At 70.9% G+C, this 104,592-nt stretch carries 98 protein-coding genes and 2 pseudogenes; 72 read left to right on the forward strand and 28 right to left on the reverse strand.

Translation table 11 applies throughout. The features are described 5' to 3' along the window. Window positions 1-235 precede the first annotated feature (235 nt). Window positions 236-1,084, forward strand: coding sequence for a biotin--[acetyl-CoA-carboxylase] ligase (locus ABD951_RS03095; protein WP_345342028.1), 849 nt, complete (start codon window positions 236-238; stop codon window positions 1,082-1,084). A 66-nt stretch (window positions 1,085-1,150) separates the two neighbouring features. Here the strand turns inward: ABD951_RS03095 and ABD951_RS03100 are convergent, their stop codons facing one another. Next, a complete protein-coding gene (locus ABD951_RS03100; RefSeq protein ID WP_345342030.1) occupies window positions 1,151-1,570 on the reverse strand; it encodes a DUF7144 family membrane protein in 420 nt (139 codons plus the stop codon). Between the two features lie 180 nt (window positions 1,571-1,750). Between ABD951_RS03100 and ABD951_RS03105 the strand changes: the two genes are divergently transcribed. Genes ABD951_RS03105 through ABD951_RS03125 form a run of 5 tightly spaced genes read left to right on the forward strand, consistent with a single transcriptional unit; the run spans window position 1,751 to window position 6,173 of the window. Then, the gene (locus ABD951_RS03105; RefSeq protein WP_345342032.1) at window positions 1,751-2,230 is read left to right on the forward strand and encodes a DUF6069 family protein; all 480 of its coding nucleotides are present in this window, start codon (window positions 1,751-1,753) and stop codon (window positions 2,228-2,230) included. Beyond that, a complete protein-coding gene (locus tag ABD951_RS03110; RefSeq protein WP_345342034.1) occupies window positions 2,227-3,525 on the forward strand; it encodes an AI-2E family transporter in 1,299 nt (432 codons plus the stop codon). Before ABD951_RS03105 ends, ABD951_RS03110 begins: the two co-directional genes overlap by 4 nt. A 17-nt stretch (window positions 3,526-3,542) precedes the next feature. Beyond that, window positions 3,543-4,130 (forward strand): PH domain-containing protein, encoded by a 588-nt coding sequence (locus tag ABD951_RS03115; RefSeq protein ID WP_345342036.1) that lies wholly within the window; start codon window positions 3,543-3,545, stop codon window positions 4,128-4,130. A 48-nt stretch (window positions 4,131-4,178) separates the two neighbouring features. Continuing rightward, window positions 4,179-4,859, forward strand: coding sequence for a response regulator transcription factor (locus tag ABD951_RS03120; protein WP_345342038.1), 681 nt, complete (start codon window positions 4,179-4,181; stop codon window positions 4,857-4,859). A gap of 9 nt (window positions 4,860-4,868) precedes the next feature. After that, window positions 4,869-6,173, forward strand: coding sequence for a sensor histidine kinase (locus tag ABD951_RS03125; RefSeq protein ID WP_345342040.1), 1,305 nt, complete (start codon window positions 4,869-4,871; stop codon window positions 6,171-6,173). A 25-nt stretch (window positions 6,174-6,198) separates the two neighbouring features. Here ABD951_RS03125 and ABD951_RS03130 read toward each other — a convergent pair whose 3' ends face one another. Then, a complete protein-coding gene (locus ABD951_RS03130; RefSeq protein WP_345342042.1) occupies window positions 6,199-6,753 on the reverse strand; it encodes a GtrA family protein in 555 nt (184 codons plus the stop codon). A 164-nt stretch (window positions 6,754-6,917) separates the two neighbouring features. Between ABD951_RS03130 and ABD951_RS03135 the strand changes: the two genes are divergently transcribed. The 10 genes from ABD951_RS03135 to ABD951_RS03180 all read left to right on the forward strand — a co-directional run bounded on the left by ABD951_RS03135 (window position 6,918) and on the right by ABD951_RS03180 (window position 17,597). Further along, a complete protein-coding gene (locus tag ABD951_RS03135) occupies window positions 6,918-8,183 on the forward strand; it encodes a 5-(carboxyamino)imidazole ribonucleotide synthase (protein ID WP_345342044.1) in 1,266 nt (421 codons plus the stop codon). A 43-nt stretch (window positions 8,184-8,226) separates the two neighbouring features. Then, window positions 8,227-8,736, forward strand: a complete 510-nt coding sequence (purE, locus tag ABD951_RS03140) for a 5-(carboxyamino)imidazole ribonucleotide mutase (protein ID WP_345342046.1) — start codon at window positions 8,227-8,229, stop codon at window positions 8,734-8,736. 105 nt (window positions 8,737-8,841) lie between these two features. Further along, the gene (locus ABD951_RS03145) at window positions 8,842-9,948 is read left to right on the forward strand and encodes an Rv3169 family protein (protein WP_345342048.1); all 1,107 of its coding nucleotides are present in this window, start codon (window positions 8,842-8,844) and stop codon (window positions 9,946-9,948) included. A gap of 73 nt (window positions 9,949-10,021) precedes the next feature. Then, the gene (locus ABD951_RS03150; RefSeq protein ID WP_345342050.1) at window positions 10,022-10,696 is read left to right on the forward strand and encodes a TetR family transcriptional regulator; all 675 of its coding nucleotides are present in this window, start codon (window positions 10,022-10,024) and stop codon (window positions 10,694-10,696) included. A gap of 125 nt (window positions 10,697-10,821) precedes the next feature. Then, entirely contained in the window at window positions 10,822-11,979 is a 1,158-nt protein-coding gene (locus ABD951_RS03155) for an acyl-CoA dehydrogenase (RefSeq protein WP_345342051.1), read from the forward strand. A 124-nt stretch (window positions 11,980-12,103) separates the two neighbouring features. Further along, on the forward strand, window positions 12,104-13,294 hold the full coding sequence (locus ABD951_RS03160) for a sensor histidine kinase (RefSeq protein WP_345342054.1): 1,191 nt from the start codon (window positions 12,104-12,106) through the stop codon (window positions 13,292-13,294). Between the two features lie 4 nt (window positions 13,295-13,298). Then, complete coding sequence (locus ABD951_RS03165; RefSeq protein WP_345342056.1) at window positions 13,299-13,979, forward strand: response regulator transcription factor; 681 nt, start codon at window positions 13,299-13,301, stop codon at window positions 13,977-13,979. Window positions 13,980-14,091: 112 nt separating this feature from the next. Continuing rightward, complete coding sequence (locus ABD951_RS03170) at window positions 14,092-14,838, forward strand: ABC transporter ATP-binding protein (protein ID WP_345342058.1); 747 nt, start codon at window positions 14,092-14,094, stop codon at window positions 14,836-14,838. Continuing rightward, window positions 14,832-17,294, forward strand: a complete 2,463-nt coding sequence (locus ABD951_RS03175; RefSeq protein ID WP_345342060.1) for an FtsX-like permease family protein — start codon at window positions 14,832-14,834, stop codon at window positions 17,292-17,294. Before ABD951_RS03170 ends, ABD951_RS03175 begins: the two co-directional genes overlap by 7 nt. A 126-nt stretch (window positions 17,295-17,420) precedes the next feature. Continuing rightward, window positions 17,421-17,597: a hypothetical protein gene (locus ABD951_RS03180; protein ID WP_345342063.1), complete on the forward strand. Its 177-nt coding sequence runs from the start codon at window positions 17,421-17,423 to the stop codon at window positions 17,595-17,597. Window positions 17,598-17,606: 9 nt separating this feature from the next. Here ABD951_RS03180 and ABD951_RS03185 read toward each other — a convergent pair whose 3' ends face one another. Beyond that, entirely contained in the window at window positions 17,607-18,329 is a 723-nt protein-coding gene (locus tag ABD951_RS03185) for a TIGR03089 family protein (RefSeq protein WP_345342065.1), read from the reverse strand. Between the two features lie 25 nt (window positions 18,330-18,354). Beyond that, window positions 18,355-19,800 (reverse strand): LCP family protein, encoded by a 1,446-nt coding sequence (locus tag ABD951_RS03190; RefSeq protein WP_345342225.1) that lies wholly within the window; start codon window positions 19,798-19,800, stop codon window positions 18,355-18,357. Window positions 19,801-20,068: 268 nt separating this feature from the next. Here ABD951_RS03190 and rfbD point away from each other — a divergent pair, with 268 nt between their 5' ends. The 4 genes from rfbD (at window position 20,069) to ABD951_RS03210 (ending at window position 23,788) form a co-directional block, all read left to right on the forward strand. Continuing rightward, the gene (rfbD, locus tag ABD951_RS03195; RefSeq protein WP_345342067.1) at window positions 20,069-20,926 is read left to right on the forward strand and encodes a dTDP-4-dehydrorhamnose reductase; all 858 of its coding nucleotides are present in this window, start codon (window positions 20,069-20,071) and stop codon (window positions 20,924-20,926) included. 10 nt (window positions 20,927-20,936) lie between these two features. After that, entirely contained in the window at window positions 20,937-21,815 is an 879-nt protein-coding gene (locus ABD951_RS03200; RefSeq protein WP_345342069.1) for a glycosyltransferase family 2 protein, read from the forward strand. A gap of 1 nt (window position 21,816) precedes the next feature. Further along, entirely contained in the window at window positions 21,817-22,932 is a 1,116-nt protein-coding gene (gene manB, locus ABD951_RS03205; RefSeq protein ID WP_345342071.1) for a mannose-1-phosphate guanylyltransferase, read from the forward strand. A gap of 79 nt (window positions 22,933-23,011) precedes the next feature. Continuing rightward, window positions 23,012-23,788, forward strand: a complete 777-nt coding sequence (locus ABD951_RS03210) for an SGNH/GDSL hydrolase family protein (RefSeq protein ID WP_345342073.1) — start codon at window positions 23,012-23,014, stop codon at window positions 23,786-23,788. A 55-nt stretch (window positions 23,789-23,843) separates the two neighbouring features. Here the strand turns inward: ABD951_RS03210 and ABD951_RS03215 are convergent. Then, window positions 23,844-24,656, reverse strand: a pseudogene (locus tag ABD951_RS03215) (MFS transporter); the annotation flags it as partial. Between the two features lie 183 nt (window positions 24,657-24,839). Between ABD951_RS03215 and ABD951_RS03220 the strand changes: the two are divergent. Continuing rightward, window positions 24,840-25,556, forward strand: a complete 717-nt coding sequence (locus ABD951_RS03220; protein WP_345342227.1) for an IclR family transcriptional regulator — start codon at window positions 24,840-24,842, stop codon at window positions 25,554-25,556. A gap of 169 nt (window positions 25,557-25,725) precedes the next feature. Next, on the forward strand, window positions 25,726-26,913 hold the full coding sequence (locus ABD951_RS03225; protein ID WP_345342075.1) for a 4-hydroxybenzoate 3-monooxygenase: 1,188 nt from the start codon (window positions 25,726-25,728) through the stop codon (window positions 26,911-26,913). Between the two features lie 673 nt (window positions 26,914-27,586). Here the strand turns inward: ABD951_RS03225 and ABD951_RS03230 are convergent. After that, on the reverse strand, window positions 27,587-28,078 hold the full coding sequence (locus tag ABD951_RS03230) for a MarR family winged helix-turn-helix transcriptional regulator (protein WP_345342077.1): 492 nt from the start codon (window positions 28,076-28,078) through the stop codon (window positions 27,587-27,589). 93 nt (window positions 28,079-28,171) lie between these two features. Here ABD951_RS03230 and ABD951_RS03235 point away from each other — a divergent pair, with 93 nt between their 5' ends. Beyond that, window positions 28,172-29,047, forward strand: a complete 876-nt coding sequence (locus ABD951_RS03235; protein WP_345342079.1) for an alpha/beta fold hydrolase — start codon at window positions 28,172-28,174, stop codon at window positions 29,045-29,047. Between the two features lie 72 nt (window positions 29,048-29,119). Here ABD951_RS03235 and ABD951_RS03240 read toward each other — a convergent pair whose 3' ends face one another. The 3 genes from ABD951_RS03240 to cofD are packed head-to-tail and all read right to left on the reverse strand — an operon-like array spanning window position 29,120 to window position 32,014. Then, complete coding sequence (locus tag ABD951_RS03240) at window positions 29,120-29,671, reverse strand: NUDIX hydrolase (RefSeq protein ID WP_345342081.1); 552 nt, start codon at window positions 29,669-29,671, stop codon at window positions 29,120-29,122. 13 nt (window positions 29,672-29,684) lie between these two features. Further along, complete coding sequence (locus ABD951_RS03245) at window positions 29,685-31,058, reverse strand: coenzyme F420-0:L-glutamate ligase (protein WP_345342083.1); 1,374 nt, start codon at window positions 31,056-31,058, stop codon at window positions 29,685-29,687. Further along, window positions 31,055-32,014 (reverse strand): 2-phospho-L-lactate transferase, encoded by a 960-nt coding sequence (cofD, locus tag ABD951_RS03250; protein ID WP_345342085.1) that lies wholly within the window; start codon window positions 32,012-32,014, stop codon window positions 31,055-31,057. Before cofD ends, ABD951_RS03245 begins: the two co-directional genes overlap by 4 nt. A gap of 517 nt (window positions 32,015-32,531) precedes the next feature. Here cofD and ABD951_RS03255 point away from each other — a divergent pair. Further along, window positions 32,532-32,765: a WhiB family transcriptional regulator gene (locus ABD951_RS03255; protein ID WP_345342229.1), complete on the forward strand. Its 234-nt coding sequence runs from the start codon at window positions 32,532-32,534 to the stop codon at window positions 32,763-32,765. Window positions 32,766-32,882: 117 nt separating this feature from the next. Here ABD951_RS03255 and ABD951_RS03260 read toward each other — a convergent pair whose 3' ends face one another. After that, window positions 32,883-33,368: a metallopeptidase family protein gene (locus ABD951_RS03260; RefSeq protein WP_345342087.1), complete on the reverse strand. Its 486-nt coding sequence runs from the start codon at window positions 33,366-33,368 to the stop codon at window positions 32,883-32,885. Between the two features lie 81 nt (window positions 33,369-33,449). Here ABD951_RS03260 and ABD951_RS03265 point away from each other — a divergent pair, with 81 nt between their 5' ends. From ABD951_RS03265 to ABD951_RS03285, 5 genes are all read left to right on the forward strand, one after another. Further along, entirely contained in the window at window positions 33,450-33,827 is a 378-nt protein-coding gene (locus ABD951_RS03265; RefSeq protein ID WP_345342089.1) for a DUF3499 domain-containing protein, read from the forward strand. 147 nt (window positions 33,828-33,974) lie between these two features. Continuing rightward, window positions 33,975-35,351: a phosphomannomutase/phosphoglucomutase gene (locus tag ABD951_RS03270; RefSeq protein ID WP_345342090.1), complete on the forward strand. Its 1,377-nt coding sequence runs from the start codon at window positions 33,975-33,977 to the stop codon at window positions 35,349-35,351. Window positions 35,352-35,481: 130 nt separating this feature from the next. After that, the gene (locus tag ABD951_RS03275; protein ID WP_345342092.1) at window positions 35,482-36,618 is read left to right on the forward strand and encodes a tobH protein; all 1,137 of its coding nucleotides are present in this window, start codon (window positions 35,482-35,484) and stop codon (window positions 36,616-36,618) included. Beyond that, window positions 36,619-37,842 (forward strand): mannose-6-phosphate isomerase, class I, encoded by a 1,224-nt coding sequence (manA, locus tag ABD951_RS03280; protein WP_345342095.1) that lies wholly within the window; start codon window positions 36,619-36,621, stop codon window positions 37,840-37,842. Between the two features lie 127 nt (window positions 37,843-37,969). Next, a complete protein-coding gene (locus ABD951_RS03285) occupies window positions 37,970-39,526 on the forward strand; it encodes an amino acid permease (RefSeq protein WP_345342097.1) in 1,557 nt (518 codons plus the stop codon). Between the two features lie 178 nt (window positions 39,527-39,704). Here ABD951_RS03285 and ABD951_RS03290 read toward each other — a convergent pair whose 3' ends face one another. Beyond that, entirely contained in the window at window positions 39,705-39,998 is a 294-nt protein-coding gene (locus tag ABD951_RS03290) for a hypothetical protein (protein ID WP_345342099.1), read from the reverse strand. Window positions 39,999-40,186: 188 nt separating this feature from the next. Here ABD951_RS03290 and ABD951_RS03295 point away from each other — a divergent pair, with 188 nt between their 5' ends. The 13 genes from ABD951_RS03295 (at window position 40,187) to secA (ending at window position 54,831) form a co-directional block, all read left to right on the forward strand. Beyond that, window positions 40,187-41,404, forward strand: a complete 1,218-nt coding sequence (locus tag ABD951_RS03295) for an alkane 1-monooxygenase (protein ID WP_345342101.1) — start codon at window positions 40,187-40,189, stop codon at window positions 41,402-41,404. Beyond that, window positions 41,404-41,568, forward strand: a complete 165-nt coding sequence (locus ABD951_RS03300; RefSeq protein ID WP_345342103.1) for a rubredoxin — start codon at window positions 41,404-41,406, stop codon at window positions 41,566-41,568. The genes ABD951_RS03295 and ABD951_RS03300 overlap by 1 nt, the downstream gene beginning before the upstream one ends. Continuing rightward, entirely contained in the window at window positions 41,568-41,741 is a 174-nt protein-coding gene (locus tag ABD951_RS03305) for a rubredoxin (RefSeq protein WP_345342105.1), read from the forward strand. The genes ABD951_RS03300 and ABD951_RS03305 overlap by 1 nt, the downstream gene beginning before the upstream one ends. Further along, a complete protein-coding gene (locus tag ABD951_RS03310; RefSeq protein WP_345342107.1) occupies window positions 41,738-42,982 on the forward strand; it encodes an NAD(P)/FAD-dependent oxidoreductase in 1,245 nt (414 codons plus the stop codon). Before ABD951_RS03305 ends, ABD951_RS03310 begins: the two co-directional genes overlap by 4 nt. Window positions 42,983-43,024: 42 nt before the next feature. Next, a complete protein-coding gene (locus ABD951_RS03315) occupies window positions 43,025-43,636 on the forward strand; it encodes a TetR/AcrR family transcriptional regulator (protein ID WP_345342109.1) in 612 nt (203 codons plus the stop codon). 207 nt (window positions 43,637-43,843) lie between these two features. Then, window positions 43,844-45,325, forward strand: coding sequence for an adenosylhomocysteinase (gene ahcY, locus ABD951_RS03320; protein ID WP_345342111.1), 1,482 nt, complete (start codon window positions 43,844-43,846; stop codon window positions 45,323-45,325). A gap of 82 nt (window positions 45,326-45,407) precedes the next feature. Then, the gene (locus ABD951_RS03325; protein ID WP_345342113.1) at window positions 45,408-46,073 is read left to right on the forward strand and encodes a dTMP kinase; all 666 of its coding nucleotides are present in this window, start codon (window positions 45,408-45,410) and stop codon (window positions 46,071-46,073) included. A gap of 4 nt (window positions 46,074-46,077) precedes the next feature. Further along, window positions 46,078-46,752 (forward strand): MtrAB system response regulator MtrA, encoded by a 675-nt coding sequence (mtrA, locus tag ABD951_RS03330; protein ID WP_345342115.1) that lies wholly within the window; start codon window positions 46,078-46,080, stop codon window positions 46,750-46,752. A gap of 14 nt (window positions 46,753-46,766) precedes the next feature. Next, entirely contained in the window at window positions 46,767-48,482 is a 1,716-nt protein-coding gene (gene mtrB / locus ABD951_RS03335) for an MtrAB system histidine kinase MtrB (protein WP_425569763.1), read from the forward strand. Then, window positions 48,482-50,242, forward strand: coding sequence for an MtrAB system accessory lipoprotein LpqB (gene lpqB, locus ABD951_RS03340; RefSeq protein ID WP_345342231.1), 1,761 nt, complete (start codon window positions 48,482-48,484; stop codon window positions 50,240-50,242). The genes mtrB and lpqB overlap by 1 nt, the downstream gene beginning before the upstream one ends. A gap of 40 nt (window positions 50,243-50,282) precedes the next feature. Next, window positions 50,283-50,942: a ComF family protein gene (locus tag ABD951_RS03345; protein ID WP_345342119.1), complete on the forward strand. Its 660-nt coding sequence runs from the start codon at window positions 50,283-50,285 to the stop codon at window positions 50,940-50,942. 176 nt (window positions 50,943-51,118) lie between these two features. Continuing rightward, window positions 51,119-51,787 (forward strand): ribosome hibernation-promoting factor, HPF/YfiA family, encoded by a 669-nt coding sequence (gene hpf, locus ABD951_RS03350; protein WP_345342121.1) that lies wholly within the window; start codon window positions 51,119-51,121, stop codon window positions 51,785-51,787. 173 nt (window positions 51,788-51,960) lie between these two features. Then, complete coding sequence (gene secA, locus ABD951_RS03355) at window positions 51,961-54,831, forward strand: preprotein translocase subunit SecA (protein WP_345342123.1); 2,871 nt, start codon at window positions 51,961-51,963, stop codon at window positions 54,829-54,831. A gap of 18 nt (window positions 54,832-54,849) precedes the next feature. Here secA and ABD951_RS03360 read toward each other — a convergent pair whose 3' ends face one another. Beyond that, window positions 54,850-55,374, reverse strand: a complete 525-nt coding sequence (locus ABD951_RS03360) for an Rv3235 family protein (RefSeq protein ID WP_345342125.1) — start codon at window positions 55,372-55,374, stop codon at window positions 54,850-54,852. 184 nt (window positions 55,375-55,558) lie between these two features. On the opposite strand from ABD951_RS03360, the gene ABD951_RS03365 reads away from it, so the two are divergent. The 6 genes from ABD951_RS03365 (at window position 55,559) to ABD951_RS03390 (ending at window position 61,739) form a co-directional block, all read left to right on the forward strand. Next, entirely contained in the window at window positions 55,559-56,023 is a 465-nt protein-coding gene (locus ABD951_RS03365) for an HAD-IA family hydrolase (protein WP_345342127.1), read from the forward strand. Continuing rightward, window positions 56,020-57,450, forward strand: coding sequence for a WS/DGAT/MGAT family O-acyltransferase (locus ABD951_RS03370; RefSeq protein ID WP_345342129.1), 1,431 nt, complete (start codon window positions 56,020-56,022; stop codon window positions 57,448-57,450). The genes ABD951_RS03365 and ABD951_RS03370 overlap by 4 nt, the downstream gene beginning before the upstream one ends. A 9-nt stretch (window positions 57,451-57,459) precedes the next feature. After that, window positions 57,460-57,969, forward strand: a complete 510-nt coding sequence (locus ABD951_RS03375; protein WP_345342131.1) for a DUF6912 family protein — start codon at window positions 57,460-57,462, stop codon at window positions 57,967-57,969. An 83-nt stretch (window positions 57,970-58,052) separates the two neighbouring features. Further along, a complete protein-coding gene (locus tag ABD951_RS03380; RefSeq protein WP_345342133.1) occupies window positions 58,053-59,168 on the forward strand; it encodes a ferredoxin reductase in 1,116 nt (371 codons plus the stop codon). Window positions 59,169-59,174: 6 nt separating this feature from the next. Next, entirely contained in the window at window positions 59,175-60,392 is a 1,218-nt protein-coding gene (locus ABD951_RS03385) for a fatty acid desaturase family protein (protein ID WP_345342135.1), read from the forward strand. A gap of 90 nt (window positions 60,393-60,482) precedes the next feature. Continuing rightward, the gene (locus tag ABD951_RS03390) at window positions 60,483-61,739 is read left to right on the forward strand and encodes a fatty acid desaturase family protein (RefSeq protein ID WP_345342137.1); all 1,257 of its coding nucleotides are present in this window, start codon (window positions 60,483-60,485) and stop codon (window positions 61,737-61,739) included. 360 nt (window positions 61,740-62,099) lie between these two features. Here the strand turns inward: ABD951_RS03390 and rsgA are convergent, their stop codons facing one another. Then, entirely contained in the window at window positions 62,100-63,116 is a 1,017-nt protein-coding gene (rsgA, locus tag ABD951_RS03395; RefSeq protein ID WP_345342233.1) for a ribosome small subunit-dependent GTPase A, read from the reverse strand. Beyond that, complete coding sequence (gene aroA / locus ABD951_RS03400) at window positions 63,113-64,426, reverse strand: 3-phosphoshikimate 1-carboxyvinyltransferase (protein ID WP_345342139.1); 1,314 nt, start codon at window positions 64,424-64,426, stop codon at window positions 63,113-63,115. Before aroA ends, rsgA begins: the two co-directional genes overlap by 4 nt. 68 nt (window positions 64,427-64,494) lie before the next feature. On the opposite strand from aroA, the gene ABD951_RS03405 reads away from it, so the two are divergent. Further along, window positions 64,495-65,283 (forward strand): SOS response-associated peptidase, encoded by a 789-nt coding sequence (locus ABD951_RS03405; protein WP_345342141.1) that lies wholly within the window; start codon window positions 64,495-64,497, stop codon window positions 65,281-65,283. 59 nt (window positions 65,284-65,342) lie between these two features. Here the strand turns inward: ABD951_RS03405 and ABD951_RS03410 are convergent, their stop codons facing one another. After that, window positions 65,343-66,338: an LLM class flavin-dependent oxidoreductase gene (locus ABD951_RS03410; protein WP_345342143.1), complete on the reverse strand. Its 996-nt coding sequence runs from the start codon at window positions 66,336-66,338 to the stop codon at window positions 65,343-65,345. Between the two features lie 78 nt (window positions 66,339-66,416). Further along, a complete protein-coding gene (gene ybaK / locus ABD951_RS03415; protein WP_345342145.1) occupies window positions 66,417-66,911 on the reverse strand; it encodes a Cys-tRNA(Pro) deacylase in 495 nt (164 codons plus the stop codon). Between the two features lie 229 nt (window positions 66,912-67,140). Between ybaK and ABD951_RS03420 the strand changes: the two genes are divergently transcribed. Further along, complete coding sequence (locus ABD951_RS03420; protein ID WP_345342235.1) at window positions 67,141-67,806, forward strand: sigma-70 family RNA polymerase sigma factor; 666 nt, start codon at window positions 67,141-67,143, stop codon at window positions 67,804-67,806. Next, window positions 67,803-68,084, forward strand: a complete 282-nt coding sequence (gene rsrA / locus ABD951_RS03425; RefSeq protein WP_345342147.1) for a mycothiol system anti-sigma-R factor — start codon at window positions 67,803-67,805, stop codon at window positions 68,082-68,084. The genes ABD951_RS03420 and rsrA overlap by 4 nt, the downstream gene beginning before the upstream one ends. 288 nt (window positions 68,085-68,372) lie before the next feature. Here rsrA and ABD951_RS28615 read toward each other — a convergent pair whose 3' ends face one another. Continuing rightward, a complete protein-coding gene (locus ABD951_RS28615) occupies window positions 68,373-68,447 on the reverse strand; it encodes a 50S ribosomal protein bL37 (protein WP_022597109.1) in 75 nt (24 codons plus the stop codon). A gap of 95 nt (window positions 68,448-68,542) precedes the next feature. On the opposite strand from ABD951_RS28615, the gene ABD951_RS03430 reads away from it, so the two are divergent. Both ABD951_RS03430 and ABD951_RS03435 read left to right on the forward strand, forming a co-directional pair. Then, the gene (locus ABD951_RS03430) at window positions 68,543-68,758 is read left to right on the forward strand and encodes a biotin/lipoyl-binding carrier protein (protein WP_345342149.1); all 216 of its coding nucleotides are present in this window, start codon (window positions 68,543-68,545) and stop codon (window positions 68,756-68,758) included. A gap of 12 nt (window positions 68,759-68,770) precedes the next feature. Further along, on the forward strand, window positions 68,771-70,285 hold the full coding sequence (locus ABD951_RS03435) for a sensor histidine kinase (RefSeq protein ID WP_345342151.1): 1,515 nt from the start codon (window positions 68,771-68,773) through the stop codon (window positions 70,283-70,285). Between the two features lie 91 nt (window positions 70,286-70,376). Here ABD951_RS03435 and ABD951_RS03440 read toward each other — a convergent pair whose 3' ends face one another. Together ABD951_RS03440 and ABD951_RS03445 are read right to left on the reverse strand one after the other, a co-directional pair. Beyond that, a complete protein-coding gene (locus ABD951_RS03440; RefSeq protein WP_007537924.1) occupies window positions 70,377-70,631 on the reverse strand; it encodes a WhiB family transcriptional regulator in 255 nt (84 codons plus the stop codon). A gap of 329 nt (window positions 70,632-70,960) precedes the next feature. Then, window positions 70,961-71,917: a diacylglycerol/lipid kinase family protein gene (locus ABD951_RS03445; protein ID WP_345342176.1), complete on the reverse strand. Its 957-nt coding sequence runs from the start codon at window positions 71,915-71,917 to the stop codon at window positions 70,961-70,963. A 77-nt stretch (window positions 71,918-71,994) separates the two neighbouring features. Between ABD951_RS03445 and ABD951_RS03450 the strand changes: the two genes are divergently transcribed. Then, window positions 71,995-72,420, forward strand: a complete 426-nt coding sequence (locus ABD951_RS03450) for a hypothetical protein (RefSeq protein ID WP_345342179.1) — start codon at window positions 71,995-71,997, stop codon at window positions 72,418-72,420. Between the two features lie 10 nt (window positions 72,421-72,430). On the opposite strand, the gene ABD951_RS03455 is transcribed toward ABD951_RS03450, so the two are convergent. Further along, a complete protein-coding gene (locus tag ABD951_RS03455) occupies window positions 72,431-72,904 on the reverse strand; it encodes a GNAT family N-acetyltransferase (protein WP_345342181.1) in 474 nt (157 codons plus the stop codon). 30 nt (window positions 72,905-72,934) lie between these two features. Further along, entirely contained in the window at window positions 72,935-73,534 is a 600-nt protein-coding gene (locus tag ABD951_RS03460; RefSeq protein ID WP_345342183.1) for an acid phosphatase, read from the reverse strand. A gap of 61 nt (window positions 73,535-73,595) precedes the next feature. Between ABD951_RS03460 and ABD951_RS03465 the strand changes: the two genes are divergently transcribed. Further along, on the forward strand, window positions 73,596-74,390 hold the full coding sequence (locus ABD951_RS03465) for a ParA family protein (protein WP_345342185.1): 795 nt from the start codon (window positions 73,596-73,598) through the stop codon (window positions 74,388-74,390). 38 nt (window positions 74,391-74,428) lie between these two features. Here ABD951_RS03465 and ABD951_RS03470 read toward each other — a convergent pair whose 3' ends face one another. Both ABD951_RS03470 and ABD951_RS03475 read right to left on the reverse strand, forming a co-directional pair. Further along, window positions 74,429-75,661 carry an Rv3212 family protein gene (locus tag ABD951_RS03470; protein ID WP_345342187.1) on the reverse strand — a complete coding sequence of 411 codons (1,233 nt, stop codon included), beginning with the start codon at window positions 75,659-75,661 and terminating at the stop codon, window positions 74,429-74,431. A gap of 10 nt (window positions 75,662-75,671) precedes the next feature. Then, window positions 75,672-77,264 (reverse strand): DEAD/DEAH box helicase, encoded by a 1,593-nt coding sequence (locus ABD951_RS03475; protein ID WP_345342189.1) that lies wholly within the window; start codon window positions 77,262-77,264, stop codon window positions 75,672-75,674. 356 nt (window positions 77,265-77,620) lie between these two features. Between ABD951_RS03475 and ABD951_RS03480 the strand changes: the two genes are divergently transcribed. Both ABD951_RS03480 and ABD951_RS03485 read left to right on the forward strand, forming a co-directional pair. Further along, entirely contained in the window at window positions 77,621-78,301 is a 681-nt protein-coding gene (locus tag ABD951_RS03480) for a ferritin-like fold-containing protein (protein WP_345342191.1), read from the forward strand. A gap of 135 nt (window positions 78,302-78,436) precedes the next feature. Beyond that, entirely contained in the window at window positions 78,437-78,664 is a 228-nt protein-coding gene (locus tag ABD951_RS03485; RefSeq protein ID WP_345342193.1) for a DUF3107 domain-containing protein, read from the forward strand. A gap of 122 nt (window positions 78,665-78,786) precedes the next feature. On the opposite strand, the gene fasR is transcribed toward ABD951_RS03485, so the two are convergent. Further along, on the reverse strand, window positions 78,787-79,434 hold the full coding sequence (gene fasR, locus ABD951_RS03490; protein ID WP_345342195.1) for an HTH-type transcriptional activator FasR: 648 nt from the start codon (window positions 79,432-79,434) through the stop codon (window positions 78,787-78,789). A 417-nt stretch (window positions 79,435-79,851) separates the two neighbouring features. Between fasR and ABD951_RS03495 the strand changes: the two genes are divergently transcribed. The 3 genes from ABD951_RS03495 to ABD951_RS03505 are packed head-to-tail and all read left to right on the forward strand — an operon-like array spanning window position 79,852 to window position 82,967. Further along, the gene (locus ABD951_RS03495; protein WP_345342237.1) at window positions 79,852-80,793 is read left to right on the forward strand and encodes a DUF3152 domain-containing protein; all 942 of its coding nucleotides are present in this window, start codon (window positions 79,852-79,854) and stop codon (window positions 80,791-80,793) included. 59 nt (window positions 80,794-80,852) lie between these two features. Beyond that, complete coding sequence (moeZ, locus tag ABD951_RS03500; protein ID WP_345342196.1) at window positions 80,853-82,058, forward strand: adenylyltransferase/sulfurtransferase MoeZ; 1,206 nt, start codon at window positions 80,853-80,855, stop codon at window positions 82,056-82,058. A 60-nt stretch (window positions 82,059-82,118) separates the two neighbouring features. Next, a complete protein-coding gene (locus ABD951_RS03505) occupies window positions 82,119-82,967 on the forward strand; it encodes a TIGR02569 family protein (RefSeq protein WP_345342197.1) in 849 nt (282 codons plus the stop codon). Between the two features lie 84 nt (window positions 82,968-83,051). Here the strand turns inward: ABD951_RS03505 and ABD951_RS03510 are convergent. Further along, window positions 83,052-83,144 (reverse strand): annotated as a pseudogene (locus ABD951_RS03510) (pyridoxal 5'-phosphate synthase lyase subunit PdxS); the annotation flags it as partial. A gap of 356 nt (window positions 83,145-83,500) precedes the next feature. Between ABD951_RS03510 and ABD951_RS03515 the strand changes: the two are divergent. The 7 genes from ABD951_RS03515 (at window position 83,501) to casG (ending at window position 92,690) form a co-directional block, all read left to right on the forward strand. After that, on the forward strand, window positions 83,501-84,736 hold the full coding sequence (locus tag ABD951_RS03515) for an amidohydrolase family protein (RefSeq protein ID WP_345342199.1): 1,236 nt from the start codon (window positions 83,501-83,503) through the stop codon (window positions 84,734-84,736). Then, window positions 84,733-85,593, forward strand: a complete 861-nt coding sequence (locus tag ABD951_RS03520) for an SDR family NAD(P)-dependent oxidoreductase (protein WP_345342201.1) — start codon at window positions 84,733-84,735, stop codon at window positions 85,591-85,593. The genes ABD951_RS03515 and ABD951_RS03520 overlap by 4 nt, the downstream gene beginning before the upstream one ends. Further along, the gene (locus ABD951_RS03525) at window positions 85,590-86,453 is read left to right on the forward strand and encodes an amidohydrolase family protein (RefSeq protein WP_345342203.1); all 864 of its coding nucleotides are present in this window, start codon (window positions 85,590-85,592) and stop codon (window positions 86,451-86,453) included. Before ABD951_RS03520 ends, ABD951_RS03525 begins: the two co-directional genes overlap by 4 nt. A 7-nt stretch (window positions 86,454-86,460) precedes the next feature. After that, entirely contained in the window at window positions 86,461-88,701 is a 2,241-nt protein-coding gene (locus tag ABD951_RS03530; RefSeq protein WP_345342205.1) for an acyl-CoA dehydrogenase family protein, read from the forward strand. A 159-nt stretch (window positions 88,702-88,860) separates the two neighbouring features. Beyond that, window positions 88,861-89,439: a TetR family transcriptional regulator gene (locus tag ABD951_RS03535; RefSeq protein WP_425569764.1), complete on the forward strand. Its 579-nt coding sequence runs from the start codon at window positions 88,861-88,863 to the stop codon at window positions 89,437-89,439. A 424-nt stretch (window positions 89,440-89,863) separates the two neighbouring features. Beyond that, a complete protein-coding gene (locus ABD951_RS03540; protein WP_345342209.1) occupies window positions 89,864-91,012 on the forward strand; it encodes a steroid 3-ketoacyl-CoA thiolase in 1,149 nt (382 codons plus the stop codon). 31 nt (window positions 91,013-91,043) lie between these two features. Further along, window positions 91,044-92,690, forward strand: a complete 1,647-nt coding sequence (casG, locus tag ABD951_RS03545; protein ID WP_345342211.1) for a steroid-24-oyl-CoA synthetase — start codon at window positions 91,044-91,046, stop codon at window positions 92,688-92,690. A gap of 391 nt (window positions 92,691-93,081) precedes the next feature. Here the strand turns inward: casG and ABD951_RS03550 are convergent, their stop codons facing one another. The 3 genes from ABD951_RS03550 to ABD951_RS03560 are packed head-to-tail and all read right to left on the reverse strand — an operon-like array spanning window position 93,082 to window position 95,300. Continuing rightward, window positions 93,082-94,104: a pirin family protein gene (locus ABD951_RS03550; RefSeq protein ID WP_345342213.1), complete on the reverse strand. Its 1,023-nt coding sequence runs from the start codon at window positions 94,102-94,104 to the stop codon at window positions 93,082-93,084. Between the two features lie 11 nt (window positions 94,105-94,115). Further along, complete coding sequence (locus tag ABD951_RS03555) at window positions 94,116-94,583, reverse strand: GNAT family N-acetyltransferase (RefSeq protein WP_345342215.1); 468 nt, start codon at window positions 94,581-94,583, stop codon at window positions 94,116-94,118. Between the two features lie 18 nt (window positions 94,584-94,601). Then, a complete protein-coding gene (locus ABD951_RS03560) occupies window positions 94,602-95,300 on the reverse strand; it encodes a FadR/GntR family transcriptional regulator (RefSeq protein WP_345342217.1) in 699 nt (232 codons plus the stop codon). Between the two features lie 141 nt (window positions 95,301-95,441). On the opposite strand from ABD951_RS03560, the gene ABD951_RS03565 reads away from it, so the two are divergent. The 5 genes from ABD951_RS03565 to nirB all read left to right on the forward strand — a co-directional run bounded on the left by ABD951_RS03565 (window position 95,442) and on the right by nirB (window position 104,503). Next, window positions 95,442-96,695 carry an MFS transporter gene (locus ABD951_RS03565; protein ID WP_345342239.1) on the forward strand — a complete coding sequence of 418 codons (1,254 nt, stop codon included), beginning with the start codon at window positions 95,442-95,444 and terminating at the stop codon, window positions 96,693-96,695. Between the two features lie 241 nt (window positions 96,696-96,936). Continuing rightward, window positions 96,937-98,319: an MFS transporter gene (locus ABD951_RS03570; protein WP_345342241.1), complete on the forward strand. Its 1,383-nt coding sequence runs from the start codon at window positions 96,937-96,939 to the stop codon at window positions 98,317-98,319. 12 nt (window positions 98,320-98,331) lie between these two features. Further along, window positions 98,332-100,503: a molybdopterin oxidoreductase family protein gene (locus ABD951_RS03575; protein WP_345342219.1), complete on the forward strand. Its 2,172-nt coding sequence runs from the start codon at window positions 98,332-98,334 to the stop codon at window positions 100,501-100,503. Next, window positions 100,500-102,008 carry an FAD-dependent oxidoreductase gene (locus ABD951_RS03580; protein WP_345342221.1) on the forward strand — a complete coding sequence of 503 codons (1,509 nt, stop codon included), beginning with the start codon at window positions 100,500-100,502 and terminating at the stop codon, window positions 102,006-102,008. Before ABD951_RS03575 ends, ABD951_RS03580 begins: the two co-directional genes overlap by 4 nt. After that, on the forward strand, window positions 102,005-104,503 hold the full coding sequence (gene nirB, locus ABD951_RS03585) for a nitrite reductase large subunit NirB (protein WP_345342223.1): 2,499 nt from the start codon (window positions 102,005-102,007) through the stop codon (window positions 104,501-104,503). Before ABD951_RS03580 ends, nirB begins: the two co-directional genes overlap by 4 nt. The last annotated feature ends 89 nt before the right edge of the window (window positions 104,504-104,592 follow it).

Consider the following 104,592-nt stretch of genomic DNA (forward strand, 5'->3'; position numbering starts at 1 on the left):
GCGAGCTTGCCCGCGGTGGTGTGGATATCAGGGACATTCGACGCCGCGGTCGCGGCGGGCTCCTGGACGCTGGTCATGGGGACACAGCCTATCGGCCGCTCCGCGGGGCCTGATGCGCGAGGTCCGCTTGCGTTGAATCATTAAACCTAAGCTACTGACGGGTATCGAATCGGGCCGGGCCGTCGGTTGCCTGCGGCGCGACGCCGCGGCGTTCCCGAGGCCATACGCTCGACCCATGTACAGCGATCTGAACCGGCCCCCGCTCAACGCCGACGCGCTGCGGGCGGCGCTGGTGACCCGCGACGCCGGCGATCCCCGCGCCTTCTACGCCAGCCTCGACGTGGTCGAGGAGACCGGCTCGACCAACGCCGATCTGCTGGCCCGCTCGGTGGACAGCGCACTCGACCGGGCGGTGCTGATCGCCGAGTACCAGGACCACGGGCGCGGACGGCACTCCCGCAGCTTCGTGGCGCCGCCGCGATCGTCGATCTCGGTGTCGGTGCTGCTGCGCATGCCCGGACTGCCCCTGCGGTCGATGGGCTGGTTCCCGCTGATGACCGGCATCGCGGTCGTCGACGCGCTCCGGTCGGTGGCCGAGGTCGACGCCGAGCTGAAATGGCCGAACGACGTGCTGATCGGTGGCAAGAAGGTCGCAGGCATCCTCGCGGAGGTGGCCGCCACGGCGCCCGCCCCGGCGGTGGTGATCGGTGTCGGTCTCAACGTCACGATCACCGAAGCGGAACTGCCGGTGCCCACCGCCACCTCGCTGCAGATCGCCGGGGCCGCCACCACCGACCGCGACACCCTCGCCCGCGCGCTCCTGCGCTCCCTCGCCACCCAGTTCGCCGCCTGGCAGGAGGACGGCTGGCAGGTCGACGGCCTCGCGGCGGCCTACCGCGCCCGGTGCGGCACCCTCGGCCAGCGGGTCCGGGTGGAGCTGCCGGGCGACGAGGAACTCGTCGGGATCGCCGCCGACGTCGACCTGCAGGGCCGCATCGTCGTCAAGCCCGACGGCGGGGCCCCGGCCGTCGCGGTCTCCGCCGGGGACGTCACGCACCTGCGTGCGCACGCCGGTCCCGCCTGACCGCTCCCGTGACAGAGCGAAGGGGTGCGGGCGAATTCGCCCGCACCCCTTCGATTTTCCGCCGTGTCAGGCGCGCTCGGTGTCCCAGGTCGTGACCGCCCAGATCACGACGATGTCCAGCGCGATGATCAGAATCGACCACAGCGGGTAGTAGGGCAGCCACAGGAAGTTCGCGATGATCGACAGTGCGGCCAGGAAGATCGCGGTGATCCGGGCCCAGGTCGCGCCGGTGAGCAGGAAGAAGCCGGTCAACGCGATCAGGATGCCGATCACGAGGTGGATCCAGCCCCACGACGTGACGTCGAACTTGTAGGTGTACTCGGGGCCGAACACCAGGACCTCGTCCTTGGCGAGTGCGGAGATCCCCTGGAGGATCTGCAGGATGCCGACGGTCAGCAGCAGGATCGCCGCCGCGATGGAGGTGCCTGCCGCGAATCCCTGCTTGACGCTGCCGTCGCTGCGGGGTGCAGCCGAGTGGTCCGTCATGGCCGTTCCTCTCCGATACGTGTGACGTGAACAGATCGAGCGAGTGTCGATAGCAGTATTCGGGCGCGGCGGACGTTTCACCTCACCCGTCTCGGGTGAGGTCCGCACCCGGGTCGGCTGGACACAATGGCGCTCGCCCGGGCTTGGAGGCGCGGTGCGGTCGAGGTGGAAGGAACGTCGATGGCGAACTATCCGGATGGTCCGGGATACCCGAACGGCCCGGTCGGCGGGGCCGTGCCCGGCACGCCGGAGCAGCGGATCGACGCGGGCAAGTTCTGGGCCGGCGCGGCCGCGGCCGCACTCGTGGCGGCACTGACCGGTCTCGTGGTCACCCTGCTCGTGCGGGCATTCGACCTGGTGCCGCTGGCCCCGAACTGGACCGGCGAGGTCGGTCTGCCGGTGCGGTTCGCGATCGTCGGGTTCGGTGCCGCCCTGGTCGCCGCGCTCCTGCTCTACCTGCTGCTGGTCACGACGCCCGGCGGCGACTCGTTCTTCGGATGGATCGTCGGCCTGCTGATCCTGGCCGGCGCGATCCTGCCGTTCGTCTACGACGCGTCCACCGGAGACCGGATCGCGACCTCGCTCGTTCACCTGGCGATCGGGTTGCCGATCCTGGGCCTGCTGCCCGGCGTCGGCGACCGGGCGAAGGTCTGGAAATGAGCGCCGCGACGGCCGGGGCGCCGTCCGAACCCGTGCTGCCCGCAGGTATGCCACGCGGACTGGTGGTCCTGCTGACCCTGACCGGCGGCGTCGTCGTGATCGGCGGGATCAAGGCGTTCTCCGGGATCGTCGGGCCGGTGTTCCTGGCCCTGATGCTCACGGTCGCGGTGCAGCCTCTGGGCAACTGGCTCCAGCGCAAGGGGGCGCCGAAGTGGCTCGCCGTCGTCGGCACGCTCGCGACGGTGAACCTGGTGCTGTTCGGACTGGTCGGCGCGCTGGCCGTCTCGGCCGGTCAGCTGGCCACGCTGCTGCCGACGTACGCCGACAAGGCGAACGAGCTGCTCGCCGACCTGCACAGTTGGCTCGCGAGCCTGAACATCGGCTCCGACCAGGTGGACAAGGCCCTGTCCGGCATCGACTACAGCAAGCTGATCGGGTTCTTCGACGACCTGCTCGGCATGCTGGTGGGGGTGTTCTCGAACGTCTTCTTCATCCTCGCGTTGCTGCTGTTCATGGCAGTGGATGCGAGCTCGTTCACGGACCGGATGCGGGCGGTGGCCTACTCCCGGCCCGACATCGCGTACGCGTTCTCCCGCTTCGCCGGTGGCACCCGGAGCTACCTGGTCGTCTCGACGATCTTCGGTCTGATCGTCGCGGTGATCGACTCGGCCGCACTGTGGGCGCTGGGGATCCCGCTGCCGATCCTGTGGGGTCTGCTGTCGTTCATCACCAACTACATCCCGAACATCGGGTTCGTGATCGGAGTGATCCCGCCCGCGCTGATCGCGCTGCTGCAGGGCGGGCCGATTTTGATGATCTGGGTGATCGTGGTCTACAGCGTCATCAACGTGATCATCCAGTCGGTGATCCAGCCGAAGTTCGTCGGCGATGCGGTCGGACTGTCGGTGACCCTGACGTTCCTCGCGCTGGTGTTCTGGGGCTGGGTCCTCGGGCCGCTCGGCGCACTCCTCGCGATCCCCGCGACGCTGCTGGTCAAGGCGCTGCTGCTGGACATCGACCCGGCGACGCGGTGGGCGAACGCGCTGATCTCCGGCCAGCCCCCGAGCGCGGTGGAGCTGGCCACCGCGGAGCAGCAGGCGGCGCTGGAGACCAAGGAACTGCAGGAGGCCGCCGAGGAGTCCGTCGCCGAGTCGATCGACGAGGCGATCGAGGACACCGCGAACGAGCGCCGGGACCGCGGTGCCGTCGAGCCGCCGGAGGGCGCGGCGGTCGCGCCACCGGACCGCGGTGCGGCGGAGCCGCCGGACCGCGGGGCGGTCGACCCCGCGCACTAGCTGGCACACTCTGACGAATGGGCTACCCGGACGACGCGCTCGCCGCCGACGAGGAACTGTTGCTGCACCGGCATCCGCACTGGAAGATGCTGGTGCTGCCCGCGATCACGTTCGTCCTCGCGACGGCCGTCGCGGGCTTCGCCGCTGGCCTGGCCGACGACCGGCTCGCCGGCACCGCCCGAACCGTGACCCTGCTCGTGGTGCTCGTGGCCTGGCTGGCGATCGTGGGGTGGCGGTGCATCGGGCCGCTGGTCACCTGGAAGTCCACGCACTTCATCGTCACCGACCGGCGGGTCCTCGTCCGGCAGGGCGTGCTGACCCACAGCGGAATCGACATCCCGATGGGCCGGATCAGCAACGTGCAGTTCCGGCACGGTCTCGTCGACCGCATGATGGGCACCGGCACGCTGGTGATCGCGTCGGCGGCGGACGATCCGCTCGAGTTCGACGACATCCCGGACGTGCAGCGGGTCCACTCCCTGCTCTACCACCAGGTGTTCGACGCGATGCAGCTGCACCACGAGGACACCGGCGGAGCGATGGACTTCGGTGCCGACCCCGGCGACCGGGAACAGCGCTCGCACCGCAGGGGTTGGCGCGGCTGACTCGCGTGGCACACCACCGTCCGGTCCGCGGCTCCGTACTGTGGTGTCGTGACAGCCGTACTTCTCGCCGAGGACGACGAGGCAATCGCCGCGCCGCTCTCCCGCGCACTTGGCCGTGAGGGCTACGACGTGACCGTCGAACAGTCCGGACCGGCGACCCTCGACCTCGCCCGGAGCGGTGCGTTCGACCTGCTGATCCTCGACCTCGGTCTGCCCGGCATGGACGGGCTCGAGGTCTGCAGGCAGCTGCGGGTCGGAGGCTCCGAACTCGCGGTGCTGATGCTCACCGCCCGCACCGACGAGGTCGACTTCGTCGTCGGGCTCGACGCCGGCGCCGACGACTACGTCGGCAAACCGTTCCGGCTCGCCGAGCTGATGGCCCGGGTGCGGGCCCTGCTGCGGCGACGCGGCGGCTCGGAGGACGCGGTGATCGAGGTCGGCGACCTCCGGCTCGAGCCGGCCGCCCGTCGCGTGCTCGTCGGCGGCAGCGAGATCTCGCTCGCCAACAAGGAATACGAACTGCTCAAGGTGCTGATGGACCGGGCAGGCGAGGTGGTCTCGCGGGACGTCATCCTGCAGGAGGTGTGGGGCGACGCGGATCTGCGGGGGTCGAAGACCCTCGACATGCACATGTCGTGGCTGCGCCGCAAGATCGGCGACGAGGGCCCGATCCCGGAGCGTCGGATCGCGACCGTGCGCGGCGTCGGATTCCGCCTCAACAACCGCTGAGCCCGGGGCATGCGCCGCCGCATCCTGCTGTCCATCGTCGCCGTCGTCCTGGTGACCGGGCTGCTGCTCGGCCTGCCGCTGATGTACACGGCGTGGGTGTGGATCGAGGACTTCACCCGCAGCGACCTGCAGGCCCGGCTGGATCGGATGGCCTCGGAGATCATCGCCCAGGAGGGTCAGAGCGGTCTGATCCTGGACGACCTCGACGTCGGCTCGCTGCGGCTCGCGGTGCCCGAGGGTGGGCGGTTGTCGGTGATCTATCCGACCCCGTACGACCCGAAGATGCACATCGACATCGGCGAGACGACGGTCGACGCCCCGCTGGTCGAGTCGATCTCGATGGGCCGGTCGGGTTCCCTGCGACTCGAGACGCCGTCGGAGGCGATGCGCACCCTGCAGCAGCAGGCGGTGATGGGGGTCGCGCTGGTGGTGCTCGCGTCGCTGGCGGCCGGGACGGCGGTCGCGACCGTCACCGCCCGCCGGCTGGCCGATCCGATGCAGGACGTCGCCGACCGGGCGGCCCGGCTGGCGAAGGGCGATTTCCGGCCGGACCCACGCCGGTACGGCATCGCGGAACTCGACCGGGTCTCCGACGTCCTCGACCAGGTCACCGTCGAGATCGCCGGCCGGTTGCAGCGGGAACGGGCGTTGGTCGGTGACGTCTCGCACCAGCTGCGGAGCCGGTTGACCGCGGTGCGGCTGCGGCTCGACGAACTGGCGGTGCACCCCGACCCGGACGTGGTCGACGAGGCGAACGCGGCGATGGCGCAGGTGGACCGGCTGACGCTCGCGATCGACGAGCTCGTCCGTTCGGCGCGCAGCGACGGCGGCGACCGCCGGTCGGTGTCGGTGGTGGGGGAGCTCGCCACGGTCGTCAGCGAGTGGCAGCCGCAGTACGAGCAGGTGGGGCGGTCGCTGGTGCTGCGGGGGGAGGGTGCGGTCCGTGCGTCGGCGACTCCGTCGCGGTTGCGGGAAGCGGTCGCCGTGCTCGTCGACAACGCACTGATCCACGGCGCGGGCACGTGCACGGTCGTGGTGCGGTTGGTGCCGGGTGTCGACCGGGGCCGGGAGGCGATGGTCTGCGTCGAGGTCGGCGACGAGGGGGGCGGCGTCAGCGACCAGCTGGCCCCGCACATCTTCGATCGTGGCTTCTCGGCCGGCGGATCCACCGGTGTCGGACTGGCACTGGCGCGGGCGCTGGTCGAGGCCGACGGCGGGCGACTGGACCTGCAGCGGCGCCGGCCCGCGCTGTTCGCGTTGTTCCTGCCGATCGAGCTCCGGTCGGACCCGGAGGCGCCGTCGGAGCCGCGCTGAGGCGGCCTGGATGCCGCCGGGGTTGCTACGAGGCGGCGCGGCCCTGCTGCGCCAGCTCGTCCGGGGTGGGGTCGAATCCGGAGTCCTCTCCGGGCGTGGTCTCCTCGGGGAACGCGAACCGGCGCAGCGCCCAGAACCGGAACGCCATCTGCAGCAGGTTGCCGATGATGTAGTTCAGGACGAAGTCGATGATCACGACGGTCGTCACGCTCGCCTGATCGGCCCGGATCGCGAAGACGTTGTTCGCGATCCACAGCGGTGCCGCCGCGATCCCGACGCCGATCAGGCTGATCACGAAGAAGAGGATCGCCTCGTGATGGCGTTCGCGTCCGCCGCGGTTCTTGAACGACCACTCCCGGTTGAGGACGTAGCTGAGGATCGTCGCCATGACGCCGGAGATGATCTTGGCGATCACCGGCTTCTGTTCGAGGACCGTCAGGCTCAGCGCGTAGAAGATCGCGAGGTCGAAGACCATCGTGGTGCCACCGACGATCGCGAACTTGACCAGCTCGTGATGACGCAGCACGACGTCCCGTAACGGTGTGGGCACGTGGTTGAGCGCCTGATCGACAAAAGACACAGCAGGTCATTCTACGAACCCGTCCAGGCGGTCTCGCCCGGACACTCCGATCACAGGCTGCTCTCAGGTTCGCCGTGACGGTGCTCACCGAGGTTCGGCACCCACCCGCGCGGCGCCGGACCTGCGCAGTCGTCCCGGGCCCGGGCGTGACACCATGAACCCCCGTGAGCGTCGATTCCGGATCCCAGCCCCGTCCCACGAGTCCCCGCGCCGCGGGCCCCGCGATGCCGGTGGTCGCGATGATCGGCGGCGGCCAGCTGGCGCGGATGACGCATCAGGCCGCGATCGAACTGGGACAGTGCCTGCGGGTGCTCTCCGGTGGCCCGGACGAACCGGCCGCGCAGGTCAGTGCCGATGTGGTGCTCGGCAGCCACACCGACCTCGACGCGCTGCGGAAGGTCGCGGCCGGGGCCTCGGCACTGACCTTCGACCACGAGCACGTCCCGACCGAACACCTCGACGTGCTGGTCTCCGAGGGTGTCGACGTGCAGCCGCCGCCGCAGGCGCTGATCTACGCGCAGGACAAACTCGCGATGCGTCGCAAGCTGTCCGAGCTGGGTGTGCCGGTGCCTGCGTTCGCCGAGGTCACGTGGATCGGCGACGTGGGGAAGTTCGCCGGCGAGCACGGCTGGGGCATCGTGCTCAAGTCGGTCCGCGGCGGCTACGACGGGCGCGGGGTGTGGATGCCTGCCGACGCCGAGGAAGCCGAGGAGATCGTCACCGAGCAGCTGGACATGGGCGTTCACCTGATGGTGGAGCAGAAGGTGCCGATGCGACGCGAGCTGTCGGCGATGGTGGCCCGGTCGCCGTTCGGTCAGGGCGCGACCTGGCCGGTCGTGGAGACGGTCCAGCGCGACGGCCAGTGCGCGGTCGTGATCGCCCCGGCACCGGACCTGCCGGCCGAGGTGGCCGCGCAGGCCGAGCAGCTGGCGCTGACGGTGTCGTCGGCGCTCGGCGCCACCGGCGCGATGGCCGTCGAGTTGTTCGAGACGGTCGACGGTGCCCTCGTCGTCAACGAGCTGGCGATGCGCCCGCACAACTCGGGGCACTGGACGCAGGACGGCTCCCGCACCTCCCAGTTCGAGCAGCACCTGCGCGCGGTGCTGGACTACCCGCTCGGCGACACCGCGCCGATCGCCCCGGTGACCGTGATGGCGAACGTGCTCGGCGCCCCGGAGGCGCCCGCGATGAGCATGGACGAGCGGCTGCACCACCTGTTCGCGCGGATGCCCGACGCGAAGGTGCACCTGTACGGCAAGGGCGAACGCAAGGACCGCAAGATCGGGCACGTGAACGTCGTCGGCGGCGCGTCCGGCTCGATCGACGACCCGGAGTACGTGGCCGCGGTGCGCGAACGCGCCGAGCGGGCGGCGCATTGGCTCTCGCATGCGGTGTGGACCGATGGATGGGATCCCCACGCCGGGCACTGACCCGGGTGGCGGGCAGAGACCTCACGACACGACAGGAGACGCGATGACGGAGCAGCAGGGACCGCTGGTCGGCCTGATCATGGGCAGCGATTCGGACTGGCCCACGATGGAGGCCGCCGCGGAGGCGTTGGCGGAGTTCGGCATTCGCTTCGAGGTCGGTGTCGTCTCCGCGCACCGCACCCCGCAGCGGATGCTCGACTACGCGAAGGACGCGGCCGGGCGCGGTGTCAAGGTGATCATCGCCGGCGCCGGCGGCGCGGCCCACCTGCCCGGCATGGTGGCCTCGGCGACACCCCTTCCGGTGATCGGGGTTCCGGTGCCGTTGAAGTACCTCGACGGGATGGACTCGCTGCTGTCGATCGTGCAGATGCCGGCCGGGGTGCCGGTCGCGACCGTGTCGATCGGCGGCGCCCGCAATGCCGGTCTGCTGGCGGCCCGGATCATCGGGGCGTCGGACCCGGCGGTCCGGGACGCGATGGAACGGTTCCAGGCCGGCCTCGAGTCGATGGTCCTGGAGAAGGACGCGGCGCTGCGCGCGAAGCTGCTCGGCTGACACCGGATTTCCCGAAAACCCCCGGCGCGCTGTGCGCCGGGGGTTTAATTGTGATGTACATAATACGTTTCAGCCTGTAACGCATTGATCCGAGGGAGAGTCAGCATGCCTGCGCCGCTCGACGAGTACCCGATCCACCAGACGTCGCTGTCGATGTCGCGAGTCGGGACCAGCGACAAGAACTTCTACGACCGCTCCTACTTCAACGCGATCGACACCGAGGGGGAGTTGTTCCTGGTCAGCGGGTTCGGCGTGTATCCGAACCTGGGCGTCGTGGACGCGTTCGCCACGATCCGCAAGGGCGACCGGCAGTGGGCGGTCAAGTTCTCCGACGCCCTCGAGCACCGGTCGCTGGACCTCGCGGTCGGCGGATACCGGATCGAGGTCGTCGAGCCGCTGCAGAAGCTGCGCGTGGTGTGCGAGGGCGACGACTCCGGTGGCCTCGGCTTCGACCTGACCTGGGAGGGCACCTGCCCCGCGGTCCAGGAGCAGCCGCACCTGCTGATGACCAGCCTGCGGCCGCAGCTCGACACCAGCCGTTTCGCGCAGACCGGCGCCTGGACCGGGGTGATCTCGGTCGACGGTGAGGACGTCACGGTCACCCCCGATCGCTGGATGGGCACGCGGGACCGGTCTTGGGGGATCCGGCCGGTCGGCGACAACGACCCCGCGGGACGGCTCGTCGACCAGCCGTCCGAGGGCTTCTGGTGGATGTACGTGCCGTTGCGCTTCGAGGGCTTCTCGATCATCGTGATCGTCCAGGAGAGCCCGGACGGCTTCCGCACCCTCAACGACGCGACCCGGATCTGGGACGACGGCCGCATCGAGCAGCTGGGCTGGCCGCGGCTCGACATCAAGTACCAATCGGGCACCCGACGTCCGTTCGCGGCCACCCTGCACATGACGGCGGCCGACGGCAGCCCGGTCACGGTGGAGGTCACCCCGCGGGACGGGGTGGCGCTGCACGTGGGCGCCGGCTACGGCGGCGACCCCGAGTGGTCCCACGGCCAGTGGCGCGGCCGGAACTGGAGCTCGCGCGACGTCTACGACCTCACCGACCCGGCGATCCAGGGCCGCATCCCGTTCGGCGTCTGCGAGTACCCGGCCGGCGCCACCTGCAACGGCATCCCCGGCGCGGGCATGTTCGAGCACGGCAGCCTCGGCCGGCACGATCCGACCGGATTCGCCGACTGGGGTTCCGTCGCCCCCTAGCTCCACACACCGCCCGTCCCTGCGCCGGCCCTCCTCGGACCGGCGTCGCGGACGGGCGGCCTACGCTGTGGTCATGCCCGACGACTCAGACAGCTTCCGGCTCCGCGTGGTGTCGGAGGCGCTGCGTCTGTTCGCCGAGAAGGGCTACGAGGCGACCACCGTCGACGAGATCGCCGAGGCGGCCGGGATCTCGCGGCGCACCTTCTTCCGGCAGTTCCGTGCCAAGGAGGACGTGGTCTTCGCCGACCACGAGATCCTGCTGGCGCAGGCCGCCGAGTTCCTGTCCGCCGAGCACGACGATCCCTGGGACGCGGTGTGCGATGCCGCGATGCTCGTGTTCGAGCGCTTCTCCCACTGGCGTGACGTCGCCCGCCGTCGCTACGCGGTGGTGCACGCGGTGCCCGCGCTGCGCGACCGCGAGATCGTCACCGTCTTCCGCTACGAGCGGCTGTTCGTCGAGTACCTGCGCGACCGGCTGCCCGGCGTGTCGGACCTCGCCCTCGTCCAGTTCGCCGCGCTGGTGACCGCGACCCACAACTACGTGCTGCGCCGGATGGTCCGTGACGAGTCCGCGCCCACCTCGCAGGACCTGCGCGAGGTGCTTTCCGAGGTCCGGGCCACCTTCCGTGACGGTGTCCCGGCCCGCCCCCGGACCGAGGACGACGTCGTGGTGGCGGTGTTCGCCCGCGGGACCGCGCCGCGCCGGGTGGCGGAACTGATCGAGCGCCGGCTGAACGGCGACCACTGACCAGATGGCACTCAGTGCCGATGTTTGGCACGAGGTGCATCGACCTCTACTGGGGGTTTCGGGTATAGTGAGGAAAACCTGGCACTGAGTGCCGCCTCTCACCACTGCCTCCCGAGGAGCTCTTGATGGCTGGAAACCCGGACTTCGACCTGTTCAAGCTCAACGACGAGCACGACGAGCTGCGGGCCGCGATCCGCGCACTGGCCGAGAAGGAGATCGCCCCGCACGCGAAGGACGTCGACGAGAAGGCGCGCTTCCCCCAGGAGGCCCTCGACGCCCTCGTCGCGTCGGGCTTCAACGCGATCCACGTTCCCGACGCCTACGACGGCCAGGGCGCCGACTCCGTCGCCACGTGCATCGTGATCGAGGAGGTCGCGCGGGTGTGCGGCTCGTCGTCGCTGATCCCGGCCGTCAACAAGCTCGGCACGATGGGGCTGATCCTCAAGGGCTCCGAGGACCTGAAGAAGAAGGTGCTGCCGGAGATCGCGGCCGGCAAGATGGCGTCCTACGCGCTCTCCGAGCGTGAGGCGGGCTCCGACGCCGCCGCGATGCGCACCCGCGCCAAGCAGGACGGCGACGACTGGATCCTCAACGGCTCCAAGTGCTGGATCACCAACGGCGGCCAGTCCACCTGGTACACCGTGATGGCGGTCACCGACGCCGACAAGGGCGCCAACGGCATCTCCGCGTTCATGGTCCACAAGGACGACGAGGGCTTCGTCGTCGGCCCGCTCGAGCACAAGCTCGGCATCAAGGGCTCGCCGACCGCCGAGCTCTACTTCGAGAACTGCCGCATCCCCGGCGACCGGATCATCGGCGAGCCCGGCACCGGCTTCAAGACCGCGCTCGAGACCCTCGACCACACCCGACCGACGATCGGTGCGCAGGCGATCGGCCTGGCGCAGGGCGCATTCGACGCGGCGCTGGCCTACACCAAGGACCGCAAGCAGTTCGGCACCTCGATCGCGTCGTTCCAGAACACCCAGTTCATGCTCGCCGACATGGCGATGAAGATCGAGTCGGCGCGGCTGATGGTCTACACCGCCGCCGCCCGCGCCGAGCGTGGCGAGAAGAACCTCGGCTTCATCTCCGCGGCCGCGAAGTGCCTGGCCTCCGACGTCGCGATGGAGGTCACCACCAACGCGGTGCAGCTGTTCGGCGGGGCCGGTTACACCACCGACTTCCCGGTCGAGCGGATGATGCGCGACGCCAAGATCACCCAGATCTACGAGGGCACCAACCAGATTCAGCGCGTTGTGATGTCGCGCGCCCTGCTCAAGTGAGCTGACGGACCGCGCTCCCCGGTTCCCCAATGTCACATCGGTCACGTCGAGTGAGTCGATGTGACATTGGGGAACAGTCGTTTTCGGGGGCGGGCGTTTCGGGGGCGGTCGTTAGGCTGGAGGTATGCCCCGATTCCCGCTGAGCGAGCGCTGGTACCGATGGAGCGCCGCGCACGTCGCCGGGATCGACCGCACCCTCGCCGGGGTGCTCGCGGTGATGTGCGGCGTGCTCGCCGTCACCTCGGGGGAGGGCTGGGTCGGACTGATCGTCTCGCTCGGCATGACCGTGCCGCTGGCCTGGCGCCGCACCCGGGTCGCGGCCGCCGGATTCACCGTCGCCGGCTTCTCGGTGCTGCACCTGATCGTCGTTCCGCACACGATGCTGCCCTCGGTGATCGCGGTGCCGATCGCGGTGTACGCCCTCGCCGCCTACGGCCCGCGCTGGGCCAGCGGCTGGGGGCTCGCACTCGCCCTGCTCGGTGCGATCGGCGCCGGGGTGCAGTACCTCGGCGGCGAGTCCGCTACCTGGCAGGCCATGGCGTTCCTGATGGCTTTCCTCATCGTGTTCGTGATCGCAGTGTGGGCGTTCGGCGACCTGCGGCGGGTGCGGAACCAGGAACTCGAGGGGCTCACGGAACGGGCTCGGCTGCTCGAGCTCGAACGGGCGCAGGAGGCCGAGATCGCGGCCATCAACGAGCGAACCCGGATCGCCCGGGAGATGCACGACATCGTCGCGCACTCGCTGACCGTGGTGATCGCGCAGGCGGACGGCGGGCGCTACGGTGCCAAGGCCGACCCCGATGCCGCGATCGCGGCGCTCGAGACGATCGCGGAGACCGGGCGGCAGGCGCTGACCGACATGCGTGCACTGCTGTCGGTGCTGCGGGAGGACCGGCCCCGGGAGACGCGCGCGACCCCGCAGGTGGCCGACATCGCGGATCTGGTCGCCGACCTGCGCGGCGGTGGACTCGAGGTGAACCTGCGGATCGAGGGCGAGCCCCGGGAACTGTCGACCGGCGCCGGGCTGACGGCCTACCGGATCGTGCAGGAGTCGCTGACCAACGTGCTCAAGCACGCCGGTCCGGCGGCGCGGGTGGTGGTCACCGAGCGGTGGACCGACACGGGGCTCGAACTGGGTGTCGTCGACGACGGTCGCGGCGCCGCCGGCGCGCTGGTGCCCTCGACCGGCGGCGGGCAGGGCGTGCTCGGCATGCGGGAGCGGGCGGAGTTGTACGGGGGACGGTTCGAGGCAGGCCCGGTGGTGGGCGGCGGATATCAGGTGCGGGCCGGGCTCCCGTACGCGAGAGAGGTGTGAGCGGATGTCGGACAGCGTGATCCGGGTGGCCCTGGTCGACGATCAGCAACTGGTGCGGGCCGGGTTCCGGATGGTGATCGACTCCCAGCCCGACATGACGGTGGCCGTCGAGGCGTCCGACGGTGCGCAGGCACTGCGCGAACTGGCCCGCGTTCCCGTCGACGTCGTGCTGATGGACGTGCAGATGCCGAATCTCGACGGCATCGAAGCCACCCGCCGTCTGACCGACCTCGATTCGCCGCCGAAAGTGGTGGTGCTGACCACTTTCGACAACGACGAGTACGTGATCGGAGCCATCTCGGCCGGCGCCAGCGGCTTTCTCCTCAAGGACGCGCCGCCGGAGGAGCTGCTCACCGCGGTCCGGACCGTGCATCGTGGCGACGCGGTGATCACCGCGCGCTCGACCCGGCGGCTGCTCCGGCACGTCGGACCGATGCTGTCGGGACCGGCGGCGGGGCAGGAGATTCCGGAGGACCTGACCCCGCGAGAGGTCGAGGTCCTCGAGGCGATGGCACACGGCCTGTCGAATTCCGAGATCGCCGACCGGTTCACGGTCTCCGAAGCGACAGTGAAAACCCATGTCGGACGGGTGCTCTCCAAGACCGGGTCGAGGGACCGGGTGCAGGCGGTCGTGTTCGCGTACCGCTGTGGCCTGGTCCGGCCGGAGGACCTGCTCGGCGGGTAGCCCTCCCCGCCCGGGATGACGCACGTGTCCACCCCGGGTATGACGCGGCGTCGCCGAAGATGGGCCACCGCGCCGACGCGGCGTGGGCGGATTCGCCCCTACCGTCGAAAGCATGACGAGAGTGGACATTCCGGCGGCCCGCGCGGTCGCGCTGACGAAGCTGTACGGGGACGGGGAGGCGGCGGTGCGCGCGCTCGATTCGGTGGACGTGGGCTTTCGTCGCGGTGCGTTCACCGCGATCATGGGCCCGTCCGGGTCCGGCAAGTCGACGCTGATGCACTGCCTGGCCGGGCTCGACGACGCGACCACCGGGCGCGTGTACCTCGGCGAGACCGAGTTGACCGGTCTCGACGACCGGGCCCTGACCGAACTGCGCCGCGACCGGATCGGGTTCGTGTTCCAGGCGTTCAATCTGCTGCCGGTCATCACGGCCGAGGAGAACATGCTGCTGCCGATGCGACTGGCGGGCATCCTCCCGGACCCGCAGTGGAAGCACGAAGTGGTCACCCGGCTGGGTCTGAGTGACCGGCTCGCGCACCGGCCGCACGAGCTGTCCGGTGGACAGCAGCAGCGGGTCGCGGTCGCGCGGGCACTGCTGCCCCGACCCGATGTGATCTTCGCCGACGAGCCGACCGGAAACCTCGACTCGCACGCCGGTGCCGAGGTGCTGGCGCTGCTGCGCGCGAGCGTGCGGGAGATCGGGCAGACCGTCGTGATGGTGACCCACGACCCCGCCGCAGCGTCCTACGCGGATCGGGTGGTGCTGCTCGCGGACGGTCGGGTCGCCGGTGAGATCGACAGCCCGACACCGGATTCGGTCATCGAGACGATGCGCGGACTCGGAGCGCGCACATGCTGAGTCTGACGCTCGCCCAGGCGCGTGCCCACGCGGGCCGCTACCTGGCCTCGGTCACCGCGGTCCTGATCGCGGTCGCGTTCGTCGTCGCCACCATGGTGCTGTCCGCCACCACCTCGGCGAGCGTGACGAATTCGCTTGCCGGGCAGTATCGGACATCGGCCGTCGTGGTGCCCGATGCCGGTGACGCGGCCCACGCGCACGCCGCGGCCGAGCGGGTGTCCGGGCTGCCCGGTGTCGTGGCCGTCGCCGCCGACGCGAGCGCGCCGGTCAAGGTGTCCGCGGCCGGCCACGGCACCAAGTACGGCACCGTCACGTCGCTGGCGTCCGCCGAGGCGTTGCGCTGGCAGCGCCTGGCGCAGGGGCGTTTCCCGGCGGGCCCGGGCGAGGTCGCGCTCGGATCCGGATCCGGGGTGCCGATCGGCACCCGCGTCGCGGTCGGTGTGTCCGGCCCGGGCGGCGGGCACCCCGCGGCGGAGGCGACGGTCGTCGGTGAGGTCGACCTGTCCGGCGGCCCGCAGGCGCTGTCGGGTGTGACGGCGTTCGCCACCGCGGAGCAGGTCGGTGCCTGGACCGGCGGCGCCGCGAGTCACGAGATCCGGATCGCCGGCACCGGCGACCAGCAGCGGCTGGCGTCGGAGGTGTCGGCGGTTCTGGGTCCGGACGCCCTCGTGCGGACCGGTGCCGACCAGGCCGAGCAGGCGGCCCGCGCGTACCTCGGCGACACCGACACGCTGCGGAACGTGCTGCTGGCCTTCGCCGCCGTCGCGGTGGTCGTGGCGGGCCTGGTCATCGCCAACACGTTCGCGGTCCTGCTCGCCGCCCGGACGCGGGAGCTGGCCCTGCTGCGATGCGTCGGGGCGACCGCCCGTCAGGTGCGGCGGGGAGTGCGGATCGAGGCGCTGGTCGTCGGCGCGGTGGCGTCGGCCGCCGGGGTCGGGGTGGGAATCGGCTTGGCGTGGGCCGTCACCCGGGTCGTCACGGCGCTCGATGCACCGGTCCCGCTCGGCACGCTCGACGTCACCCCCACGGCGATCGGGGCCGGGCTGCTGGTCGGGATCGTCGTCACCTACCTCGCCGCGGTGGCGCCGGCGCGGGCGGCCACCCGGGTGTCCCCGCTGGCGGCTCTCGCCCCGGCCGAGGCGACACCGGAGTCGGTGGGGTCCTCGCGCGCCCGGCTGGTGGCCGGCACGACGGCCGTCGCGCTGGGCGCGGTGCTGCTGGCCGCCGGCGTGCGGACCGAGCAGGTGACGATCGCGTGCGCCGGGGGCATCGCGGCCGCCCTCGGCGTGGTCGTGCTCGGGCGCAGCGTCGTACCGCGGGCGGTGGCGGCGGTCGGCCGGCTGCCGGGTCGTCTCGTGGGACCGCTCGGCGAGCTGGCCGTCGGCAACGCGCTGCGCAACCCGCGCCGGACCACAGCCACCGCGACCGCGCTGCTCGTCGGTGTCACCGTGACCGCGACGATGGTCGTCGGCATCGCGACGGTGCGGGCGGCCGCGCCGCGCGCACTGGACGAGCAGTTTCCGGTCGACGTCACGATCGACGCCGCGGCGGCGGGACTGCCACCCGACCTGGGCCCGCGCATCGCGGGTCTCGACGGGGTGACGGCGGTGTCCGCGCTGCTGGGCACCGAGGTGACCGCCGGCGACGGCGACCGGCTCGCGCTCGTGGGTACGGACCCCGACACCACGCGGGCGACGCTGCGGATTCCGTTGACCTTGCCGGCGGCCGGTGAGGTGTCGCTGTCCCCGCAGCGGATCGACGAGCTCGGCACCGCCCCCGGCCGTCGTCTGGAACTCGTGGGTGGCGGCGTCACCCGGTCGCTGACCGTCGTCGCCGGCCGGGAGGGGCAACCGGCCCTGGTCGGCCGCGCCGACGCGCTGTCGCTCGGCGCCTCACCGGCGGCGCGATCGCTGTGGGTCCGGCTGGCGGACGGGTCCGCGGACGATGCGCTGGTGACCGTCCGGAACGAGATCACCGATGTCACCGGCCGGCTCGCTCCGACGGCGGAGGTCGGGGGTGCGGCGGCGATGCGCGCCACGATGGAGTCGGTGTTCGACGTGCTGCTGCTCGTCGTCGTCGGACTGCTGTCGGTGGCGGTGCTGATCGCGCTGATCGGGGTCGGCAACACGATGGCGCTGTCGGTGATCGAGCGGCGACGCGAGTCCGGCCTGCTCCGGGCACTCGGCGTCACCCGCACCGGACTGCGGTCGCTGCTGATCTCGGAGGCGGTGCTGGTGGCGGTGGTCGCCTCGGCGATGGGGGTGGTGCTCGGGTCGGTGCTCGGCGTGGCCGGGACCGCGTCGCTGTTCGGGCTCGACGACCTGGTGCCCGGCTCGATGCCGTGGCTGCAGCTGGCATCGATCGTGCTGGTCGGCGGGGTGGCCGGGGTGATAGCCGCGCTGGTGCCCGCCCGCACCGCGGCCCGGGCGACCCCGGTGCGGGCGCTGGCCGGATGACGTCCGCGGCAGGCGGCGCCAATCTGCACCGGGTGCCGCCTGCCGCCGAATCGGTCACGCCGCGGCGGCGGCGGGCGTTCAATGGGGAGTTGGTCCGGTTCGGCGACGACGGAGGGCTCGAAAATCATGGGATCGGTCACGATGGACGTCCTCCAGGACGTGATCAAGCTGATGAGCGACCTGATGGCCGCGATGGACAACGGCAACGGCAACGGCGGCGGCGGCGGCCTGTTCGGTGGCGGCGGCGGGGGCGGCGGTGGCGGCCTCGGTGGTCTGCTCGGCCTGATGGGCGGGTCCAGCTGACCCGCCGGGTCAGTCGCGCCGCGCGGTGACCTTCTCGGACTCGACGCGGCGCGCGGTGCGGTCGGCGTCCGGGTTCGTCACCTGGACGAGCGAGGCGCCGACGGCCAGGACCGCGAGAAGTCCGTCGACCAGCTGGTCCGCCGTCGACCAGTCGGTGCTCGACAGCACCCGGTCGTCGGGCGAGAATTCCTGCGCCGAAGCGGATTCGGCGGCGGCGGCGAGCACCTCGGTCACGGTGCGGCCGTCCAAGGCGGGGGAGTCGGCGGGTGCCGAATCGGGACGGAACTGGTCGCCGTGCACCCGCACCGACGTCGCGTAGTCGGTGACCCCGACCGGCAGGTTCTCGGCGGGCCGGCCGAACGCGTCCAGCGACAGCACCGCCACCTCGGCGGCGTCGGCGGCCTCGTCGAGTCGGTCGGCGGTGACCAGCGCGAGATCCGCGTCCGGGTCCGGTTCGAGCACCACCTCGGTGCCCGCCCACCAGCAGCCCAGCAGCACCGCGGCGGTCTGCCAGTGCGCGGGCAGCAGCACGCACACCCGCGACCCCGGCATCAGCCCGAACTCGTCGCGAATCAGGTTGGCGGTCTTGGCGGCCCAGTTCGCCAGCGTCAGCGCCGATAGTTCGATCCGCGCACCGGACGCGTCGTCGTACCAGGTGACGCGGGGGCCGGCCGGATCGCTCGCGAGGATCGGGTCGAGCAGCGCGACGGTGAGATTGGTCGGGTTTGCCATGTCGTCGCCTGCTCCTGTTCGCCGGTCAGTTCACGCACTGCGGTCCCTTGCGGCCCGCGTCGATCGGTGGGCCGGGTGGAACCGGGGTCGGGCTGGTGCCCGCGTCGACGATGTCCGATGTCGAGTCGGTCGACGCCCTGGCCGACCCGGAACCGGGACCGTCGTAGTCCGCGGCGAGCACGACCCGTACGGTGCCGCCCGCCAGGGATGCATCCTGCACCACGGGCAGGCCGCCGAGGGAGGCGGCCACCGACTTCGCGGCATCCGAGTCCGGGTCGGCGGCACGGACCTGGCTCTCGGACACCGGGGTTCCGGTGTTGTTGCCGACGACCCCGTGGCGATAGCCGTCGGCGGACAGCGCCTCCGACACCCGGCTCGCGAGCCCGCCGACGCCGCTGTCGTTGGCCACGTCGACGGTCACGGTCGACGGGTTCACGGTCGGCGCGACGGTGGCCGGGGTCTCGGTGTCGTCGCCCCCTCCGGCCAGTTCGGCGACGTACTTGCGGACGGCCTTCGGGTCGACCTGGACGATGGATTCGCCGTAGTCGGTCATCGCGTTGATGTCGACCACCGGGATCGTCTCGAACCGCACCTGGCCACCGGCGAGGTTCTGCAGTTCGCGGGCGAAACCGATGACGTCCCAGTCCTCGTCGAGCACGACCGACCGCTGCACCGCGGACGTCAGCTGGCCGAGCTTGCCGGGGTTGCTCAACGTCTTGGCGCTGAGCACCTCGTGGACGAGGGACGCCATGAACACCTGTTGCCGCACGATGCGGTCGAGGTCGCCGCGGGGCAGGCCGTGCCGCTGCCGCACGAACGACAGTGCGCTCGCGCCGCCGAGCGTCTGCTCGCCTGCGGGGAAGTTCGCCCCCGACAGGGGCTCGTCGACGGCCTGGTTCAGGCACACGTCGACGCCGCCGACGGCGTCGGTGAGCAGCACGAATCCGAGCAGACCGATCTCGGCGTAGTGGTCGACGGTGACCCCGGTCAGGTCGGCGACCGACTTGATCAACGCCTCCCGGCCGGCCTGGGTGGCGTCCTTGTCCGCGGTGTCGGGGTTGGTGCCCTCGTCGATCAGCTTCTGCTTCTCGGTCGCCTTGGTGGCCCCGAAGGCGGCGTTGATCTTCGACATCCCGATGCCCGGGACCTTGACATAGGAGTCGCGGGGGATGGAGATCGCGGTCGCGGACTCGCCGTTGTTCGGGATCCGGATCAGCACGATCGTGTCGGTGTTGTCGGCCTCCGCGTCACCGGCCCGCAGCGCCGCCAGTTCGTGCTGACTGAGCGGGTTGCCGTGTGCGTCGGTCCGGCTGTCGGTGCCGACGAGCAGCAGGTCGAGAGCGCCGTCCTTCGCTCCGCCGAGCCCGAGCCGGGCGGTCGCGAGGTTGGATTCGAGCGCACCGACGCTGCGCCACGCGAGGCCGGTCACGAGCAGGACGACGACCGAGACGACCGCGAGGGCGATGTGCAGCGGCCGCGTCCGGGAGGCCGGGGCCTCGTCGCGCCGATCGCGCTCCGGCCGCGCGCGGCCGGAGCCCCGAGGCCGGGACCGCTCCCCGTCCCGGGGCCGCGAACGGTCACCGCTCGTCGCCGACCGGTCGGGTCGCCGATCACCCCGCGCCCTGTTGTCCGGCAAACGCTGCCCCTTCACCTCTCCCGCATTTCGTACTCGGGGACCAGGCTACTGGCGAACCTCCGGCATCAGGGTGACCCGGAACCGGCGTGCCAGACTTTCAGGTGTGACGAACATCCTCGTGACCGGCGCCGGTGGGCAGCTCGGGACGCAGCTGACCCGCCGCGCGGCGGACGGACTGCCCGTTCGCGGTCTCACCTCGGCCGACCTGGACATCACCGACCCGGACGCGGTGCGGGACGCGGTCGAGCCGGGCGCGGTGGTGCTCAACTGCGCCGCCTACACCGCCGTCGACGCCGCCGAGACCGACGAGGCCGCCGCGACGGCCGGGAACGTGACCGGGCCGCGAATCCTGGCGGAGGCCACGGCCCGCGCCGGTGCGCGGCTGGTGCACGTGTCCACCGACTACGTCTTCGCCGGCGACGCGTCCGCGCCCTACGACGTCGACGCCCCGACCGGTCCGCGCACCGTCTACGGCCGGACCAAGCTGGCCGGGGAGCGGGCCGTGCTGGCGGCGGACCCGTCCGCCGTCGTGGTGCGTACCGCCTGGGTGTACACCGGAACCGGGTCCGACTTCGTCGCCACGATGCTGCGGCTGGAACGGGACCGGGACACCGTCGACGTCGTCGACGACCAGGTCGGCTCGCCGACGTACGCCGGGGATCTGGCCGACGCGCTGCTCGAACTCGCGACCCGGCCGCGGGTGCGCGGGCGGGTGCTGCACGCCACCAACGCGGGCCGGGCCAGCTGGTTCGACCTCGCGCGGGCCGTGTTCGCCGGGGTCGGGGCCGACCCGGACCGGGTGCGGCCCTGCACCACCGACCGGTTCCCGCGTCCGGCCCCCCGGCCTGCGTATTCGGTGCTGTCGCCGGCGTCGTGGGCGGCCGCGGGCCTGACCCCGCTGCGGCCGTGGACGGCCGCGCTCGACGTGGCCTTGGCGGAGCTGCCGCCCGCGTACGGCTAGGGTGACTCGCGTGAGTTCGCAGCTGGCCGTGGTGACGGTGACCTTCTCACCCGGCGACCATCTCCGGGGATTCCTGGACACCCTCGAGGACGCGACCGAGCTGTCGACGCAGGTCATCCTCGCCGACAACGGGTCCACCGACGGTGCGCCCGAGGCCGCCGAACAGGAGTACGCCAACGTCCGGCTGCTGCGGACCGGAGGCAACATCGGCTACGGCGGCGCGATCAACCGGGCGGTCGCCGAGATCGACCCGTCGGCGGAGTTCGTCGTCGTCGCCAACCCCGACATTCGCTGGGGTGCCGGGTCGATCGACGAGCTGCTGAAGGCGGCGGCACGATGGCCCCGTGCCGGTGCGCTCGGACCGCTCGTCCTCGAGCCGGACGGCAGCGTGTACCCGTCGGCGCGGCACGTCCCGGGACTGGTGTCGGGTGCCGCGCACGCCGTGCTCGGCACGGTGTGGCCGTCGAACCCGTGGACGCAGCGGTACCGGCAGGAGGACGAACAGATCTCGGAGCGGTCGGTGGGCTGGCTGTCGGGGTCGTGCCTGCTGGTGCGACGGGCCGCGTTCGACTCGATCGGCGGATTCGACTCCCGGTACTTCATGTACATGGAGGACGTGGACCTCGGGGACCGGCTCGGCCGGGCCGGCTGGCACAACGTGTACGTGCCGTCGGCGGAGGTCACCCACGCGAAAGGCCATGCGGCGGGACGGCATCCGGAGCTGATGCTGCCGGCGCATCACGCGAGCGCGTACCGATTCCAGGCGGACCGCCACCCGCACTGGTGGCAGGCGCCGGTGCGCTGGGCACTCAAGGGGGGCCTGGCGGTGCGATCGAAACTGGCCGTTGCGGCGGCCGTACGAGGCAGGGCGAAGGACGAGGGGAACTGACATGACGAACGGTGCGATGACGGGCGACGCCGCCGTGGCTCCGGGCGCCGGAGCCGTGGACGCGGTGATCCTGGTGGGCGGCAAGGGGACCCGGCTGCGGCCGCTGACCCTCTCCGCGCCCAAGCCGATGCTGCCGACGGCGGGACTGCCGTTCCTGACCCATCTGCTGGCCCGGATCAAGGCGGCGGGCATCACCCACGTGGTCCTGGGCACGTCGTTCAAGGCGGAGGTGTTCGAGGAACACTTCGGCGACGGCTCCGACCTCGGGCTCGAGATCGAGTACGTCACCGAGACCGAACCGCTCGGAACCGGCGGCGGCATCCGCAACGTGCTGCCGAAGCTGCGTGCCGACAACGTCGTGGTCTTCAACGGCGACGTGCTGGGCGGCACCGACCTGCGCGCGGTGCTCGAGACGCACGACCGGACCGAAGCGGACGTGACCCTGCACCTGGTGCGGGTCGGCGACCCGCGCGCCTTCGGGTGCGTGCCCACCGATCAGGACGGCCGGGTCACCGACTTCCTGGAGAAGACGCAGGATCCGCCGACCGACCAGATCAACGCCGGCTGCTACGTGTTCAAGCGCGAGATCATCGAGAAGATCCCGGCGGGTCGGCCGGTCTCGGTGGAACGGGAGGTCTTCCCGGGCCTGCTCGCCGACGGCCGCCGGGTGTTCGGTCACGTGGATGCCGCCTACTGGCGCGACATGGGCACCCCCGAGGACTTCGTGCGCGGCTCGGCGGACCTGGTGCGCGGCATCGCGCCGTCACCGGCGCTGGAGGGTCCGCGGGGCGAATCGCTGGTGCACCCGGGCGCGGGGATCGCGCCGGGCGCGGTGCTGATCGGCGGGACGGTGGTCGGGCGGGGCGCCGAGGTCGGGGCCGGGGCGCGCCTCGACGGAGCGGTCCTGTTCGACGGCGCGGTCGTCGAGGCCGGCGCGACGGTCGAGCGGTCGATCATCGGGTTCGGCGCCCGGATCGGACCGCGGGCGCTGGTGCGGGACGCGGTGATCGGCGACGGCGCCGACATCGGCGCGCGCTGCGAACTGCTGCGTGGAGCCCGGGTGTGGCCGGGGGTCACGCTGCCCGACGGCGGGGTCCGGTTCTCCACCGACGTGTGACCCGTCGGTCGGCGGGTTCGTGTTGCGTCATGCAACCCGGTCGGCTGTGAGCGGTCGCACGCTGGCAGGATGGGATCCCGTGAGTACGTCGGGACCTGTCTTCCATCGCTACGTCGCCCTCGGCGACTCGTTCACCGAGGGTCTCGGCGACCCGGCACCGGAGCGGCCGAACGGGCTGCGCGGGTGGGCCGACCGGGTCGCCGAGCAGCTCGCCACGCGCACCGACGACTTCGGATACGCGAACCTCGCGGTGCGCGGCAAGCTGCTCGGGCAGGTCCTCGACGACCAGCTGGACGCGGCGCTGGCGATGTCGCCCGACCTGGTGACGATCTACGCGGGCGGCAACGACATGATGCGCCCGTCCGTCGACATCGACGCCCTCGTCGCCCGCTACGACACCGCGGTCGCCGCGCTGACCGCGGCCGGGGCGACCGTCGCGATCTGGACCGCGTACGACGCCGGGTGGGACGCGGTGTTCCGGATGTTCCGCGGCCGCACCGCGATCTACAACGAACTGGTCCGCGAGGTCGCCGAACGCCACGGCGCGACGCTCGTCGACTTCTGGCGGTTCGACGGCTACGACGACGACCGCATGTGGGACTGGGATCGCCTGCACATGTCCACCGCCGGCCACCAGCGGATGGCCGTCGAAGTCCTCGACGCGCTCGGGGTGCCGCACGAGCTGGCGGCACCCGATCTGGGGCCGGCGCCGGTCCGCGGCAAGGTCGAACAGAAGAAGATCGAGTCCACCTGGCGTCGCGAGTTCCTGTTGCCGTGGATCGGGCGGCGGCTGACCGGCCGGTCGTCGGGCGACCACATCGCCGCCCGACGACCCGAGCTGGCCCCGATCGGGTGAGGCCGCCGACGACGCGGACGCCGCCGCCCGGGCGGCGTCGCCGTCCGGGGGAGGGTCAGCCGAAGTCGACCGCGCGGCTCGACGCCATCGCGACCGCACCGAGCAGCCCCACCAGCGCGAAGGCGTAGAAGCCCCACGGGACGACATGTCCGGTGTCGAGGAGCAGTCCGCCGAGCAGCGGCCCGCAGATGGCACCGATGCGGCCGACGCCCGCCGACCAGCCCAGGGCGGTGGCGCGGATGCTCGCCGGGTGGCTCGCGCTGGTGAACGCGTACACCAGCACCTGCGCACTGAAGACGAAGCAGCCGGCGAGGAACACCAGCACGTAGATGCCGAACGAGACCTTGACGCTGAGCAGCGCGAGGAACACGGCGGCGGCGGCGAACCACGCGATGCAGGCGGTGCGGGGACCGATCCGGTCCGCGACGCCACCGGCGACCAGCAGTCCGACGACCGCGCCCGCGTTGAGGACGAGCAGCAGCGTCAGCGCGGCGCCGAGGTCGTAGCCGGCCTCGCGCATGATCGTCGGCAGCCACGTGTTCAGGCCGTAGACGAGCAGCAGACCCATGAACGAGGCCACCCAGATCGCGACGTTGTTGCGCAGGAACCTCGGCGAGAACAGTTGGCGGGCGGGTCGGGTGGGTGCGGGGGCCGTCGAGCCGGTGGGGGCCTCGTCGAGGACGAGGCCGTACCGCTCGGCGATCTCCGCGGCCTCCGCGCGGCGCCCGCGGGCGAGCAGGTACGCGGGCGACTCCGGCAGGTGCTTGATCATCAGTGGCACCAGGACCAGCGCGGGCAGGGCGCCCACGACGAACATCGCGTGCCAGCCGAGCGGGTCGATGAGCACGATGGCCAGGGCCGCGGTGGCGCTGCCGAGTGGCGTTCGCTATACGAACAATCGTTCAAGATGGGAACCGGCCCATTGTTGGGTCGGTCACAGCCGAATGTCAAACAACGACCGGACCGGCCGAATCCGCGACTCGGGCCTCGCGCGCGGCGACGGGGCCGCGACACTGGGGGAGTGAACGACGCGAGCGGCCCCGACCGCAGCATGCTCGGCAGGGCCTTCGGTGTCCTGAACTGCTTCTCGGTGGACCGGCCGCGGCAGACCCAGTCGGATCTGAGTCGCCGGACCGGTCTGCCGCTGCCGACCGTGCATCGGCTCTGTGCGCAGCTCGTCGAGCAGGGGGCGCTGGTGCGCGGCGCCGACGGCCGGTACGAGATCGGTGTCCGGCTGTGGGAGCTGGGCGCACTGGCGCCGCGTGCGCACGGGCTGCGGCAGGTGGCGATGCCGTACCTCGAGGACCTCTACGAGGCCACCCACGAGAACGTCCAGCTGGTCGTCCGCGAGGGAACGGAGGCGCTCTACATCGAGCGGATCTCCGCCCGCGGTGCGGTGGCCGTGGTCGGCCGGGCCGGCGGCCGGCTTCCGCTGCACGCGTCGAGCGGCGGGCTGGTGCTGCTCGCGCACGGCGGGCCGGACCTGCTCGACGCCGTCCTCGCTGCCGGCCTGGAGCGATTCACCCCGAGCACCATCACCACCGAACACCGGCTGCGGCAGGTGCTCGACGAGATCCGCCGCACCGGCTTCGTCGTCTGCCGCGAGCACCTCAACCTCGGCACGCTCGCGGTGGCGGCGCCGATCCTGCGCCGCACCGGCGCGGTGGTCGCCTCGATCTCGGTGGTCGTCGGGGTCGCGGAGGATCCGGCGCCGCTGGTCCCGGCGCTGCGGGCCGCGGCGCTGGGCATCTCGCGTGGTCTCGCCTGACCCGGCCGGTGGGGTGGAGTTCGTCTTTCACTGAGTGAAAGTCGGCATTCCGCGGGGCCGGAGGTACGCGCGACAGTGTTGGCGATCACGTCGTGGTCGTGGCCACGGATCACGCGTTGACCGCGGATCGCGCATTGACAAGGATCGCGCATTGACAAGGAGTTCACGAATGACGCACTCGAGCACCCAGGTCGGCATCGTCGGCGCCGGCCCCGCCGGACTGATGCTCTCGCACCTCCTGCACCTGCGGGGCATCGAATCGGTCGTGCTCGAGGCCCGGACCCGGGACGAGGTGGAGGGCACCATCCGCGCGGGCGTGCTCGAACAGAACACCGTCGACCTGATGGTCGAGACGGGTCTGGGTGACCGGGTCAAGGCCGAGGGCCTCGAACACCACGGCATCGAGCTGCGCTTCGGCGGACGCGGCCACCGCATCGCGTTCGACGAACTCACGGACGGGCGCGCGGTCACCGTCTACCCGCAGCACGAGGTGCTCGTGGATCTGATCGCCAAGCGGCTCGCGGACGGCGGCGACATCCGGTTCGGCGTCTCCGATGTCGAGGTGCACGACCACACCTCCGACAACCCGTCCATCACCTACACCGACGCCGACGGCAACCCGCACACCGTGCGGTGCGCGCTGGTCGCCGGGTGCGACGGCTCCCGCACCAGGACCCGCAAGCTGATTCCCGAGCCCGCGGTCCGCACGGACCACTTCCGGCAGTACCCGTTCGCCTGGTTCGGCATCCTCGCGGAGGCGCCGCCGTCGTCGGAGGAACTGATCTACGCCAACCATCCGCGCGGCTTCGCGCTCATCAGCACCCGCACGCCGCAGGTGCAGCGGCACTACCTGCAGGTCGATCCGGACGACTCGGTGGACAACTGGTCCGACGACCGGATCTGGTCGGAACTGCACGCCCGCGTCGACGGTGAGGGCGCGGAGATCAAGGACGGCCGGATCTTCGAGAAGTCGATCCTGCAGTTCCGCAGCTTCGTGTGCGAGCCGATGCAGCACGGCAACCTCTTCCTCGCCGGCGACGCCGCGCACACCGTCCCGCCGACCGGTGCGAAGGGGCTGAACCTCGCGGTCGCGGACGTCTACGTCCTGTCGAAGGGCATGGCCGAGTTCATCGAGACCGGCCACCGCGGCCGGCTCGACGGATACACCGAGACCGTGCTGCCGCGGATCTGGCGCACCCAGCACTTCTCGTGGTGGATGTCGTCGATGCTGCACCGGCTGCCCGACGCGTCCGGTTTCGACCAGCGGCGCCAGGTCGCCGAGCTGGACATGGTGACCCGCTCCGTCGCGGGGCGCACGCTGATCGCCGAGAACTACGTGGGCACGCCGCTCGGCTGACCCTCGTCACGGAGTCGAATTGTCTTGTGTCGAGCGGTGATTGCACCAGCTTCGGTCGCCCTCTGCGTCCGCGATGTGATCGAGGCCCGCACTCCCGGAGAATGAGACTCGAGTCACGGTGATCCGGCGGCCGGTGTTTTGCTCGCGGCGACGTCCAGGTGGTCGATCCGGCCCCGACTTCGAGGAGGCAATCCGTGCTCACAGGCAGACGTGTGGCGACAGCGGGACTGATGGTGGCGGTTGTCGGCATCTGAGCGCCCGCACCGGCGGGGGGCGGGTCCGCTGGATGCACTGCCGACGGGAGGTGTGGCGACCGGGAGTGTCCGGAGCGGCCCCGGAGAGCGGATGTGATCGATCCTTCGCGCCCGAGGGGGAGCTCGACACCCCCGCGCAGCTGGCGTTCGAGCAGTCGGTCGCCGCACTGACCGCGCATCCCCTGGTGAGTGCCCAGCGTGCGGTCGTGGCCGCCATGTACCGGCTCGATCCGCAGGGCGGCACCGCGGCGGGTCGGGCGACCCTCGACGCTGCGGTCGGCTCGATCACCACGGCAGCCGCGCAGATGGTCGTCAACGTCCATGCACCAACGGTACTCGAACGCCAGTTCGAATTCAATGGGGTTCTATTGCTGCTCAACAATATTCGTGATCGAAATCGCTGGCCAACGTTCCCGGCGCTACCGACGTGTCGTGTCGGGCGCCCGACTCGCTTTCGCGGCGTCGACCGCGCCGAGCATGTCCTCGAGGAACGTGTCGATCGCCCTCCGGTCGCGGGAGCCGTACTTCTCGGTGGCTGCGGTTGCGTGCGTGATCACCGGGCCGAAGAAGGTCCAGCCCAGCTCGACGGCGGCGGGGGTGACATCGATCCGTACCCGCCGGCGGTCCTTCTCGTCGCGCACGCGTTTGACGTAACCCGACTTGTCCAGGCGGTCGATCAGGGCGGTCACGGACGCGGAGTTCAGGTGCAACTGCTCCCGGAGCCAGGTCGGCGTTGCGGCCCGGCCGCAGCGCTCTGCATCGAGAAGGCAGATCAACGCCCGGAGATCGGTGGGGTGGAGGTTGTTGATCCGGGCGAATTCCGCCGCAAGCAGATGCAATTCGACAACCAGCGCGCGCAGACGATGAACCGTGTTCGGCGCTCCGTCGGCAGATGAATGCCCTTCCTTCATTGCGGTCTCCGATCTCGACAACCCTGCTGTTGGCAGCCTACTATCTCGACACGTCGAGTATCTCGACGTATCGAGCTATTGCGAGGGGTTCGAATGGGTCGGCAGTCAGCCCTCGAGTTCGCCGCCACCGGCGAAGGCGCGGCCTTCCACGGTGCCTACGACCGTGTGCTCGGGAAGTGGCCGGGCGAGGTGGACACCATCGATCTGGCATCGGAGTACGGGACCACTCGCGTGAACATGTGCGGGCCGGTCGGTGCGCCGTCCGTCGTGCTGTTGCCCGGTGCCGGGGCGACATCGACGGTGTGGTTCGCGAACGTGGCTGCGCTCGCCGAGCGATTCAGGGTCCACGCGGTGGACCGGATCGGGGATGCGGGACGCAGCATCGCGGGCAGACCGGTGCGTTCGGTCGACGACCTGATGTCCTGGCTCGGCACGGTCGTCGCGGGTGCCGGACTCGGCACGTTCGGTCTCGTCGGTCACTCGTACGGCGGGATGGTCGCACTCGCCTACGCGCTCCGCGCTCCGGATCGGATTCGAAAGCTGGTGCTGATCGACCCCAATTCGTGCTTCGCCGGAATGCGGGCGCAGTATCTCGCCCGCGCGGCTCCGCTCCTCCTGTGTCCGACCGAGAAGCGTCAACGCGACTTCATTCGGTGGGAGACGAACGGGCAGGAAGTCGACGCGGACTGGTTGGAGCTCATGTCCCGTGGTGCGGCGCACTTCCCGAAGTCGAAGACCGTGGTCCCGAAGCGTCCCGGACGTGCTGCTCTCGACGCGCTCGACGTCGACACGACGGTCGTCCTCGCCGGCCGGAGCAAGGTGCACGACAGCGGGACCCTCGGAGTGACCATCGCGACGAGGTTCCCGCGGGTGGACGTGATCACGCTGGATGGCGCCACGCACCACACCGTGCCGATGTACCCGGCGGCCGAGTTCAACGCCGCACTGGTCGCGGCGCTCGACCGGTAGGAGCTCGGCGAGGTCCGCCGACGACGCGAAGCACCACCTTCGCGCCCCGCCCGCCCGACGGCGCGGACGCGGTCACCGCCGCAGTCGGGCGAGCGCGACCAGGTGGTCGATCGTCTCCTTCTCCGCGGTGTCCGGGAGGGCGTCGACGGGCCACCAGCGCAGGTCGGTCGACTCGGCGCTGCGCACCGGTTCGGCGCCGACGGGCGCCCACACCAGGAACCGGAGGTCCAGGTGCCGGGTCGGTTTTCCGAGCGAGCAGGTGATCGGGTGGGTGTGCGCGGACAGCAGGACGGGGTCGATGTGCAGCCCGTCGACGCCCGACTCCTCGGTGGCCTCGCGCAGCGCCGCGTCGACTACCGTGTCGTCGCCCGGTTCGCAGTGCCCGCCGAGCTGAATCCACCGGCCCACCCTGGGGTGCAGTGTCAGCAGCACCTGCGCGGCGTCCTCGGTGAGCACCAGCGAGGACGCGGTGATGTGCCCCGGCTCGTGCTCACGCAGGCACCCGAGCGGTGCCGCGTCCAGGAACGCGAGCATCGTGTGCCGCAACGACTCGTCCGCCTCGCTCGGCGTCCGCCACCCGGTCAGCGCGGCGTGCGCGGACCGGTGCAGCGACTGTGCACTCACGACATCACCGCGCTCACCGCTCCACCAGCAACTCGCCGGGAACCACCGGCGGTCGCGGCGACAGCGCCTCGGCCGGATGTCCGATCGCGACCGCGCCGAGCGGCTGCCAGTCGTCACCCAGCCCGAGTTCGGCGCGCACCACGTCCGCGGCGAAGATCGTCGACCCGATCCAGCAACTGCCGACACCCCTGGTGGCCAGCGCGACCAGCAGTCCCTGCACGGCGGCGCCGGCGGCGACGGTGAACATCGTCTGCTCGGCCGCGGCACGGGCGGCATCCGGGTACGAGTGGGCGCCGTCCGGCACGCAGAACGGGATCACCACCTCCGGGGCGTCGAACAGGATGTTGCCGCGGTCGAGACGCCGGGCGATCGCCTGCTCGGCGAGCCCGTCCGCGGTGAGGTCGGCGCGCCACCGCTCCCGCATCGCGGCGAGCAGCCGGCGGCGGACGTCGGGTGTCCGCACCCACACGAACCGCACCGGACGGGTGTGGTGCGGCGCCGGTGCGGTCAACGCGTCGGCGATCGAGTCCCGGACCGACTGCGGGTCAACGGATTCGGAGGTGAACTCCCGCACCGACCGGCGCAGCAACAGGGCCTCGCCGCGGCCCTGGGCGAGCGCCTCGTCGGTGCCCAGCCAGAACAGGTCCTCCTCGCCCCGGCGGATCAGGTCCGACGCGCTCGAACCGTCGTCGGCGAGGGCCGCCCCGCGCACGACCGCGACCGGCAGGCTGCCGGTCTTGCCCTTGACGAGGTCGCCGGCCGCGGCGAGCTCGTCGGCCACGGCGACCGACGTGACCATCAGCTCGTTGCCCTGGGCGTCGACGGAGCCGGCGTAGCCGTGCAGCACCGGGACGCCCGCGGACCCGATCGCGGCGTCGGTCTGGCCGTTGCGCCACGCCCGGCCCATCGTGTCGGTGATCACGACGGCGACGCGGACGCCGAGCAACTCGGCGAGGCGCGCACGCAGATCCCGCGCGCTCGCATCCGGGTCCTCGGGCAGCAGGGCGAGTTCGGCCGGGTTGACGTTCGAACCGTCGATGCCGGATGCGGCCTGCACGATCCCGAGCCTGTTCTCGGTGATCAGCGTGCGCCCCTTCCGGGCGAGCACCCGCACCGCCTCCTGGTCGACGAGCGCCCGTCGGGCCGCGTCGCGTTCCTCCGGATCGGTGGGGGCGGGCACGATTCGGCCCTCGACCTTCGAGACGATCTTGCTGGTGACGATCAGCACGTCGCCGTCGCGCAGCCACGGTGCGGCACCGGCGAGGGCGGCGGCGAGGTCGTCACCGGGGCGGAACTCCGGAAGCCCCGGAACGGGGAGGATCTCGATGCTCGCGCCGGCGCCGTGGTCGCCGAACTCGGTGCCGTGGTTGCCGACCCCGGTGGTCACAGGTCGACACCCGCCAGGCGCAGCGCGGCGCGGGCCATCTCCGCGGTGGTCTCCGGGTCGGTCATCAGCAGCGGCACGGCCTCGACGTCGACCCCCGGCACGTCGGCGGTGTCGGTGTCGTGGATCAGCCAGCCGTCGAGGATGCCGGTGGCCGATCGGGCGCCGTAGTGGCGTCCGATCGCCTCCGCCGAGGTCTCGACGCCGATCACCTCGAGGCACTCGTCGGCCATGCCGCGCAACGGCTTTCCGTCGATGACCGGCGACAGTCCGACGACCTTCGCGCGGCCGGTGCGCAGAGCGCCGCGGATGCCGGGCACCGCGAGGATCGCGCCGATGCTCACCACCGGGTTCGACGGTGCCAGCAGGATCGCGTCGGCCTCGGAGAGTGCCTCGAGGACTCCCGGCGCCGGCGTCGCGGTGTCGGCGCCGATGTGCGCGAAGCTGTGCGTCTCGATCTGGGCGCGGTAGCGCACCCACCACTCCTGGAAGTGGATCGCGCGCTGCTCGCCGTCCTCGGGATCGGTGACGACCACGTGGGTTTCGCTGCGGTCGTCGGTCACCGGCAGCAGCCGCACGCCCGGCTGCCAGCGGTTGCACAGCGCCTCGGTCACCGCGGACAGCGGGAAGCCCGTCCGCAGCATCTGCGACCGGATCAGGTGGGTGGCGATGTCGCGGTCGCCGAGGCCGAACCAGTCCGGCTTCGCGCCGTACGCGGCCAGTTCCTCCTTGGCATTCCACGTTTCGCCGACATGGCCCCACCCGCGCTCGGGGTCGATGCCGCCGCCCAGCGTGTACATGCACGTGTCGAGATCGGGGCAGATTCGCAGCCCGTGCATCCACACGTCGTCGCCGACGTTGACGACCGCGGTGACCTCGTCCGACTCCGACAGCAGACCGCGTACCCCCTGGAGGAAACGTGCGCCGCCCACCCCGCCGACCAATACTGTGACCTTCACAGTCCAAGAGCCTAGGCGTCCCGCTCCGGGCGGAGCGGTGCACCCACCCGGCCCGGGGTCGCGTGACGGATCCGCGACACGCCGTTGACGCGCGGGAACGTGCGATGGGGGTGGATCCGTTCGCGGTGGTGGTAGGCAAATCCCTCCACGGCTTGACCCTGTCCAGTGGTCCGTGTGTAATCACAGGTATGTCATTCCGCGGTCACCACACGGGAACGACGGTGGTGGGCCCGAATTCGAACGAGTGTTCCCATTGGGGTGGGAGTGCGGGGGTTGAGCGGAAAGGCATTGTCGGGGAGGCAATTTCAACTGTTCAGAAAGTTCTGCGCTATCAAAGGTGAGGAGGGCGGAACGGATGCTCAATCAGCACAATGGGTCGGTGGCTCATCTGAGCGCGCTTGACTACGAACCGCAGACCGATTCCAGGGCGGGCGCAGCGGGGGGCGTCTGCCAGTCACAGGGTGAACGAGATGTCGATCGCCCGATCCTGAGCCTGATCACGGGCGGCTTCGATGCGATGTTCGAGGCCGTCGAGGATCAGTGGCAGGACCGCGCACTGTGTGCACAGACCGACCCCGAGGCGTTCTTCCCGGAGAAGGGCGGATCGACCCGGGAGGCCAAGAGGATCTGCCTGGGCTGCGAGGTCCGCGACGAGTGCCTCGAGTACGCGCTCGCGAACGACGAGCGGTTCGGAATCTGGGGCGGACTCTCCGAACGGGAGCGTCGCCGCCTCAAGCGGGGCATCGTCTGACGCGCCGAATCTCGAAGAGGTTCGGCGCGTATGCTTTTCGGGCGCAATTTGGGCGAGTGACCGACGTGTTCTCGATCCGCCGACCGGGTGCGTGACGGTCGGCGGATCGAGCGGTGGTCACTCGCCCGGCTCGTCGGGCAGGTCGGGGTCGATGACCTCGGGGTCCACCCCGAGGTACGTCGCGACCTGCCGGACGAGAACCTCGTTCAACAGATCGACGAGGTCCTCCTGGCGTTTCGCGCGCAACTCCAACGGCCGGCGGAAGAGCACGAGCCGTGCGCGCGTCGCGTTCCCGTGGCGGTCCACGCCGGCGGGGACCAGCCGAGACAGCGGGACCGGCCCCTCGGCGACCACCTCGGGGGGCCATGTCACCGAATCCGGGTCCAGCGCACGGATTTTCGGCACCTCGTCGACGGCGATGTCGAGCTTGGTGATGCGGTCGTGCCAGCGCGCGTCGATCGGCGCGAACGCCTCGAGTACCAGCATGTCGAACCGCTCGGCGCGGGTACGCCACGCCGGCACGCTCGGCGGCAGGAGGGGGCCGCGAATGCCGCGACCCCGCCGCGCCGCCGAACGGGAGGTCAGTGGTCGGGCTCTGCGCATAACTGTCGATGCTACCGACGCCGAACATCGATCGGTGTGTCCGAGTACGCGACGGGGGAGCGGCGCGCTACCCTCTCACTCGTGAGAGGACTGCGTCGATGCTGCCGGCCCGGGTGCAAGAACCCCGCCGTTGCGACCCTGACGTACGTCTATTCCGATTCGACCGCGGTCGTCGGCCCGCTCGCCACCGTGGACGAGCCGCACTCCTGGGACCTGTGCGAGTCGCACGCGTCCCGGATCACCGCCCCCAAGGGGTGGGAGCTCGTTCGGTACGAGGGCGGATTCTCCAGCCCGACCCCGGACGAGGACGACCTGACAGCGCTGGCGGAAGCGGTCCGGGAGGCCGGACGCGGTGAACGTGTCGACGCACACACCGGTGACCTGCCGGTGCCCTCGTCGATGACGGCGCGGACCGGTCGCCGGGGCCACCTGCGGGTATTGCCCGACCCGGACAACTGAGTCCCCCGTTCGGAAGCGACGCGCTCGATCGGCGGTTGGGCGGTCGGCTCCGCCGGGGCACTAGGGTGTTCGGGGCACGGTGTCGCGGATCGAGACGGCGCCCGTGAGCGCTCGACCGACACCCCGTCCCGAACGAGGAGAACAACAGTGGCACGAACCGCCGAATCCGTCCATGCCCTGATCAAGGCATACGACGTCCGCGGCATCGTCGGGGAGCAACTCGACAGCGACTTCGTGCGCGACGTCGCCGGTTCGTTCGCCCGCCTGGTCCGTGACGACTCGGCAAGCCGCGCCACCCGCGTCGTGATCGGGCACGACATGCGGTCGTCGTCGCCGGAACTGGCCGCCGCATTCGCCGAGGGCGTCACCGCGCAGGGCCTCGACGTCGTGATGATCGGACTCGCGTCCACCGACCAGCTGTACTTCGCGTCGGGCCTGCTCGACTGCCCGGGCGCGATGTTCACGGCCAGCCACAATCCGGCCCGCTACAACGGCATCAAGTTGTGCCGCGCCGGCGCCAAGCCGGTCGGTCAGGACACCGGACTGCGCACCATCGCGGACGAGGTGATCGCGGGAGTGCCCGGCCACGGCGGTCCCGCAGGCACCGTCACCGAACAGGACGTGCTCGGCGAGTACGCCGAGTTCCTGCGCGGACGGGTCGACCTGTCCGGGATCCGGTCGCTGAGGGTGGCCGTCGACGCCGGCAACGGCATGGGCGGGCACACCGTGCCGGCCGTCTTCGACGGGCTGCCGCTGACGACCGAGCCGCTGTTCTTCGAACTGGACGGCACCTTCCCGAACCACGAGGCGAACCCGCTGGATCCGAAGAACCTCGTCGACCTCCAGGCGCACGTCCGGGCGACCGGCGCCGATCTCGGTCTGGCGTTCGACGGCGACGCCGACCGCTGCTTCGTGGTCGACGAGCTGGGTGACCCGGTGTCGCCGTCGGCGGTGACCGCGCTCGTCGCGCAGCGGGAACTCGCCAAGGAGCCGGGCGCCGCGATCATCCACAACCTGATCACCTCACGGGCGGTGCCCGAGCTGGTCTCGGAGCTCGGCGGCACCGCGGTCCGGACCCGGGTCGGGCACTCGTTCATCAAGCAGCAGATGGCCGAGACCGGTGCGGTGTTCGGCGGCGAGCACTCGGCGCACTACTACTTCCGCGACTTCTGGGGCGCCGACTCGGGGATGCTCGCGGCGCTGCACGTGCTGGCCGCGCTCGGCGAGCAGGACAAGCCGCTGTCCGAGCTGATGGCCGGCTACACCCGCTACGCCGCGTCCGGTGAGATCAACTCCACCGTCGCCGACGCGGCCGAGCGGACCGAGGCGGTGCTGGCGGCGTTCGCCGACCGCACCGCGAACGTCGACCGGCTGGACGGCGTGACGGTGGACCTCGGGGACGGCGCCTGGTTCAACCTGCGTGCCTCGAACACCGAGCCGCTGCTGCGCCTCAACGTCGAAGCACGCACGCAGGAGGGCGTCGACGCCCTGGTGGCCGAGGTGCTCGCCGTGGTGCGCGCCTGATCCCATGCCGGGCGCTGGAACGAAGCGCAGGTGAGGAGGACACCCGCAGGGCCCGCGGTGCGAGAATGGTTCGACCGGGCTGCGTCGACAGGGCCGAGTGCCCGGGCGGTTACGAGAAAGGAAGGTTGCCATGACGGCTCCGTCACCCCTTCTCGATCTCGATGACGTCGACGGCGTCGCCGCCGCGGACACCGACGGTGCGATGCGGGCCGCCGCGCTCGGTGGGGCCCAGGTCCGGTCCGTCGCCGAAGCGGTCGCCGAGGGTGCCCTCGACCGGATCCGCGACCTGCGTCCGCGCAGCGTCGTCCTGGTGACCTCCGGCGGCCGGGCCGGCAGGGCCGCGGCGCTGCTCGCCGCCGCGGTGGGCCCCCGGCTCGGAGTGCCGATCCTGCGGTTGCCGTCGGTGCCGCCGTGGCTGGGGTCCCTCGACGTCGTCGTCGCCGCCGGTGACGACCCCGGCGATCCGCGGCTGGTCGCCGCCGCGGACTCCGCGTTGCGGCGCGGCGCCGAACTCGTCGTCGCGGCACCGGCCGAGGGACCGTTGCAGGCCGCGGCCGCGGGCCGTGGGACGCTGCTGCCACCGCGGGTCCCGGTACCCGACCGGCACGGGTTCCTGCGGTACCTGGCCGTCGGGCTGGCGGTCGTCGGCGCGCTCGAATCGGGCCGGTCCGCGGCCGCGATCCCGGACCTGGCCGCCCTCGCCGAACTGCTCGACGCGGAGGCCGCCCGCAATCACCCGTCCGCGGAGGTGTTCCACAACCCGGCGAAGGCGCTCGCGATGCGGATGCAGGGCCGTCGGGTCGTGTTCGCGGGCGACGGCCCGGCGACGACGGTGCTCGCCGGCCACGGCGCCGAGATGCTGCTGCGGACCGCCGGAGTCGTGGCGACGGCCGCCGACCTGTCCGACGTGCTCGCGTCGGCGTCGCTGCTGTCCGGGTCCGGTGCCCAGGCGTCGCCCGGCTACGACCCGATCTTCCACGACGAGGAGCTGGACGGACCGGCGCCGGTGGCGCCGACGCGCGTCCTCGTGCTGGCGACGGCGCAGTCGCGGGCGGCGACCGCACCGCGGATCGCGGCGCTGCCCGACGCCGACATGGTCTCGGCGGCCGAAGAAGTCGACGAACTGGAAACGGGGGATCGTGAGATGACGGGTCGGACCGTGAGTGGTCCCGCGCAGGGGGAGCGCACCGAGACGGAACAGTTGGCGGTCACGGCCGTGCGCCTCGAGATGGCGGCCGTGTACCTGCGACTGATCGGTGGGCGATAAGTGCATCTGCTTCACGGCGCGCTCCGCACGTATGCCTGGGGATCGCGCACCGCCATCGCCGAACTGTGCGGCCGACCGGTTCCGTCCAATCACCCCGAGGCCGAACTGTGGCTCGGCGCGCACCCCGCGAATCCGTCCGGTCTGCAGGTCGGCGAGTCGACGGTCTCGCTGCTCGACGCCATCGCAGCGGACCCGGTCGGTCAGCTCGGCACCCGCGCCCGCGCCGGGTTCGGCGACCGGCTGCCGTTCCTGCTCAAGCTGCTCGCCGCCGAGGAGCCGCTGTCGCTGCAGGCGCATCCCAGTGCCGCGCAGGCGAAGGAGGGCTTCACCCGCGAGGAGGCCGCCGGAATCCCGCTCGACTCGCCGATCCGCAACTACCGCGACGACAGCCACAAACCGGAACTCGTGGTCGCGCTGACCAGGTTCGAGGCCCTCGCCGGGTTCCGGGACCCGCACCGCACCGTCGACCTGCTGCGTGCGTTGGACGTGCCGGCCCTCGAGCACTACATCGCGTTGCTCGAGGGGCAGCCGGACTCCTCGGGCCTGCGGGCGTTGTTCACCACCTGGATCACGCTGCCACCGCCGGCGCTGGGCACGCTGCTGCCCCAGATCCTCGAGGGGTGTGTGCGCTACCTGTCGGGGCCGGCCGAGTCCCGGGTGTACGCCCGCGAGATCCGGACGGTGCTCGGGCTCGGTGAGTCGTACCCCGGCGACGCCGGTGTCCTCGCCTCGATGCTGCTCAACCGGATCACGCTCGAACCGGGGCAGGGCCTGTACCTGGCGGCCGGAAACCTGCACGCGTACCTGCACGGACTCGGCGTCGAGGTGATGGCGAACTCCGACAACGTGCTGCGCGGCGGTCTGACGCCCAAACACGTCGACGTGCCGGAACTCCTGCGGGTCCTGGACTTCGAGCCGCTGACCGGGCCGGCGCGCACCGCGTCGGCCGCGGGGCCCGGTGACCCGGTGTACGTCTACGCCACCCCCGCCCCGGAGTTCGCGCTGTCCCGGATCGAGTTGACACCCGGGTGTCCGGACGCCGAGCTCCGGCGGCCGGGTCCGCGGATCCTGCTGTGCACCGCCGGATCCGTCACCCTTCGCTGCGGCGACGAGCACCTGGTTCTCGAGCGGGGCCAGTCCGCCTGGATCGCGGCCGTGGATCCGGCGGTCACGGTCAGCACGCGAGCCGGGTCGGCGCAGTTGTTCAGCGCGACCGTCGGCTGAGCCGGCGGCCGGCACGGCCTCGGTGCAGCGGTGTTGCCGAATCGATGCCGCCATCACAAGGGAAATTCGCGGGACCCGTGCCTGGGGGCAATAGGCTCGACCCGTATCAGGTGTCGAGGAGGCAGTCATGACAGTGCACGAGCGATCCGGCCGTGACCGGAACACCGGAGTGTTCCGGACGAAGTCGGTGGAGCAGTCGATCGCCGACACCGACGAACCCGACAGCAAACTCCGCAAGGACCTCACCGCCTGGGACCTGACCGTCTTCGGTGTCGCGGTCGTCGTCGGCGCCGGCATCTTCACCCTCACCGCCCGGACCGCAGGCAACGTGGCGGGGCCGTCGGTGTCGCTGGCCTTCGTGCTCGCCGCGATCGCGTGTGGACTCGCGGCCCTCTGCTACGCGGAGTTCGCGTCGACCGTGCCGGTCGCGGGCAGTGCCTACACCTTCTCGTACGCGACGTTCGGCGAATTCGTCGCGTGGATCATCGGCTGGGACCTGATCCTCGAGTTCGCGCTCGCCGCGTCGGTCGTCGCGAAGGGGTGGTCGCTGTACCTCGCCGACGTGATCGGCGTCGAATCCACGGTGGTGCACGTCGGCGTCGTCAAATTCGACTGGGGCGCGGTGCTGCTGATCGCGGCCCTGACGGCGCTGCTGGCCACCGGAACCAAACTGTCGTCGCGCGTGTCCGCCGCGATCACCGCGATCAAGGTCGGGGTGGTGCTGCTGGTGATCGTCGTCGGCGCCTTCTACATCACCGGGTCGAACTACTCGCCGTACATTCCGCCGTCGCAGCCCGGTGACACCGGGGAGGGCATCCACCAGTCGCTGTTCTCGTTCCTGACCGGTGCGGGTGGCAGCACGTTCGGCTGGTACGGGCTGCTCGCCGCCGCGTCGCTGGTGTTCTTCGCGTTCATCGGATTCGACGTCGTCGCGACGACGGCCGAGGAGACGAAGAATCCGCAGAAGGCGTTGCCGCGGGGCATCCTCGGCTCGCTCGCGATCGTCACCGTCCTCTACGTGGCGGTCACCCTCGTGCTCACCGGCATGGTGTCGTACACCGAACTGGCCGGCGACAGTTCGACACTGGCGACCGCCTTCAAGTTCCACGGCATCACCTGGGCGCAGTGGGTGATCAACCTCGGCGCCCTGGCCGGTCTCACCACGGTCGTGATGGTGATGCTGCTCGGCCAGACCCGGGTGGCGTTCGCGATGTCGCGCGACGGGCTGCTGCCGCGTCCGCTCTCGCACACCGGCAAGCACGGAACCCCCGTCCGCGTCACCGTCGTCGTCGGTGTGATCTCCGGTTCGCTGGCCGCCTTCTTCCCGATGGGCACCCTCGAGGAGATGGTCAACATCGGCACCCTGTTCGCGTTCGTCCTGGTCTGCGTCGGCGTCATCATCCTGCGCCGCACCCGGCCCGACCTGCCGCGGGGGTTCCGGGTGCCGTTGGTCCCGCTGATCCCGATCCTGGCCGTTCTCGCCTGCCTGTGGCTGATGCTCAACCTGTCGGTCGAGACGTGGATCCGATTCGTGGTCTGGATGGCGATCGGCATCGTCGTGTACTTCTCCTACGGCTACCGGCACTCGCTGGTCGGGAAGCGGCAGCGGCCCCGTCCCGGCCTGGCGTCGGAGGCGCTCGACCACCTCGGCGGCCCCGACGAACCACGGCACCGGGGCCACTGACGCGCGAACCCGGGGTCGGCCGGTCGTGACCACGCGGCCGGTCGTGACCACGCGGCCGGCCTGAACGCGCGGACGCTGCCGTCCGGCAGGGCTCGGGCCGGGACGGCCGTCGTCCCGGGGGTGCTCGCGCCGCGACCGTGAACGGGTCCTCGACCTTCGCGATCTGATCGGGCGACCGTCAGCGGTCGGCCAACCGTGCGCCTGTCCCGGTGGTCACGTCCTGCCGGGGCAGCATCCGGTCCGTCCGGTCCGCGGCGTGCAACACCGTCGGGGCGAACACGGTGGTGTCGACGTCGTCGACCGCCACGATCGGATCCGGGTCCGTGGCCGCGACCGCCTCCCTCGAGATGCCCCCGAGCAGCCGACGCCGGCCGCACGGGGGCATCGCCGTGGCTCGGTCGCGCCCGGGCGCCGACACCGACCGACCCCGTCCGGGCCGCGACGAGTGCTGCGGCGCGGATGTGATCGCCATCGTCCCGTGCGTGTTCTCGACGGTTGCCGCCGTGCGCCCGCCTCTTCCCGTCCTTCCGGTCTCTTCCCGATCCGCCTGGAGTTTACAAACATCGATGGTTTGTCTAGACCGGCGACAAATGATGCGATAGTGTCCACTCGTACGTGGTCCACCTCACATCGTGGTGAGTCGTCGAACGGGAGGTAGCGGTGCGAAGCCGAACGGAAGTGGGGGCGCAGTCCCCGGTGCAGTGGCGGGACAAGAAGCGTCACCTGTGGTTGCTGGGCCTCGTCCCGCCTACCGCGATCTTCATCGCCACCGCGCTGGTGTGGTCGTTCAACGAACTCGGGCTCACCGCGGTGTCGCCGATCTGGTGGTGGATCGGGCCGATCCTCGTCTACCTGCTGCTCCCCGTCCTCGACGTGTTCTTCGGTCCGGACGGCCAGAACCCGCCGGAGGAGGTGATGGAACAGCTCGAGAACGACCGGTACTACCGCTACTGCACGTATGCCTACATTCCGTTCCAGCTCGTCAGCCTGGTGTTCGCCTGCTACCTGTGGTCCGCCGACAGTCTGAGCTGGCTGGGCATCGAGGGTGGGCTCGGTCTGGTGTCGAAGGTCGGCCTGGCGCTGAGCATCGGCGCGATGGGCGGCATCGGCATCAACACCGCCCACGAGCTCGGCCACAAGAAGGACGAGCTGGAGCGCTGGCTGTCGAAGGTCACCCTCGCCCAGACCTGGTACGGGCACTTCTACATCGAGCACAACCGCGGCCACCACGTCCGGGTCTCCACGCCCGAGGACCCGGCCAGCGCGCGCTTCGGCGAGACCTTCTGGGCCTTCCTGCCGCGCAGTGTGTGGGGCAGCCTGAAATCCTCGTGGGAACTGGAGAAGGTGCGCCTCGAGCGGCTCGGCAAGTCCCCGTGGACGATTCGCAACGACGTGCTCAACGCCTGGCTGATGTCGGTGGTTCTCTTCGCCGCGCTGACCGCCGGATTCGGCTGGGAGGTGCTGCCGTTCCTGGTGATTCAGGCGGTGTACGGGTTCTCCCTGCTGGAGACCGTGAACTACCTCGAGCACTACGGCCTGCTGCGGCAGAAGACGGCGTCGGGCCGGTACGAGCGGTGCGCCCCGGTGCACAGCTGGAACTCCGACCACATCTGCACGAACATCTTCCTGTACCACCTGCAGCGGCACAGTGATCACCACGCGAACCCGACCCGGCGCTACCAGACCCTGCGCAGCATGGACGGCGCGCCGAACCTGCCGAGCGGCTACGCGAGCATGATCACGCTGGCCTACTTCCCGCCGATCTGGCGCAAGGTGATGGACCACCGGGTCCTCGAGCACTACTCGGGCGACATCACCCGGGTCAACGTCCAGCCCGCCAAGCGCGAGCGCCTCCACGCGAAGTACGGGGTGGCGTGATGAGCGCCTACCGCTGCCCGGTGTGCGAATACGTCTACGACGAGTCGAAAGGCGCTCCGCGCGAGGGTTTTCCCGCCGGGACGCCGTGGGACTCGATTCCCGACGACTGGTGCTGTCCGGACTGCGGGGTCCGGGAGAAGATCGACTTCGAGAGGAACGCGTGATGAAGCTCTACCGCTGTGTCCAGTGCGGATTCGAGTACGACGAGGAACTCGGCTGGCCCGAGGACGGCATCGCGCCCGGCACCCGCTGGGACGACATCCCCGACGACTGGAGCTGCCCCGACTGCGGTGCGGCCAAGGCCGACTTCGAGATGGTCGAGGTCGCCCGGCCATGAGCGCAGTGGTGATCGTCGGCACCGGTGTCGCGGGCATCACGGCCGCCGAAACGCTACGGGCCGAGGGGTTCTCGGGGTCGGTCACGGTCCTCGGCGAGGACCCGGCCACCCCGTACCGGCGACCGGCGGTGTCGAAGGACCTGCTCGCCGGATCCATCCCGGCCGAGCGGTCGTGGCTGCGTCCGGCCGGGTACTGGGCCGAGCGGGAGATCGACGTGCGCACCGGTGTCGCGGTGGCGTCGGTCGACCCCGACCGCCGGGTGGTCGAGCTGAGCACCGGTGAGGCCCTCGGGTACGACGCCCTCCTGCTCGCGACCGGGGGGCGGGCCCGGGAGATCGCACACACCGCGGGCGGCGCGGCGCTGACGCTGCGTGCGTTCGGCGACGTCGAGCCGTTGCGTGCGGCGATCGGCCGCACCAACTCCGTGCTGGTCGTGGGCGCCGGGCTGATCGGGTCGGAGGTCGCGGCCACCGCCCGGAGCCTCGGCGCCGAGGTCACCGTCCTCGAGGCCGCGCCCGCCCCGCTGCACCGGGTGCTCCCGCCGGTGGTCGGCGCGCTCTACGAGCGGCTGCACCGGGAGAACGACGTGGCCCTGCACACCGGCGTGCAGTTGGCCGAACTGACCACCGACGGCGCGGGCGGGGCGCGTGCCGTCGCCGCCGACGGCCGGCAGTGGTCGGCGGGGGCGGCGTTGCTGGCGGTCGGGACCGTGCCCGACACCGGACTGGCCGAACGCGCAGGACTTGCCGTCGACGACGGGATCGTCGTCGACGCCGGGTTCGCGACCTCCCGGCCCGGGGTGTACGCGGCCGGCGACGTCGCGAACTGCCCGAATCTCGTTCTGGGCGGCCGCGATCGCGCGGAGCACTGGAACACCGCGCAGGCGCAGGGCGCCGCGGCGGCGCGGGCGATCCTCGCCGACCTGGCCGGCGCCGAGGTCGATCCGTGGCGCGACGTGCCGTGGTGCTGGTCGTCGCAGTACGGGGTGAATCTGCAGGTCGCCGGATGGCCCCGCGCCGACGACGAGCTGATCGTGCGCGGTGATGTCGACGGGCGGGACTTCACGGTGCTCACCAGGCGGTCCGGCCGGCTGGTCGGTGCGGTCACGATCGGACGGCCGAAAGACGTTCGGGCGGCCCGCAACCTGATCGCCGACCACCCCACGATCGCCCCGGCCGTGCTCGCCGACGAGGACGTGGACCTCGGCGCGCTGGGCGTGGCCCCGGTCACGGTGGGGTGAGCCGCGTTGACGGTCCACGCGACAGCTGCCACCCTCGCGGGCATGGCACAGAAGACCCGAGTCCCGTACCCGCAGGCCTCACGCATGCTCCTGAGGGACTCGGTTCTCGACGCGATGCGGGACCTGTTGGTCGACAAGGACTGGTCCGAGGTCACGATGACCGACGTCGCGGGCGCGGCCGGTGTGAGCAGGCAGACCGTCTACAACGAGTTCAAGTCGCGGCAGGGCCTGGCGCAGGCGTACGCGCTGCGGCTCGTCGACCGGTTCGTCGACGTGGTCGACGACGCGGTGTACGCGCACCCGGGAGCGGCGCACGACGCACTGGTTCGCGGGTTCACGGACTTCTTCGAACTGAGCGCCGCCGACCCGCTGGTGCGGTCGCTGCTCACCGGTGAGGCCAAGCCGGACCTGCTGCGCCTGATCACCACCGACAGCGCTCCGATCCTCGAGCGGGGTGCGGAGCGGCTCTCGGAGACGTTCCAGCGCAGCTGGATTCAGGCCGCACCGAGCATGGCGGGCATCCTCAGCCGGGGGATCGTCCGCCTGGCCCTGAGCTACATCTCGATGCCACCGTCCTCGCGGAGCAACGTCGCCGAGGATCTGTCCGCGCTGATGGGGCCCTTCGCGGAGGCCATCGTCGGGTCCGGCGCCTGACGCGTGTCTCCCGCGTGCCGACGCCGCCGTCGGCGGCGGTGCACCGAGGCCCGGCACCGCGACGCGGACCGGGCCTCGCCCGTGGCGGGGCGAGTGGGTCGCGGCGGGTCGTGAACCGGCACCGATCGGGAGACACGCGCTGGGACCGCGTCCGGGGTCGCGGTGCCCGGTAGCCTCTACGGAGATATCGGCTACCAGGAGAGGCAGATGACGACCTCAGTGTCTGAGAACAAGTGTGTCGCGGAGACCCGCAACGGAATCGACTTCAAGGTGGCGGATCTCTCGCTCGCCGAGTTCGGCCGCAAGGAGATCCGCCTCGCCGAGCACGAGATGCCGGGTCTGATGGCGCTTCGTCGCGAGTACGCCGAGGTGCAGCCGCTCAAGGGTGCGCGCATCTCCGGGTCGCTGCACATGACCGTCCAGACCGCCGTGCTGATCGAGACCCTCACCTCGCTCGGCGCCGAGGTGCGCTGGGCGTCGTGCAACATCTTCTCCACCCAGGACCATGCCGCCGCGGCGATCGTCGTCGGCCCGCACGGCACCCCGGAGGAGCCCAAGGGCACCCCGGTCTTCGCGTGGAAGGGCGAGACCCTCGAGGAGTACTGGTGGGCGGCCGAGCAGATGCTCACCTGGCCGGGCGAGCCCGCGAACATGATCCTCGACGACGGCGGCGACGCCACGATGCTCGTGCTCAAGGGTGCGCAGTTCGAGAAGGCCGGCGTCGTCCCGCCGACCGACGAGGAGCACGACTCCGACGAGTACAAGGTCTTCCTGGCGCTGCTGCGCGCCTCGCTCGCGGCCGACAAGTCCAAGTGGTCGACGATCGCCGAGTCCGTCCAGGGCGTCACCGAGGAGACCACCACCGGCGTGCTGCGGCTGTACCAGGTCGCCGCGGCCGGTGAGCTGACGTTCCCGGCGATCAACGTCAACGACTCGGTCACCAAGAGCAAGTTCGACAACAAGTACGGCACCCGCCACTCGCTGCTCGACGGCATCAACCGCGGCACCGACGTGCTGATCGGCGGCAAGGCCGCGCTCGTCTGCGGCTACGGCGACGTCGGCAAGGGTTGCGCGGAGGCGCTGCGCGGCCAGGGCGCCCGGGTCGCGGTCACCGAGATCGACCCGATCAACGCGCTGCAGGCGCTGATGGACGGGTTCGAGGTCAAGACCGTCGAGGAGGCGATCGGCTGGGCCGACATCGTCATCACCGCGACCGGCAACAAGGACATCATCACCTTCGAGCACATGAAGCGGATGAAGCACCAGGCGATCCTGGGCAACATCGGCCACTTCGACAACGAGATCGACATGGCCGGCCTCGAGCGGGCCGCCGACGTCACCCGCGTCAACATCAAGCCGCAGGTCGACGAGTTCACGTTCGCCGACGGCCACAGCATCATCGTGCTGTCCGAGGGCCGGCTGCTGAACCTCGGCAACGCCACCGGGCACCCGTCGTTCGTGATGAGCAACAGCTTCTCGAACCAGGTCATCGCGCAGATCGAGCTGTGGACCAAGCCCGACGAGTACGACAACGAGGTGTACCGCCTGCCCAAGCACCTCGACGAGAAGGTCGCGCGGATCCACGTCGACGCGCTCGGCGGCTCGATCACCAAGCTGTCGAAGGACCAGGCGGAGTACATCGGCGTCGACGTCGAGGGCCCGTACAAGCCCGAGCACTACCGCTACTGATCGGCCGGCGCCGGTGAGTGAACTTCACCCCGATCGGGGTGAAGTTCACTCACCGGCGCGAATGGCACTACCCTGGGCGATCGTGGGAATCCTGATCGCGCTGGAAGGCCTCGACGGGGCCGGCAAGCGGACGCTGTCGAACGCGCTCGTCGCCGCGTGGCGCGCGGACGGATCGACCGTCGCCACGCTGGCCTTCCCGCGCTACGGGGTGTCCGCCTGCGCCGACCTCGGCGCCGAGGCCCTGCACGGCAGGCACGGGGACACCGCGGGCAGTGTGAACGCGATGGCGCTGCTGTGGGCGCTGGACCGCCGTGACGCGGCCGACGAACTGCGGGAACTGATCGCCACCCACGACGTGGTGCTGCTGGACCGCTACGTCGCCTCGAACGCCGCCTACACCGCCGCACGCAAGCACGAGGGTGCCGACGGGCCCTCGGTCGACTGGATCGAGGAGCTCGAATTCGGTCGCTTCGACCTGCCCCGGCCGGACCTGCAGATCCTGCTGCAGGTCCCGGTGGAGTTGGCCGCCCGGCGCGCGAAGGACCGCGCGGGGACCGAGGCGGACCGTCAGCGTGACGCGTACGAGAGGGACGCGGGACTCCAGGAACGCACCGGTGAGGTGTACGACGGGCTCGCCGCGCGGGCGTGGATCTCCCGGTGGACCGTGGTCGGCGCCGACGTCGACCCGGCACAACTCGCCGCCCAGGTCACCAATGAGCGTCGGGCGGCGTCCGGAGTGACACGATAGAGACATGAAGCCACGCATTCTGGTCGACGACGACACGGCACTCGCCGAGATGCTCACCATCGTCCTGCGAGGGGAGGGATTCGAGCCCTTCGTGGTCGGGGACGGAACCCAGGCGTTGACCGCGGTGCGGGAGATCCGTCCGGATCTGGTGCTGCTCGACCTGATGCTGCCGGGCATGAACGGTATCGACGTCTGCCGGGTGCTGCGCGCCGACTCCGGCGTGCCGATCGTGATGCTGACCGCGAAGACCGACACCGTCGACGTCGTGCTCGGTCTCGAATCCGGCGCCGACGACTACGTGATGAAGCCGTTCAAGCCGAAGGAACTCGTCGCACGCGTGCGGGCCCGGCTGCGGCGCACCGAGGAGGAGCCGGCCGAACTGCTCTCGATCGCCGACATCGTGATCGACGTCCCCGCGCACAAGGTGACGCGGGAGGGGCAGCTGATCGCGCTGACGCCGCTCGAGTTCGATCTGCTGGTCGCACTGGCACGCAAGCCGCGACAGGTGTTCACCCGCGAGGTGCTGCTCGAACAGGTGTGGGGTTACCGGCACGCCGCCGACACCCGCCTCGTCAACGTCCACGTGCAGCGTCTGCGCGCGAAGGTGGAGACCGATCCGGAGAACCCGCAGGTGGTACTGACGGTCAGGGGGGTCGGCTACAAGGCCGGACCGCCGTGATCCGTTCCACCCGTATGCGGCGCCGTATCAACGGCACCTTCACACCGTTGCTCCGCCGGTTCCGGAACACGAGCCGGTCGCTGGCGCACCTGTGGCGCCGGTCGCTGCAGCTGCGCGTGGTCGTCTCGACCCTGACCCTGTCGCTGGTCGTCATCACGATCCTCGGTGTCGTGCTGACCAGCCAGATCACCGACCGGTTGCTCGAGGCGAAGATCTCGGCGGCCACCGAGGAGATGGACCGCGCCCGGGGCACCGTGCAGAGTGAACTCGTGGGCTCCGACGACACGGCCGCGGTGAGCACCCGGCTCGACGGGGCCCGGGCGTCGCTGACGAACCGCAACTCCGACGCCGGTCCCGCGTCCGGGGCGGCGGGCACCTTCGATCCGGTGCTGATCGTCGGCACGCCGCCGGACACCACCGCGAGCGCCGGGCCGGCCGACCAGATTCCCCGGAATCTGCGCGACTTCGTCCACAACGGTCAGATCAGTTACCAGTTCTCGACCGTCGCCGACCCCGACGGGTACTCGGGTCCGGCGCTGATCGTCGGCAGCCCGGTGGTGACCGACATCCCCAACCTCGAGCTGTACCTGGTGTTCCCGTTGGCCAGCGAGGACCGCAGTCTCTCGCTGATGCGCAGCACCCTGCTGATCGGCGGTGCGGTGCTGCTGGTGCTGCTCGCCGCGATCTCGCTGATCGTCGCGCGTCAGGTCGTGCTCCCGATCCGGTCCGCGTCACGGATCGCCGAACGCTTCGCCGAGGGGAAGCTGCGCGAACGGATGCCGGTGCGCGGTGAGGACGACATCGCGAGACTGGCGATGTCGTTCAACGACATGGCCGAGTCGCTGTCCAAACAGATTGCCCAGCTCGAGGAGTTCGGCAACCTGCAGAAGCGGTTCACCTCCGACGTCAGTCACGAGCTGCGGACCCCGCTGACCACGGTCCGGATGGCCGCCGATCTGATCCACGACGCCAGCGCCGACCTCGACCCCGCGTTGCGGCGGTCGTCGGAGCTGCTGGTCGCCGAACTCGACCGGTTCGAGTCGCTGCTGAACGACCTGCTCGAGATCAGCAGGCACGACGCCGGTGTCGCGGAGCTCGCCGCCGAGAAGCTGGACCTGCGGATGAGTGCCCGGGCGGCGGTGTCCACGATCCGGCACCTGGCCCGGGAGACCGGCACCGAACTGATCGTCGACCTTCCCGAGGAACCGGTCATGGCGACGGTCGACCCGCGCCGGGTCGAGCGCATCCTGCGGAACCTGCTGGCGAACGCGCTCGACCACGGCGAAGGCAAGCCGGTGCTGCTGCGGCTGCGGGCCGACGACGACGCGGCCGCCTTCATCGTGCGGGACCAGGGTGTCGGCCTGCGCCCCGGTGAGGAGAAGCTGGTGTTCAACCGCTTCTGGCGTTCGGATCCGTCACGGGTCCGGCGGTCGGGCGGCACCGGTCTCGGACTGGCGATCAGCGTCGAGGACGCGCGCCTGCACGACGGCCGCCTCGAGGCCTGGGGGGAACCCGGTGTCGGTGCGTGCTTCCGGTTGACGCTGCCGCTGGTGCGGGGGCACAAGGTGACCAGCAGCCCGCTGCCGCTGCGGCCGCCGACCGCGAAACGACCGGTCGCCGGGACCCCGGAGCGGGCCGCGTCCGAACCCGACCCGGCCCCGTCGAAGGCGGAGCCGCTCGACCCGGACGAAGCGGCGAGCGTGCCGGTGCTGCGGGAGCGGCGTCCGTGATGCGGCGGCGCGGCGTGTGCGTCACGCTCGCGGCGGCCGCCCTCCTGCTGGGCGGCTGCGCCAGCGTGCCGAACTCGTCGACCCCCCAGGCGATCGGGACGATCGCACGGGAACCGGTGAACGCCGAGGTCCCGGCGCCGACCCCGGGCCGCGAACCCGACCTGCTGCTGCGGGACTCCTTCGCCGCCAGCACCGACCCCGCCGACCGGCACGCCGCGGCCCGCCAGTTCCTGACCCCGGCGGCCGCGGCGACGTGGGACGACGCCGCCGGGACCTCCATCGTGGACAAGGTGGACGTGCTCCCCGAGTCCCGATCCGGCGACAAGGCGAACTACACGGTCCGGGCGAACCGAGTGGGGGAACTCGATCCCGGTGGTGTCTACCGCGCGGTCGACGGCAGCTTCGACGCCACGATCCGGCTGGTTCGGACGGACGGGGAGTGGCGGATCGACGGGTTGCCGCCGGGCGTGATCCTCGACCGCGCGCAGTTCCTCAAGACCTACCAGCGCAAGGCGCTGTACTTCCTCGACCCGACCGGGACCGCCGCGGTACCGGACCTGCGGTGGATCGCGTCGGAGCCGCAGAACACCGCGGCGACGCTGATCCGGATGCTGATCGACGGACCCAAGGCCTCCCTGACCGGGGCGGTGTCGAACCAGCTGACCGACGTGACGCTGAAGGATCCGATCACCAAGGCGGACGGGCGCAGCGCCGCCGTCGGCGTCGGCTTCGGCGGCCTGCGCATCGAGTTCGAGGGCACCGGCCCGCTGGACGTGGTCAGCCGCGACCGGATGGCGGCGCAGGTGGTGTGGACGCTGGCGAACGCGGAGATCCCGGGCCCGTACGTGCTCATCGGGGACGGCAAGCCACTCGACGACCGGTTCCCGAACGGGTGGACGACGGCGGACGTGGCGTCGTTGAACCCGGCGACCTCCACGTCGGCGCCGGTCGGGCTCCACGCACTGCGTGACGGGGCACTCGTGCGGGTGAGCGACAGCGGCGTCGAGTCGCTCCCCGGGTACTTCGGTACGGCGCAGGGGCTGCGGTCGATCGCGCTGTCGAGGGACGGCAAACTCGCGGCGGCGGTGGCAGGCACGTCGCGGTCGGGACCAGACCAGTCGGCCGCGCTGATGGTCGGGCCGGTGGAGGGATTCGCGACCCCGGCGGTGGAGGGTGCGACGCTGACGAGACCGACGTGGGCGCTCGGGGACACCGCGGTGTGGACCGTCGTCGACGGCTCGAAGGTGGTCCGCGTGACGCGCGCCGCGAACGGGGAGGTCGTCGCGGAGCCGGTGGACACCACCGCGATCGCGTCGCTCGGCACGAACATCACCGAACTGCGGCTGTCCCGCGACGGGGTGCGCGCCGCGGCCGTCATCGACGGCAAGGTGTACGTGATCACCGTCGTCCAGCGCGCCGACGGCAGCTTCGGGCTCACCGGTGCACGCCCGATCGCCGTCGGTCTCGGCAGCCCGGCGGTCGCCCTCGACTGGTCGAGCGGCGAGTCGATCGTGGTGGCGCGGGCGGCATCGGACATTCCGGTCGTCACCGTGGCCGTCGACGGCTCGCGGATGGACGCGCTGCCGAGCCGCAACCTGACGCCCCCGGTGACCTCCGTCGACTCGACCCCCACGACGACGTTCGTCGCGGACTCGCGGGCGGTGTTCCAGTTGAACGCCGGCGACCCGGTCGGGGACCGGTACTGGCGCGAGGTCCCCGGACTGACCGGGGTCAAGGCGATTCCGGTCCTGCCCGGCTGACCGCGGCCGGGTGTCGGTGCCTCGGTGCACACTGCCCGGCATGCGCGCGTTGCTGGATCTGGTCCTGCCCCGCGAGTGCGGGGGCTGCGGTACGGCGGGCGTCCTGTGGTGCCGCCGGTGTGCCGCGCAGCTGTCCGGGGAACCGATCGCGGTGTCGCCCCGCGTCGATCCGGGGGTGCCCGTGTGGGCACTCGGCACGCACACCGGCGCCCGCCGCGCCGCCGTGATCGCGGCCAAGGAGCGGGGCCGGCGGGACCTGGCGGGGCCGTTCGGCGTGTCGCTGGCGAACGCGGTGCGCAGCCTTCGCGCGGGTGGCGAGATCGACCCACCGGAACTGGCCCGGCTGACCGTCGTGCCCGCGCCGACCCGGTCCCGGGCGGCGCGCGTCCGCGGCGGCGATCCGGTGTCCGCGGTCGCGGCGTCGGCGGCGGCTGCGCTGGCGCCCGAACCGGTTCGGGTGGCGCGGATTCTGGAATTTGCTGGGGGAGTGAGGGATTCGGTCGGTCTGTCGGCTCGGGAGCGGGTCGCGAACCTGTCGGGGCGGATCCGGGTCGCGCCGGTGCGGGCGTCGGGTCCGTCGGACTGCGTGGTGCTCACCGACGACGTGCTGACCACCGGGGCGACCGCAGCGGAGTCCGTTCGCGCGCTCGCCGCGTGGGGAGTGCGGGTCGATGCGGTCGTCGTGATCACCGCCGCATGACGCGATTCGGCGCGAATGCTGGCACTCCGATCGAACTCGTACTACCGTCGCCACCACAGCCGACGAACCGGTGGGGAGGTGATAGTTCCGAACCCTGACGCCGGGCGGTCCCCTTCCCGGCGTAGCTCATCCGCCGCAGGTCAATTTCTTGGCTCGGCCGTTATCGGGAGGTACGCGTGACGACCCCTTCGACAGCATCTGTTTTCGTTCAGGACGCTGCAGAAACCACTGAGCAATTCGAAGCCCCAAGCTCTGAGATCGTGGTGAAGGGCCGCAATGTGGAGGTCCCGGACCATTTCCGGGTTTACGTATCCGAGAAGCTCGCCCGACTCGAGCGCTTCGATCCGACGATCTACCACTTCGACGTCGAGCTCCAGCACGAGCGCAATCGCAGGCAGGCGAAAAACTGCCAACGGGTCGAGATCACCGCACGCGGGAAGGGTCCCGTCGTACGGGCGGAGGCGTCCGCCGACAGCTTCTACGCAGCGTTCGAAAGTGTCACCTCCAAACTGGAGGCCCGATTGCGCCGGACCAAGGACCGTCGGCGCGTGCACTACGGCGACAAGACGCCGGTGTCGGTCGCGGAGGCGACCGCTGCCCTGGCGCGGGACGACTCGCTGGGCATCTCGCCCGAGTTGTCGCTCGAGCCCGAGCAGCCCGAGGGTCCGGGGCAGATCGTCCGCACGAAGGTGCACTCCGCGGTGCCGATGAGCGTTGACGACGCCTTGTACGAGATGGAACTGGTGGGGCACGACTTCTTCCTGTTCCAGGACAAGGAGACGGACCGTCCGTCGGTCGTCTACCGCCGCCACGCGTTCGACTACGGCCTGATCCGGCTGGCGTGAGTCCGGCCCGTCGAGCCTGAGTAACTGAGAAGAATGAGCGGTCGATCGCCTCGATCGGCCGACTGAGCGCCTACGATGGGATCCGGTCGAGGGATACGCTCCCTCGACCGGATCCTGCTGCGAAACCGGCCGGATCACCCACCTGCCCGTCGAGAATGAGGACGTCCAAGCCCGTGCCGTCGCTGTCACTGTCCAAGCTGCTCCGTGTTGGTGAAGGTCGCATGGTCAAGCGGCTCAAGCACATCGCCGAGCACGTCGATTCCCTCTCCCCTGAGTACGAGGCGCTGTCCGACCAGGAGTTGCGGGGCAAGACCGCCGAGTTCCGCGACCGGTACGGGAAGGGCGAGTCGCTCGACGAGCTGCTGCCGGAAGCGTTCGCGGTCGCGCGTGAGGCGTCGTCGCGGGTGCTCGGTCAGAAGCACTACATCGTGCAGATCATGGGCGGCGCCGCCCTGCACTTCGGCAACGTCGCGGAGATGAAGACCGGTGAGGGCAAGACCCTGACCTGCGTGCTCCCCGCGTACCTCAACGCGATCGCCGGCCACGGCGTGCACGTCGTCACCGTCAACGACTACCTGGCCAAGCGCGACTCCGAGTGGATGGGGCGCGTGCACCGGTTCCTCGGGCTCGAGACCAACGTGATCCTGTCCGGGATGACACCGGCGCAGCGCCGCGACGCGTACGCGGCCGACATCACGTACGGCACGAACAACGAGTTCGGCTTCGACTACCTGCGCGACAACATGACGCACACCCTCGACGACCTGGTGCAACGCGGCCACAGCTTCGCGATCGTCGACGAGGTCGACTCGATCCTCATCGACGAGGCCCGCACCCCGCTGATCATCTCCGGCCCCGCCGACGCGTCCAGCAAGTGGTACGGCGAGTTCGCGCGCATCGCGCCGCTGCTCAAGCGCGACGTCCACTACGAGGTCGACATCAAGAAGCGCACCGTCGGCGTGCACGAGTCCGGCGTCGAGTTCGTCGAGGACCAGCTGGGCATCGAGAACCTGTACGAGGCCGCCAACTCGCCGCTGGTCAGCTACCTGAACAACTCGATCAAGGCCAAGGAGCTCTACCAGCGCGACAAGGACTACATCGTCCGGGACGGTGAGGTCATCATCGTCGACGAGTTCACGGGCCGCATCCTGGTCGGGCGACGCTACAACGAGGGCATGCACCAGGCCATCGAGGCGAAGGAGAAGGTCGAGATCAAGGCCGAGAACCAGACCCTCGCCACGATCACGCTGCAGAACTACTTCCGGCTCTACGACAAGCTGTCCGGCATGACCGGTACCGCCGAGACCGAGGCGGCGGAGCTGCACCAGACGTACGAGCTCGGCGTCATCCCGATCCCGACGAACAAGCCGATGGTCCGGGTCGACCAGGGTGACCTGATCTACAAGACCGAGGAGGCGAAGTTCGCCGCCGTCGTCGACGACGTCGCCGAACGGCACGCCAAGGGTCAGCCGGTCCTGATCGGCACGACCAGCGTCGAGCGTTCCGAGTACCTGTCGCGGCAGTTCACCAAGCGCGGTATCGCGCACAACGTGCTCAACGCCAAATTCCACGAGAAGGAGGCGCAGATCGTCGCCGAGGCCGGCCGGACCGGTGCGGTGACGGTCGCGACCAACATGGCCGGTCGCGGTACCGACGTCGTCCTCGGCGGCAACCCGGACATCATCGCCGACGTGCACCTGCGCCAGCAGGGTCTCGACCCGGTCGAGACCCCCGACGAGTACGAGGCCGCCTGGGACGGCGCCCTCGACGAGATCAAGGCGCAGGTCAAGGCCGACGCGGAGCTGGTGCGGGCGGCCGGCGGGCTGTACGTGCTGGGCACCGAGCGGCACGAGTCGCGCCGTATCGACAACCAGCTGCGTGGCCGGTCCGGCCGTCAGGGTGACCCGGGCGAGTCCCGCTTCTACCTGTCGCTCGGCGACGAGTTGATGCGCCGGTTCAACGGTGCCGCGCTCGAGACGATCATGACCCGCCTGAACCTGCCGGACGACGTGCCGATCGAGGCGAAGATGGTCTCCCGGGCGATCAAGAGCGCGCAGACCCAGGTCGAGCAGCAGAACTTCGAGATCCGCAAGAACGTCCTCAAGTACGACGAGGTGATGAACCAGCAACGCACCGTCATCTACGACGAGCGTCACCGCATCCTCGCCGGCGAGGACATGGAGGGCCAGGTCGAGAAGATGATCACCGACGTGGTCACCGCCTACGTGGACGGTGCGACCGCCGAGGGCTACGTCGAGGACTGGGACCTGGACCAGTTGTGGACGGCACTGAAGACCCTGTACCCGGTCGGGATCGACCATCGGGACCTGACCGGTGAGACCGAGCACGGGGAGCGCGGCGACCTGTCCCGCGAGGAGCTGCGGGCGGCGCTGCTGGACGACGTCCGCGCGGCGTACGCCACGCGCGAGGCGCAGATCGACGCCATCGCGGGCGAGAACGGGATGCGGGAGCTCGAACGCCGCGTGCTGTTGTCGGTGCTGGACCGCAAGTGGCGCGAACACCTCTACGAGATGGACTACCTCAAGGAGGGCATCGGCCTGCGTGCGATGGCGCAGCGCGACCCCCTGGTCGAGTACCAGCGGGAGGGCTTCGACATGTTCACCGCGATGCTCGACGGCCTGAAGGAGGAATCGGTCGGATTCCTGTTCAACCTGCAGGTCGAGGCCGCTCCGGCCCAGGAGCAGTCCGGGTGGACCGCCGCCGCGGCCGCGGCGCGCAACGACACCGGCGCCGCGACGGGTCAGGCCGCGCCGCACACCGAGCCCGCACCCCGCACCGAGCCCGCGCCGCTGCCGACCGAGGAGGCCGCGGCCGAGGCGGCCCGGACCGCGGCACCGGCCGCGCTGCGGGCGAAGGGGCTCGACGAGGAGGACGAGACCCGGCTGACCTTCTCCGGACCGGCCGAGGACGGCACCGCGGCGGTGCGCACGACCGGCGAGCCCGCGCACACCGTCGGCCCCACCCGGCGGGAGCGGCGTCAGGCCGAGCGGGACGGCCGCAAGGGCGCCAAGCGCAAGCGCTGACCGACGGGGTGGGCGTGCTCACCCCACCTGGAGCGATGTGAACACCCAGCCGCCCCGGTCACCGGTTCCTCCGGTGACCGGGGCGCGTTCGATCCGTCCGGCGACCGCGAACGTGCGGTCGCCGCGCTGGTAGCTGCCGAACAGCTCGACGGCGCCGGGGCCGGTGGGTCGCAGGTGGATCCGCCGCAGCTGCGCGGCACCCAGCCGACGACCGGGCGAGTCGGCGCGGGCCAGCGCCGACACGAGCCCGAGCGGGGCGGCGGCCAGCATCGTGCGCAACTGGTGGGGCTGGCGGCGACGGTCGAGCACCTCGAGGGTCAGCCGCAGCGCGACCTCGGCGAATCGATGCGCGTCCGGCGACGCGGTCACCGGGGTGTCCGGGGCGTGGGCGGATGCGGGCCGGCGGGACCGCGGGGTCACCGCGTGATGGGGGACGCGGCGAGGGGCGTGCAGGTCCGGACGTCGGGGGCACCGCGGTGCGGGCGCCGGCGCCGCGGCGGCCGGGGGTTCGGTCGCGGGCGCGGCCGTCACGAATGTCCTCACGGGTGCTCTCCTCCTCGCGCCGGCGGCGCGCTCGACGACCCGTACGCCAGGCGGCGCGCGGGGTGGTGCATCGAGCCCGGGGAGAGTCCGGACGGTGCCGAGGATCGCACGAATTCCGATTCTCCGCAGGGGTTCCGCGTCACCCGACGCGCGCGAGGGGGAGCGCGGCCCTAGGGTGGGCGGCATGCGGGGCTTGGTGGTGGACTTCGGCGGCGTCCTGGACGGGCCGGACGCGGCGGTGCTCGCGGGTGCCGTCGCGGACCTGCGGGCCCGCGGCGTCCGGACCGCGGTGCTCAGCAACGACCCCGGTGGACCGGGCGGGCAGGTGCTGCGGGACCTCGGTGGCGCGTTCGTCGACGCGGTGGTGTTGTCGGGGGACGTCGGTGCGGCGAAACCGGACGCGCGGATCTACCGGCACGTGGCCGAGGTGCTGGGGGTCGATCCGGGGCAGTGCGTGATGGTCGACGACCTGGCGGTGAACGTGCGCGGCGCGGTCGCGGTGGGCATGGTGGGTGTGCACCACGTGGACGCGGCGACGACCGCGGCGGAACTGCGGATACTGTTCGACCTCGACCGGGTCGCCGCGGCGGGGCGGCGCGGGACCGGGGTCGAGCGGCAGTCGGAGACAGGGGGCACGGGAACAGGATGACCGGGAGACTGACGACGGAGGACGCGTCCTTCTACTTCCTCGAGGGCAGCAGCACGCCGATGCATCTCGGCTCGCTCGCGATCCTGCGTGCACCCGAGGGCGGGCTCGACTACGAGGAGCTGCTCACGCACGTGGAGCGGCGGTTGCCGCTGGTGCCGCGCTACCGGCAACGGGTGCGGGAGGTGGCGTTCGGGCTGGCACGACCGGTGTGGGTCGACGACCGCGACTTCGACATCACCTACCACGTGCGGCGATCGGCGCTGCCGAAGCCGGGGTCGGACGAACAGCTGCACGACCTGGTGGCCCGGTTGACGTCGCGGCCGCTGGACCGGAGTCGGCCGCTGTGGGAGATGTACCTCGTCGAGGGGTTGGCCGACGACCGGATCGCGATCTTCACGAAGTCGCATTCCGCGCTCGTCGACGGCATGACCGCACTGGAGATCGGACAGGTGATCTTCGACGAGTGCGCCGACCCGCGGGAGGTGGCCGAGGAACTGTGGATGCCCGGCCGGGAGCCGCGTCAGGCCGAACTGGTGGCGGGCGCGCTGGCGGAGATGATCACGCGGCCCGCCGAGGGGGTGGCGACCATCCGCACGCTCGTCGGCGACCTGGTCGGGACGGCCACCAGTGTGGCCGGGAACGTGGCCGCCCTGCTGCGCACCGCGGCCACCGCGGCGCCCTCGACGCCGCTGAACGCGACGATCTCGCGCAACCGCCGGTTCGCGACCGCGAAGACGTCGCTCGAGGACTACCGGGCGATCCGGGCCCGTTTCGGCTGCTCGGTGAACGACGTGACGCTGTCGGTGCTGACCGGGGCGCTGCGGACCTGGCTGTTGTCGCGGGGCGAGCCGGTCACCGCGTTCTCGACCGTGCGGGCGATGGTGCCGATCGCCGTCTATCTGCCCAGCGACGGCCCGCGGGACGGCGGACCGGAGGTCGGGGTCGCGGTCCGGGACGACCTGCCCGGCGTCGAGCGTCGGGCGTCGTCGTTGCTGATCGACCTGCCGGTCGGGGAGCCGAACCCGGTGGTGCGGCTCTCGCACATCGCGCACGCCACCGAGGCGCACACGCGGCAGAACCGCACGGTGACCGCGCAGGCGCTGGTGCGGGTGTCGGGGACCGCGCCTGCGACGCTGCACGCGATGGGACTGCGGATGGCGAGCGGGCTGTCGCAGCGCATGTTCAACGTGATGATCACCAACGCGCCGGGTCCGCAGGCGACGCTGTGCCTCGGTGGTGTCCAGCTGCTCGAGACGTACCCGGTCTCGCCGCTGATCCGGAACCAGGCGCTGAGCATCGGCCTGACCTCCTACGACGGCCACGTCTACTACGGTTTGAACGGTGACCGGGACGCGATGTCGGACATCGAGGTGTTGACCGCGTCCGTGCACGAAGCGCTCGACGAGTTGGTGGAAGCCTGCCGGTAAGGGGAATGCATGAGGGTCTACGTGCCCGCGACGATCACGATGCTGCAGCGGTTGGTCGCCGAGGAGCAGCTCGATCCGGTCAGCCGCACCGCGTTCGCGGTGACGCCGGCCCTGCGGGAGGCGTACGCCATCGGCGACGACGACGAACTCGCCGAGGTCGCGATGACCGAGGCGGCCCGCGCGTCGCTGCGGTTGATCGCGTCGGAGTCGGACGCCGACGCACCGAGCGGCGTGGTGTACCGCCGTGCGGTGATCGCCGCCGACGTCGAGGGCGCGACGCTGCGTCCGGATCTCGACGACGCCGTGGTGCGCCTCGCCGGTCCGCTGCCGTTGTCGTCGGTCGCGTCGGTGCACGTGGACCTCTCGGAGGCGGAGCAGGCGATCGAGCGGGCGTCGAAGGTCGTCGACGCCGCGGACCTCGGTGACGCGGACGCGGAGTTCGTGCTCGGCGACGCCGAGGACCACGAGTTGGCCTGGTACGCAACGCAGGAGCTACCCTTCCTGCTCGAGCTGCTCTGACCAGTCCGCACGACCGCGTGACAGGTGGGCCTTCCAGCGGGTAACCTACGGACCCGTAACCTGGGCTAGTGGACGGAAGTTGGATGGGTCTGAGGAAGTGGCTCGAGGCGCCGGCGGCGAACGTGTCGGCACCGCGACGGCCGAGTTTGAACATGCTGCGCGGAGCGGTCACCCGGGCGACGACCCCGCTGTTGCCGGACGACTTCCTGCACCTGGCCAACCCGCTGTGGTCGGCGCGCGAACTGCGCGGGAAGGTCGTCGAGGTCCGCACGGAGACGTCCGACTCGGCAACCCTCGTCATCAAACCCGGGTGGGGCTTCGATTTCGACTACCAGCCGGGTCAGTACATCGGCATCGGCATCCTCGTCGACGGCCGTTTCCACTGGCGCTCGTATTCGCTGACGTCGCCGCCGAGCCGTGACCACAAGCTGATCACGATCGCGGTGAAGGCGATGCCGGAGGGCCGGCTGTCGAGCCACCTGATCAACGGCGTGCCCGCAGGCACCGTGGTGCGCCTGGCGGCCCCGCAGGGCAACTTCTCGCTGCCCGAGCCGCCGCCGGCGAAGATCCTGTTCCTGACCGCCGGCAGCGGCATCACCCCGGTGATGGCGATGTTGCGGTCGATGGTCCGTCGCGGGGAATTGCCGGACATCGTGCACGTCCACTCGGCGCCGACCGAGGAGGACGTGATGTTCGGGGGCGAACTGGCCGGCCTGCACGAGTCGCACCCGAGCTTCGTCTCGCACGTCCAGCACACGCGGACCGGTGGCCGGTTCCGGCTCGCCGACCTCGACGAGCTGTACCCGGACTGGCGGGAGCGGCAGACCTGGGCCTGCGGTCCCGCGCAGATGCTCGACGAGGTGGAGAAGGTGTGGGCCGACGCCGGTGTCTCCGACCGGCTGCACACCGAGAGGTTCACGATCTCGCGTGCCGACACGTCCGGTCAGGGTGGCACGGTGACGTTCGCGAAGTCGGGGCGGTCGGTCGAGGTCGACGGTGCGACGACCGTCCTCGAGGCCGGCGAGAACGTCGGCGTGCAGATGCCGTTCGGCTGCCGGATGGGCATCTGTCAGACGTGTGTGGCGCCGCTGCTCTCGGGACACGTGCGGGATCTGCGGTCGGGTCGCGAGCACGGCGAGGGCGAGCGGGTGCAGACCTGTGTTTCCGCGCCCGCCGGCGACTGCACCATCGATCTGTAGCGTCTCGTGGCCATCACGGAGATCGCGGAGTTCGCGCACCTGACCGACTCCGACATCGAGGAGCTCGGTCGCGAACTCGACCGGATCCGCCGCGACGTGGAGGACTCCCGGGGCGCCCGCGACGCGCGGTACATCCACAACGTGATCCGGCTGCAGCGGGTGCTGGAGTTCGGTGGCCGCCTGGCCCTGTTCGGCAGCCGCCACCGGCCGGCCTGGTGGGTCGGCGCGTCCATGCTCGGCGTGGCCAAGATCGTCGAGAACATGGAGCTCGGTCACAACATCGTCCACGGTCAGTGGGACTGGATGAACGATCCGGAGATCCACTCGACGACCTGGGAGTGGGACCAGACCGGGCCGTCCTCGCAGTGGAAACGCGCCCACAACTACTCGCACCACACCTACACGAACGTCGTCGGGATGGACGAGGACGTCCAGTTCGGGATCATCCGGATCACCCGGGACGTGCCGTGGCGGCCGGTCAACCTGCTCCAGCCCCTCGCGAACGTCGTCCTCGCGACCACGTTCGAGTGGGGGATCGCCCTGCACGACTGGAACATCACCCGCGAGGCGGAGGCCGTGCGGGGCGAGGACCACCGCCGGGAGGTGGACCGCGAGTTCGCCCGCAAGGCGACCCGGCAGGTCGTCAAGGACTACGTGCTGTTCCCGGCCCTGACCGGTCCCGCCTGGCGCAGCACGCTGACGGCGAATCTGACCGCGAACGTGATCCGGAACGTGTGGGCGCACGCGGTGATCTTCTGCGGCCACTTCCCGGACGGTGCCGAGAAGTTCACGGTCGCCGAGTACGAGCGCGAGACCAAGCCGCAGTGGTATCTGCGGCAGATGCTCGGCAGCGCCAACATCTCCGGCGGCCGGGTGCTGGACTTCATGACCGGCAACCTCAGCTTCCAGATCGAGCACCACCTGTTCCCCGACCTGCCGAGCAATCGGCTGCGGGAGGTGTCGGTACGGGTGCGGGCGTTGTGCGACCGCTACGACCTGCCGTACACGACGGGATCACTGACGCACCAGTACCTGCTGTCGTTGCGGACGGTGCTGAAGTTGTCGCTGCCGGACCGTTTGCTGCGGGCGACGTCGGACGACGCGCCAGAGACGTCGTCCGAGCGCAAGTTCGGCGGTGCCGGGCTGCCTGCGCCGGTCGATCCGCAGACGGGGCGGCGGGTCGGGTTGCGGTCCGCCCTGCGCAGGCTGCGCGACCGGGTGTGAACCACCTCACACCTGAATCCAGACAACCTACGGACCCGTAACCTACGGTACGGTAGGCACGGTAAGAGAAGTCGAGGGCCGGGGAGAACGATGGCTATTTCGGACATCAAGGAGTACGCGCATCTCACCGAGGCCGACATCGAGGCGCTCGGTCGGGAGCTGGACGCGATCCGTCGCGACGTGGAGGAGTCGCGCGGCGAGCGTGACGCCCGGTATCTGCGCAACACCATCCGGTTGCAGCGGTCCCTGGAGGTCGGTGGCCGGGCCGTGCTGTTCGGCAGCCGCAAGCGCCCGCTGTGGCTGCTCGGTGCCGGCATGCTCGGCGTCTCGAAGATCATCGAGAACATGGAGCTCGGGCACAACGTGATGCACGGGCAGTGGGACTGGATGAACGACCCCGAGGTGCACTCCGCGAGCTGGGAGTGGGACGTCGTCGGGCCGTCCGCGCACTGGAAGCAGACCCACAACTACCTGCACCACAAGTACACCAACATCCTCGGCATGGACGACGATGTGGGATACGGCCTGCTGCGCGTCACCCGGGACCAGCGGTGGAAGCCGTTCAACGCCGGCAACCTGGCCTACAACACCCTGCTCGCGTTGTTCTTCGAGTTCGGCATCGCCGCCCAGCACGTCGAGCTCGGCAAGGTCGCGAAGGGGCGTGACGACCGCGAGGAGACCAAGCGGAAGCTGCGCGAGGTCGGCCAGAAGATGGGCAAGCAGCTCCTCAAGGACTACGTCCTGTTCCCGGCGCTCACGGGCAAGGCGTGGAAGTCGACGATGACGGCGAACCTGACGGCGAACATGATCCGCAACGTGTGGACCAACGCCGTGATCTTCTGCGGCCACTTTCCGGACGGCGCCGAGAAGTTCACCAAGGAGGACATCGACAAGGAGACGCAGGCCCAGTGGTACCTGCGCCAGATGCTCGGCAGCGCGAACATCTCCGGCGGCCGGGTGATGGACTTCATGACCGGCAACCTCAGCTACCAGATCGAGCACCACATCTTCCCGGACCTGCCGTCGAACCGGTACGCCGAGATCGCGGTGCGGGTGCGCGAGCTGTGCGACAAGTACGACCTGCCGTACACCACGGGTCCGTTGCTCGTGCAGTACGGGAAGTCGTGGCGCACCATCGCGAAGCTGTCGTTGCCGAACCAGTACCTGCGGGACACGGTCGACGACGCCCCGGAAACGGCCTCTGAACGTAAGTGGGAGGGCCGCGAGACGGTGCTCACCGTCGACCCGGGGACGGGGCGTGCGCGTGGTCTGCGGACCGCGATCCGCGAGACGAAGAAGCGGCGTGGACTGCGCAAGCTGCTGTCGAGCGCCTCGCCTCGCTCCTGAGCTTCGGGAGACCCGCGCCCGAGTTCTGGAAGACCCGCTCCGCTGGGGGCCCGCCGTTACGGTGGGCCCCCAGCGGTGTGTCGGGCCGCTACGCTTCGGTGGAGCCGACGATCGACGAGCCGAGGTTCGTCAGCGTGGCGAGGATGCTCTTGACGTCGCCGAAGATCGACGAGCCGGCCGTGAGGACTTCTTCGAAGCTACCCATCTGAATTTCTCCCTTTGTCTCGTGTCGGGCGAGTAGGTCTCGCCTGTGTCGTGACTTGAGCTGATTCGAATCAGATAGAGCTCGTACAGTGTAAACAGACCTGGTGGCGTGGTGCAGAACGACACTTTGTCGAGTCGCAACCGTGACCGCGCGCGCTACCACGCCTCGTTGGACGACAATGCGACCAGGAGCTGCCGGACGGCTCCGGCGCGGCGCGCGGCCTGCCCGTCGAGGCGGTCGAGGGCGCACTCGGGGTCGGCGGGCGGCCCGAGGTGCGTGCAGCCGCGCGGGCAGTCCTCGATCGCGGCGGCCAGGTCGGTGAACGCACCCATCACGTCGTCGGGGGAGATGTGCGCGAGACCGAAGGACCGGATGCCGGGGGTGTCGACCACCCAGCCGCGCGGCTCGTCGGCCGGCGCACCCGGGAGCACCGGCAGCGGCAGCGCGACCGACTGCGTGGAGGTGTGCCTGCCCTTGCCGACGCCGGACACCACGCCGGTGGCGCGATCCGCGTCGGGGACGAGGCGGTTGACCAGGGTGGACTTCCCGACGCCGGAATGGCCGATCAGGGCGGTGACCCGGCCGGCGAGGATCCGCTGCACCGCGTCGAGCGGTTCGGTGGTCCCGGCCAGCACGACCGGCACGTCGAGGTCCTCGAACGCGGCCGCGAACTCCCGATGGTCCGCGAGATCGCCCTTGGTCAGGCACAGGATCGGTGCGAGCCCGCCGACGTAGGCGGCGACGAGGGCCCGTTCGACGAACCCGGTGCGCGGCGGCGGGTCGGCGAGCGCGACGACGATCAGCAACTGGGAGGCGTTCGCGACGACGACCCGCTCGTACGGATCGGTGTCGTCGGCGGTGCGGCGCAGGACGGTGGTCCGGTCCTCGACGCGGACGATCCGCGCAAGGGTGTCGACGCGGCCGGAGACGTCGCCGACCACCCCGACGCGGTCGCCGACGACGATCGGGGTGCGGCCCAGTTCGCGGGCCCGCATCGCGACGACGGGACGGTCCGGGTCGCCGTCGAGCACACAGCCCCAGCGGCCGCGGTCCACCGACACCACCATCGCGGATTCGGCGGTCCGGTGCTCGGGCCGGTTCTTGGTGCGCGGCCGCGAGCCCTTGCCCGGGCGGATCCGGACGTCGGACTCGTCGTACCGGCGGGCGCTCAGGAGGGCGCCCCGATCTGGGTATCGGGGTGCGGCGCCATCAGCATTGCCGCCCACAGTTTTTCGAATCCCGGCAGGGTCTTCGCGGTGGTGCCGACGTCGTGAACGTCGACGTCGGCGGTGACCAGGCCGATGATCGCTCCGGCGGTCGCCATCCGGTGGTCCGCGTACGAGTGCCAGGTGCCGCCGTGCAGCGGTCGAGGCTCGATCCGCAGGCCGTCGGGCGTCTCGGTGACCGCGCCGCCGAGCGCGTTGATCTCCGCGGAGAGCGCTGCGAGCCGGTCGGTTTCGTGGCCGCGCAGGTGCGCGATGCCCCGCAGCGTCGACGGCGAGTCGGCGAGCGCGGCGAGTGCGGCGACCGTCGGCGTGAGCTCGCCGATGTCGTGCAGGTCGACGTCGATGCCGCGCAGGCGCGCCGGTCCGGTCACCGTCAGCAACGAATCTTCAAGGGCCACAGTCGCGCCCATGTCCGTGAGGATCCCGCGGATCGCGTCGCCCGGTTGGGTGGTGGTCGCCGGCCACAGCGGCACACTCACGGTGCCGCCGGTGACGGCCGCGGCGGCGAGGAACGGCGTCGCGTTCGACAGGTCGGGTTCGACGATCCAGTCCACCGCCGACACCGGCCCGGGCTCGACCCGCCAGGTCGCCGGCTGCCCGGCCTCCGGGGTGTGCACCCGGACACCGGTGCGGCGGAGCATCTCCACGGTCATGTCGATGTGCGGCATGGACGGCACCGACCCGCCGTCGTGGTGCACGGTGACGCCGCGGCCGAACCGCGCGGCCGACAGCAGCAACCCGGAGACGAACTGCGACGACCCGGACGCGTCGATCGTCACCTCGCCGCCGGGCACCCCGCCGCGACCGTCGACCGTGAACGGCAGGCCGTCGCCGTCGATCGTGACACCGAGTCCGCGCAGTGCCTCGAGGATCGTGGCGAGCGGCCGGGTGCGGGCCTGCTCGTCGCCGTCGAACGCGACCTCGCCGTCCGCGAGGGCGGCCACCGGAGGCAGGAAGCGCATCACGGTGCCGGCCAGACCGCAGTCGACCGCACCGCCGTGCATCGCGCCCGGCGTCACGCGCAGCGTCGTCGCGGATCCGTCGACCTCGTCGATCCCGACCCCGAGCGCACGCAGGCCGTCGATCATCAGATCGGCGTCGCGGCTGCGCAGCGCGCCGGTGACCGTGGACGGACCGTCCGCGAGTGCCGCGAGGATCAGGGCCCGGTTGGTGATCGACTTCGATCCGGGCAGGGTCACGGTGGCGTGCACGGGCGATTCGGCGACGGGCGCTCTCCACAGACTCACGTGCACCATCTTCCCGCATCGTGGCCGGTGCCGGTGCACGGGCACACGCGTCGGTGGGCGGGCACACAATGGTGGGCATGTGCGGCAGATACGCGACCACGGTCGACCCGGCCCTGCTGGCCGTCGAACTCGATGCGATCGACGAGACGGCCTCGGCCCCACCCCAGCCGACGGAGCGGTACAACGTCGCGCCCACCGACCCGGTGCTGGCGGTGGTCGCACGTCACGACCGCGCGCACCCGACGGATCCGCCGACGCGGCGGATCCGCCGGATGCGCTGGGGCCTGGTGCCGCCGTGGACCAAGGCCGGCGAGGGCGGCGCGCCGGCGCGGTCCGCGCCGCTGTTCAACGCCCGTGCCGACACCGCCGCCACCAAGCCGGCGTTCCGGGCCGCGGTGAAGACGAAGCGGGCCCTGGTGCCGATGGACGGCTGGTACGAGTGGACCGCCGAACCGACCGCGGGCGGGAAGGTCGTGAAGGTTCCGCACTTCATGACCCCGCGCGACGGGTCCCGGCTGTTCATGGCCGGGCTGTGGTCGGTGTGGCACGACCCGGCGTCCCGGCCCGACGCCTCGGAACCGCTGCTCAGCTGCACGATCCTGACGACCGACGCGGTCGGGGAGCTGGCGTCGGTGCACGACCGGATGCCGCTGATCCTCACGCCGGAGCACTGGGACCGCTGGCTGGACCCGGACGCCGACGTCCCGGCCGACCTGCTCGCCGGGGTCGACGAGCAGACCGCCGCGGGCATCGAGATCCGGCTGGTCTCCGACCGGGTGAACAGCGTGCGCAACGACGGACCCGACCTGGTCACGCCTGCGGCCCCGCCCGGGTCCGCGGTCGGGGAGCAGATCACCCTGCTCTGACCCCGCCTCGGGTTCCCCGATGTGACATCGGGGAACCCGAAGGCGGGGTCCGAACCGGGTCAGTGGGCGGCGGCGGTCAGGCCGCTGACCTCCGCGACCAGTTCCAGCGAGCGGAGCCACGCCGCGCGCTCGGTGGCGGCCGAGACGACCATCAGCTCGTCGGCGCCGGTGCGGTCGGTGAACGCGTCCAGGTGGTCGCGCACCTGGCGCGGTGTGCCGACGGCGGTGTGCTCGAGCATCCGCAGCACCTGCTGTCCTGCGGGAGACGTCAGCACCAGGTCCAACTCGTCCGGGGTGAACGTTCGCCCGCGACCGACGAACAGCGCGACCCGTTTGCGCTGCGTCGCGGTGAACAGCCGTTGTGCTTCGTCCTCGGTGTCGGCGGCGATCACGTTCATCGCCGCGATCACGTACGGCTCCGCGAGCTGGGCGGACGGCCGGAACTCGCGGCGGTAGATCGCGATCGCGTCGTCGAGGGCGTTCGGTGCGAAGTGCGACGCGAATGCGTACGGCAGGCCGAGCAGCGCGGCGAGCTTCGCGCCGAACAGCGACGAGCCGAGGATGTACAGCGGCACGTCGGTGCCCTTGCCCGGGGTCGCCTCGATGCCGGGGACGCGGGACGGGCCGGTCAGGTAGCCCTGCAGTTCGAGCACGTCCTGGGGGAACGACTCCGCGGACGACGGGTCGCGGCGCAGCGCCCGCAGGGTCTGCTGGTCGCTGCCGGGGGCGCGGCCGAGGCCGAGGTCGATGCGGCCCGGGTGCAGCTCGGCGAGGGTGCCGAACTGTTCCGCGATCGTCAGCGGCGAATGGTTGGGCAGCATCACACCGCCCGACCCGAGACGGATGGTCTCGGTGTTCGCGGCGACGTGCGCGATCAGCACGCTCGTCGCCGACGACGCGATGGACGGCATGTTGTGGTGCTCGGCGTACCAGATGCGGGTGTATCCCTGCCGTTCCGCCGCCTGTGCCATCTGCACGCTCGCCCGGAAACTGTCTCGGGCGGTCTCGCCCGAACCGATCTGGGCCAGGTCGAGGATGGAGAGGGGGACGGTCACGAGGGCACCCGCTTTCGTACACAGACAGAATTCGTTGCCCTGTGCAACGGTCCGCGGGTGTGGGGTATTCCGGCCCGCTCAGCCGGCGGTGATCGGAGCGAGCACGGCGCCGGTGAGCCGCACCAGGTCGCTCGGGTCGAGGTCGATCTCGAGTCCGCGGCGGCCGGCACTGCACAGCACCCGATCCCAGTCCGTCGCCGACGAGTCGATCACCGTCGGCAGCTTCTTGCGTTGTCCGAGCGGGGAGATCCCGCCGAGCACGTAGCCGGTGGCGCGCTGCGCCTCGGTCTGGTCCGCCATCACCGCCTTGCCCGACCCCAGCGCCGCGGCTGCCGCCTTCAGCGAGAGCTTCTCCGGAACCGGAAGCACCGCGACCGCGAGCTTCCCGTCGGACGTCTTGATCACCAGCGTCTTGAAGATCTGCGCGGCCTGCACGCCGAGCTCGCCGGCGAGCGCGTCGACGGCCTCGTCGCCGTAGGAGGCGCTGGCCGGATCGTGGTCGTAGCTGTGCACCCGGTGCTCGACCTTCGCCTTGACCAGGGCCTGTGTCGCGGGAGTTGCGGAGCCTGCCATGTCCCGAAACTGTAGATCGGCGACCGGTGGCGGTGCGCGTCGGGAACAGCGGCCGTGGATTGTGCGTTGCACCGAGCACGTCGGTCCCACTCGAAAGGAGTCGCCCGTGCCGGTGCAATGCCTGGAGCGTCCCACCGAACGCAGTTTCGGGGACGCGGTGGCGGTAGCCTTGATCTCTGACGCGAGCGAAGGGATCAGCGTGCCCCACGACCGGACCGAGCAACCCGACATCGAGCCGACCGTCGACTCCCCGGCGAACGAGGCCCCGGAATCCGCAGCCCCCGAATCCGAGGCCGAGCTGACGCGGCGTTTCGAACGGGACGCCCTGCCGCTGCTGGACCAGCTGTACGGCGCGGCGCTGCGGATGACCCGCAACCCGGCGGACGCCGAGGACCTCGTGCAGGAGACGTTCGTCAAGGCGTACTCCGCGTTCCGTTCCTTCAAGGAGGGGACGAACCTCAAGGCGTGGCTGTACCGGATCCTGACGAACACGTACATCAACTCGTACCGCAAGAAGCAGCGGCAGCCCGCGCAGTACCCGACGGACGAGATCACCGACTGGCAGCTCGCCGCCACCGCCGAGCACACCTCGCAGGGCCTGCGGTCCGCGGAGGTCGAGGCGCTGGACGCATTGCCGGACGACGACATCAAGAACGCCCTGCAGGAGTTGCCGGAGGAGTTCCGGATGGCGGTGTACTACGCCGACGTCGAGGGCTTCCCGTACAAGGAGATCGCCGAGATCATGGGCACCCCGATCGGGACCGTGATGTCGCGCCTGCACCGAGGCCGCAAGCAGCTCCGCGGTCTGCTCGCCGATGTGGCCAGGGAACGAGGATTCAACCGGAGCGGCGCCGTCGGGTCCGCCGTGGGGCACGAGCAGGAGGCTTCGCGGTGAGCGAGCAGAACGAATTCGAGCAGCTCGACTGCTCCGCCGTGATCGCCGACGTGTGGCTGATGCTCGACAACGAGTGCGACGACCGCACCCGGGCCCGGCTGCAGCGGCACATGGAGGACTGCGGCTCCTGCTTCGAGGCGTACGGCATCGAGGCGAAGGTCAAGTCGCTGCTCGCCCGCAAGTGCGGCGGCGAGCACGCCCCGGACAGCCTCCGGCAGCGGCTGCGGATCCAGCTGAGCCAGACCACGATCATCACCCGGGTCGACCCGGGGCTGTGATCGACCGTCGCGGGAGCCGACCCGCGGCGTGAGGCCGGGACACGGATGTGTCCCGGCCTCACGTGTGCCCGGAGGCGTGCATGCCCCCGATCGGGCGGTTTCCGCGGAAGTCGGGTGGATCGCGTGCGGGCGGTGGGGCCGCGGGCGAATGCGAAAGATGGTTGTGTTGTACGGTTCTGGGCTTCGGATGCGCTCGTGACTCGGGGCCGGGGAGCTCGCGACGTCCCGGATACGCGACAGGGCCGGACACCCTTCGGTGTCCGGCCCTGTGCGGCTTCGCCTACGCGCTCAGGCGTTGGGACGCTTGCCGTGGTTGGCGGCGTTGCCCTTGCGGCTGCGCTTCTTGCGACCACGCTTACCCATGGTTGTCTCCCTTCTGTCCGATCTCGTTCGGGGACATTCTTCCACGTGTGGTTGGCTGTACTTTCACTGGCAGGTCTAGACAAGTGAGGTGCTCGATGGCCGAGGACGTGCGCGCCGAGATGGTCTCCACCGTCTTCCAGGTGGTTGTGTCCGCCGGGGACGTGGTCAAGGAGGGTGACACGCTCGTCATCCTGGAGTCGATGAAGATGGAGATCCCGGTGATCGCGGAGATCGACGGCACCGTCGCCTCGGTCGACGTGTCGGTGGGCGACGTCATTCAGCAGGGCGACCTGATCGCCGTCATCTCCTGATCCGACCGCCCGATGTCGACGCTGAGCGATCTGCTCGCCGAGCACACCGACCTGCCCGGCGACGCCGTCGACCACCTGCAGCGTGTGGTCGGGGAGTGGCAGCTGCTGGCGGACCTGTCGTTCGCCGACGTCCTGCTGTGGGTGCCGACCGACGCCGGCGGACCCGACCCGGACGCAGACACCCGCCTGGTGTGCGTCGCCCAGTGCCGGCCGACGACCGCCCCGACGGCGTTCGCGGAGGACGCGGTCGGCTGGGTGGCCTCGGAGGTCGAGCATCCGCACGTGCAGCAGGCGCTCGCGGAGTGGCGGATCGTGCGGGTTCCGGACGGTCGGTCCGGCAACGGGTCCCCGGTCCGCCGGGAGGCCATTCCGGTGCGCTGCAGCGGGGACGTCATCGCGGTCCTGAGCCGCGACACGAACCCGACCCAGCAGCGGCAGTCCAGCCCGCTGGAGGTCGCGTACCTGGACTGTGCGGGCGAGCTGTGCCAGATGATCAGCGAGGGCACATTCCCGACCCCGGAGGAGCACAGCGAGATCCTGTCGAGCCCGCGGGCGGGCGACGGCTTCATCCGGCTCGATCCGGACGGCACCGTCGTGTACGCGAGCCCGAACGCGCTGTCGGCGTATCACCGGATGGGACTGACCACGACCACGCTGACCGGCAGTGACCTGGCATCGGTGACGAGGACGCTGGTCACCGATCCGTTCGCCGCGCAGGACGTCGCCGCCGACATCCGGGCCGCGCTGGCCGGGAAGGCCGGCAAGCGGATGGAGGTCGAGGCGCGCGGCGCGATCGTGTTGCTCCGCACCCTGGTGCTGCGCCCGGGTGGCCAGTCGGCGGGCGCGGTGGTGCTGATCCGGGACGTCACCGAGGTCAAGCGACGGGACCGGGCACTGCTCAGCAAGGACGCGACGATCCGGGAGATCCATCACCGGGTGAAGAACAACCTGCAAACCGTGGCCGCGCTGCTGCGGTTGCAGGCCCGGCGCACCCAGCACGACGAGGCGCGGCAGGCGTTGACCGAGTCGGTGCGGCGGGTCACGTCGATCGCGCTCGTCCACGACATCCTGTCGATGTCGGTGGACGAGGAGGTCAACCTCGACGAGCTCGTGGACCGGCTGGTGCCGATCATGGCCGACGTCGCGGTGGTCAACAGCGCCGTGCAGATCCGCCGCGAGGGCAGTTTCGGGGTGTTCCCCGCCGAGCGGGCGACCCCGCTGGTGATGGTGCTGACCGAACTCGTGCAGAACGCCATCGAGCACGGCTACGAGGGGGGCCAGAGCGGGACGGTGACGCTGCAGGCCACGCGGTCGGCGCGGTGGCTGGACGTCGTGATCCACGACGACGGGCGCGGGCTGCCGGAGGGATTCAGCCTGGAGCGTTCGGACAGTCTCGGCCTGCAGATCGTGCGGACACTGGTGTCGGCGGAACTGAACGGGTCGCTCGGCCTGCACCCCGCCGAGGACGGCGGCGTCGACGCGGCGTTGCGGATCCCGTTGGGGCGTCGGGCTCCGGCCCGGTTGTGACGGGACGTCCTCTGCGGTCTGGGCGCGACACCGCGAAAACGTGTGAGGCCCGGCACCTTTCGGTGCCGGGCCTCACACGTGGAAGTGTGTACTAGACCGCGCTGCGGGCCCGGGTGCGCGCGTTCCGACGCTTGAGCGCGCGACGCTCGTCCTCGCTCATGCCGCCCCAGACGCCCGCGTCCTGGCCGGACTCGAGGGCCCACGACAGGCAGTCGGCGGTCACGGGGCAGCGGTTGCACACCAGCTTGGCGTCCGCGATCTGGGCGATGGCCGGCCCGCTGTTGCCCACAGGGAAGAACAACTCCGGGTCCTCGTCCCGACAGATTGCCTTGTGGCGCCAGTCCATCCTTCTGCTCCTTTACCGGGTGCGAATCGCACCGTGTCGTCTCCGGTGCGATTCGCACCGATTCGTGTCGCGTCGTTCATGCGCGGGGAGGCGTGTGTTTCCGCGCTGTTGCTTGTGAATGCTTTCACGAACACGCAGGAAGTCAATAGAAATTGGCCCTTCCGTGGGGTAACTCACTCTTTCCGGAAAGCCGATGTGGTCTGCATTACTTTGTACCCCGCTGACGGCGGTTTTGCACTATGGGGTACAGTTCTCGTCCGAAACTTTCCCGTCGGAGGGCGGTCGACGGCGGCGTCCCGCGCCGCGCCGGCGGCGCGTGCTCGGGTCGTTCAGCCCAGCCTCGGGGCCACCACCGTCAGTGCATTCGGGACCGCGACAAACTCGACGTCGGTGCGCTTGCCGATGTAGTCCCCGTCCAGCTGCAGCCCGATGGGTGCGCTCGACCTGACGTGCACGCGCGGAGTGTCGTCTACACGAAAGAGCTTGCGCGCCTTCGGATTCGATCCGGGAGTCAGGAGCTGGCGGACCACCGGCAGGCTGGCCGCGACGCCCATCGTGCGCATCGCGAAGACGCCGAGTCCGGTGTCGAAACCGGTCTCCGGGTTCACCGCGATCGGCCGGTCGTCGAGGTACGTCCACGGGCTCGAGTTCGACACGAACGCGTAGTGCACCCCTTCCACCGGATCGTGGCCGGGAATCTCGACGGTCAGTTTCGGTTCCAGGCGGCGGTTGCGGAAGAACGCGCGGATCGACGTGCGCACGTAGCGCGACGGGGTCGCGGAGTGGCCCTTGGCGCGGGCCAGGTCGATCGCCTCGCAGACCTGCGCGTCCAGTCCCATCCCGGCGTTGAACGTGAACCAGCGCCCGTCGCAGTGCGCGAGCCCGATCCGGCGCCGCTCCCGCAGCTCCAGCAGCTCGATCAACTGGTTCGTCGCCACCACGGGGTCCGGGCTGATCCCGAGCGACCGGGCGAAGACGTTGGCCGAGCCGCCCGGCAGCACCGCGAGGGGCGGGACCGGTCCGATCTGCATCGCACTCATCGACCCCGGCTCCGGGGCGCCCAGCAGGCCGTTGACGACCTCGTTGACGGTGCCGTCGCCGCCGTGCACGACGATCAGTCCGATGCCCTCCAGGGGCGCCCGCCGCGCCAGTTCGGCGGCGTGCCCGCGGTGAGTCGTCGTCACGACGCGCAGCGGGACCCGACTCTCCAACGCGTGGGCCAGCAGGTCGCGGGCAGCGGGGGTGGTCGAGGTCGCGTTCGGGTTGACGATCAGCAGCGCACGCACGGGTGGTCAGCCTAGACGGTGCGCGGTGGGCCGGGAGTTCCCGTCGACCCCGGTACGGCGTTCTATAGGCTGGCGCCGTGTCCGACTCGCCCGCACCCCAGCCCGTTCCCGCCACGGTTCGATGGGCGGGTGGGCTCGTCGCGTTCGAAGGCGCCGTCGCCGTCGTCGTCGCCGTCGTCCTGGTGATCCGCGGGTTGCTCGGTCACGACCAGGATGCCGCCAACCCGTACGGCACGGCGGCGTGGTTCGTGATCCTCGGTGGCGCGGTCCTCGCCGCCGGGCTGGCGCTGCTGTGGGGGCGTCGCTGGGGCCGGGCGATCGCGGTCGTGGCGCAGTTGCTGCTCCTGCCGGTCGTGTGGGCGCTGCTCACCGACTCGCATCAGCCCGTCCTCGGTGTGACGTTCGCGGTGGTCGTCGTGCCGGCGCTGGTGTGCCTGTTCTCCGCGCCGACCTCGCGCTGGATGGCGCAGGAGTACGGCGGCCGCGCGCCCGGCGAGCAGTGACCGGCCGCGGTCAGACCGTCGCCGCCAGTGCGGCGAGCGCGTCGCCGCTGAGCCGGTAGCCGGTCCACTCGTCCTGCGCGTCCGCCCCGAGCGACTCGTAGAAGTCGATGGACGGGGTGTTCCACTTCAGCACCGACCACGTCAGCCGGGTGTACCCGCTGTCGGTGCACTCCCGGGCCAGCGTCGCGAGCAGTGCCTTGCCGTACCCGCGCCCCCGGAACCGCGGCTGTACATACAGGTCCTCGAGATGGATCCCGTGCACCCCGTCCCAGGTGGAGAAGTTCCGGAACCACAGGGCCGTGCCGACGACGGCGCCGTCCTCCTCGGCCACGTGACCGAACACCGCCGGGTTCGCGCCGAACAGGGCCGCGGTCAGCTGTGACTCGGTGACCGTGCACTCGTGGCGGGCCCGCTCGTACTCGGCGAGCTCGTACACGAGTCCGGTGACGGCGGCGACGTCCGCGGGGGCGACCCGGCGAATCATGCTGTTCCTCTTTCGTTTCCGTGTCGACGGTCAGTGGTGGTTGTGGGTGACGATCTGCCGGACGCCGCGCTCGTAGCCGAGGACGGTGATCGCACCCGGGGCCATCGCGAACCGCCGGCCCTCGACCAGCGGAAGTCCGGCCCAGCGGGCGATCAGGGCACGGGAGAAGTGGCCGTGCCCGACGAGGACGACGTCGCGGCGGGGGAGGTGGGATTCGGCGATCGACAGCACCATGTCCGCGCGGGACTCCACGGTGTCGGCCTCCTCCCCGCCCGGGCACGGGTGCGTCCACACCGACCAGTGCGGCACCTGCTGCCGGATCTCGGGGGTCGTCCGTCCCTCGTAGTCGCCGTAGTCCCATTCGACGAGTGCGTCCCAGGTGCGGGCGGCCAACGCGGCCAGTTCGGCGGTGCGCAGCGACCGCAGGCGCGGGCTGCACAGGACCTCCGGATCCCGCAGCCCCAGCGCCGTGATCCGGTCGCCCGCGACCGCGGCCTGCTGCGCGCCTGCGCCGGCGAGGGGGACGTCGGTGCGTCCCGTGTGGCGGCCCGCGGCCGACCACTCGGTCACGCCGTGCCGGAGCAGCACGATGCGGGCGGTGTCGGGAATGTCGGTCTCGTCGGTGGGCACTCACGAATCATCTCAGGCCGCGCACTCGCCAGCGCGCCCCGAGTGCGCAAAGATCACTGCCGTGACAACTGTGCTCGCGGTGGCGAATCAAAAGGGTGGGGTCGCGAAGACCACGACGGTGGCGTCGCTGGCCGCGGCGCTGGCGGGGCTGGGACGCAAGGTGCTCGTCGTGGACCTGGATCCGCAGGGGTGTCTGACGTTCTCGCTGGGCCACAACCCGGACCGTCTCGAATCGTCGGTTCACGAGGTGCTCACCGGGCAGTCGTCGATCCGCGACGTCGTCCTCGACACCGAGGAGGGGATCTCGCTGGTCCCGGCGACGATCGACCTCGCGGGTGCGGAGGCGGTGCTGCTGATGCGGCCGGGGCGCGAGTTCACGCTCAAGCGGGCGATCGCGACACTGGGAGACGACTTCGACGTGGTGCTCGTCGACTGCCCCCCGTCGCTCGGGGTGCTCACCCTCAACGGGCTGACCGCCGCCGACGCGGTGCTGGTCCCGCTGCAGTGCGAGACGCTCGCGCACCGCGGGGTCGGGCAGCTGCTGCGCACCGTCTCGGAGGTGCAGCAGATCACCAACCCCGACCTGACGCTGCTCGGTGCGCTGCCCACGCTGTACGACTCCCGCACCACGCACAGCCGGGACGTGCTGGCCGACGTCGCGGATCGCTACGGCCTGCCGGTCCTGGCGCCGCCGATCCCGCGCACGGTGCGGTTCGCGGAGGCCAGTGCGTCCGGGGCGACGGTCCTCGCGGGCCGCACGAACAAGGGGGCCCAGGCCTACCGCGAGCTCGCGGAAAACCTTGTCGCGCACTGGGACGAGGGTCGGGAGCTGCGCAGCTTCGCTGCCTGTGAGTGAATGTCACCCCGGGCGGGTGACATTCACTCCCGGGCGCGTCAGCGCAGCGCGACGAGTTCGTCGCCGCGCTGCTCGAGGAGCACGGAGCCGAGCGCGACCGACGTGACCGGACGGCCGCCGGCCGCGGGGGTCGCGGTGCCGGACCGGTCGACCGCGATGCGACGGACCTCGGCGCCGGTGGCCGGGTCGACCACGACGACACCGCCGTCGACCGGGACCAGGAACTGCCCGGCCATCGGGGTGCCCGGGCCCAGCGCCCCGTCGATCGACCATCCTGGTGTGAAATCCGTTGTGCGCAACGAGATCACACGAGATCCGGTCCACCAGGACAGGAACGATCCGGCGCGCGTGACGACGGTGGTCGGGGCGACGTCGGCCGGTGCCGGATGCCGCGCCACCTCGTTCGCGGTGCCGTCGAAGACGGCGACCACCGGACCCGACGTCCGGGTGGCCGGCACGTAGACGGCGGTGCGTTCCCCGGACACCGCGAGCACACGCGCCCCGGACCCGGCCCGGCCGGCCTCGTCGAGCACCCGGGACCCGTACTCCTGCGGCGCCGAGTTGTCCTTCGGGGCGGGGTTGAGCACGCTGAGCCGGACCGCGGCCTCGTCCGGGCACGACTCCAGCACCGAGACCCGGCTGCTGCTCGACGCGGACGACAGCAGCGTGCACCCGGTCCGCGGCTGCGCGCCCGGGTTCACCGGCGCGTCGACGCGACCGAACTCGAGCGTGCGCACCAGGTCCGAGCGCCACAGTTCCATCCGGGTGTCGCCGAGCGAGGTGAGGTACGTACCGTCCTCCGACAGCGTCACCGGGTTGTCGGCGTCGCTCGACCGCTGGGCCTTCCGGACACCGGTGGACCCGTCGAGCTGGGTGACCTGGCCGCAGCCGCGGTCGTCCGGGTAGACCGCGACCGCGGTGTTCCACGCCCCGATCACCCCGCACAGCGCCCGGTCCCGACGGTACGTCCACAGGGCTTCGCCGGTCCGCGGATCGCGGCCGGTGACGGTGTCGTCGTTCGCGGTGACCGCGGCGCCGCCGGCGGACACCGGGGCCCGGGAGGCGTCGCTGTCGGCCCGCCACGCCTCGGTGAGGGTGTCGGGGACCGCCGTCGCCGACTCGGCCGGGGTGGCGGGGTGGGTGGCCGTCACCGACTCGGTGCTGCGGGCATCGCCGGTCAGCCAGATCACCCCGGCCGCCACCAGCACCGCGACCGCGATCGCGCACGCGGCCAGGACGTCGGCGCGGGTGCGCCGCTCGGGTGCGAGCACGGTGGCCGGATTACTCGGCCGAGGGCGCGGCCGCGGACTCCGGGGTGCCCGCGCCCGTGGACGGGCGACGGCGACGACGCCGGCGGCGTGCCGGGGCGGCCTCGCCGGACGGCGACGACGGCTCCGGGGCGACGGTCTCCGAGGAGGTGTCGGTCGGGGCGGTGGTCGCGGCGTCCGCAGCCCGGCCGCCGCGGGTGCGCTTGCGGGTGCGGGTCCGGCGGGGACGATCCGAGGTTTCGTCACCCTCGGTCGAAACCTGCTGTGCGCGTTCCGGCTTCGGACGCCGGATGGTGCCCTTCGCGTTCTCGGGGATGTTCAGGTCCGCGTACAGGTGCTCGGAGCTCGAGTAGGTCTCGATCGGCTCCGGCACCCCGAGGTCGAGGGCCTTGTCGATCATCTGCCAGCGCGGCACGTCGTCCCAGTCGACGAGGGTGACGGCGGTGCCGGTGCGGCCGGCGCGGCCGGTCCGGCCGATCCGGTGCACATAGGTCTTCTCGTCCTCCGGGCACTGGTAGTTGACGACGTGGGTGACGTCGTCGATGTCGATGCCGCGGGCCGCGACGTCGGTCGCGACGAGCACGTCCACCTTGCCGGTGCGGAACGCCTTGAGCGCCTTCTCCCGGGCGATCTGCCCGAGGTCGCCGTGCACGGCGCCGACGGAGAACCCGCGCTCGCTCAGGTCGTCCGCGACCTTCTGGGCGGTCCGCTTCGTGCGGGTGAAGATCATCGTCGCGCCGCGCCCCTCCGCCTGCAGCACCCGGGCGACCAGCTCGGCCTTGTCCAGGGCGTGGGCCCGGTAGATGTGCTGGGTGGTGCGGTCGTGCACCGCGGACGACTCCGGCTCCTCGGCGCGGATGTGCGTCGGCCGGGTCAGGAACGTGCGGGCCAGGGTGATGATCGGGCCCGGCATCGTGGCCGAGAAGAGCATGGTCTGGCGGGCGTCGGGGACCATCCCCAGGATGCGTTCGATGTCGGGCAGGAAGCCGAGGTCGAGCATCTCGTCGGCTTCGTCGAGCACCAGCACCCCGACCTTGCCGAGGATCAGGTGGCCCTGCTTCGCGAGGTCGAGCAGGCGGCCCGGGGTGCCGACGATGACGTCGACGCCCTTCTGCAGGGCCTCGATCTGGGTCTCGTAGGGGCGGCCGCCGTAGATCGAGAGGACCTCGAGCCGGTCGCGGGTGCCGCCCGGCAGGTACTTGCTCGCGTTGACCAGGTCCTCGGTGACCTGGATGCACAGCTCGCGGGTCGGCACGATCACCAGCGCCCGCGGGGTGCCGTCGAGCGGCGTCGTGCCGGAGTCGGCGGTGGTGACCCGGTGCAGCAGCGGCACCCCGAAGCCGAACGTCTTGCCCATGCCCGTCCGCGCCTGACCGATCAGGTCGTCGCCTGCCAGCGCCAGCGGGAGCGTGAGCTCCTGGATCGCGAACGTGCGGTCGATGCCGATGTCGGACAGGGCCCGGACGATCTCGTCACGGACGCCGAGTTCGGCGAAGGTGGGGGCGGTGTGGGTGTCGTCGAGCTGGGCGGACAGGGTGGTCTCGCTCGCATCGTCTTCGTGGTCGATCGTGATCTTGCTCAGTGGTCTGGCCTTCCTCGTCGGCACGCGCGCACGAGCTGGGCCAGGCCGCCGGGCGGAACCCGGTGTCCGGCACTGGGCGGTGCCCAATGTCCGACTCTCGTCGGTGCCCTCGTCCGCCAGCCGCGGTTCCTGCTGCCGGGCGCGGAGAATTCGGATCTCGGCGCGGCGCGGGAACGGACCTGTGGATCAGGTGCGCGCACAATTTCGGTGGACCGCCGCAACCGTTCGACGAGTCCGATCGGTCGGATTGTCGGGCGGCGCCCCGTAACCATGGTAACCGCAGCTGCCGACTTCGCAGGTGAGCGTACGGGTGAGGAGTGGTGTCCGTCTCATCTGGTGCGCCCGGAAGGATCCGTCGCACAGGTCCTAGGCTGTCCCGCATGGGTGCCAATTCCGCCGATTCGCTGTCCCCCGTCGTCGCCGCCGATCACCCGGGTGTGAGTGAGCTGTTCGCCGTGCTGGCGTGCGGCGAGATCTCCGCCTTCTACCGCCTCGCCGACGACGCCCGCATGTCGCCGACGATGGCCGGCCGGGTCGCGCTGGCCCGGATGGCGGGGGCCGAGATGCGACATTTCGAGAGGCTCGAATCCGCGCTCACGGATCGCGGCCTCGACGTGTACGACGCGATGGCCCCGTTCGTCACCCCGCTCGACGACTACCACGCCTCCACCCACCCGTCGACGTGGCTCGAGTCGCTGGTCAAGGCGTATGTCGGGGACGGCATCGCCGCCGACTTCTATCTGGAGATCGCCGGTCGGCTCGACCCGTCCGTCGGGGCGGTCGTGCGGGAGGTGCTCGCCGAGACCGGGCACTCCGAGTTCGTCGTCCACGAGGTCAGTGCGGCCGTGCAGGCGAGCACGAAGGAGAAGGACCGCCTGATGCTGTGGGGCCGGCGGCTGCTCGGGGAGGCGATCACCCAGTCCCAGTACGTGATGGCACAGCGGGAGGCACTGACCGACCTGGTGCTCACCGCGAGCGGCGACCTCAACGGCGTCGCGGCCCTGTTCGACCGGATGCAGCAGCGGCACGCCGAGCGGATGGCCGTGCTCGGCCTCGTCTGACCGGACCCGGTCGGTCCGGCACCGCGGCGGCGGCGGCCGTGTTCGCTCTCAGCACACGCCGGGTGCGGGTGTCGCGGCAGGCGGCTGCACTAGCCTGGCACCAGAAGTGATGGCACGAGAGACCGGAGGTTGGCCGTGGAGGTCAAGATCGGCATTTCTGACAGCCCGCGCGAGCTGATCCTGAGCAGTGCGCAGACCCCGGACGAGGTGACCGAGCTCGTCTCCGCGGCGATCGGCGGCGACGCGTCCGGTGTGCTCGCCCTCACCGACGACAAGGGGCGCAAGTTCCTGATCCAGGCGTCGAAGGTCGCGTACGTGGAGATCGGTCAGCCGGACAGCCGCAAGGTCGGCTTCGCGAGCTGACGCCACCGCAGCCGGAACGGCGAAACGGGGCGCGGAGTGATCCGCGCCCCGTTTCTCTGTCTCGTCTCGATGTTCCGTGCTCTCGGCGTGGTCGCGGGCCGCGCCCGCCGGGAGCGGCCGGGTCAGGGCTGCAGGGGAACGTGCGACAGGCCGCCCCAGGCCAGTGCGACGGTGGTGTCCACCGCCTCCTCCTTGGGGATCGGCCGGTTCGCCTGCAGCCAGTACCGGGCGGTGAACTGACTGGTGCCGACCAGGCCGACCGCGAGGATGCGGGCCCGGTACGGGTCGAGGCCGGAATCGTGGGCGACGAGGTCGAACACGGCGTCCACGCACGCCTCGGTCGCGCGGTCGACGCGGGCGAGCACCTGCGGGTCGCCCATCAGGTCCGACTCGAACACCAGTCGGTACCCCTGGCTGTCGTTGTCGACGAAGTCGAAGAACGCCTGCACCGCGGCGCGGACCCGCTGCCGGTTGTCGGTGGTCGACCGCAGGGCCTGACGGACCCCGGAGATCAGGCTGTCGACATAGCTCTGCAGCACCGCGAGGTACAGGTCGAGCTTGCCGGGGAAGTGCTGGTACAGGACGGGCTTGCTGACGCCGGCGCACTCGGCGATCTCGTCCATGCCCGCGGCGTGGTAGCCGCGGCTGACGAACACCTCGCTGGCGGCTTGCAGCAGTTGAAGGCGCCGTGCGTCCCGGGGCAGCCGGGTGCTGCGCTTGGCGCCCTGCCGGCCGGAGGTCGTTGCGGAGCGATCCGCCAGGTCAGTCATTTGTGCTCCCAATCTGCGTCTTCACAATCCGTGCCTCGTGCTGCGTGGGTGAGGAGGCTCACGGCACCGGGTGCACAAAGTGATCGAACAGTACCGGACCGGTGTCCGGACATCCGCGAATTCACGAATGCTTTCCCTTCGAGTATTCCAGGTCACTGTGACGGCGGTGTGTCCAGTGCACATCACGACGTTCCGGCGCAGGTCGCGGCGCTGTCGGGCCTGGTACCGGCGTGCCCGGGTGGGCGGTGCTGCCATCTGTGAGACCCTGGTCGGGTGATCGATCGAGGCGGACCGCGCCCCAGCGTTGGACACCCGCTGGGGGCCGAAGAGGATCGCACCGACGACGCCGGGCACCCGGACACCGCAGCGGAGAGCTCCGTCCGGACGGACGACCGCCGCGCCGGATCGCACCAGCCGCTGCGGGCGTCGTGGGATCCGATCGGCGACAGCACCCGCCGGCCGCGCAGTCCGCGACCCGACCGTCAGGTGCGCAAGCAGAGCCGGCTCGGCCGGTTCGTCGCCACCTACGGCTGGCGGGCCTACGCGATACCGGTCCTGATCGTGGTCACGATCCTCGTCGTCGTCGACGCGGTGCGCGGCGGTCCGTCCGAGTCCGGGGCGTACGGCGACCCGGGCTTCGGGACCCGCAGCACCAGCACCGACGGCACCGGCGTGATCGGGGTCCCGCCCCAGGGTGACGGCAACTACGCCGCATCGGTGCCCTCCGGGGCCCTGCCGGACGGCGGACCGTTCACCGCCACCGGCGCCGGCGTCTGGCGGGTGGTCCCCGGGGCCGGTCCGAAGGTCGGGCAGGGCACCGAGCAGGTGTTCACCTACACCGTCGAGGTGGAGAACGGCGTCGACACGTCCGGCTTCGGCGGCGACGAGTCGTTCGCGCGGATGGTCGACCAGACTCTCGCCAACCCGAAGAGCTGGACTCACGACCCGCGATTCGCGTTCCAGCGTGTCGACTCCGGCGACCCGACGTTCCGGATCTCGCTGACCTCCCAGATGACGATCCGCGACGCCTGTGGCTACGACATCCAGTTGGAGGTCTCCTGCTACAACCCGGGCATCGACCGGGTGGTCCTCAACGAGCCGCGCTGGGTGCGTGGCGCCGTCGCCTACCAGGGTGACATCGGCTCCTACCGGCAGTACCAGATCAACCACGAGGTCGGGCACGCGATCGGTTACCAGCAGCACCAGCCGTGCGAGGCCGACGGCGGGCTGGCGCCGGTGATGATGCAGCAGACATTCGGGACCGCGAACAACGACATCGCCAAACTCGACCCGGAAGGGGTCGTGCCGATGGACGGCAAGGCCTGCCGGTTCAACCCCTGGCCGTACCCGCGGGCCTGAGCGGGGTGCGCGGTCGGCCGGGCCTCGGGCCCGGCGCGCCGCAGGGGACAATGGATGCCATGTCCGCTCCCACGTCAGCCTCCGCACCGCTGGGCCCGCTGCCGCCGCTGGTCGACCCCGCCGCCGAACTCAGCCGCGAGGAGGTGGCGCGCTACAGCCGCCACCTGATCATCCCGAACGTCGGCGTCACCGGGCAGAAGCGGATCAAGAATGCGAAGGTCCTGGTGATCGGCGCCGGCGGCCTCGGGTCGCCGACGCTGCTGTACCTCGCGGCGGCCGGCGTCGGGACCATCGGCATCGTCGAGTTCGACGAGGTCGAGGAGTCGAACCTGCAGCGGCAGGTGATCCACGGTCGCTCCGATGTCGGCCGGCCGAAGGCGCACAGCGCGCGTGAGAAGATCCTCGAGATCAACGACCGGGTCGACGTGCGGCTGCACGAGCTGCGCCTCGACAACACCAACGCGGTCGAGCTGTTCGCGCAGTACGACCTGATCCTCGACGGCACCGACAACTTCGCCACCCGCTACCTCGTCAACGACGCCGCGATCCTCGCGGGCAAGCCCTACGTGTGGGGGTCGATCTACCGGTTCGAGGGCCAGGTGTCGGTGTTCTGGGAGGCCGCTCCGGACGGCCGCGGGCTGAACTACCGCGACCTGTACCCGGAGGCGCCGCCGCCGGGCATGGTGCCGTCGTGCGCCGAGGGCGGTGTGCTCGGGGTGCTGTGCGCGTCGATCGGGTCGATCATGGCGACCGAGGCGATCAAGCTGATCACCGGGATCGGGGAGTCCCTGCTGGGCCGGTTGATGATCTACGACGCGCTCGCGATGACCTACCGGACGGTCCGGCTGCGCCGCGACCCGGGCCGGGTGCCGGTCACCGAGCTGGTCGACTACGACGCGTTCTGCGGGGTGGTGTCCGACGAGGCCCGGGCCGCCGCGTCCGGGGCGACGCTGACCGCCCCCGAGTTGGCCGAGCTGATCGACGCGGGCAAGGACATCGCCCTGATCGACGTCCGCGAGCCCGTCGAGTGGGACATCGTGCACCTGCCGGGCGCGACGCTGATACCGAAGGACCGCATCCTCTCCGGTGAGGCCCTCGCCGAGTTGCCGCAGGATCGCCCGATCACGCTCTACTGCAAGACCGGCATCCGGTCCGCCGAGGTGCTCGCCGCGCTCGAGCGGGCCGGATTCGCCGACGCGACCCATCTGCAGGGCGGCATCGTCGCGTGGGCTCACCAGGTGGACCCGAGCATGCCCACCTACTAGCGGCACGCACAGGGCGCGTCAGCGCCGGTGAGAGGGCATACCGGCGGTAGGTTTGGGTGCGTGAGCTCTGTCGAACCTCCCTCCCATGTGCGGTCCACCTTCGGCCTGCGCGAGACGACGCCCGTCCCGCTCGGCCCGGACTGGGAGGGGGGCTGGCGCTGCGACGACGTCGTGCTGTCGCCGGTGGCCGATCATGCGCGCGCGGCCTGGTCCGCGAAGGTGCGCGAGACCCTCGACCCCGACGGTGTGCGGCTGGCGCGTCCGGTCCGCGCGACCGACGGGCGCTACGTCGTGTCCGGCTGGCGCGCCGACACCTTCATCGACGGCACACCCGAGCCGCGGCACGACGAGGTGGTCTCGTTGTCGCTGCGGCTGCACGCCGCGACCACGGCACTGGAGCGGCCACGATTCCTGGTGCAGCCGCCGGTGCCGCCGTGGCAGGACGTCGACGTGTTCGTGGCCGCCGACCGGGCGGCGTGGGAGCAGGTGCCGTTGCGGGGAGTGAAGGGGCAGTTCGAGCCGACCTCCGCGGACGGTCGCACGAGCATCGAGCTGATCGGGCAGCTGGCGACGTTGCGCAAGCCGGTGCTCAGCCCCGACCAGTTGGTGCACGGCGACCTGTTCGGCACCGTGCTGTTCTCCGGGTCGGAGGCGCCGGGCATCACGGACATCACCCCGTACTGGCGGCCGGCCGCCTGGGCGGCGGGCGTGGTCGTCGTCGACGCGCTGTCCTGGGGCGGGGCGGACGAGGAGCTGATCGGGCGGTGGGAGGACCTGCCCGAGTGGCCGCAGATGTTGTTGCGCGCGTTGATGTTCCGGCTCGCTGTGCACGCACTGCACCCACGGTCCACCGCGGAGGCGCTGCCCGGGCTGGTGCGCACGGCCGACCTGATCCGGCTGATGCTCTGACCCGGACCCGCTCCGGGTTCGGTCATCACCGAGTCCCGGAGCGAGGGTGCGGCACCGCAGGTGCCGGCTGCGCGCCGGCCGTCGTCCGCTTTCGGCCGTCCGGTGCGGCTGCGGGATCTCGTCGACGTTGATGCCGACCATCGCCTCACCGAGACCGCGGGAGACCTTCGCGACGAGGAGCTTCGCGACAGGGGTCTGATGCTCCGACGGTGGGGCCGGAGCGGCACCGTCACTCGCCACCCGATGATGCGCACCGTCGAACACCGCACCCCCGAGGGCGGACCGCCGTTCGCGGACGCGGCACTGCCGCCGGCACCGAGTCCGCTCATCCCCGCGCCCCCGAGCCCCCGAGCCCCCGGCCTTCGAGCCGGGGGCTCGTTGCGTTCCCCCGGCTCGGCGCGTGCCGACGGAATGCAATCACGTTCTAATCATGAGCGAGACTCCTGCTTGACATTTGCCGTTGCCTGGCTACTGTCAACTACAGGATAATAGAACACGGTTTCACATCGAGTCGTCGATCAGGAGTGTCCATCGTGACGAACGAAACGCCCTACATCCTCATCTCCGCGGACAGCCACGCCGGCGCCGATCACGCGACCTACCGCAGCTACCTCGAGTCCGCGTGGCACGAGGAGTTCGACGCCTGGCGCGGAAGATACAAGAACCCCTATCGAGACCTCGTCGACGACGGCCGAACACGCAACTGGGACAACGAACGTCGACTGCGTGAGACGCAGCGGGACGGCACGGTCGGCGAGGTGCTCTTCCCCAACACCGTGCCGCCGTTCTTCCCCAGTGCCGCCGTCCTGGCCGGCCCCCCGCGGGCCGAGGACTTCGAGAAGCGCCTCGCCGGCATCCGCGCCCACAACCGCTGGCTCGTCGACTTCTGCAACGACGCTCCCGCGCGGCGCGCCGGCGTCGCGCAGGTGTTCCTCAACGACGTCGACGAGGCGATCAAGGACGTGGAGTGGATCAAGGAGAACGGCCTGCGAGGCGGCATCCTGCTGCCGAACCTCGCACCCGACGTCACGTGGGTCAAGCCGCTGTACGACCCCGGGTACGACCGACTCTGGAAGGTCTGCGAGGACCTCGGCGTCCCGGTGAACAGCCACGCCGGGACCGGTCTGCCGGACTACGGCCGCTACCCGACCGCGTCGCTGCTCTACATCAACGAGGTCGGCTTCTACTCGATGCGCCCGCTGGTGCAGATGATTCTCTCGGGCGTCTTCGAGCGGTTCCCGAAGCTCAGGTTCGCGGTGTCCGAGCAGGGCTGCGCGTGGGCACCGGACCTGATGCGCCAGCTCGACACGGTGGACCTGCGCGTCAAGCGCACCGGTCGGATCGGTGAGCTGTTCTACAGCGAGGACGAGCAGCTGCCGCTGCGCCCGAGCGAGTACTTCCGGCGCAACGTCTGGGTCGGCGCCACGATGCCGTCGGCGCAGGACATGGCGTCGCGCGACACCCTCGGCGACGGCAAGTTCATGTGGGGCAGCGACTACCCGCACAACGAGGGCACCTACCCGTTCACCCGCGAGTGCGTCCGTCAGGTCATGCACGATGTGGACGAGGCCGAGCTGCGAAAGCTCTTCGCGGAGAACGCCGCCGAACTCTACGACTTCGACCTGGACGCGCTGGCCCCGCTGGCCGCGAAGTACGGTCCGACGCCGTCCGAGGTCGCACAGCCTCTCACCGAGCTGCCCGACAACCCCAACGACGTCCTGCTGCGCGACTCCTTCGCCAGGCAGCTCGAGGCGGAGCTCGGCGCGTGACGGGCCGCCTGCAGGGCCGTCGGGCGATCGTGACCGGGGCGAGTCGCGGGATCGGTGCGGGCATCGCGCAGCGTCTCGCCGCGGAGGGTGCCGCGGTCGCGATCGTCGCGCGGACGGTCGACGAGCCCGACCGAGGCTTCGACGGCACGCTGGCCGAGACCGCCGAGGTGATCCGCTCGGCCGGCGGCACGGCCGCGATCGTGCCTGCCGCGCTCGAGGATCCCGAGTCCCGAGGCCGCGTCGTCGCGGAGGCCGAGCGTCTGCTCGGTGGCCCGATCGACATCCTCGTCAACAACGCCGCGGCCGCGATCTTCCAGCCGCTGCGCGACTACCCGTCCAGGCGCGCGCACCTGACGTTCGAAGTGAACGTGCATGCGCCGCTGGACCTTGCGCAGCGGGTGATTCCCGGGATGCGCGAACGGGGCGAGGGCTGGATCGTCAACATCACCAGCGGCACCGCGCGGATCCGGTCCGTCGAACCCTTGCCCGCGGGCGAGACCGACCTGGACGCGGGCATCCACGGCACGACGCTCTACGGCATGAGCAAGGCCGCGCAGGACCGGATGACGGCCGGTCTCGCGGCCGAACTGAACGGCACCGGCATCCGGGTCAACGCGGTGCGCCCACGCTCGGCCGTCGCGACGGCCGGTGCGTTGTCGGTCGCGTCGAATCTGGTCGAGTCCCGGTGGTTCGTGCCGGAATCGCTCGAGGAGATGGTCGAGGCGGTGACGTGGCTGTGCGACGCCGCACCGCACCACACCGGCCACATCGAGGCGAGCCTGGACATCCTCGAACGTGAGAAGGTCACGGTCCACGGTCTCGACGGCAGGCCGATCGCGAAGGAGCAGAACGCATGACGCCATACGACGGCATCCCGATCGTCGACACGCACATCGGTTTCCGCGAGGCCGGGTACGACGAGTACGCCTTCATCACACGCCAGACGAAGGATCGCGAGAGCCGCGACGAGTTCAGCATGCCCGCGCAGTACATGTTCACGGGCGTGCCGGACCTCGCGACCGACGACCCGATCTCGGTGACCCTGCACGAGATGGACAAGCACGGCATCGAGATCGGCATGGTCAGCATGGCCAAGGAGTCCGGCCAGCGGGCGGTTCGGGCGTTTCCGGACCGGTTCGTGCCGCAGGGCTCCGCGGTGGATCCCAACGACATCATGGGAACCCTGAACCGGATGACCCGCGAGTACGAGGAGTTCGGCATCCGCTCGGTCAGCTCGTTCGCGGCGGGCACGTTCCCGCAGGTGGCGCTCAACGCGCCGCAGATGTACCCGATCTACGCCAAGTGCGTCGAGTTGGACATCCCGATCTTCGCGTGCGCCGGGATCGCCGGGCCTCGCGTCAAATCGTCGGTCCAGCACGTCGAACTGATCGACGACGTGATGTTCGACTTCCCGGACCTGGTGTTCGTCACCCGGCACGGGTGCGAGCCGTGGGAGGAACTGGCCGTCAAGCTGATGCTCAAGTGGCCGAACCTGTACTACTCGACGTCGGCGTTCGCGCCCAAGCACTACCCGAAGGCGATCGTCGACTACGCGAACACCCGTGGTGCCGACAAGATCATCTATGCGGGCTACTTCCCGGCCGGGTTGACCCTCGACCGGATCTTCACCGACATGCCGCACGTGCCGTTCAAGGACGAGGTGTGGCCCAAGTTCCTGCACGAGAACGCCCGTAGGGTGCTCAAACTGAAAGGTTGATTCGGACATGCCGATCGGTATCGGAGCAGATCACGAGGCGCTCGCCGACGCGCTCACCCGATTCGCTGCGCGAGAGACGCCCGTGCAGCGGACCCGGACCCGGTTCGCGGAACTCGGTCGTGGGGAGCTGCCGGACCACTGGAAACAGCTTGTGGAGATGGGGATTCCGTCGCTGCACATACCCGAGGCGTTCGACGGCGCCGGCGCGGGATTGCTGGAACTGGCGGTTGCGCTGGAACAGTCGGGCCACGGGTTGGTCCCCGGTCCGCTGCTCGCGACGGTGACGGCGAGTGCGGTGATCCGGACGTACGGCACCGATGCCGCGCACACGACCCTGTTGCCGCGCTTCGCGGCGGGCGCGACCGGTGCGTGCGCGCTCGACTCCGGCACGGTCACGCTCGAAGGAGACGGCGACGAGGTCATCGCGTCGGGCACGACGGTTCCCGTCCTCGGTGCCGTCGGTGCGGACATCCTGGTGCTCGCAGGCCGGTGCGACGAGAAACCCGTGTGGTTCGTGGTTCCCTCCGGCGCACAGGGCGTCGGTCGCGTCGCCGAGGAGGGTGTCGACCCGACCCGCGACATCGGACGGATTCACCTGTCGGAAACGAGAATTCCGGCGGACCACATCCTCGGGGCGTTGCCCGGGGAAGTGGGCGCGCTCGCGACCGTGCTCCAGTGTGCCGAGGCCGTCGGCATCGCCCGCTGGGCGCAGGAGACCAGCCTCGCGTACACGAAGATCCGCGAGCAGTTCGGGAGGCCGATCGGCACCTTCCAGGCGATCAAGCACAAGTGTGCGCAGCTGTTCATCCGTGTCGAGGTGATGACCAGCGCGGTGTGGGATGCCGCGACGGCCGCGGACAGCGGGGACCGAGAACAGGCGGCTCTGACCGCGGCCCGTGCGGCGACCGTGTGCCGACGTGAGGCCGCGGATGTGGTCCTGGACTGCCTGACTTTGCTCGGTGGCATCGGCAACACCTGGGAGCACGACATCCACCTGTACTGGCGGCGGGCGGTGAGCCTGCTCGCGCTGGGCGGATCGCAGGACGAGTGGGCCAGGAGCGCAGGCGAGTTGGCACTGACCATCGAGCGGCACGCGGCACCCGGGGTCGAGGATCGCCCCGAGTTCCGGGCCCGGGTCGCCGCGACGATCGCGGAGGCCACGCAGCTCGGCGCGCGGGCGGCGCGCGTGCTCCTCGCCGATCGTGGCCTCGTCTCCCCGCACTATCCCGAGCCGTACGGACTGGGCGCGGACACCGCCGGTCAGCTGATCATCGCCGAGGAGTTCGACCGTGCCGGCCTGCCGCAGCCGACGACCGTCATCGGCGAGTGGGCGTTGCCGTCGATCCTTCGGTACGGCACCGACGAGCAGATGGAGCGCCTGGTCGCGCCGACCCTGCGCGGTGAGATCGTGTGGTGCCAGTTGTTCTCGGAGCCCGGTGCCGGCTCCGATCTCGCCTCGCTGACGACGTTCGCCACCAAGGTCGACGGCGGCTGGCGCGTCGACGGCAGCAAGGTGTGGACGTCCAGGGCGCACGAGGCGCACTGGGGAATCTGCCTGGCCCGCACCGACCGCGAGGCGCCCAAGCATCGCGGCATCAGCTTCTTCCTCGTCGACATGACCGCACCGGGCGTCGAGGTCCGGCCTCTGCGGGAGGCCAACGGCGACCGGATGTTCAACGAGGTCGCCCTCGGTGGGGTGTTCGTCCCGGACGCCGATCTGGTGGGCGCGCCGGGGGAGGGCTGGAAGGTGGCCCGGACGACGCTCGCGAACGAGCGGGTCGCGATGGGGACCACGCCCGTCGCGGGACGGCACCGCTTCGATCCGATCGAGGTGGTGCGTGGTCTCGACCCGGCGACCCGGCACGACGCGCTGCCTGCGCTCGGCCGGATCACGGCCGCCACGGGTGCGCTGGACGCGCTGGCCCACCGCAGCGTTCTCAAGCGCCTGTCCGGACTGAACCCGGGAGTCGAGGCGAGCGCGCTCAAGGCCGCGTCGGCGCGGCACATCACCGACGCCACCGCACAGGTGCTCGAGTGGTTCGGGCCGGAAGCAGCGGTGGGCAGCCTGGGGCCGGGTGTGACCGGGGGAGGGCGCGCGGCGAAGGCGTATCTGTCGACGCCGTCGCTGCTGATCGGCGGCGGTACCCTGGAGATCCAGCTGAACGTCATCTCCGAGCAGATCCTCGGGCTGCCACGGGAACCGCGAGTGACCGGTGGCCGCCTCGACGGTCGCACCGCGCACACCTGAGGTCGGCGTCACGATGGAACCGGGACGAGGCGCATTCCGTTCCGGGTGGGTGTCTCGTGCCTGCCACGAACGCGACGGCGGCGGACTGGGTGGTGCCGGCATGACGACTAGGCTGCCCTCGTGACCGAATCCGTTGCCGCGCCACTGAGCCCCGACGACATGACCGACGCACAGCGTCGGCGTCGGCGGCACCTGACCGACACGGTGATCGAGATGCTCGCCGAGACGAGCCCGGACCGGATCCAGATGCGTGAGGTGTCCGAGCGGTCGGGGGTGGCGCTCGGCACGCTGTACCGGTACTTTCCGGCCAAGCAGCACCTGCTCGCGGCCTCGATGGTCGCGTGGAACGACATTCTCGCCGAACGGCTGGCCGAGGAACGCGAGTCGGGTCGACGCGGTCACACCGGGTCGGTGCTCGAGCGCGTCCTGGACCTCTACACGCGGCAGATGAAGGCGTTCCAGCGCGGCCCGAACTTCGCCCGGCTCGAGGTCGAACTGCAGACCTCCGACGACCCCTATGTCCGGGACACCCTCGACGAGCGTTCCGCCGTCAACCGGACGGCGCTCTTCGGGCTGATGGACGGTGTGCCCGCCGAACGTGCACGGCTCGCGTCGCTGTCGATCGGCAGCACCATGCTGAACTCCCTGGTGCTGTGGACCACCGGAAGGATCGGGTTCCCCGAGGCCCTGCGCAACGTCCAGGATGTGTCGCGGCTGGTCCTCGGGGACTACGCGTGAGCGCTCGGAAGACCCGGGGTGGCCCGTGTTCTCCGTGAGCAGGCGGCAGCCTGTTGCCCATTCACCCGGACCTCGGCGAGCCGAGCGCCGTTGAGCCGCGTCGGGATCGGCCGACATCCTCGCGCGGGTGTCGGCGCGGCGAGCGGAACGACACCCACGATCTCTCCACCGCCGTGGCCGGGATGCCGGTGCTCGCGGCGCCGACGGGCGTCGACGGGACTCGCCCGTTGGAGTGGCGACCTCGATGCGGTCCGTACGGTCGTACTCGGCCGATGGCGCGTGCGCCCGGACGCCGATGAAGACGAGAACGGAATTCCGGTGGCTCCGTCTTCCATCCAGTGAGACCGGGCAATTGTTCGTGCCGTATTCCCGTGTATCAAGAATCACGTTCTAGTTGTGTTCGCGATGCGCGAGGAGGACTGCAATGGGCACACCGGTGATCGTGGATGCGGCGAGGTCGCCGATCGGGCGGCGCGGCGGTTGGCTGTCCGGCCTGCACGCGGCCGAGCTTCTCGGTGCCGTTCAGTCGGGGCTGCTCGAGCGGCTGAACCTCGACCCGACGGTCGTCGAGCAGGTGATCGGCGGCTGTGTCACCCAGGCGGGGGAGCAGGCCTCGAACGTCAGTCGCAACGCGTGGCTGCATGCGGGTCTGCCGGAGCGGACGGGCGTGACGACCATCGACGCCCAGTGCGGTTCCGGACAGCAGTCGGTGCACCTGATCGCTGCCCAGATCGCCGCCGGCGTCATCGATGCGGGCATGGCGTGCGGTGTCGAGGCGATGTCCCGGGTGCCTCTGCTGTCCAACATCAGCGGCGATGTCGGCAGCCCCAAGCCCGCGGGCTGGACCGTGGACATCCCGGCCCAGTTCGAGGGCGCCGATCGGATCGCGCGCCGCCGGGGATTCACGCGCGCGGACCTCGACGCGTTCGGTCTCAGGTCGCAGCAGCGCGCCGCGGCGGCGTGGGAAGACGGCCGCTTCGACCGCCAGATCATTCCGGTGAAGGCGCCCGGGGCGGACGGCGCGGCACCCGACGTGGTGTCCCGCGACCAGGGCCTGCGGGAGACGTCGACGGAGGCGCTCGCGCGTCTGAACCCCGTCCTCGACGGGGGCCTGCACACCGCGGGTACCTCGTCCCAGATCTCCGACGGCGCCGCCGCCGCGGTGCTCATGGACGAGGCGCGTGCGCGCGATCTCGGTCTGCGGCCGCGGGCCGGAATTGTCGCGCAGTGCCTGATCGGCGCCGAGACGCACTTCCTCCTCGACGGCCCGGTACAGGCGACCGAGTACCTGCTCGCGCGAACCGGCCTGTCCGTCAGGGACATCGACCTCTTCGAGGTCAACGAGGCGTTCGCGGCCGTGCCGATGTCGATGGCCCGCGTCCACGGCGTGGACGAGGACCGGCTGAACGTGGGCGGTGGCGCCATCGCACTCGGCCACCCGGTCGGGGCGTCGGGTGTCCGGCTGATCGCGGCGGTGGTCGACGAACTCGAGCGTCGCGACGCCGAACGCGCCCTCGTCGCGGTCTGTGCGGGTGGTGCCATGGCGACCGGAGCGATCATCGAGCGCGTGTGACCCGATCGACCCTCCTCCGAAAGGGGCAGAGATGTCCGACCCTCGTCGCGCGTCGGATGCGCGAACGGACGCCGTCGCACGACTCACCGCGCCCGGCGGCGCCTTCGAGATCGTCGAGGAGCGGGTGCGTGGCGCGGCGATGCCGGTGTTCCGCAACAGGTGCCGGTCCCTGCGTCGATTACTCGTCGATTCCGCCCGCTACGGCGATGCCGAGTACCTGGTGTGCGACGACCTCCGGCTGACCTTCGCCGAACACCTCGACCGGGTCGCGTCACTCGCTCACGAGATGCGCTCCCGATACGGCGTCGCGAAGGGCGACCGCGTTGCGATCCTGTCCGCCAACAATGCCGAATGGATCACGACCTTCTGGGCCGCGACCGCGCTCGGTGCGGTCACCGTGGGGATGAACTCGCTGTGGTCGGCCCGTGAGATCTCGTACGGTGTGCGGCTTTCGGAACCGAGCCTCGTCGTCGCGGACGCTCCTCGCCGGAAGTTGCTCGGTGCGGTGACCGTCCCGGTTCTGTCCGTCGAGGACGACATCCCGGCGCTGTCGACGGCCTGCCGGGGTGCCGAGGTGCCTGCACTCGAGGTGGACGAGGACGATCCCGCGGTCGTCCTCTTCACCAGCGGTACGACCGGTCGGCCCAAGGGCGCCACGCACTCGCAGCGGAACATGGTGGCCGCGGTCGATTTCCACCGGTTCAACGACGCACTCGCTGCCGAACTGGGTCGAGCGCCGACCGGCCGGCGATTTCTGCTCGCGACACCGCTCTTCCACATCGCGGCCCTGCACAACCTCGCCGTTCCCCGCCTCGCCGTCGGCGACACCGCGGTGATCGCCACCGGTCGGTTCGACATCGACCGGGTCCTGCGGCTCGTCGAGCGGGAGCGTCTCACCAACTGGGGCGCCGTCCCCACCATGGTGAGCCGGCTCGTCGAGCACGGCGATCTCTCCGCGTACGATCTCTCGTCGCTGCAGACGATCTCGATCAGTTCGGCGCCGTCGTCCGTCGCGCTGAAGGACAGGCTCCGGGCGACGCTGCCTGCGGCGGGGCGATCCCTCGGAACCTCCTACGGCCTGACCGAGTCGTCGTCGGCGGCGACCCTGGCGACGGCCGCGGACCTGGTGGAGCGTCCGGGCACCGTCGGAACCGCCGTGCCCACGATGCGGGTCGAGGTTCGGGACGAGCACGGTGGCCGGGTCCCGGACGGTGTCGAGGGCGAGATCCACGTGCGGGGTCCGCTCGTCATGCTCGGCTACTGGAACAACCCGGAAGCGACCGCGGCGGCGATCGACGACACCGGCTGGATGCGCACCGGCGACCTGGGCGTCATGGAGGACGAATACCTCCGGATCAGCAGTCGCCGTTCCGATCTGATTCTCCGTGGCGGTGAGAACGTCTACCCGGCCGAGGTCGAGGACGTGCTCGCGGAGCATCCACGGGTGCGTGAGTGCATCGTTCTGGGAACCGAGCATCACGACTACGGCGAGGAGGTCTGTGCCGTGGTGGTCCGGTCGCCGGACGTGGAGGTGACCGAAGAGGATCTGATCGGGTACATGTCCGGGCGGATTGCGCGATACAAGATCCCCACCAGGTGGATCTTCCGGACCGACGAACTGCCGCGCAACGCCACCGGCAAGGTCAAGCGGGTGGACGTCCTGGCCGCCCTGCAGTAGTCCGACTGCGCGAACACCCGGCCTCTGCGTGTCGTGTACGTCCGCACCGAGGAGGGCAAGGCTCGCTTGCTGCCGCACATGGCCGAGGGCAACCGGCCAGGACGGAGTCGGCGCCCGCGGTCGCCGTGCTCGCCGTCGACACCGAGTTCCACGAGCACATTCCGGTTCTGCTGCCGTTCCGGCCGGAGACGAAGGAGTGCTACGGCTGCGCCGAGGCCGCGCGCCGCGGCGGGGCGCTTCGACATCGGCCATCCGGGCGTCGACCCCTGGTTCGACCGTCTGCCGCGACTGGACCACGACGACGTGATCACCTGCGCCTGACCCGTCCGGACCGAACGCAGCGGCACCCACGCCGGTCCGGTGGGGTGCCGCTGCGGGGCGACGGCCGAGATCAGGGGGTGTCGACGTGGCCACCCGGGTGCCGCGCGAATCGGCCCGCGTCGGCCGCGTGCACCGGGTCGTCCGCGGGCCACGGCCAGCCGCCGAACCCGGTCCGGCGGTAGTCGTCGAACGCCTCCTGCAGTCCGGCGGCGTCGTTCATCACGAACGGGCCGTGCTGGGCGACCGGTTCACCGATCGGCCGGCCCTGCAGCAGCAGGATCCTGATGCCGCCCTCGCCGGCGGTGAGTGTCACCGGGGCGGTGGCGTCGAGGAGGACACCGGTGCCGGTCGCGATGTCGCGGGAACCGACCCGGACCGACGATCCGGCGTACACGTACAGCACGCGGTGGGTGTCGGGTCCGGACGCGGCGGGGAGTTCGAACTCGGCGCCGGACGCGAGGTCCAGGTGCCAGATGGCGAGGTCGGACGCGCCGTTCGACGCCCACGACTCCGGTGGCGGCGCGAGCGGATCGACGTCGCCGAGGCGGCCCGCGATCACGGTCACCGCGGTGGCCCGTCCGGCGGAGTCCGCGCGGCGCACCGTCGGGGTGTGCTCGTGCCAGAACATCGAGAAGTGCGGGTCGGCCGTCTTCGAGGCGGCCGGCAGGTTCAGCCAGATCTGGAACAGTTCGAGGGGGTTCGGTTCCTCGCGGTCGAGCAGCGGGAACATCTCCGAGTGCGAGACGCCGCGGCCGGTGGTCAGCCACTGGGTGTCGCCGTCGCCGTAGCGCGCGGTCGCGCCGAGCGAGTCGGCGTGGTCGACGATGCCCTGACGGACGTGCGTGACGGTCTCGAAGCCGCGGTGCGGGTGTTGGGGGAATCCGGGCACGGTGCGGCCGTGGTACATGTTCCAGCCCGCCGGGTTGCCGAAGTCCCGGCCGAGCGGCCGGTCGGCGACCGACGTGTCGGGGCCGAGGTCGGCGGCCCCCGCCGGGTACTCGTCGCGGTGGTAGGCGACGAAGAGGAACGGGTCGACGGCCTGCCACGGTGAACCGAGCCGGAACACCTGGCGGACGGAATCAGTGGTACTCATGCAAGTTTCAACTAACCGCTCGATGTGGTGATTCCCGGATGGTGAGCCGCCGCGGCGCGGCGCATCGGCACGTGGTCGATACCGGCCTCGACGTAGCCCGGCCCGGTGCGGACGAAACCGAATCGGCCGTACCAGGATTCGAGGTACGCCTGGGCGGAGATCTCCACGTCGCCCCGGCAGGTCGCGAGCGCGGCCTCGAGCAGCGCGCTCGCGAGCCCGCGGCCCCGCGCGGACGAGGCCGTCGCGACCCGGCCGATGTGCGCGACCGGACCGTCCGCCAGGACACGCAGCGTCGCGACCACCTCGTCGTCGTCCTCGGTCCAGAACAGGGTGGTCGTCGGCTCGAGGTCGCGGCCGTCGAGTTCGGGTTCGCAGACGATGCGCTGCTCGTGGACGAACACCTCGAACCGCAATCGGATGATCCGGTACAGCGTGGCCGGGCCGATGCGGTCGAGCGGTGCGTGGCGAATGACGGGCACCGCTTCATCGTAGGAACGTCAGGACGCCTCGGGCGGTCGGCGCAGCTCGATCAGCTCGGTCAGGAAGTGCCGGGCCGCGGTGGCGGCACGCTCGGGGTCGCCGTCGATCACGGACTGCACCAGTTCGTCGTGTTCACGCTCGAACGAGTTCGTCTCGTCCACCGGGTGGCCGGTGACGATCTGTTCGATGGTCGGGAGCAGCGAGTCGTAGAACTCGAGGTAGACCTCGTTGTGGCTGGCCGCGACGATCGCCCGGTGCAGCGCGACGTCGGCGGCAACCGTGGCCCTCCGCTCGTCCGGGGTCATCGGCGCCTGGGTCCGCCACAACCGGTTGCGGCGCTCCAGCAGCGCGCGGAGGTTCTCGACGTCGGTGTCGTCGCGGCGGCGGGCGGCGAGCGCGGCCGCGGTGACGTCGAGTGCCTGGCGCAGTTCGAGCACGTCCCGCTCGTGCGCCGAGGCGAAGTACTTGCCGAGCGTCCCGCCGAGGTCGCTGGTCGCGATCACGTACGTCCCCGACCCCTGGCGCCGCTCGAGCATCCCGGCGTGCACGAGCGCCTGGACGGCCTCACGAACCGTGTTGCGTCCGGTGCCGGTCAGTTCGGCGAGCTCCGGTTCGGTCGGAATTCGGGCTCCGACCGGCCACCGTCCGGCCGTGATCTCCCCGCGGAGTTGCTCGGTGACCTGCGCGATCAGGCTGGTTCGTCGGACGGGTTGCACGGCGACCTTTCTTCGGTGGGTGGGGCTCGGGGCAGCATAATCGTTTGCCCCCATTCATCCAGTCATCCTATGATTTCAGGGCCCTGTGTTCACAGGGTGCAACCAACGGAGATTTCGGGGTGAGCGGTGACGGTGCAGGAGATGCCGGCGGCGGAGGAGACGGAACGGCCGAAGACGAGCGCGAAGTCGGTGTTCGCGGGCCGGGTCGCCGTCCTCGTCGCGATCGTGCTCTCGGCTCTCACCCTGCGGATCGCGGTCACCTCCCTGACACCGCTGCTCGACGAGATCGGGTCCGAGATCGGGTTCGACTCCGCGATCGTCGGTGTGTTCGGCATGCTGCCCACCGCGATGTTCGCGGTCTCCGGACTGCTCACCCCGCGCCTGACCGGGCGGTTCGGGCTCGAACAGGTGGCGCTGGCGGCGATGGTGATGACCGCGGTCGGCCTGGGCACCCGCGCGGTGATGTCCGGCACCGCGGGCCTGCTGGCGTTCTCCGCGCTCGCGCTCGGCGGCATGGGCATCGGCAACGTCGTGATCCCGCCGCTGGTCAAGCGGTACTTCTCCGACCGCCTCGGCGCGGTGAGCACCGTCTACATCCTGTGCGTCCAGATCGGCACGATGGTGCCCGCCGCGGTCGCGGTCCCGGCCGCCGAGGCGTTCGACTGGCGGGTCTCGCTCGGCATGTGGACGCTGCTGCCGGTCGCCGCCGCGCTGCCGTGGATCTCGGTGATCGCCTCCCGCCGCGGCCGCGACACCCGCGACGGCACCGCGGCGCCGTCCGCGGACGCCGCCGGTCCGCGAGGCCAGGTGTGGCGTTCGCCGGTGGCCTGGGGCATGGCCGGGATGTTCGGCATGACCTCGCTGATCACGTACTCGATGTTCACGTGGATCCCGAAGATCCTCGCCGAGGCCGGCGCGAGCGCCGGGTTCGGCGGATCGATGGTCGCACTGTTCAGCGCGGTCGGTTTCATCGCCGCGGTCGGGGCCCCGTCGCTGTGCATCCGCATCGCCAACCCGTACCCGGTGGTGCTCGCGTGCGGCGTCAGCTACCTGATCGGATTCGCCGGGCTGCTGTGGGCACCGATGGCCGCTCCGGTGCTGTGGATCGTCGCGGTCGGTCTCGGCCCGAGCACGTTCCCGATGTCGTTGACGCTGATCAACCTGCGCACCCGGACCGGCGCCGGCTCGGCCGCCCTGTCCGGGTTCACCCAGGGCCTCGGCTACGCGGTGGCCTGCATCGGACCCCTGATGTTCGGTGTGCTGCACGACGTCACCAGCGGCTGGACGTGGCCGTTCGTGCTGCTGCTCGGCGCGGTCGCGGTGGTCATGGTGGCGGGGTACGTCGCGTGCAAGCCGCGCTACCTCGAGGACTCGTGGGGCGCCCCGACCGCCTGAGGCGGCCTGCGTCACACCGTGTAACGCCGCGTTCACCTGCGCAAACGCCCTCACACACCGGGTGAGTGGTTCGTGAGAGCAAGTTCATTGCGGGGTCATTGACGGCAGCACCGAGGCAACATCGCCCTCGTAGTTTTCGGGTCACCCAATCCAACGAGGAGGCCCGGTGACCACACGCTCGGACGACGCCACGGCAACCGCCGGCGGGTTCGCGACCCCCGTTCCGACGCCCAAGCACTACATCGCGCACTGGGACGCCGAGGACGTCGACGCCTGGGAGGCCGGCGGCAAGGACATCGCCAAGCGCAACCTGATCTGGTCGGTGATCGCCGAACACGTCGGCTTCTCCGTCTGGTCGATCTGGTCGGTGATGGTCCTGTTCATGCCGGTCGGCGTCTACGGCATCGACGCGGCGGGCAAGTTCTTCCTGGTCGCGGTCCCGACCCTGGTCGGCGCGGTGCTGCGCATCCCGTACACCGTCGCCACCGCCCGGTTCGGCGGCCGGAACTGGACGGTCTTCAGCGCGCTGGTGCTGACGGTGCCGCTGCTCGCCACGCTGTACCTGATGCTCAATCCCGGCTTCTCGTACACCACGTTCCTGCTGGTGGCCGCGCTCGCCGGTGTCGGCGGCGGCAACTTCGCGTCGTCGATGACCAACATCAACGCCTTCTACCCGCAGCGGCTCAAGGGCTGGGCGCTGGGCCTGAACGCCGGTGGCGGCAACATCGGAGTCCCGCTGATCCAGCTGATCGGCCTGATCGTCATCGCCACCGTCGGAAACACCGACGCGTGGATCGTGTGCGCGATCTACCTCGTCCTGTGTGGTGTCGCCGCCGTCGGTGCGGCGCTGTTCATGGACAACCTCGGCAACCAGACCGCCGACCTGCGGGCGATGGGCCGGGCCCTGAAGTTCCGCGACTCCTGGGTCATCGCGTTCCTCTACATCGGCACGTTCGGCTCGTTCATCGGCTACAGCTTCGCGTTCGGCCAGGTCATGCAGATCAACTTCCTCGCAGGCGGCGACGCCCCGGCGCAGGCGGCGCTGCACACCGCCCAGATCGCGTTCATCGGCCCGCTGCTCGGCTCGATCGCCCGTCCGATCGGCGGCAAGCTCGCCGACCGGATCGGCGGCGGCCGGATCACCCTGTACACGTTCGCGGCGATGACGCTCGCGGCCGGTGTGCTGGTCACCGCCAGCGTGCTCGACGACCGCACACCCGGCGCCGCGGGCACCGGCATCCTGACCGCGCTGGTCCTCGGGTTCATCGCACTGTTCCTGCTGTCCGGTATCGGCAACGGCTCGGTGTACAAGATCATCCCGTCGATCTTCGAGGCCAAGGCGCAGGGACTGGACCACCTCGACGCCGAGCAGAAGGCGACCTGGTCGCGGAACATGTCCGGCGCGTTGATCGGATTCGCCGGCGCCATCGGCGGACTCGGCGGAGTGGGCATCAACCTGGTGCTGCGCGCGTCGTACAGCAGCCCGGCCAAGTCCGCCACGATGGCGTTCTGGGTGTTCCTCGGCTTCTACGTGGTCTGCATGCTCGTCACCTGGGTGGTGTTCCTTCGCCGTCCCAGCGAGCGCGAGGTCGCGGCCAAGTCTCCGGTGCTGGTCACCGACTAGAAGGCGGTCCCCATGCTGGTCTCCACCCCCACCCACTGTCCCTACTGCGGGCTGCAGTGCGCGATGACGATCACGCATGAGACGGCCGCGAGCACCGCCCCCGCAATTCCGGGGGGCACCGTAACCGTGACCGGTCGCAGCTTCCCGACCAACCGGGGCGGGCTGTGCCAGAAGGGCTGGACCAGCGCGGAGCTGCTCCGCAACCCGGATCGGCTGATCGCCCCGCTGGTGCGGCGGGGTGGTCGGCTGCGGCCGACGACCTGGGAGCACGCGCTCGGCGTCGTCGCCGACGGTGTCGAGTCGGTGCGTGCCGAGCACGGACCGGACGCGGTGGCCGTCTTCGGCGGCGGCGGGTTGACCAACGAAAAGGCCTACCAGTTGGGCAAATTCGCCCGGGTGGCGCTGGGCACGTCGAACGTCGACTACAACGGCCGGTTCTGCATGTCGTCGGCGGCCGCGGCCGCAGGCCGTGCCTTCGGGCTCGACCGCGGCCTGCCGTTCCCGGTCCGCGACCTCACCGCGGCCTGCGCGATCCTGCTGCTCGGCGGCAATGTCGCCGAGACCATGCCGCCGTTCCTCGGCCACCTCCAGGCCGCCGCCGATGCCGGCGGCCTGATCGTCGCCGACCCGCGACGCACCGCGACCGTGGAGCGGGCACTGTCCGGGGGCGGCATCCACCTCCAGTTGCGGCCCGGCACCGACCTGCCGCTCGCGCTGGGGCTGCTGCACATCGCGGTCACGGACGGCCGGATCGACCGCGACTACATCGCCGACCGCACGGAGGGCTTCGAGGACGCCTGGCTCGCCGCCGCGCAGTGGTGGCCGGAGCGGACCGAGCGGGTCACCGGGGTGTCCGTCACGCAGCTGCGCAGGACGGTCGAGATCCTCTGGCGGGCACGGCAATCCGACACCGGCGCCTACATCCTCACCGCCCGGGGTGCGGAGCAGCACGCATCCGGGACCGACGCCGTGTCCGCGGTGATCAACCTGGCGCTGGCGCTGGGACTGCCGGGTCGCCGGGGCAGTGGGTACGGCCCGATCACCGGGCAGGGCAACGGGCAGGGCGGACGCGAGCACGGCCAGAAGGCCGACCAGCTCCCCGGATACCGCAAGATCACCGACCCCGCCGCCCGCGCCCACGTCGCACGGGTGTGGGGCGTGGACCCGGAGTCGTTGCCCGGCCCCGGCCGCAGCGCCTACGAGCTGCTCGACGCGCTCGGCACCCCCGACGGGCCCCGGGCCCTGATGGTGCACGGCGCGAACGTTGCCGTCTCCGCGCCGCGCGCAGGCCACGTCGTCGAACGGCTCGCCGCGCTCGACCTGCTGGTGGTGTCCGACTTCCTGCTCTCGGAGACCGCGGCGATGGCGGACGTCGTGCTGCCGGTGCTGCAGTGGGCGGAGGAGGAGGGCACGATCACCAGCCTCGAGGGCCGGGTCCTGCGCCGCCGCCGGGCGGTGCCCGCCCCGACCGGTCCGCGGTCCGAACTCGACGTACTCGCCGACCTGGCGGGCCGGCTCGGCCAGCCGGTGGGCCGGTTCCGGACCGACCCGCAGGCGGTGTTCGAGGAACTGCGCGCCGCGTCCGCGGGCGGGCCCGCCGACTACTCGGGCATCAGCTACCCGCGGCTCGACTCCGGGGAGGACGTGCACTGGCCGTGCCCGGCGGGCCCGGACGCGGGTGTCCGGCACCCCGGCACCCCGCGGCTGTTCCTGGACCGCTTCGCCACCGACAACGGACGTGCCCGGTTCGTCGCGGTCGAGCACGGGGGTCCGGCCGAGTCCGTCGACGCCGCGTTCCCGCTCGTCGCGACCACGGGGCGGGTGCTCGCGCACTACCAGTCCGGCGCGCAGACCCGCCGGATCGACGAGCTGTCGACCGCCGCGGGTCCGATGTTCGTGCAGGTGCACCCGGACACCGCGACCCGCATGGGAGTGGTCGACGGGCAGCCGGCGGCGGTGCGCAGCCGGCGCGGCCGGACGCTCGCGACGGTGCGGTGCGACGAGGGGATGCGCCTGGACACGGTGTTCCTGCCGTTCCACTTCGCCGGCGACGAGCGGGCGAACCTGCTGACCAATCCCGCACTCGACCCGACGAGCCGGATGCCCGAGTTCAAGGCGTGCGCGGTGACCCTGGAACCCGCGGTTTCCGCGGCCACCGCGGTCGAGAAGGGGGCGGTGGCATGATCGGCGACCCGGGGAGAACCCGAATCGTGGTGGTGGGCAACGGGATGGCCGGTGCCCGTGTGGCCGAGGAGCTGCGCAGGCGCGACCCCGACCAGGCCCGTGTCGACGTGCTGGTGATCGGCGGCGAGCCGCACCCGGCCTACAACCGGATCCTGCTGTCGAACGTGCTCGCCGGGTCGATCACCGCCCGCGACACCCGGCTCAAGCCGGACGGCTGGTGGGACCGGCACGGCGTCGTCGTGCGCTCCGGCGTGCACGTCACCGGCATCGACGTCGCCGCCCGCACCGTGTCCTGCGACGACGGCAGCGAAACCCGGTACGACGAACTGATCCTCGCGACCGGCAGCCGCTCGTTCCTGCCGCCGGTCGCAGGCGCCGTCCATCCGGACGGGACCCTGGCGGACGGGGTGGCGGCGTTTCGCACGATCGGCGACTGCGAGCGGATCGTCGCTGCCGCGACCCCGGGCGGCCGGGCCGTCGTCCTCGGCGCGGGCCTGCTCGGCCTGGAGGCGGCTCGCGGTCTGCTGATGCGCGGAATGGACGTCACGGTGGTGCACCCCAAGGGCTTTCCGATGGAACGCCAGCTCGACGCCGGGGCCGGCGCGGTGCTGGTGCGGGTGCTGACCGAACTCGGCATGACGATGGTCCTGGGAAGGCGGGCGGTGGCCCGCGACGGCGACGCGGTGGTTCTCGACGACGGCACCCGGCTGCCGGCCGACCTGCTGGTGCTCTCCGCCGGCATCCGGCCCGAGGTGGAGCTGGCGCGGGCGGCGGGCCTCGACGTCGACGCGGCGATCGTCGTCGACGACCACCTGCGCACGAGCGCCGCGCACGTGTCCGCGATCGGGGAGTGCGCCCAGCACCGCGGCGAGGTGTACGGCCTGGTGCAGCCGGGATGGGAGCAGGCCGACGTCGTCGCCGAGCGGCTCGCCGGGCAGGACCGGTTCGCCCGCTACGACGGCACCGCGAACGTCACCCGGCTCAAGGCCCACGACATCGACCTGGCGTCGATGGGGGAGGTCGACGCCGACCTGCACTGCCCGCACCACGAGGTGCTCACCGTCGCCGACCCGACCCGCGGCCGGTACGCGAAGCTCGTCGTCCGCGACGACAGGGTGGTCGGGGCCGTGCTGCTGGGCAACCCGGACGTCGTCGGCGCACTGACCCAGCTGTTCGACGCGCAGCTGCCGGTGCCTGCGGATCGGATGTCCCTGCTGATCGGCCGCGGCGGTTGCGGGGGCGGTGCCGAGATCGCCGGTCCCGCGGTGATGCCCGGCTCGGCCGTGATCTGCCGCTGCAACTCGGTCACGAAGGCGCAGCTGACCGCGTCGTGGAAGCAGGGCGCCCGATCGGTCGCGGCCATGGCCGCCGCGACCCGGGCCACCACCGGATGCGGCGGCTGCGGTTCCGCGGTGCAGGGCATCTGCGAGTGGCTGCGCCTGTCGGACCCACCGGAACCGGACACGCACGAAGAACGATCGATCGAGGAAGAAGGTGCGGCATGAGCCACAAGTCTGTCGTGGTCGTGGGCCACGGAATGGTCGGACACCGGTTCGTCGAGGCGCTGCGGGCGCGGGACGAGGCGGGGCAGTGGCGGATCACCGTCCTGTGCGGGGAGGCGCTGCCGGCGTACGACCGCGTCGGGCTGTCGTCGTACGTCGGATCGTGGGACGCGAAGGAACTCGCGCTCGCCGGCAACGACTACGCCGGGGACGCCCTGGTCGACCTGCGGACCGGGGTCCGCGCCACCGCCGTCGACCGCGACGCCCGCACGGTCACCACCTCGGGTGGCGACACCCTCGGGTACGACGCCCTGGTGATGGCCACCGGCTCCTACGCGTTCGTGCCGCCGGTGCCCGGCCACGACCGGCCGGAATGCTTCGTCTACCGCACCATCGACGACCTCGACGGCATCCGCGCCCGCGCCGAGCAGGCCGGTCCGGGAGCCGTCGGTGTCGTGGTCGGCGGCGGGTTGCTCGGCCTCGAGGCCGCGAACGCGCTGCGTCTGATGGGGATGACGCCGCACGTCGTGGAGTTCGCGCCGCGTCTGATGCCGCTGCAGGTCGACGAGGGCGGTGGCGCGCTGCTCGCCCGCCTCGTCGAGGGCCTCGGGGTCACCGTGCACACCGGCGTCGGGACCGCGGGGATCGCCGACGGGCCGGAGGGGATCAGCGTCGAGCTGTCCGACGGGTCCGTGATCGACGCGGCGCTGCTGGTGTTCTCCGCCGGTATCCGCCCGCAGGACCAGCTCGCCCGGGATGCCGGGCTCGACGTCGGGCCGCGCGGCGGGATCGTCACCGACCTCGGCTGCCGCACCTCCGACGAGGCGATCTACGCGGTCGGCGAGTGCGCCGCCGTCGAGGGCACCTGCTACGGCCTGGTCGCGCCCGGCTACACGACCGCGGAGGTGGTCGCGGACCGGATCCTCGGCGGCGCGGCGGAGTTCCCCGGCGCGGACCTGTCCACCAAGCTCAAGCTGATGGGCGTCGACGTCGCCAGCTTCGGTGACGCACACGCGGAGCAGCCCGGTGCGCTCGAGGTCGTGCTGAGCGACGCCGCGAAGGGCACCTACGCCAAGCTCGTCGTGTCCGACGACGCGAAGACCCTGCTCGGCGGCATCCTGGTCGGCGACGCGTCCCCGTACTCGTCGCTGCGTCCGCTGGTCGGCCGGGAACTGCCGGGGGACCCGGCGGCGCTGATCTCGCCGGCGGGGGAGAAGCCCGGCGCCGGGTCGCTGCCCGACGACGCCGAGGTGTGCTCGTGCAACGCGGTCACGAAGGGCGCCATCTGCGGCGCGATCGCGGACGGCGCCTGCGACATCGCGGCGGTCAAGGCGTGCACCAACGCCGGGACGACCTGCGGCGGCTGCCTCCCGACGGTCAAGCAGCTGCTCGCGTCGTCCGGCGTGGTGCTCAGCAAGGCGCTGTGCGAGCACTTCGAGCAGTCCCGCGCCGAACTGTTCCAGATCGTCCAGGCCACCGGCACCCGCACCTTCTCGGCCCTGATCGCCAAGTACGGCAAGGGATCCGGCTGCGACATCTGCAAGCCCGTGGTCGCGTCGATCCTCGCCTCCACCGATTCGGACCACATCCTGCACCGGCAGCAGGCCGGCCTGCAGGACACCAACGACCACTTCCTGGCGAACATCCAGAAGAACGGCACCTACTCGGTGGTGCCGCGGATGCCCGGCGGCGAGTGCACACCCGAGCAGCTGATCGTGATCGGCGAGGTGGCCCGGGACTTCGGCCTGTACGTCAAGATGACCGGCGGACAGCGGATCGACCTGTTCGGTGCCCGCGTCGAGCAGCTGCCTGCGATCTGGCGCCGGCTCGTCGACGCCGGCATGGAATCCGGTCAGGCGTACGGCAAGTCGCTGCGCACCGTGAAGAGCTGCGTCGGCTCCACCTGGTGCCGGTACGGCGTGCAGGACTCGGTCGGCATGGCCGTCGACCTGGAGCTGCGGTACCGCGGTCTGCGCTCGCCGCACAAGCTCAAGTTCGGCGTCTCCGGGTGCGCCCGTGAGTGCGCCGAGGCACGGGGCAAGGACGTCGGCGTGATCGCGACCGAGAGCGGCTGGAACCTCTACGTCTGCGGCAACGGGGGGCAGTCGCCCAAGCACGCGCAGCTGCTTGCCGGCGGCCTCGACGACGCCACCCTGCGGGCGTACATCGACCGGTTCCTGATGTTCTACATCCGCACCGCGGACCGGCTGCAGCGCACCGCGCCGTGGCTCGAGGCGATGGAGGGCGGGCTGGACCACCTGCGGGCCGTGGTCTGCGACGACAGCCTCGGCATCGCCGCCGAACTCGAGTCCGCGATGGCCCGGCACGTCGAGGGCTACCGCGACGAGTGGGCCGGGGTGCTCGAGGACCCGGAGAAGCTCTCGCGTTTCGTCTCGTTCGTCAACGCACCCGAGGAGGCCGACCCGACCGTCGTGTTCGACGACTCCGGGGCCCGCAAGGCGCCGGTCCTGATCGGCCTGCCCGTGATGCCGATCTGACCAGGGCGTTCGCGAGGGTCCTTACCGCGAGGGAATCGGGCCTTAACGCCGGGGTAACACCCGGTCCGTAGAAATTGAGGCCAGCAGTT

This window comes from Rhodococcus olei (assembly GCF_039540555.1).
GTDB classification, from domain to species: Bacteria; Actinomycetota; Actinomycetes; order Mycobacteriales; family Mycobacteriaceae; genus Rhodococcus_G; species Rhodococcus_G olei.

Excerpts from the sequence above, each read along its gene's own strand:
- ABD951_RS03565 (WP_345342239.1), top strand. The coding sequence starts at position 95,442 with ATGCCGGCGGCGGAGGAGACGGAACGGCCGAAGACGAGCGCGAAGTCG.
- ABD951_RS03175 (WP_345342060.1), top strand. The coding sequence starts at position 14,832 with ATGCTGAGTCTGACGCTCGCCCAGGCGCGTGCCCACGCGGGCCGCTAC.
- ABD951_RS03260 (WP_345342087.1), bottom strand. The coding sequence starts at position 33,368 with ATGCGCAGAGCCCGACCACTGACCTCCCGTTCGGCGGCGCGGCGGGGT.
- aroA (WP_345342139.1), bottom strand. The coding sequence starts at position 64,426 with ATGGTGCACGTGAGTCTGTGGAGAGCGCCCGTCGCCGAATCGCCCGTG.
- ABD951_RS03100 (WP_345342030.1), bottom strand. The coding sequence starts at position 1,570 with ATGACGGACCACTCGGCTGCACCCCGCAGCGACGGCAGCGTCAAGCAG.
- manB (WP_345342071.1), top strand. The coding sequence starts at position 21,817 with ATGACGAACGGTGCGATGACGGGCGACGCCGCCGTGGCTCCGGGCGCC.
- ABD951_RS03275 (WP_345342092.1), top strand. The coding sequence starts at position 35,482 with ATGACGGCTCCGTCACCCCTTCTCGATCTCGATGACGTCGACGGCGTC.
- lpqB (WP_345342231.1), top strand. The coding sequence starts at position 48,482 with ATGCGGCGGCGCGGCGTGTGCGTCACGCTCGCGGCGGCCGCCCTCCTG.
- ABD951_RS03530 (WP_345342205.1), top strand. The coding sequence starts at position 86,461 with ATGCCGATCGGTATCGGAGCAGATCACGAGGCGCTCGCCGACGCGCTC.
- ABD951_RS03525 (WP_345342203.1), top strand. The coding sequence starts at position 85,590 with ATGACGCCATACGACGGCATCCCGATCGTCGACACGCACATCGGTTTC.
- ABD951_RS03165 (WP_345342056.1), top strand. The coding sequence starts at position 13,299 with ATGTCGGACAGCGTGATCCGGGTGGCCCTGGTCGACGATCAGCAACTG.
- ABD951_RS03535 (WP_425569764.1), top strand. The coding sequence starts at position 88,861 with ATGACCGACGCACAGCGTCGGCGTCGGCGGCACCTGACCGACACGGTG.
- ABD951_RS03225 (WP_345342075.1), top strand. The coding sequence starts at position 25,726 with ATGACGCACTCGAGCACCCAGGTCGGCATCGTCGGCGCCGGCCCCGCC.
- ABD951_RS03550 (WP_345342213.1), bottom strand. The coding sequence starts at position 94,104 with ATGAGTACCACTGATTCCGTCCGCCAGGTGTTCCGGCTCGGTTCACCG.
- mtrB (WP_425569763.1), top strand. The coding sequence starts at position 46,767 with ATGCGGCGCCGTATCAACGGCACCTTCACACCGTTGCTCCGCCGGTTC.
- ABD951_RS03365 (WP_345342127.1), top strand. The coding sequence starts at position 55,559 with ATGCGGGGCTTGGTGGTGGACTTCGGCGGCGTCCTGGACGGGCCGGAC.
- ABD951_RS03230 (WP_345342077.1), bottom strand. The coding sequence starts at position 28,078 with ATGAAGGAAGGGCATTCATCTGCCGACGGAGCGCCGAACACGGTTCAT.
- purE (WP_345342046.1), top strand. The coding sequence starts at position 8,227 with ATGACGGAGCAGCAGGGACCGCTGGTCGGCCTGATCATGGGCAGCGAT.
- ABD951_RS03170 (WP_345342058.1), top strand. The coding sequence starts at position 14,092 with ATGACGAGAGTGGACATTCCGGCGGCCCGCGCGGTCGCGCTGACGAAG.
- ABD951_RS03290 (WP_345342099.1), bottom strand. The coding sequence starts at position 39,998 with ATGGCGATCACATCCGCGCCGCAGCACTCGTCGCGGCCCGGACGGGGT.
- ybaK (WP_345342145.1), bottom strand. The coding sequence starts at position 66,911 with ATGGCAGGCTCCGCAACTCCCGCGACACAGGCCCTGGTCAAGGCGAAG.
- ABD951_RS03390 (WP_345342137.1), top strand. The coding sequence starts at position 60,483 with ATGGCTATTTCGGACATCAAGGAGTACGCGCATCTCACCGAGGCCGAC.
- ABD951_RS03255 (WP_345342229.1), top strand. The coding sequence starts at position 32,532 with ATGTTCGAGGCCGTCGAGGATCAGTGGCAGGACCGCGCACTGTGTGCA.
- ABD951_RS03115 (WP_345342036.1), top strand. The coding sequence starts at position 3,543 with ATGGGCTACCCGGACGACGCGCTCGCCGCCGACGAGGAACTGTTGCTG.
- ABD951_RS03220 (WP_345342227.1), top strand. The coding sequence starts at position 24,840 with ATGCTCGGCAGGGCCTTCGGTGTCCTGAACTGCTTCTCGGTGGACCGG.
- ABD951_RS03180 (WP_345342063.1), top strand. The coding sequence starts at position 17,421 with ATGGGATCGGTCACGATGGACGTCCTCCAGGACGTGATCAAGCTGATG.
- ABD951_RS03370 (WP_345342129.1), top strand. The coding sequence starts at position 56,020 with ATGACCGGGAGACTGACGACGGAGGACGCGTCCTTCTACTTCCTCGAG.
- ABD951_RS03235 (WP_345342079.1), top strand. The coding sequence starts at position 28,172 with ATGGGTCGGCAGTCAGCCCTCGAGTTCGCCGCCACCGGCGAAGGCGCG.
- ahcY (WP_345342111.1), top strand. The coding sequence starts at position 43,844 with ATGACGACCTCAGTGTCTGAGAACAAGTGTGTCGCGGAGACCCGCAAC.
- ABD951_RS03145 (WP_345342048.1), top strand. The coding sequence starts at position 8,842 with ATGCCTGCGCCGCTCGACGAGTACCCGATCCACCAGACGTCGCTGTCG.
- ABD951_RS03315 (WP_345342109.1), top strand. The coding sequence starts at position 43,025 with ATGGCACAGAAGACCCGAGTCCCGTACCCGCAGGCCTCACGCATGCTC.
- ABD951_RS03150 (WP_345342050.1), top strand. The coding sequence starts at position 10,022 with ATGCCCGACGACTCAGACAGCTTCCGGCTCCGCGTGGTGTCGGAGGCG.
- ABD951_RS03185 (WP_345342065.1), bottom strand. The coding sequence starts at position 18,329 with ATGGCAAACCCGACCAATCTCACCGTCGCGCTGCTCGACCCGATCCTC.
- ABD951_RS03285 (WP_345342097.1), top strand. The coding sequence starts at position 37,970 with ATGACAGTGCACGAGCGATCCGGCCGTGACCGGAACACCGGAGTGTTC.
- ABD951_RS03435 (WP_345342151.1), top strand. The coding sequence starts at position 68,771 with ATGTCGACGCTGAGCGATCTGCTCGCCGAGCACACCGACCTGCCCGGC.
- fasR (WP_345342195.1), bottom strand. The coding sequence starts at position 79,434 with ATGACTGACCTGGCGGATCGCTCCGCAACGACCTCCGGCCGGCAGGGC.
- ABD951_RS03095 (WP_345342028.1), top strand. The coding sequence starts at position 236 with ATGTACAGCGATCTGAACCGGCCCCCGCTCAACGCCGACGCGCTGCGG.
- ABD951_RS03540 (WP_345342209.1), top strand. The coding sequence starts at position 89,864 with ATGGGCACACCGGTGATCGTGGATGCGGCGAGGTCGCCGATCGGGCGG.
- ABD951_RS03125 (WP_345342040.1), top strand. The coding sequence starts at position 4,869 with ATGCGCCGCCGCATCCTGCTGTCCATCGTCGCCGTCGTCCTGGTGACC.
- ABD951_RS03110 (WP_345342034.1), top strand. The coding sequence starts at position 2,227 with ATGAGCGCCGCGACGGCCGGGGCGCCGTCCGAACCCGTGCTGCCCGCA.
- ABD951_RS03310 (WP_345342107.1), top strand. The coding sequence starts at position 41,738 with ATGAGCGCAGTGGTGATCGTCGGCACCGGTGTCGCGGGCATCACGGCC.
- ABD951_RS03430 (WP_345342149.1), top strand. The coding sequence starts at position 68,543 with ATGGCCGAGGACGTGCGCGCCGAGATGGTCTCCACCGTCTTCCAGGTG.
- ABD951_RS03155 (WP_345342051.1), top strand. The coding sequence starts at position 10,822 with ATGGCTGGAAACCCGGACTTCGACCTGTTCAAGCTCAACGACGAGCAC.
- ABD951_RS03455 (WP_345342181.1), bottom strand. The coding sequence starts at position 72,904 with ATGATTCGCCGGGTCGCCCCCGCGGACGTCGCCGCCGTCACCGGACTC.
- ABD951_RS03580 (WP_345342221.1), top strand. The coding sequence starts at position 100,500 with ATGATCGGCGACCCGGGGAGAACCCGAATCGTGGTGGTGGGCAACGGG.
- ABD951_RS03440 (WP_007537924.1), bottom strand. The coding sequence starts at position 70,631 with ATGGACTGGCGCCACAAGGCAATCTGTCGGGACGAGGACCCGGAGTTG.
- ABD951_RS03480 (WP_345342191.1), top strand. The coding sequence starts at position 77,621 with ATGGGTGCCAATTCCGCCGATTCGCTGTCCCCCGTCGTCGCCGCCGAT.
- ABD951_RS03375 (WP_345342131.1), top strand. The coding sequence starts at position 57,460 with ATGAGGGTCTACGTGCCCGCGACGATCACGATGCTGCAGCGGTTGGTC.
- ABD951_RS03160 (WP_345342054.1), top strand. The coding sequence starts at position 12,104 with ATGCCCCGATTCCCGCTGAGCGAGCGCTGGTACCGATGGAGCGCCGCG.
- casG (WP_345342211.1), top strand. The coding sequence starts at position 91,044 with ATGTCCGACCCTCGTCGCGCGTCGGATGCGCGAACGGACGCCGTCGCA.
- ABD951_RS03105 (WP_345342032.1), top strand. The coding sequence starts at position 1,751 with ATGGCGAACTATCCGGATGGTCCGGGATACCCGAACGGCCCGGTCGGC.
- ABD951_RS03345 (WP_345342119.1), top strand. The coding sequence starts at position 50,283 with ATGCGCGCGTTGCTGGATCTGGTCCTGCCCCGCGAGTGCGGGGGCTGC.
- ABD951_RS03300 (WP_345342103.1), top strand. The coding sequence starts at position 41,404 with ATGAGCGCCTACCGCTGCCCGGTGTGCGAATACGTCTACGACGAGTCG.
- ABD951_RS03305 (WP_345342105.1), top strand. The coding sequence starts at position 41,568 with ATGAAGCTCTACCGCTGTGTCCAGTGCGGATTCGAGTACGACGAGGAA.
- ABD951_RS03405 (WP_345342141.1), top strand. The coding sequence starts at position 64,495 with ATGTGCGGCAGATACGCGACCACGGTCGACCCGGCCCTGCTGGCCGTC.
- ABD951_RS03380 (WP_345342133.1), top strand. The coding sequence starts at position 58,053 with ATGGGTCTGAGGAAGTGGCTCGAGGCGCCGGCGGCGAACGTGTCGGCA.
- nirB (WP_345342223.1), top strand. The coding sequence starts at position 102,005 with ATGAGCCACAAGTCTGTCGTGGTCGTGGGCCACGGAATGGTCGGACAC.
- mtrA (WP_345342115.1), top strand. The coding sequence starts at position 46,078 with ATGAAGCCACGCATTCTGGTCGACGACGACACGGCACTCGCCGAGATG.
- moeZ (WP_345342196.1), top strand. The coding sequence starts at position 80,853 with ATGTCCGCTCCCACGTCAGCCTCCGCACCGCTGGGCCCGCTGCCGCCG.
- ABD951_RS03575 (WP_345342219.1), top strand. The coding sequence starts at position 98,332 with ATGCTGGTCTCCACCCCCACCCACTGTCCCTACTGCGGGCTGCAGTGC.